At 39.4% G+C, this 115343-nt stretch carries 109 protein-coding genes, 1 tRNA gene and 4 pseudogenes (2 of these 114 cut by a window edge); 85 read left to right on the forward strand and 29 right to left on the reverse strand.

What is annotated here, in order from left to right; genetic code table 11:
- On the forward strand, positions 1-448 hold the final stretch of the coding sequence (locus OSJ91_RS07110; protein WP_485891290.1) for an FAD-dependent monooxygenase. 755 nt of this gene lie to the left of the window's left edge; 448 of the gene's 1203 nt are visible here — the last part of the coding sequence; its start codon lies beyond the left edge, outside the window; it ends in the stop codon at positions 446-448.
- A 347-nt stretch (positions 449-795) separates the two neighbouring features.
- The gene (gene clpB / locus OSJ91_RS07115; RefSeq protein ID WP_485891291.1) at positions 796-3384 is read left to right on the forward strand and encodes an ATP-dependent chaperone ClpB; all 2589 of its coding nucleotides are present in this window, start codon (positions 796-798) and stop codon (positions 3382-3384) included.
- 82 nt (positions 3385-3466) lie between these two features.
- On the opposite strand, the gene OSJ91_RS07120 is transcribed toward clpB, so the two are convergent.
- On the reverse strand, positions 3467-3658 hold the full coding sequence (locus OSJ91_RS07120) for a YjzD family protein (protein ID WP_350301735.1): 192 nt from the start codon (positions 3656-3658) through the stop codon (positions 3467-3469).
- A 295-nt stretch (positions 3659-3953) separates the two neighbouring features.
- On the opposite strand from OSJ91_RS07120, the gene OSJ91_RS07125 reads away from it, so the two are divergent.
- The 3 genes from OSJ91_RS07125 (at position 3954) to OSJ91_RS07135 (ending at position 6013) form a co-directional block, all read left to right on the forward strand.
- Positions 3954-4676, forward strand: a complete 723-nt coding sequence (locus OSJ91_RS07125; RefSeq protein ID WP_350301736.1) for a hydrolase — start codon at positions 3954-3956, stop codon at positions 4674-4676.
- Between the two features lie 102 nt (positions 4677-4778).
- A complete protein-coding gene (locus tag OSJ91_RS07130; RefSeq protein WP_485891292.1) occupies positions 4779-5612 on the forward strand; it encodes a hypothetical protein in 834 nt (277 codons plus the stop codon).
- A gap of 218 nt (positions 5613-5830) precedes the next feature.
- On the forward strand, positions 5831-6013 hold the full coding sequence (locus tag OSJ91_RS07135; protein ID WP_034314525.1) for a ComZ family protein: 183 nt from the start codon (positions 5831-5833) through the stop codon (positions 6011-6013).
- A 42-nt stretch (positions 6014-6055) separates the two neighbouring features.
- Here the strand turns inward: OSJ91_RS07135 and OSJ91_RS07140 are convergent, their stop codons facing one another.
- Positions 6056-6277, reverse strand: a complete 222-nt coding sequence (locus OSJ91_RS07140; RefSeq protein WP_350301738.1) for a hypothetical protein — start codon at positions 6275-6277, stop codon at positions 6056-6058.
- A gap of 203 nt (positions 6278-6480) precedes the next feature.
- Between OSJ91_RS07140 and OSJ91_RS07145 the strand changes: the two genes are divergently transcribed.
- The 4 genes from OSJ91_RS07145 (at position 6481) to OSJ91_RS07160 (ending at position 10477) form a co-directional block, all read left to right on the forward strand.
- Entirely contained in the window at positions 6481-7416 is a 936-nt protein-coding gene (locus OSJ91_RS07145; RefSeq protein WP_350301739.1) for a beta-ketoacyl-ACP synthase III, read from the forward strand.
- A 51-nt stretch (positions 7417-7467) separates the two neighbouring features.
- Positions 7468-8706, forward strand: coding sequence for a beta-ketoacyl-ACP synthase II (gene fabF / locus OSJ91_RS07150; protein ID WP_485891293.1), 1239 nt, complete (start codon positions 7468-7470; stop codon positions 8704-8706).
- 136 nt (positions 8707-8842) lie between these two features.
- Positions 8843-9613, forward strand: coding sequence for a DUF2268 domain-containing putative Zn-dependent protease (locus tag OSJ91_RS07155; RefSeq protein WP_413016261.1), 771 nt, complete (start codon positions 8843-8845; stop codon positions 9611-9613).
- Positions 9614-9721: 108 nt separating this feature from the next.
- Positions 9722-10477, forward strand: coding sequence for a YjbA family protein (locus OSJ91_RS07160; RefSeq protein ID WP_034314514.1), 756 nt, complete (start codon positions 9722-9724; stop codon positions 10475-10477).
- A gap of 33 nt (positions 10478-10510) precedes the next feature.
- Here OSJ91_RS07160 and trpS read toward each other — a convergent pair whose 3' ends face one another.
- Positions 10511-11497 (reverse strand): tryptophan--tRNA ligase, encoded by a 987-nt coding sequence (trpS, locus tag OSJ91_RS07165; protein WP_350301742.1) that lies wholly within the window; start codon positions 11495-11497, stop codon positions 10511-10513.
- Between the two features lie 563 nt (positions 11498-12060).
- Between trpS and OSJ91_RS07170 the strand changes: the two genes are divergently transcribed.
- A complete protein-coding gene (locus tag OSJ91_RS07170; RefSeq protein WP_413020271.1) occupies positions 12061-13206 on the forward strand; it encodes a putative glycoside hydrolase in 1146 nt (381 codons plus the stop codon).
- 51 nt (positions 13207-13257) lie between these two features.
- Here the strand turns inward: OSJ91_RS07170 and OSJ91_RS07175 are convergent, their stop codons facing one another.
- Positions 13258-13446, reverse strand: coding sequence for a hypothetical protein (locus tag OSJ91_RS07175; RefSeq protein WP_485891294.1), 189 nt, complete (start codon positions 13444-13446; stop codon positions 13258-13260).
- A 96-nt stretch (positions 13447-13542) separates the two neighbouring features.
- Here OSJ91_RS07175 and OSJ91_RS07180 point away from each other — a divergent pair, with 96 nt between their 5' ends.
- The 6 genes from OSJ91_RS07180 (at position 13543) to pepF (ending at position 21737) form a co-directional block, all read left to right on the forward strand.
- On the forward strand, positions 13543-14124 hold the full coding sequence (locus OSJ91_RS07180) for a GNAT family N-acetyltransferase (protein ID WP_137017214.1): 582 nt from the start codon (positions 13543-13545) through the stop codon (positions 14122-14124).
- Between the two features lie 1122 nt (positions 14125-15246).
- Positions 15247-15642: a transcriptional regulator SpxA gene (spxA, locus tag OSJ91_RS07185; RefSeq protein ID WP_034314502.1), complete on the forward strand. Its 396-nt coding sequence runs from the start codon at positions 15247-15249 to the stop codon at positions 15640-15642.
- Positions 15643-16136: 494 nt separating this feature from the next.
- A complete protein-coding gene (gene mecA / locus OSJ91_RS07190) occupies positions 16137-16805 on the forward strand; it encodes an adaptor protein MecA (RefSeq protein WP_034314498.1) in 669 nt (222 codons plus the stop codon).
- A gap of 113 nt (positions 16806-16918) precedes the next feature.
- Positions 16919-18427, forward strand: a complete 1509-nt coding sequence (cls, locus tag OSJ91_RS07195) for a cardiolipin synthase (RefSeq protein WP_485891295.1) — start codon at positions 16919-16921, stop codon at positions 18425-18427.
- A gap of 97 nt (positions 18428-18524) precedes the next feature.
- Positions 18525-19733 carry a competence protein CoiA gene (locus OSJ91_RS07200; protein ID WP_485891296.1) on the forward strand — a complete coding sequence of 403 codons (1209 nt, stop codon included), beginning with the start codon at positions 18525-18527 and terminating at the stop codon, positions 19731-19733.
- A gap of 186 nt (positions 19734-19919) precedes the next feature.
- Positions 19920-21737, forward strand: a complete 1818-nt coding sequence (gene pepF, locus OSJ91_RS07205; protein WP_485891297.1) for an oligoendopeptidase F — start codon at positions 19920-19922, stop codon at positions 21735-21737.
- Between the two features lie 924 nt (positions 21738-22661).
- Here pepF and OSJ91_RS07210 read toward each other — a convergent pair.
- The 4 genes from OSJ91_RS07210 to OSJ91_RS07225 form a co-directional block, all read right to left on the reverse strand.
- Complete coding sequence (locus tag OSJ91_RS07210; RefSeq protein ID WP_485891298.1) at positions 22662-23555, reverse strand: ClpXP adapter SpxH family protein; 894 nt, start codon at positions 23553-23555, stop codon at positions 22662-22664.
- On the reverse strand, positions 23552-23956 hold the full coding sequence (locus OSJ91_RS07215; protein WP_350301746.1) for a globin domain-containing protein: 405 nt from the start codon (positions 23954-23956) through the stop codon (positions 23552-23554). Before OSJ91_RS07215 ends, OSJ91_RS07210 begins: the two co-directional genes overlap by 4 nt.
- A gap of 234 nt (positions 23957-24190) precedes the next feature.
- Positions 24191-24856, reverse strand: a complete 666-nt coding sequence (locus OSJ91_RS07220) for a lytic transglycosylase domain-containing protein (protein ID WP_434547767.1) — start codon at positions 24854-24856, stop codon at positions 24191-24193.
- A 20-nt stretch (positions 24857-24876) separates the two neighbouring features.
- Positions 24877-25455 (reverse strand): CYTH domain-containing protein, encoded by a 579-nt coding sequence (locus tag OSJ91_RS07225; RefSeq protein WP_350301748.1) that lies wholly within the window; start codon positions 25453-25455, stop codon positions 24877-24879.
- A 317-nt stretch (positions 25456-25772) separates the two neighbouring features.
- On the opposite strand from OSJ91_RS07225, the gene yjbM reads away from it, so the two are divergent.
- Genes yjbM through OSJ91_RS07240 form a run of 3 tightly spaced genes read left to right on the forward strand, consistent with a single transcriptional unit; the run spans position 25773 to position 28154 of the window.
- A complete protein-coding gene (gene yjbM, locus OSJ91_RS07230) occupies positions 25773-26393 on the forward strand; it encodes a GTP diphosphokinase (protein WP_034314484.1) in 621 nt (206 codons plus the stop codon).
- Between the two features lie 49 nt (positions 26394-26442).
- On the forward strand, positions 26443-27237 hold the full coding sequence (locus tag OSJ91_RS07235; RefSeq protein WP_053534153.1) for an NAD kinase: 795 nt from the start codon (positions 26443-26445) through the stop codon (positions 27235-27237).
- Between the two features lie 17 nt (positions 27238-27254).
- Positions 27255-28154: an RluA family pseudouridine synthase gene (locus OSJ91_RS07240; RefSeq protein ID WP_350301749.1), complete on the forward strand. Its 900-nt coding sequence runs from the start codon at positions 27255-27257 to the stop codon at positions 28152-28154.
- An 87-nt stretch (positions 28155-28241) separates the two neighbouring features.
- Here the strand turns inward: OSJ91_RS07240 and prpE are convergent, their stop codons facing one another.
- Entirely contained in the window at positions 28242-28985 is a 744-nt protein-coding gene (prpE, locus tag OSJ91_RS07245) for a bis(5'-nucleosyl)-tetraphosphatase PrpE (RefSeq protein WP_413016276.1), read from the reverse strand.
- A gap of 122 nt (positions 28986-29107) precedes the next feature.
- Here prpE and mgtE point away from each other — a divergent pair, with 122 nt between their 5' ends.
- From mgtE to spoVIF, 11 genes are all read left to right on the forward strand, one after another.
- Positions 29108-30478: a magnesium transporter gene (gene mgtE / locus OSJ91_RS07250; RefSeq protein ID WP_350302812.1), complete on the forward strand. Its 1371-nt coding sequence runs from the start codon at positions 29108-29110 to the stop codon at positions 30476-30478.
- Positions 30479-30612: 134 nt separating this feature from the next.
- Positions 30613-31386 carry an enoyl-ACP reductase FabI gene (gene fabI, locus OSJ91_RS07255; RefSeq protein ID WP_413016278.1) on the forward strand — a complete coding sequence of 258 codons (774 nt, stop codon included), beginning with the start codon at positions 30613-30615 and terminating at the stop codon, positions 31384-31386.
- 303 nt (positions 31387-31689) lie between these two features.
- Positions 31690-32004, forward strand: coding sequence for a hypothetical protein (locus OSJ91_RS07260; RefSeq protein ID WP_350301752.1), 315 nt, complete (start codon positions 31690-31692; stop codon positions 32002-32004).
- 11 nt (positions 32005-32015) lie between these two features.
- A complete protein-coding gene (locus OSJ91_RS07265; RefSeq protein ID WP_350301753.1) occupies positions 32016-32588 on the forward strand; it encodes a hypothetical protein in 573 nt (190 codons plus the stop codon).
- 14 nt (positions 32589-32602) lie between these two features.
- Positions 32603-32968, forward strand: a complete 366-nt coding sequence (locus tag OSJ91_RS07270; protein WP_133348680.1) for a DUF1360 domain-containing protein — start codon at positions 32603-32605, stop codon at positions 32966-32968.
- Positions 32969-33259: 291 nt separating this feature from the next.
- Entirely contained in the window at positions 33260-33757 is a 498-nt protein-coding gene (locus OSJ91_RS07275; RefSeq protein WP_350301754.1) for a YhcN/YlaJ family sporulation lipoprotein, read from the forward strand.
- 17 nt (positions 33758-33774) lie between these two features.
- A complete protein-coding gene (gene spoVAC / locus OSJ91_RS07280; RefSeq protein WP_034314464.1) occupies positions 33775-34245 on the forward strand; it encodes a stage V sporulation protein AC in 471 nt (156 codons plus the stop codon).
- A 3-nt stretch (positions 34246-34248) separates the two neighbouring features.
- Positions 34249-35274, forward strand: coding sequence for a stage V sporulation protein AD (spoVAD, locus tag OSJ91_RS07285; RefSeq protein ID WP_350301755.1), 1026 nt, complete (start codon positions 34249-34251; stop codon positions 35272-35274).
- A 16-nt stretch (positions 35275-35290) separates the two neighbouring features.
- The gene (gene spoVAE, locus OSJ91_RS07290) at positions 35291-35647 is read left to right on the forward strand and encodes a stage V sporulation protein AE (protein ID WP_350301756.1); all 357 of its coding nucleotides are present in this window, start codon (positions 35291-35293) and stop codon (positions 35645-35647) included.
- A 102-nt stretch (positions 35648-35749) separates the two neighbouring features.
- Positions 35750-35902 carry a YjcZ family sporulation protein gene (locus OSJ91_RS07295; protein WP_072272578.1) on the forward strand — a complete coding sequence of 51 codons (153 nt, stop codon included), beginning with the start codon at positions 35750-35752 and terminating at the stop codon, positions 35900-35902.
- Positions 35903-36014: 112 nt separating this feature from the next.
- The gene (spoVIF, locus tag OSJ91_RS07300) at positions 36015-36269 is read left to right on the forward strand and encodes a sporulation-specific transcription regulator SpoVIF (protein WP_034314458.1); all 255 of its coding nucleotides are present in this window, start codon (positions 36015-36017) and stop codon (positions 36267-36269) included.
- Between the two features lie 194 nt (positions 36270-36463).
- On the opposite strand, the gene OSJ91_RS07305 is transcribed toward spoVIF, so the two are convergent.
- The gene (locus tag OSJ91_RS07305; RefSeq protein ID WP_413016285.1) at positions 36464-38737 is read right to left on the reverse strand and encodes an ATP-dependent helicase; all 2274 of its coding nucleotides are present in this window, start codon (positions 38735-38737) and stop codon (positions 36464-36466) included.
- Positions 38738-38888: 151 nt separating this feature from the next.
- Here OSJ91_RS07305 and OSJ91_RS07310 point away from each other — a divergent pair, with 151 nt between their 5' ends.
- Positions 38889-39185 (forward strand): hypothetical protein, encoded by a 297-nt coding sequence (locus OSJ91_RS07310; protein WP_413016287.1) that lies wholly within the window; start codon positions 38889-38891, stop codon positions 39183-39185.
- A 55-nt stretch (positions 39186-39240) separates the two neighbouring features.
- On the opposite strand, the gene OSJ91_RS07315 is transcribed toward OSJ91_RS07310, so the two are convergent.
- The 5 genes from OSJ91_RS07315 to OSJ91_RS07335 all read right to left on the reverse strand — a co-directional run bounded on the left by OSJ91_RS07315 (position 39241) and on the right by OSJ91_RS07335 (position 42136).
- The gene (locus OSJ91_RS07315; protein WP_350301759.1) at positions 39241-39729 is read right to left on the reverse strand and encodes a spore coat protein; all 489 of its coding nucleotides are present in this window, start codon (positions 39727-39729) and stop codon (positions 39241-39243) included.
- Positions 39730-39962: 233 nt separating this feature from the next.
- Positions 39963-40226, reverse strand: coding sequence for a hypothetical protein (locus tag OSJ91_RS07320; RefSeq protein ID WP_350301760.1), 264 nt, complete (start codon positions 40224-40226; stop codon positions 39963-39965).
- A 159-nt stretch (positions 40227-40385) separates the two neighbouring features.
- Positions 40386-40814: a GNAT family N-acetyltransferase gene (locus tag OSJ91_RS07325; protein ID WP_350301761.1), complete on the reverse strand. Its 429-nt coding sequence runs from the start codon at positions 40812-40814 to the stop codon at positions 40386-40388.
- Between the two features lie 4 nt (positions 40815-40818).
- Positions 40819-41334: a YjcG family protein gene (locus OSJ91_RS07330; protein WP_350301762.1), complete on the reverse strand. Its 516-nt coding sequence runs from the start codon at positions 41332-41334 to the stop codon at positions 40819-40821.
- Positions 41335-41413: 79 nt separating this feature from the next.
- Positions 41414-42136 (reverse strand): alpha/beta hydrolase, encoded by a 723-nt coding sequence (locus tag OSJ91_RS07335; RefSeq protein ID WP_101224090.1) that lies wholly within the window; start codon positions 42134-42136, stop codon positions 41414-41416.
- Between the two features lie 192 nt (positions 42137-42328).
- On the opposite strand from OSJ91_RS07335, the gene OSJ91_RS07340 reads away from it, so the two are divergent.
- Positions 42329-42886 carry a phosphatidylglycerophosphatase A family protein gene (locus OSJ91_RS07340; RefSeq protein ID WP_101224089.1) on the forward strand — a complete coding sequence of 186 codons (558 nt, stop codon included), beginning with the start codon at positions 42329-42331 and terminating at the stop codon, positions 42884-42886.
- A gap of 18 nt (positions 42887-42904) precedes the next feature.
- Here the strand turns inward: OSJ91_RS07340 and OSJ91_RS07345 are convergent, their stop codons facing one another.
- Positions 42905-43126, reverse strand: a complete 222-nt coding sequence (locus tag OSJ91_RS07345) for a hypothetical protein (protein ID WP_101224088.1) — start codon at positions 43124-43126, stop codon at positions 42905-42907.
- Between the two features lie 1401 nt (positions 43127-44527).
- On the opposite strand from OSJ91_RS07345, the gene OSJ91_RS07350 reads away from it, so the two are divergent.
- Positions 44528-44938 carry a hypothetical protein gene (locus tag OSJ91_RS07350; protein WP_485891299.1) on the forward strand — a complete coding sequence of 137 codons (411 nt, stop codon included), beginning with the start codon at positions 44528-44530 and terminating at the stop codon, positions 44936-44938.
- Between the two features lie 586 nt (positions 44939-45524).
- Here the strand turns inward: OSJ91_RS07350 and OSJ91_RS07355 are convergent.
- Genes OSJ91_RS07355 through OSJ91_RS07365 form a run of 3 tightly spaced genes read right to left on the reverse strand, consistent with a single transcriptional unit; the run spans position 45525 to position 48290 of the window.
- Positions 45525-46556, reverse strand: a complete 1032-nt coding sequence (locus tag OSJ91_RS07355) for a glycosyltransferase family 4 protein (protein ID WP_485891300.1) — start codon at positions 46554-46556, stop codon at positions 45525-45527.
- The gene (locus tag OSJ91_RS07360; RefSeq protein WP_485891301.1) at positions 46553-47269 is read right to left on the reverse strand and encodes a glycosyltransferase; all 717 of its coding nucleotides are present in this window, start codon (positions 47267-47269) and stop codon (positions 46553-46555) included. Before OSJ91_RS07360 ends, OSJ91_RS07355 begins: the two co-directional genes overlap by 4 nt.
- A gap of 1 nt (position 47270) precedes the next feature.
- The gene (locus OSJ91_RS07365) at positions 47271-48290 is read right to left on the reverse strand and encodes a glycosyltransferase family 4 protein (protein WP_485891302.1); all 1020 of its coding nucleotides are present in this window, start codon (positions 48288-48290) and stop codon (positions 47271-47273) included.
- 226 nt (positions 48291-48516) lie between these two features.
- Between OSJ91_RS07365 and OSJ91_RS07370 the strand changes: the two genes are divergently transcribed.
- Together OSJ91_RS07370 and OSJ91_RS07375 are read left to right on the forward strand one after the other, a co-directional pair.
- Positions 48517-49299, forward strand: coding sequence for a sulfotransferase domain-containing protein (locus tag OSJ91_RS07370; protein ID WP_485891303.1), 783 nt, complete (start codon positions 48517-48519; stop codon positions 49297-49299).
- Positions 49300-50281: 982 nt separating this feature from the next.
- Positions 50282-50353, forward strand: a tRNA-Val gene (locus tag OSJ91_RS07375).
- 51 nt (positions 50354-50404) lie between these two features.
- Here OSJ91_RS07375 and OSJ91_RS07380 read toward each other — a convergent pair.
- Positions 50405-50617 (reverse strand): annotated as a pseudogene (locus OSJ91_RS07380) (tyrosine-type recombinase/integrase); the annotation flags it as partial.
- Between the two features lie 321 nt (positions 50618-50938).
- On the opposite strand from OSJ91_RS07380, the gene OSJ91_RS07385 reads away from it, so the two are divergent.
- The 9 genes from OSJ91_RS07385 to OSJ91_RS07425 all read left to right on the forward strand — a co-directional run bounded on the left by OSJ91_RS07385 (position 50939) and on the right by OSJ91_RS07425 (position 59647).
- Complete coding sequence (locus OSJ91_RS07385) at positions 50939-51241, forward strand: WXG100 family type VII secretion target (RefSeq protein WP_350301776.1); 303 nt, start codon at positions 50939-50941, stop codon at positions 51239-51241.
- A 35-nt stretch (positions 51242-51276) separates the two neighbouring features.
- The gene (locus OSJ91_RS07390) at positions 51277-51444 is read left to right on the forward strand and encodes a hypothetical protein (RefSeq protein ID WP_157831085.1); all 168 of its coding nucleotides are present in this window, start codon (positions 51277-51279) and stop codon (positions 51442-51444) included.
- A gap of 261 nt (positions 51445-51705) precedes the next feature.
- Positions 51706-52953, forward strand: coding sequence for a glycine zipper domain-containing protein (locus OSJ91_RS07395; RefSeq protein ID WP_485891304.1), 1248 nt, complete (start codon positions 51706-51708; stop codon positions 52951-52953).
- Between the two features lie 9 nt (positions 52954-52962).
- Positions 52963-53757, forward strand: a complete 795-nt coding sequence (locus tag OSJ91_RS07400) for a hypothetical protein (RefSeq protein WP_413016295.1) — start codon at positions 52963-52965, stop codon at positions 53755-53757.
- A gap of 13 nt (positions 53758-53770) precedes the next feature.
- Positions 53771-54328 (forward strand): DUF5381 family protein, encoded by a 558-nt coding sequence (locus OSJ91_RS07405; RefSeq protein WP_413016297.1) that lies wholly within the window; start codon positions 53771-53773, stop codon positions 54326-54328.
- Between the two features lie 585 nt (positions 54329-54913).
- Entirely contained in the window at positions 54914-55330 is a 417-nt protein-coding gene (locus OSJ91_RS07410; protein ID WP_350301780.1) for a hypothetical protein, read from the forward strand.
- A gap of 358 nt (positions 55331-55688) precedes the next feature.
- Positions 55689-57323, forward strand: coding sequence for an ATP-binding protein (locus OSJ91_RS07415; RefSeq protein ID WP_350301781.1), 1635 nt, complete (start codon positions 55689-55691; stop codon positions 57321-57323).
- Positions 57324-57534: 211 nt separating this feature from the next.
- A complete protein-coding gene (locus OSJ91_RS07420; protein ID WP_350301782.1) occupies positions 57535-58407 on the forward strand; it encodes an HNH endonuclease in 873 nt (290 codons plus the stop codon).
- Between the two features lie 412 nt (positions 58408-58819).
- Positions 58820-59647, forward strand: a complete 828-nt coding sequence (locus tag OSJ91_RS07425; protein ID WP_485891305.1) for a hypothetical protein — start codon at positions 58820-58822, stop codon at positions 59645-59647.
- Positions 59648-60154: 507 nt separating this feature from the next.
- Here the strand turns inward: OSJ91_RS07425 and OSJ91_RS07430 are convergent.
- A complete protein-coding gene (locus tag OSJ91_RS07430; RefSeq protein WP_485891306.1) occupies positions 60155-61207 on the reverse strand; it encodes a site-2 protease family protein in 1053 nt (350 codons plus the stop codon).
- 157 nt (positions 61208-61364) lie between these two features.
- Between OSJ91_RS07430 and OSJ91_RS07435 the strand changes: the two are divergent.
- From OSJ91_RS07435 to OSJ91_RS07465, 7 genes and pseudogenes are all read left to right on the forward strand, one after another.
- Positions 61365-61655 (forward strand): annotated as a pseudogene (locus OSJ91_RS07435) (4-hydroxy-3-methylbut-2-en-1-yl diphosphate synthase); the annotation flags it as partial.
- 158 nt (positions 61656-61813) lie between these two features.
- Positions 61814-62419, forward strand: coding sequence for a DUF6434 domain-containing protein (locus OSJ91_RS07440; RefSeq protein ID WP_485891307.1), 606 nt, complete (start codon positions 61814-61816; stop codon positions 62417-62419).
- Between the two features lie 14 nt (positions 62420-62433).
- Positions 62434-63486 (forward strand): DNA polymerase IV, encoded by a 1053-nt coding sequence (gene dinB / locus OSJ91_RS07445; RefSeq protein ID WP_485891308.1) that lies wholly within the window; start codon positions 62434-62436, stop codon positions 63484-63486.
- A gap of 29 nt (positions 63487-63515) precedes the next feature.
- Positions 63516-63707, forward strand: a complete 192-nt coding sequence (locus OSJ91_RS07450) for a thioesterase II family protein (RefSeq protein WP_485891309.1) — start codon at positions 63516-63518, stop codon at positions 63705-63707.
- A gap of 35 nt (positions 63708-63742) precedes the next feature.
- Positions 63743-64223 (forward strand): annotated as a pseudogene (locus tag OSJ91_RS07455) (thioesterase II family protein).
- Between the two features lie 879 nt (positions 64224-65102).
- Entirely contained in the window at positions 65103-65840 is a 738-nt protein-coding gene (gene truA, locus OSJ91_RS07460) for a tRNA pseudouridine(38-40) synthase TruA (protein WP_485891310.1), read from the forward strand.
- Positions 65841-65936: 96 nt separating this feature from the next.
- Complete coding sequence (locus OSJ91_RS07465) at positions 65937-66461, forward strand: type 1 glutamine amidotransferase domain-containing protein (protein ID WP_350301788.1); 525 nt, start codon at positions 65937-65939, stop codon at positions 66459-66461.
- A 118-nt stretch (positions 66462-66579) separates the two neighbouring features.
- Here the strand turns inward: OSJ91_RS07465 and OSJ91_RS07470 are convergent, their stop codons facing one another.
- A complete protein-coding gene (locus OSJ91_RS07470; RefSeq protein WP_485891311.1) occupies positions 66580-67263 on the reverse strand; it encodes a DUF421 domain-containing protein in 684 nt (227 codons plus the stop codon).
- 278 nt (positions 67264-67541) lie between these two features.
- On the opposite strand from OSJ91_RS07470, the gene OSJ91_RS07475 reads away from it, so the two are divergent.
- The 4 genes from OSJ91_RS07475 to OSJ91_RS07490 all read left to right on the forward strand — a co-directional run bounded on the left by OSJ91_RS07475 (position 67542) and on the right by OSJ91_RS07490 (position 72520).
- Entirely contained in the window at positions 67542-69644 is a 2103-nt protein-coding gene (locus OSJ91_RS07475; RefSeq protein WP_485891312.1) for a YhgE/Pip domain-containing protein, read from the forward strand.
- Positions 69645-69934: 290 nt separating this feature from the next.
- Complete coding sequence (locus tag OSJ91_RS07480; RefSeq protein WP_101224077.1) at positions 69935-70777, forward strand: ABC transporter ATP-binding protein; 843 nt, start codon at positions 69935-69937, stop codon at positions 70775-70777.
- Positions 70710-71462, forward strand: a complete 753-nt coding sequence (locus OSJ91_RS07485) for an ABC transporter permease (RefSeq protein WP_101224076.1) — start codon at positions 70710-70712, stop codon at positions 71460-71462. The genes OSJ91_RS07480 and OSJ91_RS07485 overlap by 68 nt, the downstream gene beginning before the upstream one ends.
- Before the next feature lie 41 nt (positions 71463-71503).
- Complete coding sequence (locus OSJ91_RS07490; RefSeq protein WP_485891313.1) at positions 71504-72520, forward strand: aliphatic sulfonate ABC transporter substrate-binding protein; 1017 nt, start codon at positions 71504-71506, stop codon at positions 72518-72520.
- A 286-nt stretch (positions 72521-72806) separates the two neighbouring features.
- Here OSJ91_RS07490 and OSJ91_RS07495 read toward each other — a convergent pair whose 3' ends face one another.
- Positions 72807-73745, reverse strand: coding sequence for a DHH family phosphoesterase (locus tag OSJ91_RS07495; protein ID WP_485891314.1), 939 nt, complete (start codon positions 73743-73745; stop codon positions 72807-72809).
- A 445-nt stretch (positions 73746-74190) separates the two neighbouring features.
- Between OSJ91_RS07495 and OSJ91_RS07500 the strand changes: the two genes are divergently transcribed.
- From OSJ91_RS07500 to OSJ91_RS07515, 4 genes are all read left to right on the forward strand, one after another.
- Complete coding sequence (locus OSJ91_RS07500; protein WP_485891315.1) at positions 74191-75378, forward strand: CaiB/BaiF CoA transferase family protein; 1188 nt, start codon at positions 74191-74193, stop codon at positions 75376-75378.
- 14 nt (positions 75379-75392) lie between these two features.
- The gene (locus tag OSJ91_RS07505) at positions 75393-76598 is read left to right on the forward strand and encodes an acyl-CoA dehydrogenase family protein (RefSeq protein WP_054400504.1); all 1206 of its coding nucleotides are present in this window, start codon (positions 75393-75395) and stop codon (positions 76596-76598) included.
- A gap of 23 nt (positions 76599-76621) precedes the next feature.
- On the forward strand, positions 76622-76933 hold the full coding sequence (locus OSJ91_RS07510; RefSeq protein WP_485891863.1) for a DUF3870 domain-containing protein: 312 nt from the start codon (positions 76622-76624) through the stop codon (positions 76931-76933).
- 431 nt (positions 76934-77364) lie between these two features.
- Positions 77365-77532 (forward strand): hypothetical protein, encoded by a 168-nt coding sequence (locus tag OSJ91_RS07515; protein WP_350301795.1) that lies wholly within the window; start codon positions 77365-77367, stop codon positions 77530-77532.
- A gap of 399 nt (positions 77533-77931) precedes the next feature.
- Here OSJ91_RS07515 and OSJ91_RS07520 read toward each other — a convergent pair whose 3' ends face one another.
- Together OSJ91_RS07520 and OSJ91_RS07525 are read right to left on the reverse strand one after the other, a co-directional pair.
- A complete protein-coding gene (locus OSJ91_RS07520) occupies positions 77932-78246 on the reverse strand; it encodes a hypothetical protein (protein WP_485891953.1) in 315 nt (104 codons plus the stop codon).
- 97 nt (positions 78247-78343) lie between these two features.
- Positions 78344-78421 (reverse strand): annotated as a pseudogene (locus OSJ91_RS07525) (CotG/ExsB N-terminal domain-containing protein); the annotation flags it as partial.
- A 149-nt stretch (positions 78422-78570) separates the two neighbouring features.
- Here OSJ91_RS07525 and OSJ91_RS07530 point away from each other — a divergent pair.
- Entirely contained in the window at positions 78571-79662 is a 1092-nt protein-coding gene (locus tag OSJ91_RS07530) for a CotH kinase family protein (protein WP_485891316.1), read from the forward strand.
- Between the two features lie 164 nt (positions 79663-79826).
- Positions 79827-80780 carry a TRM11 family SAM-dependent methyltransferase gene (locus OSJ91_RS07535; RefSeq protein WP_137020373.1) on the forward strand — a complete coding sequence of 318 codons (954 nt, stop codon included), beginning with the start codon at positions 79827-79829 and terminating at the stop codon, positions 80778-80780.
- 152 nt (positions 80781-80932) lie between these two features.
- Here the strand turns inward: OSJ91_RS07535 and OSJ91_RS07540 are convergent, their stop codons facing one another.
- Positions 80933-82129 (reverse strand): M14 family zinc carboxypeptidase, encoded by a 1197-nt coding sequence (locus tag OSJ91_RS07540; RefSeq protein ID WP_485891317.1) that lies wholly within the window; start codon positions 82127-82129, stop codon positions 80933-80935.
- A 195-nt stretch (positions 82130-82324) separates the two neighbouring features.
- Positions 82325-83290: an MBL fold metallo-hydrolase gene (locus tag OSJ91_RS07545; RefSeq protein ID WP_485891318.1), complete on the reverse strand. Its 966-nt coding sequence runs from the start codon at positions 83288-83290 to the stop codon at positions 82325-82327.
- A gap of 325 nt (positions 83291-83615) precedes the next feature.
- On the opposite strand from OSJ91_RS07545, the gene OSJ91_RS07550 reads away from it, so the two are divergent.
- Both OSJ91_RS07550 and OSJ91_RS07555 read left to right on the forward strand, forming a co-directional pair.
- Complete coding sequence (locus OSJ91_RS07550; RefSeq protein ID WP_485891319.1) at positions 83616-84593, forward strand: 2-hydroxyacid dehydrogenase; 978 nt, start codon at positions 83616-83618, stop codon at positions 84591-84593.
- 650 nt (positions 84594-85243) lie between these two features.
- A complete protein-coding gene (locus OSJ91_RS07555; protein ID WP_485891320.1) occupies positions 85244-86476 on the forward strand; it encodes a multidrug effflux MFS transporter in 1233 nt (410 codons plus the stop codon).
- Between the two features lie 64 nt (positions 86477-86540).
- Here the strand turns inward: OSJ91_RS07555 and OSJ91_RS07560 are convergent, their stop codons facing one another.
- The gene (locus OSJ91_RS07560) at positions 86541-87326 is read right to left on the reverse strand and encodes an SDR family oxidoreductase (protein WP_350301801.1); all 786 of its coding nucleotides are present in this window, start codon (positions 87324-87326) and stop codon (positions 86541-86543) included.
- A gap of 207 nt (positions 87327-87533) precedes the next feature.
- On the opposite strand from OSJ91_RS07560, the gene OSJ91_RS07565 reads away from it, so the two are divergent.
- The 3 genes from OSJ91_RS07565 (at position 87534) to OSJ91_RS07575 (ending at position 90065) form a co-directional block, all read left to right on the forward strand.
- Positions 87534-88532 (forward strand): Gfo/Idh/MocA family protein, encoded by a 999-nt coding sequence (locus OSJ91_RS07565; RefSeq protein ID WP_485891864.1) that lies wholly within the window; start codon positions 87534-87536, stop codon positions 88530-88532.
- Positions 88533-88613: 81 nt separating this feature from the next.
- Positions 88614-88922: an iron-sulfur cluster assembly accessory protein gene (locus OSJ91_RS07570; RefSeq protein ID WP_485891321.1), complete on the forward strand. Its 309-nt coding sequence runs from the start codon at positions 88614-88616 to the stop codon at positions 88920-88922.
- Between the two features lie 21 nt (positions 88923-88943).
- The gene (locus OSJ91_RS07575; protein WP_485891322.1) at positions 88944-90065 is read left to right on the forward strand and encodes an NADH-dependent flavin oxidoreductase; all 1122 of its coding nucleotides are present in this window, start codon (positions 88944-88946) and stop codon (positions 90063-90065) included.
- A gap of 271 nt (positions 90066-90336) precedes the next feature.
- On the opposite strand, the gene OSJ91_RS07580 is transcribed toward OSJ91_RS07575, so the two are convergent.
- On the reverse strand, positions 90337-91347 hold the full coding sequence (locus OSJ91_RS07580; protein ID WP_485891323.1) for a LacI family DNA-binding transcriptional regulator: 1011 nt from the start codon (positions 91345-91347) through the stop codon (positions 90337-90339).
- 396 nt (positions 91348-91743) lie between these two features.
- Here OSJ91_RS07580 and OSJ91_RS07585 point away from each other — a divergent pair, with 396 nt between their 5' ends.
- The 19 genes from OSJ91_RS07585 to OSJ91_RS07675 form a co-directional block, all read left to right on the forward strand.
- Entirely contained in the window at positions 91744-93426 is a 1683-nt protein-coding gene (locus OSJ91_RS07585) for a sugar phosphorylase (protein ID WP_485891324.1), read from the forward strand.
- Between the two features lie 15 nt (positions 93427-93441).
- Positions 93442-94743: an ABC transporter substrate-binding protein gene (locus OSJ91_RS07590; RefSeq protein ID WP_485891325.1), complete on the forward strand. Its 1302-nt coding sequence runs from the start codon at positions 93442-93444 to the stop codon at positions 94741-94743.
- Positions 94744-94876: 133 nt separating this feature from the next.
- Positions 94877-95752, forward strand: coding sequence for a carbohydrate ABC transporter permease (locus OSJ91_RS07595; protein WP_485891326.1), 876 nt, complete (start codon positions 94877-94879; stop codon positions 95750-95752).
- The gene (locus OSJ91_RS07600) at positions 95745-96593 is read left to right on the forward strand and encodes a carbohydrate ABC transporter permease (RefSeq protein ID WP_485891865.1); all 849 of its coding nucleotides are present in this window, start codon (positions 95745-95747) and stop codon (positions 96591-96593) included. The genes OSJ91_RS07595 and OSJ91_RS07600 overlap by 8 nt, the downstream gene beginning before the upstream one ends.
- Before the next feature lie 37 nt (positions 96594-96630).
- Positions 96631-97689 carry a zinc-dependent alcohol dehydrogenase gene (locus tag OSJ91_RS07605; RefSeq protein WP_485891327.1) on the forward strand — a complete coding sequence of 353 codons (1059 nt, stop codon included), beginning with the start codon at positions 96631-96633 and terminating at the stop codon, positions 97687-97689.
- A 106-nt stretch (positions 97690-97795) separates the two neighbouring features.
- Entirely contained in the window at positions 97796-98611 is an 816-nt protein-coding gene (locus tag OSJ91_RS07610; RefSeq protein WP_485891328.1) for a sugar phosphate isomerase/epimerase family protein, read from the forward strand.
- Positions 98608-99642, forward strand: coding sequence for a Gfo/Idh/MocA family protein (locus OSJ91_RS07615; protein ID WP_485891329.1), 1035 nt, complete (start codon positions 98608-98610; stop codon positions 99640-99642). The genes OSJ91_RS07610 and OSJ91_RS07615 overlap by 4 nt, the downstream gene beginning before the upstream one ends.
- The gene (locus OSJ91_RS07620) at positions 99639-101861 is read left to right on the forward strand and encodes a glycoside hydrolase family 65 protein (protein ID WP_485891330.1); all 2223 of its coding nucleotides are present in this window, start codon (positions 99639-99641) and stop codon (positions 101859-101861) included. Before OSJ91_RS07615 ends, OSJ91_RS07620 begins: the two co-directional genes overlap by 4 nt.
- A gap of 122 nt (positions 101862-101983) precedes the next feature.
- A complete protein-coding gene (locus OSJ91_RS07625) occupies positions 101984-103141 on the forward strand; it encodes a glycerate kinase (RefSeq protein ID WP_485891331.1) in 1158 nt (385 codons plus the stop codon).
- Positions 103122-103799, forward strand: coding sequence for a beta-phosphoglucomutase (pgmB, locus tag OSJ91_RS07630; RefSeq protein ID WP_485891332.1), 678 nt, complete (start codon positions 103122-103124; stop codon positions 103797-103799). The genes OSJ91_RS07625 and pgmB overlap by 20 nt, the downstream gene beginning before the upstream one ends.
- A 536-nt stretch (positions 103800-104335) precedes the next feature.
- A complete protein-coding gene (locus OSJ91_RS07635; RefSeq protein WP_485891333.1) occupies positions 104336-105745 on the forward strand; it encodes a GH1 family beta-glucosidase in 1410 nt (469 codons plus the stop codon).
- A 511-nt stretch (positions 105746-106256) separates the two neighbouring features.
- Complete coding sequence (locus OSJ91_RS07640) at positions 106257-107897, forward strand: SulP family inorganic anion transporter (protein WP_485891334.1); 1641 nt, start codon at positions 106257-106259, stop codon at positions 107895-107897.
- 85 nt (positions 107898-107982) lie between these two features.
- Positions 107983-108396 carry a MerR family transcriptional regulator gene (locus OSJ91_RS07645; protein ID WP_241590541.1) on the forward strand — a complete coding sequence of 138 codons (414 nt, stop codon included), beginning with the start codon at positions 107983-107985 and terminating at the stop codon, positions 108394-108396.
- Between the two features lie 224 nt (positions 108397-108620).
- Positions 108621-110135 (forward strand): carboxylesterase/lipase family protein, encoded by a 1515-nt coding sequence (locus OSJ91_RS07650; RefSeq protein WP_485891335.1) that lies wholly within the window; start codon positions 108621-108623, stop codon positions 110133-110135.
- Positions 110136-110167: 32 nt separating this feature from the next.
- Complete coding sequence (kynU, locus tag OSJ91_RS07655; protein ID WP_485891866.1) at positions 110168-111454, forward strand: kynureninase; 1287 nt, start codon at positions 110168-110170, stop codon at positions 111452-111454.
- 14 nt (positions 111455-111468) lie between these two features.
- Positions 111469-112818, forward strand: coding sequence for an amino acid permease (locus tag OSJ91_RS07660; RefSeq protein ID WP_485891336.1), 1350 nt, complete (start codon positions 111469-111471; stop codon positions 112816-112818).
- A 17-nt stretch (positions 112819-112835) separates the two neighbouring features.
- Positions 112836-113681: a tryptophan 2,3-dioxygenase gene (kynA, locus tag OSJ91_RS07665; RefSeq protein ID WP_350301808.1), complete on the forward strand. Its 846-nt coding sequence runs from the start codon at positions 112836-112838 to the stop codon at positions 113679-113681.
- Positions 113682-113978: 297 nt separating this feature from the next.
- Positions 113979-114632: a nicotinate (nicotinamide) nucleotide adenylyltransferase gene (gene nadD, locus OSJ91_RS07670; RefSeq protein WP_350301809.1), complete on the forward strand. Its 654-nt coding sequence runs from the start codon at positions 113979-113981 to the stop codon at positions 114630-114632.
- A gap of 255 nt (positions 114633-114887) precedes the next feature.
- Positions 114888-115343, forward strand: partial view of a sulfate ABC transporter substrate-binding protein gene (locus tag OSJ91_RS07675; protein WP_350301810.1) — the 5' end (the start) only. 576 nt of this gene lie beyond the right edge of the window; 456 of the gene's 1032 nt are visible here — the first part of the coding sequence; the start codon lies at positions 114888-114890; its stop codon lies off the right edge, out of view.

Below are 115343 nucleotides of genomic sequence, written 5' to 3' on the forward strand. Positions count from 1 at the left end.
AATGGACCGTGTGTTTGCCGGAACTTGTGAGCTTGTTCAGAATGCGATTTCATTCATCCAAAGGCAACGCCGCTGGCCAATGTATGACCGACTACCAATCGATAATTGGACAAAAGGAAGAATTACGCTTATGGGAGATGCGGCACATCCGATGCTTCAATACTTGGCACAAGGAGCTTGCCAGGCTTTAGAAGATGCAACTTATTTGTCGGATATGCTTCATAAGCATGGGAATGACATTGAACAGGCATTTTTGGAATATCAAGAGGAACGCATACCGCGCACGGCTAATGTTCAATCGAGCGCAAGAATGTGGGGGGAAATCATCCACAATACGACCGATGCAGGCATTCTGCTACGAGATACGATCCTTGCAGGTCGGACGGATAAGGATTTTCAATTCGTCGATGAATTTCATGGTTATAATAAAACGGCCGTGAAAGCATAATTCGTTTTGTTTCATCTATGCATCTAAAAGTTAAAACAAAGTTGATTGGAGCGGGTGTACGAGACTCCTGCTTAGAAAAGCGAGACCCCGCAGGCGTAAAGACGCCGAGGGCGGACCTCCCGCGGAAAGCGAGTGCCTGGAGAGGAAATCAACCAAATTGTACAAACGGCAAAAGCCTTTCTTCTATATGAAGAAAGGCTTTTGCCGTTTTTCGTCCATACTTCCTGCATTTTATATAACTTTCCTTTACATGGGGAAAATTAGAAGTATAATGAAAATATAAAGGTCAAATTTGGTCAAACCGAGTGGGGATTCGTTCATGATAGAGATGAATGGGAGGTTTTAAGATGGAAATTAATAAAATGACGGAGAGAACCCAACAGGCGTTCATCGGCGGCCAGGAACTAGCCAAAGATAGAGGGAATCCCGAGCTGACGGAGCTTCATTTATTAAAGGCCTTAATGGAACAGGATGAAAGTTTATTAATCAGGATTTTATCTGAATCTGGTAAACCGATGAATCTATTTGATATAGAGCTAAATAAGGAACTGGATCGATTACCGGAAGTGAGCGGGAGTGTTTCCCAGATTTACATGTCATCCTCCCTGCAGCAAATGTTGACGGCTGCCGAAAAGGAAATGCAGATGTGGGAGGATGAATACTTATCTGTCGAACATATACTGCTTGCGTCGCTGCAAGTCAATAAAACGAATGTGAACAGGCTTTTTTCATCATATGGAATTGATTATGATAAAGCAAAACAGGTTATAAACGATATAAGGGGGAATCAGCGAGTGACTAGTCAAAATCCTGAAAGCACTTATGAAGTACTGAAAAAATACGGCAGAGATCTTGTTGCTGACGTTAAATCGGGGAAGGTCGATCCCGTAATCGGCCGTGATACGGAAATCCGTAACGTAATACGGATCCTTTCACGTAAAACGAAAAATAATCCTGTATTGATAGGAGAACCCGGAGTAGGTAAAACAGCCATCGTCGAGGGGCTGGCACAAAGGATCGTCAGGAAGGATGTGCCTGAGGGATTAAAGGACAAGACCGTTTTTTCACTGGATATGAGTGCGCTTGTCGCTGGCGCCAAATTCCGCGGTGAATTTGAGGAACGCCTAAAAGCGGTCTTGAATGAGATCAAGAAGAGTGACGGTAAAATTCTATTATTCATTGATGAATTGCACACAATCGTCGGTGCAGGAAGAACGGATGGCGCACTTGATGCCGGAAATATGTTAAAGCCGATGCTTGCGCGCGGTGAGCTGCATTGTATCGGTGCAACGACCCTTGATGAATATCGGCAATATATTGAAAAGGATCCGGCTCTGGAACGCCGTTTCCAACAGGTTCTGGTTCCCGAACCGGATGTTGAAGATACTATTTCAATTTTGCGGGGATTAAAGGAAAGGTTTGAAATTCACCATGGCGTCAGGATACACGATCGGGCGATCGTTGCGGCCTCTGTCCTTTCGAACCGATATATAACGGAGCGGTTTTTACCGGATAAAGCGATAGATCTTGTGGATGAAGCATGTGCGATGATCCGAATGGAAATCGACTCAATGCCATCCGAGTTGGATGAAATCACGAGAAAAGTCATGCAACTTGAAATTGAAGAGGCGGCCTTGAAGAATGAGGAGGACCCTCAAAGCAGAGCAAGGCTGGAAGTGCTTCAAAAAGAACTATCAGAACTTCAGGATCAAGCTAATAGCATGAAATCGAAGTGGCAAATGGAGAAATCGGCGCTTCAAAAGGTGCAGGATCAACGTGAAGAGCTTGAGAAACTGCGACATGAACTGGAACAGGCAGAGAATGACTATGACCTTAACCGGGCAGCTGAACTTCGGCATGGAAGGATTCCGCAGCTTCAAAAAGAATTGGACGCAATGGAAGACGAATTGGAAAAGGAAAAACAGGAATCGCGATTGCTTCGCCAGGAAGTGACGGAGGAGGAAATTGCCTCGATTGTTGCAAGGTGGACGGGGATTCCGATTAGCAAGCTGGTGGAAAGTGAAAGGGAGAAGCTGCTTCGCCTATCTGATATCCTGCATGAACGCGTAATAGGTCAAGGAGAAGCGGTGGAACTCGTATCCGATGCTGTTTTAAGGGCAAGGGCTGGAATTAAAGATCCAAACAGACCAATCGGTTCATTCATTTTTCTTGGGCCAACGGGTGTAGGTAAAACCGAATTGGTAAAAGCTTTGGCAGAAACGTTATTCGATAGTGAGGAACATATGATTCGAATCGATATGTCGGAATATATGGAGAAACATTCCGTGTCCCGCCTTGTTGGTGCACCTCCTGGATATGTTGGATTTGAGGAAGGCGGCCAACTTACGGAGGCTGTTAGGAGAAACCCATATTCAGTCATATTATTGGATGAAATTGAAAAGGCGCATCCGGAAGTCTTCAATATTTTGCTGCAAATGCTGGATGATGGAAGGATAACAGACTCCCAAGGAAGAACAATCAACTGTAAAAATACGGTGATCATCATGACTTCCAATATCGGATCCCATTTCTTATTGCAGTCCAACCGGGTGGATGGCGGCATTGAAGAAGAAATAAAAGATCAGGTCTTTAAAGAGTTAAGAGGGCATTTCCGTCCGGAATTTTTGAATCGCGTTGATGACATTGTTTTATTCAAACCTCTGACGAAACAAGAAATCGTGGAAATCGTAGATAAAATGGTTCATCAATTACAAGTAAGGTTAACTGAACAAAATATAGTCCTGAATGTTACTGAAGCGGCTAAGGAATTCATTGCGGAACAAGGATATGATCCGGTATATGGGGCAAGACCGCTGAAGCGATTCATCCAAAAGCATCTGGAAACGAAAATCGCCCGTAAAATCATTGCCGGGACTGTTGAGATTAAAGAAGGAATAACGATTGATTATGATCATGATGAATTGGTTCTCATATAAAAACGTTGAAATGTAGTTTACCCGTAAGCAAAGTACGGTATAACAAAAAGGACATCCTATAAAGGATGTCCTCTTTTGCTTCTTAATGTTGATGAGAGTCTTTAGCTGGCCCAGCAGGCAAGATAGCCGGGATGATGCAAATCAGGATAGCAGCAGCTAATCCTAAAATCGTTCCCTGCGCAGCATCGTATGAAACTCCGATCATGGAAGAAACAACATATACAGTCATATGCACTAATAAGAATGTCCAAAAAATTGTCCAAGCATAACGCATCGAATTTCACCTCATTCCACTACATTCATTTTTATCTTACCATAATTAATATACAGTTAAAACGTGTTTTTAATAATAACCTTTAAATAATTCAATACATTAAATCATAAGAGAACTTTTTCAGGCAGACTTGTTGGTTTCAAACTTCAAAAGGGAAATCATACGGAAAAAATAAAAGCAAAAACTCCGTGCTTGGTTAATTTAAGATAAGAAGTTAGGCGTTTCCACTGACCCTTTCTATTTTTCGTCATAAATTAATATAGTAGTAGTAATATTCCTTAAAGGAGTTTGAACGATGGAACAACGAACTTTTCAAATTGATGACCAATGGAATATCATCTATTATCCAGAGCGGCCCAGTGGTTTTTCCGTAATGGTAATTGGAGACCGTAGTCATTTTGTCGAAAAAGAAAGCAGCTTTTGGCTGCAGCATCCTGGCAGGCTGCAGATATTGGAATATTTAAAGGAATACGGATACACCCTATTTTCTTCCAATTTTTTTGGAGCCAACTGGGGCAGTCCTAAAGCACTCGAGCTTTCCCTTAACCTATATATTCTGTTCATGAAAAAAGAAATAGTCAATCAAAGGGTTCATATATTGGCAGAGGGGACAGGCGCACTCCTTGCCTTAAAGTTAATGAATGAACTTGGTAATAAAATACGGTCCGTCGTGTTGATAGATCCGGTTTTTTCCTTGAAAGCACAACTGGAGAAAGAAAAGGAAAATAAGTTCTTCTATAAAAAGTGGCTGTCCGAGGTCGCTGCTGCATATGAGCTCGATCCGGCAGAATGTGAACAGCATATACTGGACACTGAAGATTCAATGATCGCAGAGAATATCCCCATGAAAGTGATTCAGGTTTTTGGAAGCTTACGGAAAGAGCAAGCCTCCCTTTATCGGCAAATCCAGCTGGCTAGAAAAGCAGACTTGCAGCTGACGTATATATTGCCCGAAAAACGTTATAAAATCCCCTATCAAATACAGAAGTTTTTCAATGAGAATGAAGAGACTTTATGAGAAGAGATATATTTTTACAATAGTTTGCATACGATACAGCATCTAAAAAAACTAGACGTGCCGGGTGAAGTGGGCTTGATGGCATACGAGGAGGCTGTATTTATGCAAACAAACATTGTCATTGGCACTTATCGATTCGTGGGATTCTATGTGACTCAATTCTTTTTGAACCAAGGTGAAGAAGTAATCGGAATCGATTGGGATGATTCCGAAGCAAGTCAATATATTAAGGAAGAAAAGGAACTTGAAATAGGCAGGAATTCAAATTATATATATTTTCCGATAAATAAACTTAAATTATTGGATATTTCACAGCAGGACACGGTGTTCATATCTTGTTACGATATTCAAAGCGGAAAAATGGACAAAATCGATTTTGTAATAGGAGAAATCGTTTCCTTCATCGAGAAATGCAAAAAAAATGGCAAGAATGAAACGCCAAATTTCGTACTTTTCATGCCCATTGAAAAAGATGTCAGTACATTTCAGTCGATATTAAGCTCGATTCGTGGAATGGATTCTGCAAAAATCATATTTTTACCGACGATTTATGGACCTTGGCAATTGGAAGGCATGAGCTTTGAAGCTGGAATCAATCAGCTTGGACAGTCTGATATCAAAGCGGCAATTGCAGCCGAATATAACGGAGATGCTCTCTACATCACTGATTTTGTAAATGCTTTGGAAGCGGTGCTTACCACAAGTTCCGATAGGGACATCCAATTGTGCAGCAGTATTGATAATCATTGGGATAAATGTGCCAAGTTAATATTTGGTGAAAGTATGGATTCATTCACTTCCCAATCAACACCTAAAATCAATAAAGGAACAATATTTGAAGTGCAATGCAAAATGGAACCGGAAGAAGGCATTGCATTACAGAGAAAACATAATAAACGATTAAACTTACTTAAAAAGTGGAGAAAGCGTGATTAACATTTTCGTTATTTGGGAAGGACAAAACGGTATATTTGCCTCTAATCTATATGTCTTGTACTATAATGTTCAAGGATAGGAATTAACATCAAAAGATATTCATGATTTTATATGTACGCCCTTTACGAAAGGGTTCAGTGGAATTATGATAATATTGAGCTTATTTTGGCATCAAAATGATCAATTGATGAATATTCAAAAGATAGGGGGAAATGCGGATGAGTTCAGATAAAACTCTTGAATTTATGGGAATCGCCATGAAATACTTCCCAGAGGCTAAAGCGAAGCTTGAAGCAAGCGGGATTCCATTCTCGATGGAGATGGCAGAGCCATTCATGGAGCTCTTTAAAAGCGTTATGCAAGAAGCTTATGAGCTTGGTAAACAAGATGCTCAGCGTTAATTAAAGGCAGGCTGTCCGGTAAAAGGGCAGCCTTAAATTTTTTTATTCTTTTTTCAAGAACTTGGCGATCAATGGGCTCAGATTGATTTTATCAATGGTCGGTTTGTATTGACTGTATAAGCCCATCAATGTTTCAACGCTCGCCATCAATTGCATGTAATCAACCTGCGCTTCCTCTTGCTCCGGTTCATTTTTCCTGCCAAACATCAAATTCGAAAAATGATCATCCGGGTTTCTCTCCCTGTTGCGATTGAAGATGTCCAAAATGAGTTCCTCCTATTCTCCTTTTATTTATAATGTATGTCCTTAAATTTCCCTTGGCATAGGCGCTTGTCCGACTTCCGAAAGAGATTTCTTTAGCTTTTCAAACTGTTAACTCTTGCAAGGAAGTCTTTTTTTATATAAAATTAGTACCAGGTAATAATAGATGATTATAATAACTCATTAAAATATAAGGGGATGGCAAGATGAATGCTGGAATACTAGGGCTTGGCCGCTACTTACCCGACAAAATCGTTACAAATGCGGATTTAGAAAAAATTATGGACACTTCCGATGAGTGGATCCGGACTAGGACGGGTATTGAGGAAAGAAGAATTGCAAATGATGATATTGATACATCAGATATGGCTTATGAAGCCGCAAAAGCTGCATTGAAAAATGCGAAAATTTCGGCTGAAGAGATAGATTTAATTCTTGTAGCCACTGTTACACCTGATCAGTCGTTTCCTTCTGTCGCTTGCATGATTCAAGAGAAATTGGGGGCGATGAAGGCAGCTGCAATGGATGTAAGTGCTGCATGTGCCGGATTTATGTATGCAATGATTACGGCACAGCAATTTATTCAGTCAGGTGCATATAAGCATGTGCTGATTGTCGGTGTTGAAAAACTTTCGAAAGTAACCAATTGGGAAGACCGCAATACTGCTGTCCTTTTTGGTGACGGAGCGGGTGCAGCTGTACTTGGACCTGTATCTGAAGGCAAAGGAGTCCTTTCCTTTGAATTAGGCGCAGATGGAACTGGCGGGAAGCACTTACTACAGGAAGGAGATTTCATTCATATGAATGGACGTGAAGTATTTAAATTTGCTGTCCGTCAGATGGGGGAATCCAGCCTGGGTGTATTGGACAAAGCTGGTTTGACAAAGGAAGATGTAGATCTGCTTGTTCCGCATCAAGCAAACATTCGCATTATGGAAGCCTCAAGGGAACGCTTGGGTCTCCCGCTTGAAAAAATGACAAAAACGGTTCATAAATATGGAAATACTTCATCAGCGTCCATTCCAATGGCCCTTGTGGAAGAAATGGAAGCAGGAAGAATCAAGGACAATGACTTAATCGTCATGGTCGGTTTTGGTGGTGGCCTTACTTGGGGAGCGATCGCTCTTAGGTGGGGTAAATAAAAGAAGAAGCAAAACGTAAGAGCTTTAAAAATAGGAAGGAGCCATTTTTAAATGACTAATCGCCGTGTAGTTGTAACAGGTATTGGAGCAATCTCTCCAGTTGGTAATGATGCAGAAACTGGATGGAAAAATATAATCGAGGGGAAATCGGGGATAGGACCTTTAACTCGTTTGAATGCTGAAGAATTTCCGGTTAAAGTGGCTGCTGAAATCAAGGATTTTGATATAGAAACATATATAAATCGTAAAGAAGCACGGAAAATGGACCGTTTTACCCATTATGCAATTGCAGCTTCCGTTATGGCATATAATGATAGCAAGCTGAAAATAACCGATGAAAATGCTGCACGTGTAGGGGTTTGGATCGGTTCGGGTATCGGCGGGCTAGAGACACTTGAGACACAGCATGAAAACTTTTTAAACAGAGGATATAAACGTGTAAGCCCATTTTTCGTACCAATGATGATTCCGGACATGGCAGCTGGCCAGGTTTCTATCTTACTTGGTGCAAAAGGAATCAATTCATGTACGGTAACAGCCTGTGCAACAGGAACTAATTCAATTGGTGATGCGTTTAAAGCCATTCAACGGGGCGATGCCGATGTGATGATTACAGGCGGGGCCGAAGCGCCAATCACAAAAATGTCGGTTGCAGGCTTCTGTGCAAATACGGCTTTATCGACAAACCCTGATCCCCAAACGGCTAGCCGTCCTTTTGATCTTAACCGTGATGGTTTCGTAATAGGGGAAGGAGCTGGAATCATCGTTCTGGAAGATCTTGAACATGCATTGAATAGAGGAGCCAAGATTTATGCTGAAATAGCCGGTTATGGCTCAACTGGAGATGCCTTCCATATCACCGCTCCTGCACCTGGTGGAGAAGGCGGGGCAAGAGCGATGAAAATTGCAATCGAGGATGCAGGTTTGAATCCGGAAGACATCCAATATGTGAATGCCCACGGAACGAGTACGCCTTACAATGACAAATACGAAACGATGGCAGTCAAAGAAGTCTTTGGCGACCATGCTAATAAACTTGCAATAAGTTCCACTAAATCGATGACAGGCCATATGTTAGGGGCAGCAGGCGGTGTGGAAGCGATTTTCACGATTCAGGCAATCAGGGACAGCATTTTGCCTCCAACCATCAATATTGAAACACCAGACCCTGAGTGTGATTTGGACTATGTCCCGAATCAAGCAAGGAAGGGCGAAATCAATGCAGCCATCAGCAATTCACTTGGATTCGGTGGACATAACGCAACTATTCTTTTCAAAAAATATCAATAAGTTTGAAGGAAGAGCAGATCTTAGGGATCTGCTCTTTTTATGTTGAAGGGAAAATTGCAAATACAAGGGATTTAAAATGTGTCAACCGCCTTCTTTAAATCATACGATAGTCAATAGAAGCGGAGGTGTATGGGAAATGGGAGTCATTTCAACCAATGAATGGATGAAGAAGGATTTCAACCGCCCGGTCCAGATGATGGAAAGACTTAAAAGCACTTTCAACGATACCCTTGATGCGGACATGATTTATCGTCATTTATTGAAGCATGGCATGTATTCGCCGAATCAAAAAACAAAACAAACATGGGAAGACTTAAACGAAAATAATGTCTGGGAAAAAACACAAAACTTGTTTACAGCTTATAAGAAGTTATGGGGTGGGCCTGATGTTCCCATATATATTTTTCCGCTCATGTCTTCAGGGATATGGAATAAAAAAGTTGAAACGAAGTCAGGGTTGGCATTTAAAGATAAACTATTCCTTTTTTACGGAAAGGGGATAGCCGAAAAGGAAATGGAGGCGCTGTTGATTCATGAATATCATCATGTTTGCCGTCTGCATCATTTGAAAAAGGACCAAAAAGAATTCACACTCCTGGATACTATGATCATGGAAGGACTGGCTGAAAGAACGGTGGAGAAATATTTAGGAACAAGATTTTTAGCTAAATGGACTAAGTTATATCAGGAAGATAAACTAAGAGAATTTTGGAGTAAGCATTTAGAGGAAAAGCACACGATAAAACGTACAGATCCTCTTCATGATGCACTTCTGCTCGGGACGAAAGGATATCCATATATGCTTGGATACTGTAGTGGCTATTACCTGGTGAAAAATTCTGAGAAACTCTCCGTGAAAAAATCGTTCATTATACAATCTGAAGAATTCCTATCTAAAAAGCGTTAATATATACGTTCTTTTTTTCTTAATCTGTTTTCTAGAATAGGAATAAATTGTATGGTTCCTGCCTATACTGATTGACAAACAGAAATTTGTTTAAGTGAGGGATGAATGATGCTATATCTTCATGATGTATGGGTTAACTGGTTTGAAGGAGAAGAAAACGGCTATAATATTTGTCATTTTCATGAATGGAGGAAGGATGACGGGATCGAACTACTAGATCAAGTTCCTTTGTTGAAAGTGTCATCAACATTGTTCCACTACATAGAAAACGACTTGTCAGAATTACCTAAGCCACTGCTTAATGATGTATATCAAAAAGCATATGCAAGGAAAAATCATGAACGAATTCAGCTCGACTATTGTTTTATCGTGACTGACGGAAATGGAATCTTAGCTGTTGATACGATAGGGTATCATATTCCGATTAGGAAAAGCAGAATAATTCCCCGGCAGGAACAAATTGTTTATGACATGATAGAAAACCATGATGAGATGGATTACACCTTTACTGAAAAACCTACATCTGAGAAAGAATATCATATTTTGTCGCCGTCTCCCTTATTCATGAACGGTTTGACAAGAAAAGAAAGACAGCTTAAGCAATTGCTATTCATGGCCATGGACCAATTATTCACGGCGAAAAACACTGCTGAAATCCGCTATTGGTATACAGAATGGGCTCCTGAGAAATATGAAAGCATTCAAGAAATGGATTTTCAGATAGCTTGGCTTGAATTATATGAAGAAATGAAGGAAGGCTGGTCAGAGAAGCACCTTCAGCTTTGTGAAAACCTTGTGAAGGGGCAGCCTTTTTTTGAAAAGCTGTGGCAAGTTGAGGCAGGCGATAGCCCATCGATATTATGAAAAAAAAGACGATCCGTTGAGGATCGTCTTTTTTTATCTCTTTCTGCCAAGTCCCATGCCATTATACATTTTTCTGATCATTTTATTGGCTTCAATGTTCGCCTTTTCTGCACCGCGGTCCAGAATTTCATCCAATTCAGGCGAATCGATCAATTCATTATAGCGTTCCTGAATTGGCAGGATTTCTCCAAGAACCACCTCAGCCAAATCACTTTTAAAGTCACCATAACCTTTGCCCTCATACATCTCTTCAATTTCTGTATAAGTTTTTCCACTGAAGATGGAGTATATGGACATAAGGTTGGAAACTCCCGCTTTGTTTTCCTTATCGTAACGGACAATGCCTTCCGAATCGGTAACTGCGCTCTTGATGTTCTTTTCGATTTGCTTCGGATCATCCAATAAGGCAATCGTTGCCTTTTTATTAGGATCGGATTTGCTCATTTTCTTGGTTGGTTCCTGAAGGGACATGATACGGGCCCCTTCTGTAGGGAGGCTGATTTCCGGGATTTTAAATATATCATTATGCTTTTTATTGAACCGTTCAGCCAAATCGCGTGTCAATTCAAGATGCTGTCTTTGATCTTCCCCGACAGGAACCACATCTGTACTATAAAGGAGAATATCAGCAGCCATCAACGGCGGGTAAGTAAGCAGTGATGCGGATACCCCTTCTTTGCCAGCGGATTTGTCTTTAAATTGCGTCATTCTCTCAAGTTCCCCAATATAGGATATACTCTGTAAAATCCAGCCTGCCTGGGCATGTGCTGGTACTTCTGATTGAATGAAGATGGTATTCTTTTCAGGATCCAGGCCAATGGCCAAATATAAAGCGGCCAATGTTTTAATGTTTTTCCTTAACTTAATGCGATCCTGTGGAACTGTAATTGCATGCTGGTCAACAATACAAAAGAAACATTCATATTCCTTTTGTAAGTTAACGAATTGTTTCATTGCTCCGATGTAATTTCCTAAAGTAACGGAACCGGATGGCTGAATGCCGGAGAAAATCCTTTTCAACTGCTAGTCACTCCTCTAAATGCGTTTATTGATAAATGGATATTCGCTCTTCATTATTGTAAGGATAAATAGAAAATGAATCCACTTTCTTTGAAAGAAATGTGCATATTCCTGTGATTGGGAAATGCTCATTTAAATCTTGTGGAGGGCCGTTTTGTCCTGTATCGATGCCATTTTGAGAATACGAAATGTCCACTATACTGTATTTTAGCATTTATTCATATTAAATGTATAATCGAAACGGCAAACAAGCCAATAGAACGGATTTTCCGCTTCTTTTTTTTGAATATGGAAGAAATGAAGGGTTCAAGGAAAATCAATCCGTTTAACATATTTCACAATGAGCGGACCATTTTAGGGAAGGATACTCACAAGGGAATACAGGGTTGTTGAACGTATTCTCATTTTGTAAGTCAGTTTTTTTTATTATTTATAATATATAGGAGTAAAGTTAATTGTTTGTGGTATTAAAGAAAGGGGTTTATTATATTTGTTGAATATTGATGACTGATGGCGAATGAGGTGGAGAAATGAAACCAATGTGTAAATGGTTGATGACAGGAATGTGCATATTCCTGATTCAACAGCCAGTTCATGCACAAGGCATGAACGAAACCAGGCAGGTGGCATTAGAAAATAAAGAATTGCCTGCGAGCGTACCGCGTTTTGTTTTTGATTCGGGGTTGAAATTCGACTATCCGGATGCTGTGCGCGGAATATATGTGACAGGGCCTGCAGCGGGCGGCAGTAAATTGAACGAACTTATTAAATATGTAGATGAAACCGACTTGAATGCGATGGTCATTGACATTAAGGATGACAAGGGGAACGTAACGTTTAAAACGGAAGATCCAGATTCTCCATATGCTGGGATTGGTAAAGACTACATAAAAAATCCAGGGGCAATGCTGAAAAAATTGGAGGATAAACAGATTTATCCGATTGCAAGGGTAGTCGTCTTTAAAGACTCACTTTTGGCCAAAGAGAAGCCTGAATTATCTTTTGTAGATGGCGAAAAGGTATGGAAGAATGGTCGAGGGGAAGCCTTCGTTAACCCATTCTTAAAAGAGGTGTGGGATTATAATGTCGGTATCGCCATTGAAGCGGCAAAGATGGGTTTTAAAGAAATTCAATTTGACTATGTCCGTTTTCCCGAAGGATTCGAAAATAAAGAAGATGATTTGAAATATGATGTCGGTGAATATGATGAAGCGAAAGTGAGTCATACAGCCAAAAGGGTTCAGGCGGTGACAGATTTCGTAAGTTATGCGAGGAAACAGCTGGAGCCATATGATGTGGAAGTATCAGTGGATATTTTTGGTTATGCAGCTACATTGCCTGAAGCTCCCGGAATAGGGCAAAACTTCACAAAAATCTCTGAGAATGTCGATGTAATTTCTTCGATGATCTATCCGAGTCACTGGACATCTTATTTTGGTATCGATAAGCCTGATTTGGAGCCTTATAATCTCGTTAAGGAATATGCGAAATTGGAGAACGGGAAGCTGAAGGAATTAAAAACTCCACCTACTTCAAGACCTTGGCTACAAGATTTTACTGCCTCATATTTAGGTGAAGGGAATTACCAAAGGTATGGAAAGGAAGAAGTGGAAGCCCAAATAAAAGCGTTAAATGATAATGGTATTGATGAATACTTATTATGGAATGCAGCAAATCGATATACAAAGGGAGTAGACTATACCCCATGAAAAAAAGGATGACCTTGGAAGATTCTTCCGGTCATCCAATTTCTCTCTGAATTACCGCTTTTTATTCCCGCCAACTTTACTCCACCCTGACTGAATTCGTTTCGATTGATCGAAAATATGAGAGTGACGTTTCCCGCCAAACCATTTTTCGCCGATGCCATTCGTCACAATGCCATTCACAGCTGTAATGCCAATAACGCAAGCAGCGACTAAAAAAAAGTCCAAAAAGTAACTGATCATCAAAACCCTCCTAATATTTTCAAGCTATTCAAGTTCCATTGTAGTGGATAAGAAAAAATCTGGAAAGTATAATCTAGCAAATGAGGAGATTAAATTATGAATTGGTATGATAAGCTGAACCAGTATTTCCCTATTGAAGAAATGAAGTCCAAAGAACATATTGAAGTTCTTTTAGAAGATAAGCAGGAAATATATAAAAAGGATGAAGGTCCCGACCATGTTTTATTGTATGTGGAAGGAGAAGAGTTTATATTCGTTGATTACCTTTTTGTATCAAAGAATTCAAGGGGGCAGGGATTAGGAAGGAAATTAATTCAAAAATTGCAAAAAAAGCAGAAAACGATCTTGCTGGAAGTAGAACCAGTACAAGAAAATGATGACGATACATTGAAAAGGCTGAAATTTTATAAAAGGGAAGGATTCCAGCATGCCTCTTCAATTTCCTACAGCAGAAAATCCCTTGCCACCAAGGAGAATACGCCTATGGAAATCCTATATTGGCCAGCAAATCCATCAGTTGATGAAGAAGACGTATTTGATTTCATGAAAGAGATTTATTCTGAAATCCATACTTACAAAGATGATGACCTATATGGGAAATCTTATCAAGATGTTGAGGATGTACTAAGCTTGAATGCAAGTCAGGAAACGGATATTTTTAAAGAGATGGAAATTTAAGAAAAAAGGGGCCGGGCGTTTCACCGGCCCTTTTTAGTTTGTCGGAAAAAGTACGGTGGACAGGTCGAATAAATTCGTGAACGGTCGAGTAAAGTACGGTGTATGTCGGTCGAATAAAGTACGGTGCAGGTCGAAAAAATACGTGAACGGTCGAATAAAGTACGGTGCGGGTCGAATAAATTCCGTGAATGGTCGAAAAAACTGCGTGAACGGCTGAAAAAACAGCTCAGTACGTCGAAAAAGTACAGTAAGGGCCGAAAAAAGTGTTCCAAAAGAAAACAACTGGAACGTTTTTTAAAGAAAATGGCGAAAAACTGTCCTTTCTTAAAATTTGTGCATAAAGGAGGTTCGGAATGGTCTCACCCAAACCACGATTTTAAAATAAGACTTGTTTATCGTTTATGGCTTTTTACTGTGCTATGAAAACCCTCAATGGATTGAAGAAAATTGCGACACTCCTGCCGAAAAACTGGCTAGCGAAGACCCTGGAGGCACGTGCTTTGATGCGGATTGGCAGGCAGTCGGCGGAAAGGGAACGGATTTCTGAAAACAACTGTAATGTTTTTTTCGACTGCAGGCAAACTGTCTTTTCTTTTTGTGCATTTTTTGCGGGCAAATGAATATCTATAACTTCTTGAATGGTAGATTACTCACTTATCGCTGATTTTTTCGAATTACTTTTCTGCTTTTGGAAATATATGTGCTAAAAGAATGGTTTTTCTTGTAAAAGGAGGAATTTGCTTTTTATTAAAGAAAATATATTAACATGTTCTTGTTTATTGACAAAGATAGGGGGTAAATAAAAGTAACGAGTTAATAAAAAAATCATGAGGGCCGAATTGAGAGTTAACTGAGAATGGTAGGTAGGTATTTTCAATTAGAAAAAGCGGTTTTAATGTATTACATAAAAAACAGAAAAAGCTATAGTACAGGCTAAACTAGAAGTTTAAAAGGATTTTTCCAAATATCAAAAAGGGTATTCATTTTAAAAAATTTAGTGTATAATAAAGAAAATGAAATACTTATTTAAAATTATTTCAAATTAGAGTGGTACTTATGAATACTAATAGTAGATTTCCCCTCATAGATCACCGATTCTATATTTAGGGAGTGTGAGTAAACATGGTAACATTATATACATCACCTAGTTGTACTTCATGCAGGAAAGCAAAAGCATGGTTAGAGGAACATGAGATTGGATATAAAGAAAGAAACATTTTTTCAGAACCGTTAACGATTGATGAGATTAAAGAAATTCTTCGAATGACTGAAGATGGAACCGATGAAATCATTTCAACACGGTCAAAAACTTTCCAAAAGTTAAACGTAAATTTAGAGAGCCTGCCTCTTCAAGAATTATATAAATTGATCAAAGAAAATCCAGGTCTGTTGAGACGTCCGATTATCCTTGACGAGAAACGGCTTCAAGTTGGTTATAACGAAGATGAGATAAGACGCTTTTTACCGCGTAAAGTTCGTACCTTCCAGTTACGGGAAGCACAACGCATGGTCAACTAATAAGGTCTTTCAAGCTCTGCCAGGAAATGTGCAGGGCTTTTTCTTTATACATAACCGATTTTCCGTTGATTTTTTTTACTTAATGACGGGTAACATAACAGGATTCAAAGGCGACAGCAGACGTTTTGGATTTGCAGCAGGTTTCTTGAACCGGTCATCATTTAAAGAAAAAATAAGAATGCACCTCATCATGCCGTGTATATAATAAGGCATTAATGGCAGTAAGTTTAAAATTGAAGAAAGCATTATGATAGTTGCATGCGGATGAATTTTTTTATAGAATGAATGGAATATTAGGCAAACAATTGTTTTTTAGATATGTAATGTTTTTTATTTCCCTTCTTCAAGGTTTTGTCATAAAATGATGTAAAATAGTCTGTTTTAATGACTATCATGATTTACAGTATTCACTTACGGGTAAAGAGCTTTTAAGAGCAATTTTCGCTTGGGGGTTATTATCCCTTCAAAATGAGAAAGGAAGGGAGAGGGGAATCATGGAAATCGAACGCATTAATGACGATACAGTTAAATTTTATATTTCCTATATAGATATTGAGGAAAGAGGCTTTGATCGTGAAGAAATTTGGTACAGCCGCGAGCGAAGTGAGGAACTTTTTTGGGAAATGATGGATGAAGTGCATCAAGAAGAAGAATTCATGATTGAAGGACCTTTATGGATTCAAGTTCAAGCCCTTGAAAAAGGCTTGGAAGTTTTGGTCACAAAAGCCCAGCTTGCCAAAGATGGTCAGAAACTCGAGCTGCCTCTTTCAGATGATAAGTTAAGGGATTTGAATGTATCAGACAAGATGGATACGCTTCTTGATCAACATTTTCATGGGAAAGATGAAGAAAGCGGTATGACATTCGAAGATGGTATGATTGAATTCATCACGACTTTCGAGGATTTTGAAGATGTCATTTCATTAAGCAAGCGTCATGGCTTGGATGACTGGACGACAAAACTTTATGTTTATCAGAATAAATATTATCTTTATATCGAATTTTCCGAGGCTGAGATTGATGAGGAAGAAATCGATAATGTTCTAAGTCTTTTATTGGAATATAGTCAGGAGTCACCTATAACGGTGCACATGCTTGAAGAGTACGGGAAGATAGTTATCGAAAATGATGTATTCACAACGGTCGATAAATATTTCGCATAGACTGTTGAGGCCGATTTCAGTAGAAATCGGCCTTTTCGTCCAAAAATGAATGTTTTACCTTAGCAGGGAGGTTTTCATCATATGCCTGCGTTTGTTAATTGGAGGTAGTCTAGGTGAAGAATATAGTTGGCATCGGTCTGCTTATTCTCTTGTTGGTCGGCTCTTGGTATTTTCTAATAAATGGCGTCGATGGCAGGGTGATTTTTTATTCCAGCCTTATATTGACCCTTTTCTTGGTGATAATTGGATTCAACATTTTCCTGGAAAACAGAGATCCCATCGAGACCATAACGTGGCTGGTTATTTTTGGCGCTTTCCCATTCGTCGGTTTCATCTTTTACTTTTTGTTTGGCCGTAACTTTCGGAAAGAAAGGATATTTCGCAAGAAGTACTTTTTGGATAAACAGAGTTTCGTGAAAATAAGCGGCGAGGCGGAGTATAATGACCGAATTAAGGAAATGGGCGAGAACCCTCAGCAGTTAATCACTCTTGCAAATAGGCTGGGGAATAGCCCTATTTCATTTACGACGGAAACCCGGGTGTTAAGGAATGGTGATGAGACATTTTCCAATATCATCGAAGAATTAAAAAAAGCCACACATCATATTCATTTAGAATATTATATTGTTAGGGATGACCGCATTGGCGGTCTGCTAAAGGACATCTTGATACAAAAAGTAAAAGAAGGGGTAGAGGTCCGATTTCTCTATGATGCGGTTGGTTCCTGGAAGTTAGCTCGTTCATATATCGATGAACTGAGGAGTGCGGGAGCTGAAATGGTTGCTTTTGGTCCGTTGCATCTCCCTTTATTAAATAATACATTCAACTTTCGCAACCATCGTAAAATAATTGTGATAGATGGCTCTGTCGGTTTCATCGGCGGTCTCAATATTGGGGATGAATATTTGGGACAAGATCAGAAATTCGGTTCTTGGCGGGATACGCATCTTATCATAAAGGGGGAAGCGGTCAGGACTTTACAACTCATATTTCTGCAGGATTGGTATTATAGCACCAATAATAGTTTTTTAAGTGATGAATATCTCATGGCTGGCCTGCCGAACCACCATGGACATGGCGGAGTTCAATTGATTGGCGGCGGGCCGGATAGTGAGTGGACGATCATTAAAAGCATTTTTTTTAAAATGATCGCTTCGGCAGAAAAGTCCGTCTGGATTGCCTCTCCGTATTTCGTTCCTGATGACGATATCTTTCAAGCATTGAAGGTAGCTGCCTTAAGTGGTTTGGATGTCAGGCTGCTCGTACCGAAGAACCCCGATAAACGTATCGTATTTCATGCTTCGAGAACTTATTTTCCCGAATTGCTCGCTTCCGGAGTTCGTATATTCCAATATAATGAAGGCTTCATGCATAGTAAAATCATCATCGTTGATGACCAACTGGCGTCAATTGGGACAACCAATATGGATATGAGAAGCTTTCACCTGAATTTCGAAGTCAATGCTTTTCTCTACCGGACTGAAAGTACTCGGCAGCTGGTGAATGATTTTTTGGAAGATATAAAAGTATCCCAGGAAGTGGAGATTGATGCGTTTTCCAAACGGAATTTCGGTTTGAAAGTATTGGAGTCCACATGCCGATTGCTTTCACCCCTTCTTTAGATAGTAACTTTCCTTTATGCCGATCAGGCATTTTTTTTTGCGGATTAAAAGGAATCCTAAGCGAAGCAGGCGAATGTAGTGGATGAGGAGGAGATGTATGCTAACTGCGATAAAGAAAGATGGAACTTGGATTACCCTCCCTGAAAAGATACCGGCAAACGAGATTGATGAATGGAGAAAGTCAGCAGATTATTACTGTCCATGCTGCAAGATGGAAATGACCATCAAAGCGGGAAACGTGAGGATCCCTCATTTCGCTCATAAAATTCGTTCTTCATGCCGTGCTTCTTCAGAACCGGAATCCGCCTATCATTTAATGGGAAAAAGAAAATTGTTTCAGTGGTTATTATCACATGGTTACCAAGTGGATCTAGAAGCCTACCTTCCTGAAATTAAGAAAAGGGCTGATATTTTAGCTGTGATAGGAGGCAATCGCTATGCAATAGAATTTCAATGCTCAGTTATCCCCGAGGTGGAATTCATGGAAAGGACAAGAGCCTACCAAAGCATAGGCATCAAGCCAATCTGGATCCTCGCTGCAAAACGCTTAAAAAGGAAAAGGTTGTATGAATTCAGTATAACCCGCTTCCAATGGCTCTTCGTCACCGGGAGCTTCCATCATCCGTTTCTGTGGATGTATTGCCCGGAAACTGATCATTTATCAGTATTGAAGAACCTCACTCCGTTTACCCCTAGAACCGTCTTTGCCGAATTGACAACAGCTTCTTTAAAGCTCCTTCCCCCTAGTCGTGCATTGCCCCAAAATTGCTTTGGTTTCCCTTTTCTGCCTGCGTGGAGATATAAACGAAATGGCTGGTCCCTGCATCGAGTGAAAACAGCACGCCGATGCGATCCTTTTTTCGAAGAGCTTTATTCACACCATATTACACCTGCGACACTTCCCATTGAAGTGGGTGTTCCCGTCAGGGGGATGCTGTTGATCGAAACTGCCTCGATCGAATGGCAGGCATGGTTATACATGGATGTGTTTCAAGAGAAAAGAACAGGGGAAAAGATTTCTATGGCTGATATTATCTGCATTTTTAGAAGGCGCTCAAAAAAAGGGGAAATAAAGTTCAGACCGTTGCCATTACTTCATGAAAAACCAATCGAATATCCTGTAGGTCAATATATCATGCTTTTGGAGCAATTGGGTTATCTATCAAAGCTGGAAGAAGGGGTTTTTAAGGTTGAAAGGGAATTTACCCTTGCCTTCACCAGTGATCAAGCTCAAATTTTGGAAAAAAATTTCTATGATAAGCATAAATTGATGATGGAAAAGGGGAATATCCAGTATAATCAGTGATAACATCTCTATTTATCCTGAATTCAGATGAAATGGCAGGATTATTTTTGTTAATGGAGAAATAGTAATAAGAACTGAGATTTAAAAGCTATAAAAAGAATGAACGCCGAGTGAACCATTGCGGCGTCTATCCGGTTTACGAGTTAGCCCAATGGCAAGTTTCTATAGAATGAGGAGGAATTTTTTATGGCACAGGAAACAAAAACGAATACATTACCTTCAAGAAGTGAAATAGCTCCTGAAGATACTTGGAGACTGGAAGATATCTTCGCAACCGAGGAAGATTGGGAAGCTGCCTTCAAAGCGGTAAAGGAAGACCTCAAGAAAGCGGAGGCACATAAAGGCACGTTGGGTGAAAGCGCAGAAAAATTATTCGCGGCGCTTCAACTCCAAGATGAAGTATTCGAGAAGCTAGGGAAAGTTTATTCTTATTCACATATGCGCAATGATCAAGATACAACCAATCCTTTTTATCAAGGGATGGAGGATCGGGCAAAAGCTTTATATGCCCAGGCAGCGGCTGCGTTTTCATATATGGTTCCTGAACTATTGAGTATTAACGAAAGCAAAGTGGAAGGGTTCTTGGAAGAAAAAGAAGAATTGAAATTATACAAGCATTCTTTAGAGGAAATCAATCTTCAGAGACCACATATCTTATCTGCAGAGCAGGAAGAATTATTGGCGCAGGCATCAGAAGTACTCGATGCATCGGGCAATACTTTCGGTATGCTTAATAATGCCGATTTGAAATTCCCGACCATCAAGGATGAAGAGGGAAATGAAGTGGAAATAACTCACGGAAGGTATATCAGTTTCCTTGAGAGTGAAGATCGCCGTGTACGTGAGGAGGCATTTAAAGGGGTATACAGCAAGTATGGGGAGTTCCGCAATACATTTGCTTCAACCCTGTCAGGTGAGGTGAAAAACCATAACTTCAATGCCACGGTTCGAAAATATGATTCAGCACGCCAAGCGGCGTTAAGTAATAACAACATTCCGGAGACTGTATACGATAATCTCGTTAAAACGGTCAATGACAACTTGCCATTACTTCACCGTTATCTTGATTTACGTAAAAAAGTACTGCAATTAGATGAACTTCATATGTATGATCTATTCACTCCACTTGTTAAAGAAGTGAAGATGGAAGTGACATATGACGAGGCCAAGGATTATGTCCTTAAAGGACTTGCTCCGCTTGGGGAGGATTATTTGAACGTTTTGAAAGAGGGATTTGAAAACCGGTGGGTCGATGTGCATGAAAACAAAGGGAAACGAAGCGGGGCCTATTCTTCTGGTACATACGGGACAAATCCTTATATTTTAATGAACTGGCAAAATAACGTCAATAACTTATTCACGCTCGTTCATGAGTTTGGACATTCGGTCCATAGCTACTATACACGTAAATATCAGCCATATCCATACGGGAATTATTCAATATTTGTAGCGGAAGTTGCATCGACTTGTAATGAAAATCTGTTGAATGATTATTTATTGAATTCAATTGAAGATGAAAAGAAACGCATTTATTTATTGAATCATTACCTGGAAGGTTTCCGCGGCACATTGTTCCGGCAAACGATGTTTGCAGAGTTTGAACATACCATACATTTAAAGGCTCAAAATGGGGAAGCGTTGACAGCGGATATGCTTACTAAGGAATATTATGAGCTGAACAAGAAATACTTTGGCGAGAACGTGACCATTGATGAAGAAATCGGTTTGGAATGGGCGCGTATTCCACACTTCTACTATAATTACTATGTTTATCAATATGCGACTGGAATCAGTGCAGCAACAGCATTGAGCAAGCAAATCCTTGAAGAAGGAGAGCCTGCTGTCAAAAGGTATCTGGAGTTCTTGAAGTCAGGAAGTTCCGATTATCCGATTGAAGTACTCAAAAAGGCTGGTGTCGATATGACAAAAGCCGAGCCTGTACAAGAAGCCATGAATGTATTCGAGGAAAAATTAAATGAGTTGGAAGAGCTTTTGAATAAATAGGTTGTGAAAAGGACCCAAGCACTGCCGGGTCCTTTTCATCATATATGGATGTCCGTCATAATCCTTTAAAACGATTTCTCTGATTTAAGCTATGAAGAATTATAAAGAAAACAAAAAATAAAATAGGGGAGGTAAAATACAGAGGAATGAGGTTCATGATACCGAGTAGCTGGACAAATAGCGACCCTATCAAGAGTATGAGTAGAATAAAGACTTTCAATTTGGTCACCTCCAACCTGGCAGCAGAAAAAGCTCATCTGCTCTTTATTAGATATTATGTTTTAGAATAAGCAGTATTCTAAGAATATGACAATAATGTGAAGTTGCGCACAAAGTTCTTGCAATTAAGGTGTGTAATCTGCTATAGTACAGATATAGAAGTTATCACATCCCAAACATATACCCCTTTGTTTGTTCGTCGTGAAATTTCTCCCATCCCCTTATTCGTATAAATAGATGAAAACCCCAGCAAATTTAGCGGTTTGCCGGGGTTTTTCATTTGCATGAAAAGTAAAATGAATTAAATGCGGCATTAACAGAAGTTAAAAAAGGCCTAGGCATTAAAAATGATAATGTGATATATTTCACAAATAGATGTATTCCCAATCTAGATCAGATATTAAGCGGATATCAAAAACACTTATAGCTTTAAATAAAAAGGGCTCGTATTTAGCTACATATCGGAAGGGATAATAAAAAAATGAAAAATATATATTGTGAACAATTTGTGAAAAGTTACACATATAGTTGAAACACAAATAGGTTATCTGTTATATTATTTATTGTGAAGTGAATCACAAACAAACTTATACCCCTTTGTTTGATCGTGAAAAATTTCTCCCATCCCCTTATTTTCTTATAAAAAGCCATGCAATCTTTTGATTGCATGGCTTTTCCTTTAATAATACAAAGAAGCAGTCAAATTCATGACTGCTTCTTTGTATATCTCCAAAACGTTCCGTATTTAGCAGGAATTTTCTCTGCCAACTGTTTTAAAACAAGCTTTTTCATTTCCAACTCGACGTTATTCTTATTCATATTATAAACGGTTTCAATTTCCTTCGTGGCCACTAGCTTGAAACAGCTTAAAAACTCTTCGAGAGAGGGGGGTTTTGCAGGGGCTGGAAGACCATTCAGCATATCTTCTAAAATTTGAACATATACCTCGTAAGAATAGACACCTGAAACTTTTATTCCCTCTTCTTCAATATTTTGATTGAAAAAGACAAGGGAGGGTATTTCAGTCACTTCCATTTCGCTCGTGATCTTCATGTCACATTGAAAGCCTTTGGCTGCACTGGAAGAATTGATATCATAAAGGAATTCTTCCACATCCAATCCAACTATCTTGGCACATTCGGTCAAGACTTCGATATTGGATATATCCTTTTTTCCTATGAATACATATTCTTGAAGCTGCCTTAAAAAGCGAATGGCCAATTTACGGCCCTGCAATTCCGCTGCTTTTATTGCGATGGAAGCTGTATATGGAGAAGAGATTGGGTTTTCAGACCAAAGGCTTCCGTCGCAGGACATTCCCGAGCGGCTGGCAGTCTTTTCCCAAACTTGAGCAATGTTTTCATAATTTTTATTTTTCCCCATATTAAGAGAATCGATTTTACCGCTTAAAACATGGCGTAAACTGAACAATTGGCCATATTCTATCTGTAATTTCCTAATAATTGGTTCTAAGCCCCAGCATTCGGGACAAAGCGGATCAACAAAAACATAAATTTCAATTGGCTTTTTTCCTATATCATAGCAATGCTGCGTCTTGATCCAATCGGAAATATTGAAAACTGGTTTTTGTGCGCTCAACTGCCTTCTCCTTTCCCGTCAGTTCCGGATGTATTGATCATATGCTGTGCCGTCAAATAGAGACGGTGATAGAAAAACTCCCTAATCTCACCGTCAAGGCCAACTTCGTCCATAGCTTGATACATGCATGAGAGCCATGCTTTCGCACGTTCTGGTGTAATTTCAAAAGGTATATGTCGAGCCCGCAACATAGGATGGCCATGCTCTTCTGTATATAAAGAGGGACCGCCTAAATATTGAGTCATAAATTGTTTTTGTTTACGGACCGTTTCTGTTAAATCGTCAGGGAATATTGGCTGCAGATCCGGGTGTTGACTAACGTTGGAGTAAAACACATCAATTAACTTGTGTAATTGCCCTTCTCCAATTAATTCATATGGTGTAGGGTTCCCTTGCATCATGTTGATTACTCCTTTTAAAGAAAGATGGTTGATATTTATTCATATTTTATCAATGACGTCCTGATATAACAAATATATAGCTTAAAGAAAATTTTACATCTGTAGTATGACACAGGGGAATGATCCGGAAATGACAGGTTTTGGGGTGCTTTACGATTTGTTAACAATTCGTGGAAAAAGAATATATAGACATGAAAAAACTGACCCTTCACAAATAAACAGGGTCAGCTTGCTTTAGCTTGAAAATGTCCCATAAACTTTCTGAACATAGTTCTGAGTTTCTTTAAAGGGGGGGATGCCGTTATATTTATCTACGTTTCCAGGCCCTGCATTATAAGCAGCAAGGGCAATCTGGATGTCCCCGTCATAACGTGCCATCATTTGACTTAAATATTTACTCCCGCCCATGATGTTTTGTTCCGGATCGGTTGCATCATCCACCCCAAGGCTTTTTGCAGTTGCTGGCATTAACTGCATAAGGCCAGTTGCACCCGCATAACTGGTGGCTTCAGGGTTAAAGTTCGATTCTTGTTTAATGACGGACTTAATCAGTTTTTCCGGGAGATTATATAAGCTGGCCGCCTGGCTGATGATATGATCATAATTTGTTGCGGTTTCACTGCTCTCATTGTCAGCAGGGGCAGTGGATACCGGGTTGATGTTCATGGATGTCAGGCCGCCGGGTTGAAGGAAGGACTTCGTTTCCGCTTCCACGCGTGATAAAAGGGAACCCAATGTCTGCGAAGCGCCTTCAAGAGCATCACCCGAAACCAGTTCCGAGAGCATGTCCTGGAAAATGGATCGAGATGAATTTGCATTTGTGTTGTTGCCATTTGTGAATTGCTGGATTGCCTGCAATTCCATGAACGTTTTGAAATCTTGGATTTTCAAACTCTCCACCTCCGAATGGGTTCAAACAGTTATTTTTGGAATTTGGCTCGATAAAACCTCTTTACTTTATTTTCGGTTTCCCTTACCGGAATTTGAAGGGTTTCAAGGAGGGTCAGGAAATTTTTTTTCCCGGCGTTTGCATCCGTCACTTCATATTCAAGCTCAAAGTCTTCCTGATTCAAATAAGAACTATGATCTAAAACAAGTAAACCCTCTTTGTAAGGAAATTCAAAACGGTCCGTCTTTAATGTCCCAAAGCAGGTAAAGTCTTTTGGATCAATTCCGCATTCGAGGATAAGAAGTTGGATCTGGCCATCAGGGAATGTGTTATGATTCAGAAACGCATTAGCGGTTTCTTCAGAGATATCTTGATTCGTTTCCAATAATCCTTCTGTAGCGGGCTGTTTTAATGTCAGCTCGTAACGCCCGTTTTTCTCGCGGATCCTAAGGGCAGAGTCTTGATTTTTCAAAGTGAATCCGAGTGTATCGAAGTAATGATTTTTCTGTGTTTTAAAGTTCGATGCCCCGACATGAAAGTATTCGATCAGTTGCTGAAATTCTTTTTCGCTTAAGAGGTTTTTAAATTCAATTTCAATATGCTGGTTCATGTGTTCCATCCTTTCTGGTTGATTCTTAGGTTAATCATATAAGAACCATTCCAGCTGTCAAATTGGATTCAATAATTTTTTGCTATTGTACTTGAATATTTAGGAATCAATTGCAGGATATGATAAAATATAAACGTTGAGCATGAGAAATGGTATATCGTATATATAGAAATTTAATACATACTTTTTGCTAGAAAGATTTAATTGGATCCAGTGGTGAATTGGCATAAAGTCATGTGACTCCTGGATTTAGGAGAGCGTTCTGCCCATACCAGAGTTGAACAGGCGCTTTTTAGATAGATATAGGTGGTGTGGCAATGGAGAGTTGGGACGATTTCTTGGCGCCTTATACTCAGGCTGTCGAAGAATTAAAGGTTAAGCTAAAAGGATTAAGGAAACAGTTTGAGAGAGAGAATATTCACTCACCGATCGAATTTGTAACAGGCAGGGTAAAGCCGATTGTCAGCATTTTGGATAAGGCGAGCCTGAAGGATATTCCCATTGATAAATTGGGAACGGAAATACAGGATATTGCAGGGCTTCGGATGATGTGCCAGTTCGTGGATGATATCGAACAGGTAGTTGAACTATTACGAGGTCGCAATGACTTCGAGATAGTTGAGGAGAGAAATTATATTTCGCATAAAAAAGCAAGCGGCTACCGTTCTTATCATGTTGTAATCCGCTATCCGGTCCAGACGATCCATGGCGAAAAAAATATCCTTGCCGAAATTCAAATCAGGACCCTTGCGATGAATTTTTGGGCGACGATCGAACATTCTTTAAATTATAAATATAAAGGCATTTTCCCGGAAGATATTCAACTGCGACTCAAACGTGCAGCTGAAGCTGCCTTCCTGCTTGATGCAGAGATGTCGCAAATCCGTACGGAAATCCAGGAAGCACAGCGTCTTTTTTCCAGGAAGAAAGATTCTTGAACGCATAAATGGGTAAACGAGAAGAAATCTAAATTGAAGGTGGGATTACATGAAATTTGCGATTACGTCAAAAGGAGATGCGAAATCGAATACTTTAATGCAAAGGATGCGAACGTATCTTCAGGACTTTCATTTGGAATATGACGAAGATCAGCCGGATATTGTCATATCTGTCGGTGGTGATGGCACTTTATTATATGCTTTTCACCGTTATAAGAATCGATTGGATAAAACCGCCTTTGTTGGTGTACATACAGGACATCTTGGTTTTTATGCAGATTGGACCCCTGATGAAATCGAAAAATTGGTGATTGCTTTAGCAAAAACACCATTTCAAATAGTGGAATATCCACTCCTCGAAACGATTGTCCGTTATCAGCATGGTGGACGGGAAGCCAGATTTTTGGCTTTGAATGAATCGACAGTCAAAAGTGTTGAAGGGACGCTCGTCATGGACGTTGAAATTCGCGGCCAGCATTTCGAGACATTCCGTGGAGATGGTTTATGCATTGCAACGCCATCTGGAAGCACGGCGTATAATAAGGCGCTTGGCGGGGCCATCGTCCATCCATCAATCGATGCCATCCAGATTACCGAATTGGCATCCATTAATAACCGGGTGTTTAGGACGGTAGGATCGCCACTTCTGCTGCCGGCACATCATACTTGTATGTTCAGGCCGGTCAATGCGGTCAATTTTCAAATTACCGTCGACCATTTGTCCTTGCTTCAGGAAAATGTAAAGTCGATACAGTGCCGAGTGGCAGATGAGAAGATCCGATTCGCCAGATTCCGCCCTTTTCCTTTCTGGAAAAGAGTGCATGATTCATTTATTGCTAATTAAGGAGATAGACTCACCTCATGTCAAATCAAAACTTTTCTTTGACCTGGTCGGTTTTTGAAGAGGATTCTGGCTCTTTATTGCGAGAGTTTCTCAACAAATGCGATATTTCAAAACGAGCATTAACGGATATTAAGTTTAAAGGTGGATATATCCAGTTGAACGGCGAAGAAGTAACCGTAAGGGAACGGATAGAAACAGGCGACATCGTCACCGTCATATTTCCGCCGGAGCAGGCAAGCGAAGGCCTTTTGCCGGAACCCATCCCCCTGAATATCAGGTATGAAGATGAGTTTGTATTGGTGGTGGCCAAGCCCCCTTCCATGAATACCATTCCTTCACGCGAGCATCCCAACGGCAGTCTGGCGAATGGCTTGGCGGGTTATTATAGGAAGACGGGAATACAGGCAACGATCCATATAGTTACACGTCTTGATCGGGACACATCAGGTCTGGTTTTAATTGCCAAGCACCGGCATATCCATCACCTTTTAAGTGAACAGCAAAAATCAGGACAGGTTAAACGGAGATACCAAGCCATAGCTGAAGGAATCGTTGAAGGTCCTGTAGGAGAGATAGTGGCGCCAATCGGAAGAAAATCGACCAGCATCATTGAACGGGAAGTCAGGGAGGATGGCCGGTATGCCTGTACCCTATTTAAGGTATTGGCCCACACAGAGTCCCATACATTCCTTAATTTAGAACTCCAAACAGGGCGTACACATCAAATCAGGGTCCATATGGCGCATATTGGACACCCGCTGGCTGGTGATGATTTATATGGAGGGAACAGGAAAGGTATCCCTCGCCAAGCCCTTCATTGTTTTGAATTGAAATTTTTACATCCTTTCACCAAGAAGATGATGTTGTTTCAAGAAGAGTTACCAGAAGATATGACCCGTTTGCTCGAGGGAAGTTGACTTTATAACCGGTGCATTAAAACGATTCAAGCTTATGAAAAAATCCATAGACGCAAAAAAACTCACCAAGATGGCGAGTTTTTTTGGTTAATCAAAAGATGTCCTGAATTTTTCCGCAATATATGGCATGGTTGAAGGCACCTCTTGAAGCTCCATTTCGGGATAACGGACAGCGGTCAGTTTTCCACCAAAGACGCAGCCAGTATCAATATTGTATGTATGATTGACTCGTCTAGCTTCAGGAACTGGTGTATGTCCATATACGATCCATGTTTCCCCTTTGTATGTTTGGGCCCAGTCCTTCCTGACCGGTGACCCATCGGGATGTTTGGAGCCATTGATATCACCATAGAGGACAAAGGTTTTTACTTTACTGCTATATTGACCAATATAGTCACTGCGAATTCCTGCATGGGCAATGATCAATCTCCCTTCATCAATCAGTTGATAAAGTGGGGAACGTTCATACAGATCCATGAATTTTTTACGGATCTTCTTCTGCTCCCGGATGTTCAGTGATTCATATTCAGCTACAGTAGTCTCTAAACCGTGCGATATTTGAACTTTATTGCCTGAAAAATAACGATATAATTTATTGCAGTGGTTACCTGGAGCATACCTTGCTATATTTTGGTTAATGACTAATTCATGGACAATCTCGATTACTTGAAGGGAATTTGGACCGCGATCGGTTAAATCCCCTACAAAGCCGAGTATCCTTCCAGAGGGATGTACAGGAAACCCAGTCTCCCATGTATAGCCCATTTTTTCGGTCAGCTGCCTGAATTCAGCGAAACATCCATGAATGTCCCCTATGATATCGATGTTCATTTGACACATCCTTTGTTTGTTTTGTCTATGTTTATGGTATTAGTATAGTATTATTTAAAAAAATAAAATATAAACGAGGAAATGAAAAAATATGTTTTAGGAGGTGTAGAGTTATGGAGGAGATGAAGGACCGGGAGCGGGAGAGCAGTCAAATGAATAACGAGCTTTTGCTTGAAGCACTTAAAACGGAAAATCTGGATCAGTTTCGTACGGAGTTCCTTGAAATGCATCCATATGATCAGGCTCAATTTTATACAAGCTTGTCAGATGAATTCAGATCCGTCGTTTACACATATTTGTCACCGGAAGAAATGGCGGACCTTTTTGAAAATATAGAAATAGATGAAGAGGATTACGAAAGCCTGCTGGCTGAAATGACTCCTTCTTATGCAGCCGATATGCTTTCCAATATGTATGCGGATGATGCGGCTGACGTCCTGAATGAAATCAATGATGAGCAGGCCGTCAGCTATTTGACCATCATGGATGATGAAGCGGCAAGTGAAATCCAGGAGCTTCTGAACTATGAGGAATCTACGGCAGGAAGCATCATGACGACAGAGTTCATTGCCATTGAAGCAAACGAAACGGCTCGATCAGCCATGCAGATCTTAAAAAGGGAAGCTCCGGAAGCGGAAACGATATATTATGTGTTCGTTACCGATCAGGATAAGAAGCTGCTTGGTGTTTTATCGCTCAGGACATTGATCATAGCTGATGAAGATGCTTTAATCGGTGATTTAATGGATGACAGGGTAGTTTCCGTACCTGTATCCGAAGACCAGGAAGAGGTGGCACGAAAAATAAGGGACTATAACTTCCTTGCCGTGCCTGTCGTCGATTTCCAAAACCATTTGTTAGGGATCATTACGGTTGATGATATCATTGATGTCATGGATGAAGAGGCATCTGATGATTATTCCAAATTGGCGGGTGTATCAAATTTGGACAATGTTGATAAGAGTCCCTTTTCTGCTGCTAAGAAACGGCTGCCATGGTTGATCATCCTTTTGTTTTTAGGTTTATTGACCGCCAGCCTGATTGGCCGTTTTGAGGAGACACTTAGCCAAAAAGCGATTCTTGCTGTATTTATTCCATTGATAGGCGGAATGGCTGGCAACACAGGAACTCAAGCATTGGCTGTTGCAGTACGGGGAATTGCAACAGGGGACTTGGAGCAGGATAGCAAGTGGAAGCTAGTTTTGCGGGAGGCTGGGACAGGCCTCATCACCGGCCTGACATGTGGAATAGCCATCATTTTAATCGTATATATTTGGCAAGGGGATTTAATGCTCGGTTTATTGGTCGGCATATCTATTTTCATTACATTGATAGTCGCCACACTCGCGGGATCGCTTGTACCGCTCCTCATGCATAAAATGAAGATCGACCCGGCGGTAGCTTCCGGACCATTCATCACAACCATCAATGACATTATCAGTATCCTGATTTACTTCGGATTAGCTACATTATTCATGGGTTATTTACTATAAGCTAAAGAAGGCCCTCTTGGAGGGGGATTCCCAGAGGACTTTAGAAAACGGTGTTTTTATCAAAGGAAATTTGATATACTGTCATTAGTAGCAGGTACTAATAACTTGTATTAAAAAATAGGAGGTCACATACGATGACTTTTTCATTAAAAGGAAAAACATTTGTCTTAATGGGTGTTGCGAATAAAAGAAGTATTGCATGGGGAGTTGCCCGTTCCTTACATAAAGCAGGCGCAAAGCTGATCTTCACTTACGGAAAAGACCGTACGGAGAAAAGCGTTAGGGAACTATCTTCTACATTGGAAGGGGAGCCCTCCATCATTTTACAATGTGATGTAACGAAGGATGAAAGCATTGATAAATGTTTTGCGGCGATTAAGGAAGAAGCAGGTATCATTCATGGCGTGGTACACAGTGTAGCATTCGCTAACAAGGAAGAGCTGGACGGTGAGTTCGTTAACACGAGCCGTGAAGGGTTTTTGCTTGCCCATAATATCAGTTCATTTTCTTTAACGGCTGTAGCTAAAGCGGCGAAGGAAATCATGCCGGAAGGTGGTAGCATTGTCACAATGACGTATCTTGGCGGTGAACGGGTCATGCCTAATTATAATGTAATGGGAGTGGCCAAGGCCTCACTTGAAGCCAATGTCCGTTACCTGTCAAGTGATCTTGGCAAAGATAACATTCGAGTGAATGCAATTTCAGCCGGACCTATCCGTACCTTATCCGCTAAAGGTGTTCGTGACTTCAATACAATTTTAAAGAAGATTGAGGAAGAAGCACCGCTTCGTCGTACAACGACTCCTGAAGAAGTAGGGGATACGGCAGTATTTTTATTAAGTGACATGTCCCGCGGGATTACCGGGGAAAATATCCATGTGGATTCTGGTTATCATATAATCGGATAACAGTAAAGGAGGGGGCCGATATCGGTCCCTTTTTTGTTGATTTTCCATTCTGAAAGGTATCTTTAGTTGCTCATCCTCAATTGAAATCTTTCCGATTTTTTCATCTTCGAATGTTTTAGTTTTCTCCGCTAATCCCCAACACCCTTAAGCTTGGTTAGTGTCCTTTTTTTGGGGAGTGGCACATCTCCAGCATAAAGAAGGGTGAATTTCATATAAATGATACATAGAGTGGATATTCATTGTTTGTGAGAATCGGCATAAACCTGCTTTCGACCCTATTCGTGAAAAAGAAGGAGGGGCATCATGGACGTGAAGAAAGTTGGTCTGCCTTGTGCTGATGGAAAACAAACCATACAAAATACGCTGAAGAGACATATCAATTTGCATGAAAAAAATATCAGCACTTCATATACCGCCGAGGAATTGGTGGAGCTATTGTCCCGACTTCCAGCCTTTGCACCTAAGCCTGTTTGTAAGTTCATCATCAATGACCGTACACTATTCGGAAAATTGGAACAAAAAAAAGAATCCAGTTTGTTCATAAGGCATAAATTCGGGAAAAAAGTTGTCCAATACCAAATGGAACAGCTGCAGTCCGTGGATATTCTGAAATATTAAGGAGGGTTTTCATGTCAGAGAAAAATGGCGATAAGGAATCCAAACCACTTATATATGTCGATCAAGCAAAAATATCAGATCTGCGTGGAAATATGCAAAGTGATTTTCGGACGAAAAAGGCTAAACCTCAAGACAGCGTTGAGCCGGAACTTCAGGAAGAAGCCGAGAATAAAGAAGAAAAAATCGAACAAGTCAAACGCGAATTTGGTGTTTATGATGCCATGAAGGAAATTGAAAAGGAGATTACGGGATTAAGGAAAATCACCGAACAATATGTCCCTGAGCAAACTCCCGTTGAAGAAATGGAACATCCTGAACCAATAGAACAGGAAAACGAAAAGCCAGTTAAGAGAAAAAGGAAAAAGGTTGAGAAGAAAGATTCTTCCCGGGACATCATTTCCCGCTTATCCAATCATCAAGGTTTTCCAAAGCCACTATGTGAGGCTGTTATTAACGGGGAAACGCTTCAGTTTCATGTGTTGGGAATGAAGGGGGAATCAGTGAAGATTAAAAGAGGGAACCATATCCGTTTCGTGGGTCTGCCGGATATTATCGATGCCAAAATAATTGAAGAATCCAAGTGAAGGAGCAATATTAAATGTTTCCCCCACAAAATGAATTTACTTTATTTATCATATTAGGCTTGGCTTCCTTCAGGCTGACACGCTTGATCGTTTTCGATAAAATCATGGAGCCGCTACGCAGCCCATTTTTTAAAGAGATAGAGGAAAAAAATGAAGAAGGAATTGTGGAAATATTTTTAATGCCCAAGGAAAAGGGCCTGCTTGGCTGGATTGGTCAATTGCTAAGCTGTTTTTGGTGCGTGGGTGTCTGGGTCAGCCTTTTTCTGGTTTTCCTTTATATTCAACATTGGTTTATAGGCGACGTACTGATATTAATCCTTGCCGTCGCAGCAGTAGGAGCGATAATTGAGGTCATAATCAGCAAAATTATGGACATTTGATTGGAAACAACTTGTCTCTTCGTTCATATAGTATGGTATAGATGTTAAAGGAGGAGTCATAAATTGAATCAGAAACAGAATCCATGGGCTTATGCCAAACCGATGAAAAAAGATCAACCGGTCAAAATCAAGAAAGACTGTGGCTGTAATAATAACAATAAAAATAAAGGCTATTGAGTAAAAAAAACCTTTCCATTTCGGAAAGGTTTTTTTATTTCCTAATCCTACCATTCATAAAAAAACAGTTAAACAAGAAAATAACAATAGAACGATAAATTAGGATGTGATTCTATGTTCAGACAAGGAAGGTATTTTAAGGTCAGCTTTCTGGTTTTTATAGTTGTTTTGTGTGTGCTTACTGCATGCAGCAATAAGAATGATGGAAAAACGGAGAATTTAGCAATGATTAAACGAACGAATCCTGAACCGATGGATATCATTAATGGGATGGATGAGAAGGATGAAAAGGGACTGATCTCAAAGGTCAAGGAAACAGTTGCTAATGAAGACACGATCTATGACGTGATCGTCGTGAAAAACGACAAAAAGATTATCGTCGCTTATAAAGTTAAGCACTTACAACGTTTTCATATGAAGAAAATTGAAAAGACTGTGACTGAAAATCTGGAAGAGAAGTTTCCCAAAAATGATTTTATCGTATCTAGCGATTATAAAATCTTTTTGGAATCGGTAAGATTGAACGAGTTACTTAAGGAAAAAGATGTACCCGAGAAAAAGGCTAGGAAGAAGTTCAAGGAAATTGAGGAACTTCAAAAAGAATTAATTTAGAAGAGAGGTTCAGCAATATGAGCGGCAAGGATAAAACGACCCCAATACAGGATGCGTATCAAGAGCTTCAAGGGAAGCATGAAATTAAAAGACCAATAGTGAAGAATTGTTTGAAGGCCTTTTTAGTAGGTGGCATTTTCTGCATAGTGGGACAAGCCATTTCCTACTTCTATATTTATTTTTTCAACTTTACGGAGCAGACAGCAGGAGGTCCGACAACAGCTACCATGGTGTTTCTGGCCCTTTTGATGACCGGTTTCGGGTTTTACGACCGCATTGGCCAGTTTGGGGGGGCAGGGAGTGCCGTCCCTGTCACGGGATTCGGTAACGCAGTCATTTCTGCAGCAATCGAACATCGGACGGAAGGTTTTGTACTTGGAGTTGGATCCAATATGTTTAAATTGGCCGGATCGGTTATTTTATTTGGAGTATTTTCAGCCTTTGTCGTGGCGTTGATAAAAACGATTTACCTAATGATTGGGGGCTAAGCAGTGTTAAAGGGAAAACAAACATGGATGTTCACCAATAAACCGGTCATCTTGGAAACTGGGGTAACAGGCGGGCCATTTGAAGCTAATGGAGAAATCGCGGGTGATTTCGATATTTTATACGACGATTTGTGGATGGAGCAGGATTCATATGAGAAGGCTCATCGGCATTTGATGGAGAAAGCGGTAGAGCTTGCATTGGAGAAAGGTAAGATTAGCAAGGAGCAGGTGCAATTTTTCTTGGCGGGTGATTTAATCAATCAGGTTACACCGACAAGCTTTGCAGCCAGAACCAATGGAATTCCATATTTCGGCTTGTTTGGAGCCTGTTCCACATCGATGGAAGGGCTTGCTCTAGCTGCCTTCATCACTAATTATGGGGGGGCTAACTATGTGTTGACAGGTGCATCGAGCCACAATGCAGCTGTTGAAAAACAATTTCGCTATCCAACTGAATATGGCGGGCAAAAACCACCTACAGCTCAATGGACGATAACAGGAGCGGGTGTTGCGCTGGTTGCTCCTGATGGAAGCATGCAAGGGGAATTTCCCCATATTGTCTCGGCCACTATTGGAAAGGTCATTGACATGGGATTGAAAGATCCTTTCAATATGGGGGGAGCGATGGCCCCGGCGGCCGCCGATACGATTCTTTCCCATTTTAAAGATACTGGTTTGACCCCGGATGATTACGATTTCATCATTACCGGTGATTTAGGTCAAATAGGGAGGGAGACAGCTCTTGACTTATTAAAGCAAAAGGGCTGTGATATCAATCAGGAAAAATTCAAGGATTGCGGATTGATGATTTTTAAAAAGGACCAGCCTGTTTTGGCTGGCGGGAGCGGTGCGGGATGTTCGGCAGTCGTTTTATACGGTCATATATTAAATGAAATGATTTCCGGTAAATATAAAAAAATCCTGCTTGTCGCAACAGGTGCATTATTGTCGCCACTTTCCGTTCAGCAAAAAGATACGATTCCGTGCATTGCCCATGCGGTGGCCATTGAGTATGGGATGAATTCATGAAAAAGGAGAGATTTCGATGTTAGCAATGTTTTTTTGGGCCTTTGTCATCGGTGGCTTGATTTGTGTTGTCGGCCAGCTTCTTTTCGATGTTGCTAAGCTGACACCAGCACATACGTTAAGCTTGTTCGTTGTAATAGGAGCTGTTCTTGCCGGATTTGATTTATATGAGCCGCTAGTTGACTTTGCCGGTGCTGGAGCAACCATTCCAATCGTTTCGTTTGGGAACTCGCTGGTGAACGGGGCGATGATGGAATCGGAAAAACATGGTCTCGTCGGCGTACTGACAGGCATGTTTGAAATTACGAGTTCCGGTATCTCTGCAGCAATCATCTTTGGATTCATCGGAGCTTTGGTTTTCAGACCAAAAGGATGAAACAAGCGGAAATAGGCAGCCTGGACTAGGACATGGCCTATACATATTTGTCCAGACCTACATATGTTATCAGTAAGCTTTAGCGAGAGCGAGGTGATATGTATGTTTGGTTTTGGTGGCTACGGTTGTTGTGGCGGCAGCGGTTATGGATACGGCGGTGGTTATGGCGGAGGATACGGTGGCGGCGGTTCCACTTTCGCGATAATCGTTGTATTGTTTATCCTATTGATCATTGTAGGGGCTTCTTTCTGCTAAGGAAAATGGAATAGGCAGAAGAAGCCTATTCCATTTTTTTTATTTGCATGGGCCTAGCACCATTTTTCTGATAATGCCATAGGATAGGTACAGAAAAGGGAGGGGCTTAGGTATGGATAATAACTTTTTTAAAAACATAGAAGGTAAAACCGGCGTAAATATGAAAGATGTATTAGAATTGGCAAACTCGCTCCAAGGAGCCAATTTCAAAGATGAAACGACTGTTAGAAATGTCATTAAGCGCGTTTCAAAAATCGCAAATAAACCGGTCAATAAAGAAACGGAAGATAAAATCGTTCATTCCATCGTAGCTGAAGGGAATAAACTCGATTTCGGGACGATATCCAATATGATAAATAAAAAGTGAAAAAAGGCCTGCTATATGCAGGCCTTCAGACTGCAGACAAACTCGAAGGAAGCGGGTTTGCCTGCAGTTTTTTTATTAAAAAAAGTTGGAGCTTCAGTTCATTCCATAAAATTGTAAGTAATTCGGGATGAGACCATTCCGAACACTATTTTGTTTTATTCATATTTCCATAAATGGTTAGCATCAGCTTTTGGTCAAAGCTTCAAGAAACGTGATGGATGGGCGGTCCGTCCGCGTCTAGTTTGCAGGATGGAAAGGTAAAGATCCTTTTTGGCCCTGGTTGCCGCTACATAGAGCAATCGTCTTTCCTCTTCAAGAGGGGATAGTTCCCCTTTTCGGTAAGATTCAAGTGCGAAATCATGAGGGATGCTGCCATCGACAGCAGCAAGGACATAAACGGTTTTGTATTCAAGCCCTTTGGAACGGTGTATCGTGGTAAGCTGTATGGCATCCTTAAAATGTTTCGATAGCTGTTTAATCTCTTGGACCATTGCAGTCATATGATCGACATGTTCAAGGAAAGCGGCGACCGTGGGAAAACGATTTGCCGCCACCTTTAAGTCACGGATGTCATCGGACCCTTTTTCCTGGTTCGCATCATTGCCGCGTTTTTTTACATATTCCTGGTATCCTAAATCTTTTTCGATGATTTCTAAAGCTACGAGTGGCGACATAATTTTTAAAGAGCGGATCTGTCCTGGAATCGTTTTTAATTTTCGTTCCTGAAAAGCATGTCCTGTCTTAATAAAAGCAAATGCATCGATAAAATCACAATCCTGCAATATTGTCATTGCTTTTAATTCCTGTAAAATACTTTGCTTTAAGAATAAGGAGGAAAGGACATCAGCTGCTGCCTTGCTGTCATGCGGGAACAAACTCAAACGCATAAAGGCAAGCATGCCGCGAATGACCTTGCGCTGATAAAACGAATCCGCATCCTTTTCAATGACGAATGGCAGGTTGGAAGAGGCCAGCCGTTCAAAAATGGCCCTGGACATCGTGTGTGTCCTGTACAATATCGCAAAATCCCCAGGATTTGCTCCCTTGGATATTTTCTCTTGGATATCAGATACGATCATCGTTGCTTCCAATTCCTCATCATAAGGATAAAATAAAACAGGGGGATTTCCTGAATCATGCTGTGCGCTCATCTTTTTCTCCATCCGGTTCTGGTTGCGCTTGATCAATCGGTTCGCTGTAGCGACAATTTCATGGGAAGAGCGGTAGTTCTCCGTCAGCTTCACAACTTGGGAACGAGGGAAATCATGATTGAAATTCAAAATATACTTCGGATCGCTTCCCCGGAATGAATAGATCGATTGATCATCATCTCCAACTGCACATACATTTTTTGATTCAGCAGAGAGGAGTTTTATCAATTCATATTGAACTTTATTGATATCCTGAAACTCATCTACCAAAAAATAATTAAACCTTTGCTGATATTTCTTTAAAAAATCCGGGTTGTTTTTTAAAAATACATAACAGCCTACAAGCATATCATCAAAATCATACTTCCCTGTTTGCTGTTTATATTCTTCATATTTCTTATATAAAAATAAACACGATTTCTCCCAATCGTCCTTAGGTTGGATATCTTCTGGAAAAGCCAATGAGTTTTTCCAAAGCCCGATTTGTTGAAGGGCTTGATCATATGCAAACTCCTTATCATCAAGTTCCAATTCCCTGCCAGCCTGTTTCAATACCTTTTCTTTTTCCCACTCCCACTTCAATAGGAAATCACGCTGCCATTTGGCTGGTTCATGGAAAATCAGGATTTTGTAAAAGATGCTATGAAAGGTCCCGCTAACGATTTGAGAAACAAGGGAAGGAGTCATATAGGGATAACCGAGCAGACGCTGCTGCATTTCCTTAGCGGATTTCGCCGTAAATGTTACAAGCATGATACTTTTAGGATCAATCTTTTTCACTGTAAGCATGTAGGCTGTGCGTACCGTCAACACGCGGGTTTTCCCGCTGCCTGCTCCTGAAAGTACGAGAATTGGTCCATCGATCGTCGTTACCGCCTTTAGTTGCTCTGCATCGAGAACAACCCCTGATGAGGATAATTCTTGAAAGTATGGTTCCTCTGATTGTGCCAGGCAGGATGGTTTATCTGAATATTTCGGATTGCCGGTTATGGGCCGGCTTTTAAGGAAAGGTTCTGTAATGGTTTTCGTTTCCGTAATGGTCCGTGATGTAGGAATCCTAAATCCATTCTGTTCCATATATTCTAATGGCTTTTCCTCATTTATTGGTTTTGAAATTGGCATGTCACAGGGTAACTGCGATGGATCACTATGATAAAAATAAGGCGTTTCATGGATTCCAATAAATAATTTCACTGGTTTATGACAAATGATACAAGAAAGCTGATCACGTTTTCCTTTTTCAAAAAGTGTCTGCAGCTCACCAGCTGAAACGGTATGTAAATGTACGATTTCATTGCCAGATTTTGCTTGATTCATATAAATGGATACCTCTAATCTATTAAAAATATCGGCAATACTCATCATACCAGAAGATTAGGAAAAAAGAATGCGGAAATCGTGTTTATATATTGTTTCGGACGGGTAATTAAATGACAACACAACTATGTAAATATAAGGAGGGAAAACTATGGGGTACATAGCACCTGTCACACAATTTGATTATATTCAATATGCCAACCGGACGGTCGAAGCTGCAGAGAAAGTAAGAATTGTTAAAGGGACGACACCCATTCAACCTATCCGTTTTGATCAGGTGCTGGAAAGGGAAAGGGGAAGCTTTGAAGGATTACATCAAATGAAAGATAATAATCGGGAAAGTACATATGGGGCAGGCACATATAAATATCAAATGGGCATGAGGGTCAGTGAAGATTTAACGGCTGAAATGACTGGAAAAGGCAGGTTTTTCAACGAAGTTGTCTAGTTCTGCCATCAAAAACAAAAGAGGACACGCGAAGTGTCCTTTTTGTGTTGATTCCTTAGAGAATGTCAATTTCTACGATTAGAGCTAACAATAGTTGAAGTAATAATTGGATGTTTAGAGCGATTTGAGCATCCGTTGTTGTAATTTCGATATCACGGCTGTTTTCAACAATTGTTTTTTGGCGCGTGATTTGTTTAACATTAGAAGATTGGATTAATTCTTGAGTGATCTTCTCAGCATTATCAGAATCTGCGATGGAAATGCTTACGATGACCGCAATTGCAGCTTGTAGAGCAGCTTGAAGAGAAAGGGCCGCTTTAACATCCGTTGAAGTGATATTTACATTACAAGAATCTTTAATGTAAATAAGTTCTTCAGAAAGCTGAAGTTGATTATTATCCTGTATTGCCTCTTGGTTAATGCGTGTGTCATCGTCGTTACAGAATCCTGACAGGGGATGTCTGGAAGCGGAATCTAGAGCCGACCATGATCTTTCAGAGTCTTCATGTGTGTTACAGTTGCTACGATATACATTTTGGTTCATGTTGTTTTTTCCTCCTTAGGTTTTATTCCCTATTAAAATATGCTTTGATGGGTAATCGGGTTGGACGAATAAATCAGTTAATTCGTCTATTTTTTAATACTTAGAGAAAGTATTGGTGTGTGGGGATGAATAATAAAGAAGCTGGAGCTTTAGGAATGAAATGTAAGTGCTGCTATGTCTCGGTTTACTTATTTCTCGCCAGCAAGTAAGGTTTGATTAGGTGATATGGTGTGTCATTTATTTTTGGAATCCGTGAATTTGTTGTGAATGGAATTTGTAACTGGATTAACATCATGTTCAGTGATGTTCTTTTCTTGGTTTATGATTTTTAGTGATTGCTCTTGTAAATGGCGAATGGTTTCTTTAAGGTTGTTTTTCTCTCTTTCAGTCAGATCGACTTTTTCCTTTTTGAAACCATGTTTTCTCATAGTCCTCGAAACCAGCAGTTCCATCAGTCTTTTTTGAGACTCCTCCAGGTTAAAATCATTGTTACCCATAAAATTTTCCCTCCTTCTTGCTTTCTATATATAGACTATGTATTTTTGCGGAGATTGCCATTGAACGGAAATGGTTTTTTTTATAAAACGATAATTTAAGTTCATGAACGAACAAAAAAAGCTGTCCAATCAGAGAACTGAAAGGACAGCTTTTTTATATTATAAAATGGTTTTCTTCATTGTTTTATGAGGAATGCCGGCATCCATGAATTCGTCGGAAACGATCTCATACCCTAATTTCGAATAAAAAGGGATGGCATGGACCTGGGAATCAAGCTTCAATTGAGGTACTTCCTGCTGGATGGCGTATTCCTCAATAGCATTCATGATCATGGCACCGGCACCATTCTTACGGCCCGATGATAGTACACAAATGCGCTGGACTTTACCAATGTTGTCGATGACCCTGAAACGGCCGGCACCGATTGGCTGATGCTGATCATCATATAAAACGAAATGTGTAGACTCTTGTTCATATTCATCGATCTCTTCTTCAAGAGGGACGTTTTGTTCTTGGACGAACACTTTTTTTCTGATCATATAAGCATTTTCAAGCTCTTGGCTGTTCTCTGCGATTTTTACAAACACGAAATCATTCAGCTCCTAATCTAAATGTTTCATAAACGGTCCATGCCCCATCTTCAAGTTGATACAGCAAGTGAACTCGTTTCACCTCTTCTTCATGGCTGATGTCAAGCATGCTTAATTGGCCTAAAACATCAGAATGCTCATTATCGGATAAATCTTGAGCGATGGTAATATGCGGGACAAATGCATGTTCACTTTCACTTTTTATGAAATCCTCATTGTTAAGTGCATCATGCAGTTCTTGAAGCCCTTCGGATAATTCCACTTTGAAATAAATAGTATTGCTTACAGGTTGGAAAGACTTCGTTTTCGTAACGCTAATCGTAAAAGGCCTGCACTTACGAGCAATGTCTTTTAATTGATCCGCGATTGTTGAAATTTCCATATCCGTCGCTTCGAACGTTGGTTTAAGCGTCAGATGCGGTGGAATGAAAGCATATTTCGTATCATACCGTTTGCGATAGGAGTTAGCTAAATCTTGAAGTTTTTTTGAAGGGAAAATTGCAACACCATATTTCATAAATAAAACCTCCTGATATTTTTTTAGTTGTATTATAGTTGGCCATGCTTTTTCTTGAAACCATCTCAAAAAGAGAGGATTAGAACATTTCCAATAGTGCTCGTTTTAAATCTGCCTGCCAGTATTTCCAGGTATGATTACCTTCAAATTCTTCATAGAAGTAAGGAAATCCTTTTTGATTTATTAATTTATGCAATTCCCTGTTGGGCTCTATGAAGTTTGCCTTCTTGCCATCCGTCGTTGGAACATCTGTTTCCCCAGTCCCGATCACATGGTAAAGTTCGAGGAGATGCGGATCCTCAAAATTACGTACAGCATCCATTACTGCTTCATTGGCAAGTGGCGACTGCATGATGCATTTCCCGAATGTATGCGGATACTTTAGGGCGGCCAATAAAGAAACTGTACCGCCAAGAGAGTCACCGATCAAAGTTCGACCATGTCCCATTTGATAGGTTGGGAATTCATCATCTAAAAACGGGACAAGTTCATGGGCAAGAAAACGTATGTATGCAATGTGCTGTTCCCCGTCCGGATGATATTTGCGCCTACGGTCAAAGCGGTCTTTATAGGGAATGCCGACAATGATGATATTCTCAATCTCATCGTTCCCTAACAGTTCATCTGCTACCCGACCAATTCGACCCATTTGAAAATAATCACGGCCATCCTGAGCAATCACAAGCGAATATTTATACAGTGGCGAAAAATTAGCAGGCAAGTAAACAAGCAGTTCCAATTCTTCTGCTAAAGCTTCGCTTTTAAACATGTACTCTTTAATTGTGCCTTTGCGTAAACTCATTCTCCCGCACCTCAATGATAATTAATAATTAAAAACAACTTACTTGATTATTTTAGCATAGCCTTGCGACTTTTTCCCGTGACAAGATTTTAGAATAGAAAATTTTCATTGTATTTTCTAAAAATTTGAATAATAAGGTGCTATAATAAAAGGATATAGAAAAATAATACAATAAAAAAGGTGGCGAATAAAATGGCAGATGTACAGGTACACAGCAGGGAAGTAACGAAGGCGGCTAAACGAACATTATTAGAGCGTGGTGTCAGTGTGGAGGCAATTGCAAAAATCGTTTATGAATTGCAGTTCCCGTACAAAGCTGATCTTAAGCTGGAGGAATGCATCCACAGCGTTGAGCGTGTCCTGTTGAAAAGGGAAATTCAACATGCCATTTTAGTCGGTGTGGAGCTGGATAAACTGGCCGAGCAAAAAAAGCTATCAGAACCCCTGCAATCTATTGTTGAGTCTGATGAAGGGCTATTCGGAGTGGATGAAACGATTGCCTTTGGTGCAGTACTCGGTTACGGAAGCATTGCTGTAACGACCTTTGGCCATTTGGATAAAAATAAAATAGGCGTCATACACGAACTTGATAAGAAGCAAGAAGGAATCGTGCATACCTTCCTGGATGATATCGTTGCAAGCATTGCCGCGAGTGCCGCCTCAAGGTTAGCTCACCGTCTGAGAGATGAAGAAGAATCGTTAACCGAACAGGAAAAGGACATCCAGGAAGAAGAAGAGTTAATCGGTTGAACCTTGATTAACTCTTCTTCAGCCAGACCTATCAAACCTGGCCTTAATGAGGCGGGCAGAAAGGATATTGGCCACTTTAAATGTCCGTTTTGTCTGCCTTAGGAAACAGAATGCGTGAATATGTCCTGGATAAATTTCAAGCACCTGAATTTTCCGCTGCGTGATCTTACCTTGTTCGGAGAGATAAATTATCTCCAATGGAGCATTTCCTTCCATATGTTTACGAAGTATATATTTCATTCCCTGTCACTCCTTTGCTGACTTGCTTGCTATCATTATATGCGAACGTACGTTTTATATGCAAGTGAAAAGGGAATGTTCGTTCGTGTTTTGCGGAGCGGGGAAATAAAATAAGAAAAAATTAAAACTTTTTTAATATAATGCGTTGACTTTTTAACAAAAAATATAATTGATTTGGGAAAGCTGGTTGAGTTTAACTCCAATTTATGCTCTAGTCTTTAACACCAATAATCAAGCTATGAGTAAGAGTTTAGAAGTAGTCAAATACTAACACTTTAGGTAAGTTTATCGACTTTACATATAATATACTTACTAAACATTTCTCTCTTTTGATTTCAAAAAGAGTAAGGTGATTTTTGTGTTAATCCTATTCTTTTTTCAATGAAATTATCTTGAAGGATGGAAAGGATAACTATTGGTGGTTACTTTTTAAATGCCTCTTGAGCTGATAGGGAAAATACGACAAAGAAAACTTTTGAGTTATTTATCCCATTGTAATAACGACAGGGAAACAATCCAAGCTATTTAATTAAAAGAAGATATCCGGATTAAGAATTCTACTAACTAGCAAATATCCTAACAATAGTTACATTATTTTCCTTGTTGCTAACTTAAGAAGGTTAGGTTTTCTATGTTAAACTATTAAAAGTTTGTGATTAAATATAATTGCTTGACAAAGTTCAAACGGATTTCCACAAAGTTTTTTATTTGGTAGCTTACATATAGCTAAATAACACTTTTTTCTTACATCGGATAAGTCTTCTTAGTTTTTTAACCAATTCTATTAACAATATTAATCAACTAAAATATATATTGAACAAGAGTTTTCCATAGTTAAGCATGATATTAATGCGAACATAGAGAAAACTTTAAGTGGAGCCCAATTCATTAATAGTATGAGTTGATGATATAGGTGTAAATCTTGGTATAACCTAAATACAGCTCACTTGAAATGCTTGATTCACGTATGATTCTTAAAAGTGATCTTCAATTGTAATTGCTAAATTAACTGAGTATGTGAGATTCCAGACCATTTGAAAAAACTTTGAGAGGGGGCAATGTCTGTCAAAAAGGGGATGATTGTAAGCCAGTAAAAAAAATTAACACTTAGAATAAATGATCTATAAAAGTCAACTACACTAATAGCCTGTGATAATACCGAATTTTAGTTTCAATATATCAATAAAAGAAAACAAAGCTTATGATATTGCTTAGTCGGATTCTAGCTTTCTCTTAAATCAAGTCATTAGTCCTTCAGGCTGTCGGAAAACTCCCGACAGCCTACTTTGTTGTTTTATTACATTAAACCTATTTATTAATAAATAGGAGATTACACAATCAAAAAAAAAAAAAAATCATATACTTTAAGGTAACAAATTCTAAATAATGGTGGTGTATTTTTTGGTTAAACAAATTGTTGATTTTAACGCAAGTGTGCCTAGTAATTTTAGTAGTAGTTTAAACCGACCAGTTCCAGCGGCACCCTCTAATATTACGCTTGCTGCATTTGGTCTTGCGGTGCTTGACCCAGATACGGATGTCTTATTAATTGGAACAGTAGAGTTTACTTCACTTTTGGGTTTTCCGCAAATCGTAATCCGAGTTTTCAGAGACACAGGAGTAATCGGTACTGTAATGATTGAAACTCTAGCACTAAATGAAGTAAGAAATACAACATTCCAAATCGTAGATCAAAATGCCCCTGTGGGGTATCACAGCTATAGAATCACGGCAGAGGTAACAAACTCCTTGATTACAAATCAGGCTAGCGCTACTGGTCCCATCACATTTTCAGGAACATCGATTTTATAAAGGTGGGGAATCTCTCAAGTTTTTTTCTGGAGATTTTTATACGCAGGAATAATGATTGGGGTACAATAGTATTAGAAGTTTTAGAAAAAAATAAATCAAAATTCTCTTCACTAGAATAATCAAATGATTCAGATAATTACACGAGGGAATGGCTGACCACATAAAGTAAACAGTAAAACAAAATAAAGTAACCCTGAGTTTAAAATTCAAATCAGGGTTATTTTTTGTTTCTTATAGAACGATTGTAATTATACATTCGAAAGGATTGAGTAAAGTGAATTAAACCCTACTTAAAATGGATAAAACATTCTCCGTACAAGTACTATCCTAGCTGATTACTTTTTTACATACCTGTTTTCTTATTAAACTTTAAATGTTAGCTGTGTTTTTCTCCATAAAAAATTAAATAGGTAATGTCTATTTCCTAATTTGATTGGTTTCTAGCTTGGAAATGCCTTAGAGGGCCATTATTTTAAAAAATCTAGTCTTTCATCTTTCCATTTCGTATTACTATAATGGGGGCATAACCCCAGTTAAAGGGAATTTTTAAACCGGTAATGGTTGGGTTTATTAATTTAAATAGTACCTACGTTTTTTGTAGGATTTGTGTGACGGCATGTTCAAAAGCGGATACACTTTTTTTCCATGTCCACTTAGCTGATTCATTCTGGCCTTCCAAGGCTAATTTACTCCTCAAATCTGGGTCATCGATAAGGCGAGTGATATCCTGAAAAAGACGGTTTTCATAACGATAAGAAAGCAGACAATTTTCTTCATGACGACAATAATCTTGGTTCCCTCCTGCATAGGTGGTCACCAACGCTGCACCACACCTCATTGCTTCAAGACCAGGTAAACAGGCCGTATCATAGGTTGATGAATTAACAAAAATATCTGTATGGTTATAGTGATAGCATAATTCGGTGTCATTTCCCGGAGTGAAGAAACGGTATTTCTTATTGTTTTTAAGTTTCTGCAAACTAGGAGAATTGGCTAGCTCTTTTGGGGGGCAAAATAGATTGATAATAACATGAGGATGATGTTGTGTAACTAATTCCAATTGTTCTATAAGATAATCTTGTTCACGATGCCAGGAGTATCCCCCTTCTGGAATCCTTACAATTGCTGATATTTGTAGAGGACTATTAGGTTTACGTATATTAAGATTTTTAAAGGTGGAACTTACTCCAACTGGTACGATATGCCCTTTTACTCCGTGATTTAAAAAAATGATTTGCTGTTGCCACTTGGACAAAACTAATAGATTAGGCATATGATACGTCTTGAAAGTAACATTATTTTCTGGTAAAAAGGTGGGTTCATAGCATAAGCTTAGTCGTATGTGTGTTCCCTTTCCGTTTTCACTTGCTGCTTGGGCCGAAGGAAAGATGGAATAAAAGTTAGATACGATGATATCACTTTTTGGATAGTCCTTTTCTAATATTTGGTGAGATGACGTCCGTATAATTTTCCCATGAATGTCATATTCAAGGTCTCCTTGGCGTGGCATTAGAATGATAACATCATGTCCTTTATAAACTAGACCGTTTACTAATTCGGCAAGCATTCGCTGAGCACCACCTTTGCAGAGGGTCAAAATGGGGAATGTAATTTTCATTTTCTTAACTCCCTCTGTATCATTTGTTTCAATTCTGCTTGCCGCTTTTGTTGGACGTAGTTAATCTCCCTGAGGATTTCTTTTTCATGTTTCTTTGTTCCCATCTCGTCATGTACACGATACAAGACAAGCGGTTCATCTAAATAATAAAAATTATAATATTTCAACACACGTATCCATAAATCGTAATCATGCGTGAAGGGTAGGGATTCATCAAATAAGCCAACCTTTGAGAAGATATTCATATTCATCATAACTGTACATCCATTGATGAAACAGCCTTTTCTCATTTGTTCTAGGAACTGTAGCCGGTTTGGGAAATTAATACCGATGGATCCACTTAAAGTCAAGTTATGTGAATCAATATATAAATAAGATGAATAACTTGCCTCTGCATTCCGTTCTTTCATAAATTTAAGTTGTTTTTGGATTTTTTCTGGTTCGTATCGGTCATCGGAGCTTAGCCAGGAGAAATAATCACCTGTTGCATTCTGAATACCGATATTCAATGCACTGGCTGTACCTCCATTTGATTTTTCAATATAACGATGAACCTTATTTAGATAGGGTCTAATTTTCTCCATATGCTCAGTTGAACCGTCGTTAACAACGATAATTTCTATGTTTGAATAGCTTTGGTTTAAAGCACTTTCAATAGCTTGATCAACATAAGGACAATTATAAACCGGAATAATTATAGACACTTTTTCCATTTTACCTTCTCATCCTTTCTTCATGTATGGATTCCAATGCATCTATCATTGACTTTAAATATCCGGCTTTTGTGAACTTTTGTGAGGTTTCAAAACCACCTGATATTAGTTTTTTTGCTAACAGTTCGTTCGATATAATTGAAAGAATACCGGATGCGAGTGATTGGGGATTTTTAGGCAAAGTAAGGAAGGCGCTCTCTAAATCTTTGCAGAAGTCTAACACACCACCCGAATTTGTCGTCACTACTGGTGTACCGCATGCCATGGCTTCGAGTGGAGGCAAGGAAAAGGCTTCAAACCATGAAGAAGAGACAAATAGATCTGATGACCGGTACAATTCGGCCATACCTTGTTCATCTTGAGCTGGAAAAATTTTATAGGGAATTCCCTCCTCGAGATAAAGAACGCCATCCGGACTAATTATATGAACAATAAATGGTTCGGAATATTCTTTCTTTACGATTTTTATTGCTTCAGCAAAATCATTAAATCCTTTCAATTCATAATTTACCGCATCTCGTCCAATGTAAAGAATCACTTTAGGTTTATTTGCTTCAAACACCTTAGGCTGAGGTCCGGGATGAAAAACATTATGATCAATACCTAGATTGATAACTTGGCTCCTTTTGTTGACATGGTTAAAAATCTGATCATCTAACCATTTGGAAATGCTGATAATTGGTACATCCTGTTGATATGAGTGGAGGGCCTCATTTTTGTCAGGTACCCAATAGGGTTCGAATCCAAGGCTTAATCGAACAGTTTGTTTTGGCCACGCTTCGACCGAAGGACGTACAGTTGTATAAAAATTAGGAAGAATAATATCCCCATAAGGAATATATTCTTTTGATAATTCTGGGACTATTGTTAATTTACAACGCACATTGTATTTCACCGTACCGGTTTGAGGCATCACTATTTCTGTATCGTGCCCACGATCCTTTAAAGCGTTAGCTATCTCGACAAGTACATTGCATCCACCTCCGATATGCAAATCTCCTACGGGAATTACGACTTTCATTTTTTTGCCCCCAATTCAAATGTTTTATCTATTATATGGAAGTCCTCTTCGCATTGACATACCTTCTTCCACTAATTGTTTTTTTTTGTGCTTTAACCCATATTTTTTAAAAAACTAACATTATTAACCATTTTATCTCGTATGCTATCGTAAAGCTTAGTTAGATTGATGAATTAGTCTCTAACCTATGAAATAGAACTAAGTAAAATATTAAGGAGGTTTATACATGAATCACGGTATTGGTTTATTGCCACCCTTTATTATGTCTTCAGTACCTAAAAGCGGAACACATTTGATGCATCAAATACTAAATGGATTATCAAATGTAACAAATGACATAGGGAATGCAGAAAAGAAATTTTTTATTGATCATCATGTACAGGATATTACTATTTATAAAGATCATTTTTATCGATTGGCTTACTTACAGCCAAATGAGTTTGGATTAGGTCATTTATTTTACTCAGAACAATATGCTTATATGTTAGAACGGTTAAAACTAAAACATATTTTTATTTACCGTGATCCGCGTGATGTTTTAATATCTTTGGCATACTTCGTTCCGTCAAAATGGCCGGAACACCCCCTATACAATGATTTCAATAATAATAGAATAAATCATAAAGATCGAATTTTGGCATTGTTAAAGGGAGTGGATGGAAAATGGCCTGATTTTGATGCATGGAATCGGCCATTTTATCAATGGATAAAGGTACCAAATACTTTGACTATTTCGTTTGAAGAACTGATGTCTTCAAGAGAATCCAGACAAGCTGCCTTATCAAAAATCGTGTATTATCTGTGGGACCGGCAGCAATTGCCGGAATCTTTGGAGAGTATGCTTGTGAAAATGGAGGGAAATATAGCCCCTAGTAGATCCAATACTTTTAGAAAAGGTGAGATTGGTTCATGGCGAGAGGAGTTTGATGCTGAAGTTAAGCAGACATTTAAAGCAGTTGCGGGAAGATTACTAATCGATTTTGGTTATGAAAAAGATCAAAATTGGTAGAAATAAACTTAAAAAAGGATTGTTCCAAATAACTATTTTATAGTTATCGATTTCTTACTGTGGATTGAACATTATTAGACTTTAGACATTTTAATTAAGTAGTATGAGAGATGATTTTATGTATTATCATCTCTTTTTTTAGTTCTTTTGAACTTTTTTATATAAGACATTAGTTGTTTTTAATAAATCATTACTTTCCAATGGAAGTATAACTGTTTCGTGGCAAGGAGTATTGTTCACCCATTGTAATGAGTAAAATCGCCATTCCGTCGGATGCTGAAATAGTATTGCCTGATTTTCACATTTGCTGAAACCGCAGAGTTCATGACCGGTGAATATTTATGAAATCCCAACGGAGACATCTTCAAAATAAATGGCTGTATTCACGGCTTCAACCAAGGCGCCGCCATTGATTTTGTACTAAATAGGAGGAATTAATGTTAAGAGGTTCAAATTGGGGCAGGTTGATCAGGGTATAACCAAAATGGACTGTATATAGTTAACTTTAATTGCAGATTTACGTGAATATAGTGATCTTCGAAAACTCCAGATCATCTAGAAAAACATTTGAGAGGAAGCAGTTGGTAAACTGGCTTCTTCTTCCATTTACTATTTACAACACAAAGGGATATTTTCTAGATAACAATTCACGGATTTATAAATTAGGGAGTGAACTTAATCGTGAGAATCATATCTCTTGGAGTCCAACAGAATTTAAAAAGCTTCATAGCTTGAAAATGAGGATATAGAATTTAATCCATTAGTTTTTTCATGAATGGTGAGGATCAAAAAATTGCGACAATAAGACCTTATTTAATTAATATTTAAATGATTTATATGGATGGGTCTAATAAAAATAAAATTTTTACTAAATGCAAAAAAAAATTTAATAAAACTACTTGTTTTTTTGAAAATACCACTATATAATAAGTCATGTTCACAAAAGTAATCAGTAACTAAGACTAAAGATTGATTTACATACGACTTGTTAGCTCAGTGGGAGAGCACTTCCTTGACAGGGAAGGGGTCGTGGGTTCGAATCCCTCACAGGTCATCAACTAACAAAGGCTCAAATCCTTGATATAACAAGGATTTGGGTCTTTTTTTATTTTGTCTTACTGGACTTCTGAAGGGCGTTGTGTAAAATATCAGCCACTTCATCATCTTGGTTGGGCATCATATGGGCGTAATGCTCTAACGTGATGCTAAGTTTCGAATGTCCTAAACGAGCCGCTACTTTGACGATAACTACCCCTTCAGAGATCAAGATGGAGGCGTGGGTGTGCCGGATATCGTGAAACCGAATGGATGTCACGTTAGCATCCTCAACCGAATACTTCTATAGCTTTCCAACGACCTCCATTTTTAACGGCAGAAATGGATAAACCTTCTTTCTCTGCATGAGGAAAATTCCAGTTTCCCTCGTTATATCATGGCATATTTGCCAACTACACTCGTTATGTTAATAAAATAAAACATTCTTCCTATATCTATTTCTTATTTCAATACTGGGGGCCTATGGAAGTGACTTAGTAATTATAGTAACATTTACTTATCTAAAATAGGGAATTGTTGTATTAAAATGGTATTTGAGAATAAATAGAGAAAAAGTACGTTGACTCAATAATGAGGTGAAAAGATGAATTCGGATAAAGTCAGAGCGTTAACAAAAGTGTTTCAGGAATCTTCTGAGGAGTTAAAATTAGATGAATCAAAATTAATGCAGAGTATACATACGAATACGGAGACATGGGCTGGCGAAGCCCGGAAAAAATTTGATTCAATACTAGATGAAGCAGCTGTCCTATTTCAAAGACATTCAGACAATCTTTATCAAATAAGTAGAGAATTAGAAAGCGCAGCAAATGATGTTGACAGAGTGAGAGAAGAGATTGAAAGACAAAAAGAATTAGAGCGGCTTGCTTGTATGAAGGATGAGTAGAAACAAAATGAATGAAGGATATAAAGAGGTGTCATATGAAACCGAAGAATAGGGATCGTAAAAGTTTGGAAGAGGAAGGCTGGATCCTCCCGGATAAGAATAAGCAAAATAAAGATGGTAGTTTACTCCCCGGCTGCGGTGGTTTTTTTATTTTGTTCATTCAATTTGGTGTTTTGGCACATCAAATAATCACTCTTTTTTAACTCTACCTTATGTCCGCTAAAGTTTTACAACTGTACTTGCCAATAATGATAATTGTTTTGAGAGGTTTAAAATGGCTTGTAATAAGTAGAGACAGGGAAAGAAAAAAGAAGATGACGGTAAGCAAGGAATGGATGAAAATTGGGTACCGGGTTGTGTCGACCTATTTATCCTGCCTTTATAGATTATTCTATTAGGACATCACTTTTTTCATAGTATATAGATGAAATAGTTCATAAAGGAAAAGAAAAGAGGATGATACAGTGGGGAATAAAATTTCAGTAGACCCAGATCGTTTAGAAGATTTAGCAAATGAGTTTGTCTCGCACTTGTCAAAAATTGAAGAAGAATACAAGAGTCTTCATTTGGAACTAGTGAACCTAATTAGCAGTGCTCCAGCAGAGTATAGTCATTGTTTTTATCAAGTAGGAGATCCGTGGGGAACAGGAAATCAATTAGTTGACCTTCTGAGTGAAATGGAGATCGACCTTCGAATGACAGCCAATAAATTTTCCGATGCTGATAACTTAGTCGGTCAACTTTATAAACTGCATGAGAAATATGGAGCGCTCACTACGATGGGTGCATTAGTATCAAAACAGCTGGCATTTTATGGGCTAGGTTTTACGCAATTTATCAAAAATAGTGATGATGTCTATATGTATAAACATATGAATGCCCTAAATAAACTAACAGATGTAGTCGATAATTCCAAATTTCGTAATGTAGCAAGAGCCTATTTAAATCCAACCTTTTTATTGAAAAAATATAGAGATGTTCCATTTGCTGATTTAGTTCACAAAAAGGTTGCTAAATATCTTCCTGGTGATGTTGTTAAGTATACAGATAGTTCAAAGGCATTATTTGAAGGGATTAATCATCGAGCATTGGACTCTACAACGTTTAAATCATTTCTACAGACGGGAGCGAAATTTGCCAAAACCAACGCTGTTAGTGCAGTACTAGTAACAGGAGTAATGGAAGCAGGCGGAATGGGACTGAAAATTTCCGAAAACTATGCGAAATATGGAAATAATCCAGAGGTCTTAAAGCGAGAAAATGCAAAAGCGGTAGGAAATGCAGTGAATAATACCGTAGCGATTTCTGGAGGTTCCATTGCGGGAGCATTCGTAGGAGGTGCTCTAGGAAGTTTAGTAGGCCCAGTCGGTACAGTTGTAGGAGCCGCTGCAGGTTCATTTGTAGGAGGACTTGTTGGAGAGCAAGCGGCTAAACTTACGGCAGGTATAGCAGAGAAAGCAGCGATTGTCATTAAAGAACCTATACATGATGGGCTTGAACTGATTAAAGGTGGTTTGGAGAAAGCTGGGAAAGTTGTTGAAGGTGTTAATAAAGGTGCTGATTTCGTAAATGATCAAATTAAGGATACTATTGCTGACCCAATAGGGAAGGTGGGGGAAATCGGTAAGGGATTATCGAAAGCGAAAGAAACAGCGAGTTCCCTTGCCGATGGAGCAAAAGATTTTTTTGAGGATAAATTTTCATTTTTTTAAGGAGGATATATGAATACCATTCAATTAAGTATTGAAGAGTTACTTTTTTCATTTTATAGTGAAGGTTTATTTGAACAAGGAATGTCGATTAAGGGAGCCTATTTTCAAACGCTTCAAGATGCCGAGTTGAAATTAATGCTAGAAATTGCCTCTCGCTCTTTGTTAGCAAAAGATATGTTAAAGGAAGTAAATAATCAATATAAGTTAAAAGATGAATTTGCTGCCTATATTCATACATTGAATAATGCAGAAAGTACCGTAAAAGCTTCTAAACATCAGCCAGACTTAAATGGAGAAGATAGTATTGCCTTTCATTTTAAAAATGGAGAGGTTTATTTACATAAAGTATTGTACGATCATCAAGTTCACTCTATTTCTAAGCTGCCGAAAGAAGAAATCCTTTCAGTTATAAGCGGTTTTTTCCACTTCCATACGTTAGAAAAGCAAGGTGAAGTTATTCTTCAGTTAAAAAGTGAAGAATTTGAAGAACTTTTAGAAGATGTAAGTCAATCTCATTCTTTACCGGAGTCAATTGTTCAGAAATGGGTAAGTAAAAAGGGAGAGTCTACTAGTATCTTAGAGTTTTTAAATGATATTTCGAATAGAAACGGTAAAATGGATAGTTTAGTAAGCTTAACGTATGACTCAGAGAATAACCCTGACCTAAAAGATCTTTATTTTGTGATTCCAGGAAAGAATGAATGTTGGCTAGCTACAAGGGACAACCTTGACCTGAGTATTCAGAGAGCGAATGAGGAATCTATTAATCAACTATTATTAACCAACAAGATTCTTCCAGCTTAAGGAGGTGCATTATTTGGTAAACGTTAAGAAAGAAAATGACGCCATTCAGATAAAAGGGTCAAAGTTCATGTACGGGTGGATGTTTCTTGCGACTGTAGGTTTTTTAATTGCTTGTTTTTTCTTAATCATACACGGTTTGAAATTTGAGTCCAAGTATTCTTTATTTTACCTTGGCGGTGGTCTCATCTTTACTCCTTTTTACCTTTACCTAACGCTTTGGTCACTTCCAGGTTTTATTCCAGGAAAGGTCCTGTTAACGATTGTCCAAGGTGAAAATGGTACGATTAAGTCGAAGAAAGGTACAGTTTATATTAAGAATATCCGGAATATTGATTTAGTAAGAAATCCACTGAATTTAATCAATGATATAGTCATTGACACCCTTGATAACAAAACCATAAAAATTCGTACGTATAATTTACTTGATGACCTGGATTATCAGGTGGTCGTTGATCAATATCTTTATCCCTATATTACAGAAAATGCAAAAAAAGTATGGGATCGTAAGGTGGATTTAGATAAATTGCAAAGAGTAGCCAAATACGAGCGGCAAGAGCAGAAAATTGATTAACGATCATTCAAATTAAAAGATCTCAGTCCAAAGCTGGTGATTCGCGTCCAATTCTCTTTTTCATTATAAATCTGTTATAATCCCATTACTTTCACTTCCTTGACAGGGAAGGGGGCGTGGGTTCGAATCCTTCACAGGTCATCAACTGCCAAAGGCTCAAATCCTTGATATCACAAGGGCTTGGGTCTTTTTATGTTAATAAAGATAATTTACTCAATTGGTGAATGTAGCACTTCATTACGTTTCTTGGCTTGAAAAGTATTATACAATGCCTTCACTTGAAATGATGGTAGAACAATATCAAGAAGAGTTACAACCAATGATAGAAAGTTTTAAAGTGAAATAAATAGAAGGAGGAAAGTATGGAAGAGTAATTAAAAGTAAAATTCCTTTCCAATTAGGGGTTCTATTAGGGGATTAATCACACTTCTCGTATGACTTACCCTCCACTTCAGTATTATATAGTAAATATTACCTTAATTTTAACTGTGTGATTTTAATATCTCAACAGTTTATCATATAGGAAGAATAACTTAAATCTACTACTATAATGAAGTAAGTCTTTAAAAGGGAAGTGATAGTTAAATGATTTATATAAGCGATATCGAAAAGATAATTAATAACACATTAAATGAGCACAATTTGGATATTACTTATGAATTTGACAATAATTTAAGTGCACCTATGAGTTATAACGTATCGACCAATACTATAAAATTCAATTACCTTCAAGTTAACGGTTATAAAGGGAAAATTAGAATTAAAGAGACAGACGAAGACTTTGTTAAAATTATTCTTTATCGTATGATTGGTTATTATTTAGATTTTAAGAAAAACAAACATGATTTAAGGATTTTAATGTATGGTCACGAAGAAGAAAAAGAAAAGCTAAAATCCGAAATAGAAACTAATGCTTGGGATTATGGGAAAACATTAATACCTGAACAACTATTGGAGTCATATGTTAAAGTTCGTGAATTAGATAAAATGCTAATAAATTAATGTACTCTAAGAAAATGGTGACCTGACTTTAAACTAAAACAAGAAAAGATAAAGAAGCCACCTTGGAGAATCTCTCTGGAGCTGAATTTTGAGTGAGAAATTAAACTGATATCCAATAAGACAAGACCCAGAGAAAGAGAAGTTGTCTTAGAAAGCTTAGGTTTAAACTTGATTTCTAACTTTAATCACGCACCTTCTTTAGAGTAATAGTATCGCCATGTCCAAAACTTGGAAATTAATTGCAAGTCTCTAGAAATTTCTGCAACAGAACCAATTCATTTTATATCTTTATTTATATTTGCCAGCTAAAATTTAGTAAACTAATATATAAAGAGGAGAACTATAGGAGGATTTACTAATGAGCACTCATGAATTTGAAATGAACATAGATGGAGAAATAATCAGATGGGCAGAAAAATCACACGCACAAATCTTCCGCAACTTCTGGCAGTTCTTCATGGAAAAAGATTTACAAAAAACAATTGAAACAATAGAGTTCACAGGAATCCGCACTTACGATTCAGAATACTTCGTAGCCAAAAATGGAAGTAAAAAGAAAAATATCTTTGTAAAAGACAATTACTACGTTTACACCCATTTAACACCATCCGCAATGCAAAAAGCATATGAGAAATTCAAAAAAGGCTGGGAGGATATATATAAACATCCGAAGGGCGAAATGCTTAACATGGAACAGGAGGAAATGCCTGAGGAACTGCAAACAGAAGAAAAGCCAAATTTGAAAAATATTTATGAAAAAAGCCATGCAATTGCTTCGGTTACGGCGTATCATGACTCACATAATAGTTCTCTAGTTATAGAACCTTCCGTTACAAAATTGCCTGACGAAACAGAACCATTAAGAATTCTTTTTGGTCATTCACCCAACAGCAATGAACCATTGTATTGGTATCCAACTACGACTAGTAAAATCATGCATACGAATACAGGTATTATTGGTACGATGGGGACGGGTAAAACTCAGTTTACTAAATCGTTCATTAAACAGATACATGATGGTTCTCTATCTAATGTAAATGGAACACCTATTGATGTTCTCATCTTTGACTATAAAGGTGACTATATCAAAGATGACTTTATAGAGGCGACAAACGCTACAGTGTATCATCCATATCACCTTCCGTATAATCCGTTATCTTTATATAGGGGAAAACAACTAAAGCCGTTATTGCCTTTGCATACAGCTAGTACCATTAAAGAAACAATTGCCAATGCTTTTAATTTAGGTATAAAGCAACAGCAGTTATTGAATGATTTAATCATTGAAGCTTATTCACAAGCTGGTATTTATAAGGCTGATATGGCTACATGGGGTCTGGTACCACCTACATTAAATAATGTATTTGAACGATTAATGGATAGGGAGGATGTAAAAGAAGATAGTCTTTATGCAGCACTAAAACAAATTTATGATTTTGAGATCTTTTCTCCAAATAGTGAGAATACAAAGTCCTTATATGACATGATACAAGGCGTAACGGTTGTAAATCTGGCTGGTTATGATCCAAGTGTTCAGAACTTGATAGTAGGAATCACTTTGGACACCTTCTATTCCCAGATGTCTACAAAAGGGCACAGTACAATTCAAGGAGATTATCGTGAATTAACGAAAATGATACTTGTTGATGAGGCAGATAATTTCTTGAGTCAAGACTTCTCTTCTTTAAAGAAAATTATGAAAGAAGGAAGAGAATATGGCGTTGGTGTAATCCTATCAACCCAATTTTTAGACCACTTTGCAACTACAAATAATGACTATGCTCAGTATATATTGACTTGGATTATACATAGAGTACCTACCATTAAAAAGAAGGAAGTACAAGCTATCTTCAGTCCAGAAAATCAGGCTGAGGGTGAGCAGATAGTTAAAAAGATAGCACAACTTCAAAAACACAAAAGCTTAGTCACGTCTGTTACCAATAATAGATACGAAATTATGGAGGATATGGCGTTCTGGAAGCTTCTAAATTAAACATGGATTTCTGATAAAAAACCCTTTGAATTTAATCATTATTAAATTCAAAGGGTTTCTCAAGTCATCTAAAATTATTGCATCAGAACAACGTAGTGGGTTGCATAACCGAGATTAAATTCTGCAAAACTAAAAATCTACCCAATAATAACGTTAATAGAATGATACAATATTTTACAGGCATTATTAGTTAGTTGCAGGAGGTTTAAACATGAATGGTTATATTGGCATTACTTCTAGGGAATGGTTTACGAATTTATCTTCGCATAATGAAGCAGATGAATTTAACTTTTGGCGTAAGGACACTAAAAACTTTAAATCGATAACCATGGGGGAACCGTTCTTTTTTCTTGTTAAAAATGATAAGAGAGTTAAAGGAGAAAGAGCGGTATTGGGTATGGCTACGTACATACGTTTCGAAGTATTAACGGCAGGTGAAGCATGGGACAGATACCGTAATGCTAACGGTGATGAAGATAAGGAAAGTTTTATAGGTAGAATGAAAACCATGTTTGGAACTGATGCATATACGGGTCAAATAGGATGTATAATTCTTACCGACTTCAAAGTGTTTGATAACCCCGTATATCTAAGCAATATTAATATTAAATTTGCAAAAACCACTATGTCTGGACAGGGTATTACTGATACAGAAAGAAACGCAATTTTAGAGTACGGTTTTAGTTCCGTAGGTAATGTACTACGTAAACTTAACGAAATTGATCGTATAGGGTTTACGGAAGATGACGAAGGTTTTCCAGAAGGAAAGGTTAAATTAAAACAGCATCTAGTACGTGAAAGAAACCCCCTTGTTATTAAACTTGCAAAGGAACGATTCTTACAACAGCACGGTAAGTTATTTTGCGAAGTATGCGAGTTTGATTTCCAACAATATTACGGTGAACTAGGACATGGTTATATAGAAGGTCATCATACGAAACCTGTATCGGAAATGGACGATAACCAAGAAACAAAGGTAGAGGATATCGCCCTGGTATGCGCTAACTGCCACCGTATGCTACACCGTAAACGACCGTGTTTATCAAAAAGTGAACTAAAGCAACTACTACATATGCAACGGTAAACAAAAGTCCATGGATTTCATAGGGTCCATGGCCCTTTAAACACTTTAAAATCAAGGGTTTGATAAATATAATAATGGTGGCAGCCTGGTGGCAAAACCAACATGCCACCAATTACATTTGATTAAATCCTACATAGAAAAAATATTAGCCTATTAAATCAACGTTTTCCAACTAAATCTGTTATAATTCGATTCACTCTTCTTCCTTGACAGGGAAGGGATCGTGGGTTCGAATCCCTCACAGGTCATCAACTGCCAAAGGCTCAAATCCTTGATATCACAAGGATTTGGGTCTTTTTTTGTTTAGCCGAATTGGGGTCGACAATACTTACGATGGTTTAATATTGTAATAATTTAACACACAAGTTATTCTTAAATCACCTAATAAGGCACAATATTAAAGGAGAAAATAGTGAGTTATCTCGGAAAGTATTTGAAAATGCCACCAACAATTGAAAAGCTCCATAAAATAGAGAAGGAAATTGAAAAAGAAGGCTACTCCTTAAGTGAATTATCCCTTTATTTAGAATTTGACTTCTCCCCTTATGAAAATACTCCCTATGATGTCATTACATTTGCTAGTACAGGCGTTGACGGCATACATTTCGGATTTCTAACTGACTTCGGAACAGTATCTGATTTAGAGAATGCTTTTGTTGTATGTATTAGTCCAATGGATTTTGATTCACATATAATGATTGTAGCAAGGAATATAAGGGAGTTTCTTAACTTGGTTTGTACGATGAAAGATGCCTTAACTATTTCTAACTTTAATATCCTGGAAGATGAGGGACAGTATATTCGTTTGCTCAAAGAACTAAAACAAGTAGAACCTGAAGATGAGGAATTTGAAGAGAACGCAAACTATGTAGTGGAAAAGATAATAGCTACATTCGATAGCGAACGAATAGAAGATGTCTATCATTATGTGGAAAGAAAAGTAAGGACAGAAAGAGAGCAACAAACTATTTTATCAACTCTTGATGGGTTAGGCATAATACCTGTAGAGAACATTACAAGCAATTTTCTCCCATACAAACTTGAAAAAGATATGACGATTGACTTGGAAGAAGTGAAGGCCTTTTTTAATTCTGCAACAACAGAAAGTAAAATGGCTTTCTTCAGAGATGTCCAATTTACTTACTTAATTGCAAATGAGATAGCGTTAAAAGAATTGGTCATACATGAAATGATAAAATTAGGTTTACAGGATGAAGTCGGTAGATTATACGTGTTTTAGGTCCTTTTTTTGCCTAATTAACACCATTAACCTTAACAGAACCAAAAATTATTAAAAGGTTACTTGTAGGGGTATTTACTTAATTAGAAATGATCCAAACGAGGTTTTTTTGGAACAATAATTAAGGAGGCTTTCACCAATCACCTCAAGTTTTAATAGATCTATTTTAAAACAAAAAAGACTGTAGGCAAAAGGAGTTCTATCTAAATTTTAAAACATAGTTGATTGGAGCGGGCAAGGGAGACCCCACAGGCGCAGGTGCGCCGAGGAGGCTCCCGGACCGCCCGCGGAAAGCGAGTGCCCTACGTTCCAATCAACGTCCAAATTTGTACAAGCAAAAAAACTTTAGACAAACTCGATGAAAATCGAGTTTGTCTAAAGTCTGAGGGGACACTCATAAATGAGGTCCCCTTTCATAATATATTACGGTAATAAAGTTTTATATTGTTCCATTAAATCACCTGCATATAAGCTTGTTATCATTAAGAAAATGGCAAGCCCAATGTATTATGAGAACCAGATGACTTTTGTTTTGAGACTCGATGAGTAATAGGATTTCTCTTTATCCCTAATTTCAGTTTGTTCTTGCACTTCTTTAAAGAACGTTGCAACTATTCGTTCATAGGTGCCTATATTTTCAAAATCGGTCGGTCCGTTCTGGTATTCATTCGAATTAGCAGCATCCATTAAGGATCTATAAATATTTAATTTTACCTCGGTCAGCTGTTTTTCTTTTAGCTTATTATCATCAAATAGCGGGATATGCCAACTCTTCATGTTGGTAAACTTTTCATGTAGTTGGCTGAATTCCATATTCCAAATATTAACCAGGCGAATTTTTTCTTCATCTGTTGCACTTGCATATTGTTCTAGTTGCCTTAATCCAAATTGATTCAATTCAATGATGATGTCTCTTTGATTTCTGGATGTCTCACTACGGAATTCTTTCCACCACTTAGAAATACCCAATAATAAGAAAAGAATTAAAAATGGATTTGGATGGAGAAACAAATATACAACCATTCCGATAATCCCTAATACCCAAAGCTTTGTGGAGATGACTCCCACTATACGTCCTCCATCAAGTGGATGCACAGGCATTAGATTAAATAGATTAATCATGGCTCCAAGTGTAATAACTAAAAGCCAAAATGGATTTTCTGTCATCATAAATAGGGGGATGGCTGGTAGAAATGCTAATGTACCTAATAAAGGACCTCCGAAGGCAAGATAAGCTTCTTGGTTAGCATTCTTGGGTTCTTCTTTAAGGGCAATTAACGCTCCGACAAAAGGTATGAAAATGGCATTTGATGTTTTGATGCCTTTTCTCTTAGCAGCAAGTAAATGCCCCATTTCATGGATGTAAATTAGATAGACTAGGGCTACGGCAAATTTCCAACCGTAAACCAAGGCATACGCTCCTAATGAAACGAAAATAGAAATCAGGGAACCTACTTTTGCTATTTTCAATAGCGCAAACAACCATTTCATTTTTCCTAGAAAAAATAACCCGATTGCCGCCAAACTTAACCATCCTTTATTCGATTTAGATTCTTTCAAAATGTACCTCCTAGAGTAAATGGGAAAACAGATGACCCCAGTGACACTATGTCTATCTGAGCTCCTTCTTGATTTATCAACTTGCTAATATCCTTATTATATCGTATTCGCATAATCCTTTTCTTTTCCTTTAAGGGGAATTTTTCTAGAATATTAACTTCGCATTTCTTTAAGTGCTGACCCAGTAGAAGAAGTGAAGGTAGCAAGAGAATTATTGAAGTCGTTTGGATTATCATCGAATGTGACTACGCTGATTTCGTGTCCAACGTGTGGGCGCATAGAAATTGACCTCATTAGTATTGCGAATGAAATAGAAGAGTATATCCAAACGATTAAAGTTCCGATAAAAGTAGCTGTGCTAGGATGCGTGGTTAACGGTCCAGTAGAATCCAGAGAAGCAGACATTGGAATAGCGGGCGCAAGAGGCAAAGGACCATTTATTGAAAAACAAGAGAATATTGTTTTAGTATAACTATTTACCCAACCTATTTTAGTGAAATAGGTTGGATTGCTTATTAAATCAACTACCAAGCGTTGCATGATATGATAAATTATAGGAGAATGTTGATTGTAAATTAAATTTTCAGGGAGGAAGAATAGTAGAAAATGAGTAAGAAAAAACAAGATGAACGTCCAAATCTAGATAAAAATATCTCAGTAGAGGATTTCCTGGAATTTTATTGGTTAAAGGAAGAATTACAAAACTTCTGTAGAGAAGAAGCAATGAGTGCTTCTGGTTCAAAAATAGAGATTACAGAACGGATTGCATATTATCTAAAAACGGGTCATCGTTTAAGGGTTAGCAGACCATCATCCACTTCTAAAAAATCATCCTATCATCCAACTAAAAGTGCCGGTACTATGTCTTTAAATACCGTTATTGAACCAGGGTTTAAGTGTACTCAGGAACATAGGGAATTCTTTAAAAGTGTAATTGGCACTAAATTTCACTTCTCAGTTGAATTACAAAACTTTATTAAAGCAAACCCAGGTAAAACATACAAAGATGTAGTGGACCATTATTATAAAATACAAGAAGATAAGAAGAATGGAAGACGTACTACTATTTCAAGACAGTTTGAATACAACACATTTATTCGTGACTATTATGATGATCCAGCTAATAAAGGTAAATCACTTAAAGAGGCTATAAGCGCTTGGAAAGAAGTGCGCAGTCAACGTGGGGATAATGTATATAGACCCAAAAAATAGAGTGGGTGAAAGTAATGAGCACTCGTAAAATCATACATATAGATATGGATGCATTTTATTCGTCAATAGAACAACGGGATAATCCCATTTTAAAAGGAAAACCGGTAGTAATTGCGCGTGATGCAAAGGAAAGAGGAGTAGTTACTACATGTTCATATGAAGCAAGAAAATATGGTGTTTATTCATCCATGCCATCTTACATGGCTCGTAAGCTTTGTCCTCACGCTATTTTTATTCCACCAAGGCTTGATTATTATAAAAAAGTTTCTCAAGAAATTATGGGAATCTTTAGACGTTATACAGATGTAATAGAACCTATAGCATTTGATGAAGCCTTTCTAGATGTCACAACAAACTATTTTGGTACCCCTTCCGCTACGATTATTGCTAAAGATATAATGCGAACTATCTACCAAGAGTTAGGATTAACGTCATCTGCAGGAGTTTCCTACAATAAGTTCTTATCTAAGATTGCGTCAGATATTCAAAAGCCTTGTGGTCTTACAGTGGTGCCACCAGATAAGGCAGCAGAATTTATAAAGGGTTTACCTATCTCTAAGTTTTTTGGGGTAGGAAAAGTAACCGAAAAAAAGATGAATGAATTAGGCATTGATACAGAGGAGGATCTCCTTAAACGGAGTGAAACAGATTTAATCAGACATTTTAATAAGCGTGGCTACTTGTTATATCGAAATGTCAGAGGTGAAGATGATACACCAGTGGTAAGTGAAAGGAAAAGGAAATCACTAGGAAAAGAGTTTACGTTTCATGAAGATGTTCATGATGAAGAAGTCATTTTTTATAAGATAAGGGAGCTAGCAAATATAATATCAGGCAATCTATACAAATTACACTTAAAAGGAAGTGTAATTAAGTTAAAAGTTCGGTATGGAGATTTTTCTTCTGTAACCAAGCAAAAATCTAAAGTTGTAAGAGAGCCACTAGAAATTTATAACACAGCTGTAGAATTATGGGGGAGTCTTGAAGGTAGGGGTCCTATACGTAATATAGGTATTTATGCTTCTAGTCTACATGAGGTACATGTAGAAGAGGAAGGATTATTATAAGGAATCCTTTAGAGAAGTGGGACTGTGTAATGAAATTAATCTGTTTACCGTTTGCGGGAGGTTCATCCGTGGTCTTTAGTAAATGGCCGAAGCTAGTTTCCGCGAATATTGAAATCTTAAATATTGAATTGGCAGGTAGAGGAAGAAGATTTCAAGAAAAGTGTTATGAAAATGTAAAAGAAGCAGTCGAAGATATCTATCAAATAGTAAAACCTGTCTGACAGGGGATGAACCTTACTCTATTTTTGGTCACAGTATGGGAAGCCTGCTAGCATTCGAACTCTGCCACAAAATTCAAGAGGCAAACCATAGGTTACCTAAAGCTGTCTTTTGCCAAATCAGCACCACACCTTTCTCCAAAAGAAAAAGTCCATTTATTTGAAAAAGAACGTTTTATTGAGAGGGTTTTTAGCTTAGGAGGCACACCTGAGCAGTTGATTAATAATAAAGAACTTCTGGATTTGTATCTCCCTTCTATCCGAGCGGATTATAAGCTGGTTGAAACATATAAATTTCAGGAGAGACTGTACTTGCTGAATATTCCCTTCTATGTTTTTTACGGGGATAAGGATGATATCAAGATGGATGAACTGCAAGAGTGGAAAATACATACTAGCCAAACATGTAGGTGGTATGAATTTATAGGGGGACATTTCTTCATTTACTCACAAGAGAATCGTGTTGTTACTTTAATAGATGACATACTGAGTAATCATCAGTTAGCGCTTAAGAGTTAAATGAATATATATGCTATTGAGATACCTAAAAGTTTAACCGGACACCAAATGGAGAAGTATTTGTCTCAAATTCCTATAGAAAGGCAAGAAAAAGTTAGACGATATGTAAGAGAGTCGGAAATTAGAATTCAATATGTCAATATGAATGATTTTGATAAAAAGTGTCAAACTTAAGGTTATGAAACTAGTTTTTACATAGATATATTAAAGGTTTTTAGGTAAGTTCAAAATCAACTGAGTTAAATGAAATTAACTCAAAAAAATAATTATGTGAGCATTTTAGTTAGCGATTGGTCTGTATATCCAATTCTAGTTATTGATATCATAACTAATTTTTTTTATAAAATGTATTATCACACGTGTGAACTAGCCTGATTTTGTCTAATGAGATTGCAAGAGGTGGGTTCGAATCCCTCACAGGTCATCAACTGCCAAAGGCTCGAATCCTTGATATTACAGGGATTTGGGCCTTTTTTTATCATTTCCATTTATTATTCCTGTGTGATTCTGCATTGCACGGAAACTGGATATGTGACGCCGGCTCGTTCGTTGCATGACGTTAGCCACTTTGGTACACTATGCAGAAGTGCTTTTTTAGTTCTGATTGCTAGAATTCACTATGGAATCGAATGGATGAGCTGCAGGATTTTTACATAAATCATGGTCCATGAGGCTGTGGGGGTATCCTAAACGAACCCTTAAAATGGAACTCCTTTTACTGTAGACTTGTGGAGCAGCTACAAAAACCATTAAAATTTAAATGTTTTTCTAAGAAAGGACCATCTGTTCCCTCATACAGCAGGAGTTGTATGGGGGCTTGTATTTTATTAAGGATTTTCTGTTTAGATGACTTTACAGGAATAAAATAAGGAGGACGCAATGAACAATTATAAATTGACCATTCAATATGATGGCGGGCGCTATAAAGGCTGGCAGCGACTAGGTAATAGTGATGATACGATTCAAGGTAAAATAGAAAATGTATTAACGGAAATGGCAGGGGAAAAAATTGAAATCATCGGTTGCAGCAGAACGGATGCCGGTGTACATGCCCTTGCTCAAATCGCCAATTTTAAGCTCGGTGAAAATCTGACTGAAGCTGAAATCATGAATTATTTGAATAGATATTTGCCCCGAGATATCAGCGTTGTCGAGGTTAGGCTAGTTCCTGATCGTTTTCATGCCCGTTATAATGCTAAGGATAAAACCTATTTGTATAAGATCTGGAACGAGCAATATACAAATCCTTTCATGCGAAAGTACAGTATGCATGTAGAGAAAAAGCTGGATATCACAAGAATGAAAAAAGCATGTCAATTTTTTATAGGTGAACATGATTTCACTGCTTTTTCAAATGCAAAGTCCAAGAAAAAATCCATGGTGCGTGAGGTATATTCCATTGATATAGAAGAAAATGCCGGCTTCATCCAAATTACGGTGCGAGGCGATGGATTTCTTTATAATATGGTTAGGAAGATTGTCGGGACGTTGATAGAAGTAGGGTTAAATGAAATAGATGCTGAAAATATACCAAGTATTTTAGAGTCAAAAGAAAGAATCCAAACGGGCCGAATGGCGGAGGCAGCTGGGTTGTACTTGGTAAAGGTTGATTTTTAGACCGGATATGGATTCATCGGTTATAGTATGTAAAGTGTACAGTCAGTAGAAAAAGGGAAGTAATAGAAAAAAGAACGAAAGAAGGAGAGGTTTTTCATGAGATTAACAGGAAAGAAAATAATCAGTCTTGTGCACCATGATTTTGAAGATTTAGAGCTCTGGTATCCGATTTTACGTTTAAAAGAAGAAGGGGCGATTGTTCACCTTGCTGGAGAAAAGGCGAATGAAACATACATTGGAAAATATGGTGTACCAGCCATTTCCGATTATGAGTATGGCAGTATTAAAGCTGAAGAATATGATGCCATTCTTGTACCGGGCGGTTGGGCACCTGACAAAATTCGCCGGTTTCCTGAAGTGATATCACTCCTCCAAAACATGGAAGAAAGTAAAAAACCGATCGGGCAAATTTGTCACGCTGGTTGGGTGTTGATATCCGCGAAAATTTTACAGGGAAAGAATGTAACGAGTACACCGGGCATTAAAGATGATATGGAAAACGCGGGGGCAACTTGGATAGACAAGCCCGTCGTCGTAGATGGAAACCTTGTATCAAGCAGACGTCCGCCTGATCTACCGGATTATTTAAGGGAATTGATAAACGTGATTGAAAAGGGTTAAATCCATAGTACGGTGAAAAAGTGGTTTTTCCTTATGGAAAAACCACTTTTTCTATCCATACCTGAATTTATTTTTATACTGATTATGATACATACTGAAATACGAAAGATTATTCCCTTCATTGATCCTTAATCAAATCAATATACAAATTTCCTTTTGTTCCTACGACAGCATACGAGATATCAAAAACAGCAAGGTTTCTTTTTTTGAGTTCAGCCATTAACGATTCGTAATCGTAGGTGTGTTTGGATAAGTTTTCATATAAGATCTTTCCGTCATAGACCAGTTCAAGCGGTACAGATCCTGCTGAGGAGAGTAAAGGTAAATCCTGCTTGGTGGCATTTTGGTATTGTTCTTTTTTTAATACAGAGAGGGAGCCATTTGTCTCTAAAATGGCATATTCCACTTCTTCAATGTTGAAGATATCTTTTCCTCGCAAAGCCTGTTTAAGAGAATCCAGTGAATACCCCATCCGTTCCATTGACTCTTCGAGAATTTGTCCTTTTTGAATTAAGGTAGCAGGTTCTCCAGCGATCCATTTCCCGAAGCGCGGATTTCTAATCGTTAGACGATTCAGCATATATACGATGGTACCCATAATAATAATTGCAATGATAAAATACAGGAATTTAATTTTTATATTGAATGCTAGATTCCCTGCAATTGTCCCCATCGTAATTGAAGCGATATAAAGGTGATAGGTCCTCTGGGCAATCGTCTGTTTACCGAGGAGATGGACAAATACCCATAATAAAATAAAAGAGGTCAAGGTTCGAAAGATGATTTCAACAGATTCTGACATGACTATTTCTCCCTTGCAAAACTCCCGACAGTTCGTTTGTGATAGTTTGTTCTTACATCTTGCCGTTTATTCTGTAACTTAAAAAGGAAAAAGACATAAATTGATAGCCTTATTTTTAAACCAGGCATTCAAGATAAGTGAAATCTCAGGAAGCAAGCAGTTCGTTACTTGCTTCTTTTTTTATTTTGTCTAAAAAAATCGATGGATATGTTTACTTGTATCGTTAAAGAAATTTCTTCGAATAATAGTATCAAAATACTTTTGCACGGGGGTATGTTTTGAGAAATATTCAGGAAATTTTCATTGACGATTTAAAAAGCATTTATAAAAATTTCTTTGTTTGTATTGTAGTTGTTTTTCTCATGTTCATCCCTTCCATTTATGCGTGGTTTAATATTGTCGCATCTTGGGACCCGTATGCAAATACGGAAGGAATCCTTGTCGGTGTTGCCAATAATGATAAAGGTGCGGAGTTAAATGGCGAAGCCGTGAACATAGGCAAGGAAGTAATGGAAGGGTTAAAGGAGAATAAGGATCTGGGCTGGAGATTCACATCCGAAAAAGAGGCGATAAAAAAGGTGGAAAAGGGTGATTATTATGCATCCATCATCATTCCGGAGAACTTTTCCGAACATATTGCGACGATCATGACCGATGACCCTAAGAAGGCGGAAATTGATTACTATGTTAATGAAAAGATCAATTCCATTGCTCCTAAAATAACGGTAGCGGGTGCCAACAGCATTGTGGACAATGTGAGCAAAACCTTTATCAAATCAGCCAGTAGTAGTATCCTTGCAATCTTTAATGAACTCGGAATCACCTTGCAAAACGAGTTGCCGACGATTCAAAAAATGAAGAATATGGTGTATTTATTAGAGGGTGAACTGCCTGAGCTTGAGCAAAATATCAAAACCGTTCAAACACATGTCAAAAAGGCTGAAGATATCATTAAGAAGGTTAATGATGGCCTGGATTCAATAGAAGGAATAACATCGCAGAAGGACAAATTGGTATCGGACGTTTCTAGTTATGTAGATTCAACAAAGCAGGCATTCTCAGAAATCAATCCCCTTTTGAGAAATGATATTGCGAACATCAGGAGCGATAATGAATCCGTTATAGTACTGGCGAACCGGTTAACGGGTCAGGGTTTGCCTGGCAATGAGAATGATCAGCTAGTAGAACAAGGGATAACGAGGATAAATAAAGAGCTGTACCTTTTGGACAGTATGTATAATTTATTGGTGAGGGTCAATCAATTTAATGAGAAAAACTTGCTTCAGCCAGAAATACAGCTGGTTGATGAACTAAGGGTTAATGCTTCGAACCAACTTCAAGCGTTTAATAACCGAGCCTTCGGCAATCTTATCGAACTTGCTGGGAACAATGATCAAGTCTTGGCAAGATTCCAGGAGAGCTATTCAAAGGAAACGGGGCCAAAATTCAATGAAATCTGGAATGAAACGGAATCAATATTGAATAATGTCCAGCTTACGATGGAGGAGGGCACCAAGGTTCTTCCTGAGGTGAGAACGCTGTTGAATGAGACCAACCGAACATTGGAAACACGTACAGGGGATATCGATAAGTTACAGAATAAGTTTCCGGAAATCAAAACGAAAATAAAGGCTCTAGCTTCTAAAATGAGGGAATTCGATAAGTCTTATAATATGGAAGAAGTGATCGATTTCCTAAGGAATGATATTGAACAAGAAAGTGAATTTTTTTCAGAACCAGTGCTGCTCAATAAGCACAGTCTCTTTCCGATTCCGAACTATGGATCCGCCATGTCTCCTTTCTTTACGGCACTATCCCTTTGGGTCGGCGGCACAATATTGATTTCCATGCTTAGCGTGGGTGTTTCTCAAAAAGTCTACAGCCCGTATCAAATTTATATCGGGCGGTATCTTATATTTTTCATCATTGGGGTAATGCAGGCTCTTAGTGTTTCCATTGGGAATATCGTCCTTATCGGTGTTTATGTAGCGGATAAATTTGAGTACATCCTATTTTCCGTTCTGATAAGTACGGTATTTACACTCATTGTCTATACCTTCGTTTCAGTTCTTGGAAATGTTGGAAAAGGGATAAGCGTCGTCTTGATGGTCCTTCAAATATCAAGTTCAGGAGGCACCTTCCCGATTCAGGTCACACCGCCCTTTTTTCAGCATATTAACCCGTTCTTGCCGTTCACCTATGCTGTGGGTTTACTTCGTGAATCTGTTGGGGGAATAACTTGGAGCGTAGCTGGCAAGGACATTTTTATCTTGATTCTCTTTTTAATATTCACACTCATCTTAGGTATCATTTTGAAAAAGCCTCTGCATGCAAGGACACAAAAGATGAAGGATAAATTGTATGGAAGCAGGATTTTTTAAGGTCATCGAAAGAGTCCAGGTGACTTAGGTTAACTAAACTTTAAAAGATGGATAATAAAATTAGCCTGAACCCTTACAAAGGGCACAGGTTTTTTTATTTGCTGATTGGGATTTGTTCATATGTATTTTTGTGTAAGTCTGGAATATTTATCAATACATTGACAGTTGAGTAGAAAGATACCGATAAATTAGAATTTTTGCATTTTTATAGTTGACAAAAACCATTGGATTAATCATTATTAAGAAATAATGTTTAGTAAATCGATGCGATATAAAAGTGGGGTGACTTTATGTATTTAACAATAGATGGAATTGAAAAAAGTTTTAAGAATGAAAAGAAAGAAAGCATAAAGGTGCTCGATAAGATAAACATAGAGGTCGAGAAAGGAAGCTTCGTTTCGATCGTCGGTCCTTCAGGATGTGGTAAATCCACGCTCCTTTATCTGATTGCCGGCCTTGATAAGGCAGATACAGGTGAAATACGTGTAGCTGGGAAAAAAGTGGTGAAGCCAGGTCCGGAACGGGTTGTAGTGTTTCAAGAGGCGGGATTATTCCCTTGGCTGACGGTACTTGAAAATGTTACATACGGATTGAAGTTAAAGAAAATTCCCAATGAAGAGGCTAAAGCCAAGGCATTGGACATTTTAAAGATGGTTCATCTCAGCCGATATGTTGACTCCTATCCACATCAACTCTCAGGGGGCATGAAACAGAGGGTAGCCATCGCAAGAGCGTTGGTGATGGAACCGGATATCCTGTTGATGGATGAGCCATTCTCCGCGCTTGATGAGCAAACGAGGATGGTCTTGCATAAAGAGCTGCTCGAAATCTGGAGAAAAACTAAAGTGACGATCTTTTTCGTTACCCATAATATTCGTGAGGCTGTTCAGCTTTCCGAAAAAATTATCGTCTTTGCTACCCGTCCCGGGAAAATCAAAGAGACGATTTCCGTCCCTTCCATGAAAGATGGAGTTATGCCGGATAGTGTAACTTTGCATACAGAACAAAGGGTTCTATCGATTTTGCAGGAGGAAATTGAAAAAGTGCTGAAGGAGGAAATGGGGAATGATTACAGCTTTAAGACGAATCATATTCATCGCGATGATAGCGGGGATATGGGAAGTCACATCTAGACTTTCCAGTCTTCCGGATTTCATGTTCCCAAGCCTGACTCAGGTTTTGGAAACTCTGTTTAATGGACTGATGAGCGGACAAATAACCGAAGCCATCGGAAAAAGCCTTGGCCGTATCCTGATTGGCTTTATGATTGCCATTATAGTAGGTCTGATATTGGGATATTTCATTTGGCGCTTTAAATTGGTCGAAGACACTTTAGGATTCGTCGTGACGGCATTACAGTCTATCCCGAGTATCGTGTGGTTCCCTTTAGCGATCATTTGGTTTGGATTGAATGATTTTTCGATCCTCTTCATCGTCACCATCGGCGCAACTTGGACGATGACGGTTAATGCAACGAGTGGCTTCCGGAATGTACCACAGTTGTATCAGCGGGTTGCAAAAACATATGGATCGACCGGGTTTCATTTTCTTCGCACCGTGATTTTACCAGCATCCGTCCCGCAAATAATATCCGGTCTCCGAATCGCATGGGCCTTTTCCTGGCGTGCATTGATGGCCGGTGAATTACTTGGCGGGGGAGGCGGTCTTGGACAATTGCTGGAAATGGGCAGATCACTGGGACAAATGGATTTGGTCATCTCCGTAATGATCATCATCGCTATCATCGGAACAATCGTGGATAATGTCGTCTTCTCCCGTCTTGAACGTAATGTTCAACTGAAATGGGGAGTAAAGTAACGGTAGTTTAATAAAATAATAGTTAAAAAGGAGAGAAAGATATGCTGAAAAAATCATTTTTTGCCCTTATACTGTCTGTATTGTTAACCGGAATAGTAAGCGGATGCACTCAATCCAGCAGTAATGATGAAGAAGGAGAAGGGTCCGGGGGGAAATCCGTGAAAATTGGGTATTTTCCTAACTTAACCCACAGTGCAACGATCATTGCGCTTGAAAAAGGCTTTTTCGAAGAAGAGTTCGGTAAAGATGTTAAGATCGAAACCAAAACAGTAGCCAATGGCGGATTATTCATGGAAGCAATGGCTACAAACGCCATTGATGTCGGAACGGTCGGTCCTGGTCCATTGCTTAACTTTTACGTAAAAAACCCAGAATACCATTTGATCTCCGGGGCTGTTAATGGAGGTGCCGTACTTGTTGCTAGCGAGGGCAGCAAGGTTACGGATTTAAAAGATTTGGGCGGTAAAAAGGTAGCGATTCCCGTCATTGGAAGCACACAGGATGTCATGCTTAGGAAGGCCCTTCAAGATGTTGACTTAAAACCGACTACAAATGGGGGCACAGTTGAGCTGTATGCGGCAGCACCTGCAGACACAACCGCCCTTTTTGTCCAAAAATCAGTCGATGCAGCAGCAACCCAGGAACCATGGGGTTATGTATTGGAAAACCAGGCAAAAGGAAAGTTACTGCTTGACTGGGATCAATTTGCATGGGGGAAAGATTCACCTAATACGGTAGTGGCTGCAAGCCAGAAGTTCTTGGATAGAAAGGGGCTCGCTGCTTCCTATTTGAAAGCTCATGAAAAAGCGGTGAAGTTTATACAAGACAACCCTGAAGAAAGCCAAGAACTGGTTATTAAGCATTTGAAGGAACTGACTGGAAAAGAATTAAGTAAAGAAGAAGTGGCTTCAGCATTTTCACGCCTTGAAGTGACAACCGAAGTTAATGAGCAAGTCATTCAGGAAATGGCCGACATAAGCAAAGAAGCTGGTTATATCCCTAGCAATGATATAAAAGGCATGATCGATTTATCAATTCTTCAAGAAGTGTCCAAATAACTTGAAACAAGCAAGCGCCTCAGCCATCCTGGCTTTGGCGCTTTTTTTGTAATCAGGTGAAGGTTGGATTTAATCCAGTAATGGTCGAATAAATCCTGTATAGGACGAATTAATTCCAGTACAGGTTGAATTAATCGAAATTAGGTCGGAATATTACGTTGTAGGTCGAATTAATTCCAGTACAGGTCGAATAAATCAAAATTAGATCAAATTATTACGTTGTGGGTTAAATTATTTTCCGGTGAAGGACGAATTCATATAAACACCGCAGGTCATGAACTCCCTGTTATGGACAGACTTGATCCAATGCTTGGATAACATGATCAACCTCTTCCCAGGAATGGATGGTAGCGCCTGAAGCCAGTGAATGTCCTCCTCCATTGAATTGACGTGCGACTGAAGCGATGGGAATATTCCGTGAACGTATCCTGACACGGATTTCAGAAGGATATTCGATGAAGAAAGCCCAGATTTTATTGCCCCTGACACTTGATAGCGTATTGACTAAATTCGAAGCTTCGAGTCGATCCACACCATACATATTTAAAAGTTCCTCCGTAATAATGAAGTAAGCTACACCTTTATCAGTTACCTTGAAGCTCATGAGAATGTCTTTTTGAAGTCTCGAAGCGTTTTTTTCCTTTACATTAAGACTGTTATGGATTCTTTCTGGCTGAATATTATAAGTTCTTAAGTGCGAAACCATCTTTAATGTCCTCGGAGTGGTATTTCCATTCATGAAATTCCCTGTATCACTAAGTATTCCTGCATAAAGTGATTTAGCCGCTTCTTTATTCATGATAAAGCCCTCTGGAAATTCCAAGAATAAATCAACTAGCATTTCACTTGCAGAGCTATAGGAAGGGTCGACCCAAGAAAGATCACCGAATTGTTCATATTCAGGGTGGTGGTCAATTTTGATCAACATGTCCCCTTGATCATAGCGGGAATCACTGATCCGTGAAATGTTGGCCGTATCACAAACAATCACTAAGGCACCTTTGTATTTGTTATCGGAAATGACATCCATATCACCAATGAATAGAAGCTTATCCACTTCTTCGCCTACCGCAAAGACTTCTTTAGAAGGGTAGGAATGCTTCAATAGCTTTTTTAAACCGATTTGTGATCCCAATGCATCCGGATCCGGATTAACATGGCGATGAATGATGATTGTGTGGTATTTCCTGATCGCTTCGATTATTTCCGTTTTTTTATTGTCCATATCGCCATCTCCCTTTTAAGTTTTCCTTGTCTAGCGAGCGATAATTGATATTATGTATAATTCATATATTGACAGTTATGCATATTCAATCATCACATAGCTCACGAATAAAGGCAATTCCGATTTACTGGAAGTATTTTTATATTAACGGGAGGTATGCTTCAGAGTATTTCAGAGGAAGTAATAAAAACACCCAAACAAAATTATTGCAAAATTCAAAAAATGAAACTATACTTAATTTACCAAACCGATGACAACAAGTTACCTTGTTGCATGGCCGGCTTGTCATAAAACTGGAATCCATAAAAATTGACTTGGTTCACTTGATCTTCCTTTGCAGGAAGACAGTTCGTGGATAAGGGTCAGTGAAACATTCAATGTAATGACATTGTTGGTTTTACTGGCTCTTTTTTGTGTATCCCGACAGTTTGAAAGGGGTGATGATATGAATGGAGCTTTGGAAGGAGTCAGGATTATCGATGTATCCCGTGTTTTGGCGGGGCCGTTTTGTTCAATGATTCTCGGTGATTTGGGTGCCGATGTTATTAAAATTGAGCATCATGAATCAGGTGATGAAACGAGAGGGTGGGGTCCGCCATTCGCCCAAGGAGAAAGCGCTTACTATTTATGTGCCAATCGAAATAAGCAAAGCATGACCTTGAATTTAAAATCCGAGGAAGGAAAAGAGATTTTCCGGAAGTTGGTGGATTCAGGGGATATAGTGATTCAAAATTTCAAGACGGGCACATTGGAAAAACTGGGGTTGGGTTATGAGGATTTAAAGGAAACCAACCCCAAACTGATCATGGCCTCGATTACAGGATTTGGTTTAACCGGTCCTTATAAAGATTTGCCAGGCTATGATTATATCATTCAAGCGATGAGTGGTTTGATGAGCATCACCGGAGAGAAAGATGGGAGTCCCGTGAAGGTCGGAGTGGCCATAGCTGACATATTGACTGGCTTGTATACATGCATTGGCATTTTATCCGCTTTACATCATAGGGATAAATTGGGGGAAGGACAGGAAATTGATATTTCGTTAATGGATTGTCAGGTTTCTTCATTGGTGAATGTCGCCAGCAACTATTTATTCAGTGGCTTGACCCCTGAAAGAATGGGAAACCAGCATCCCAATATCGTTCCATACCAGACATTCCGGACAAGCGATGGAGAGCTTGTCGTGGCAGTAGGAAATGATGATCAGTTCAGGAGATTTTCAACCGTTATAGGCAGACCTGATTTAGCCCAGCAGGAACAGTTTAAGCATAATGAAAAACGTTTGCAAAACAAGGAAGTATTAATACCGATAATAGAGGATTTGTTGAAAGGAAAGACAAAGAAGGAATGGAAAGGGCTGTTTGATGATGCAGGGATACCCAATGGTCCGATCAATGATATAGCAGAGATGTTCGAGGATCCGCAAATCATCGCAAGAGGCATGTTGGTGAGCATGGAGCATCCCACAATCGAAGGTCTTAGAGTGACGGGATCGCCCCTGAACCTTTCAAAAACTCCGGTTACGATGAGAAAGCATCCGCCGCTCTATGGTGAGCACACCGATTCCATTTTGGCTGATATTGGATATAGTCCAGACCAAATAAGCAAATTCAAGGAAAATAAAATTATTTAGGAGGAATTTTAATGATGAATTTCGAATTAACAGAAGAGCAGCAAAGCGTGAAGAAAGTGGTAAGGAAATTTGTCGATAAGGAAATTATCCCTTACATTCAAGAGTGGGATAGGCAAGGTCAATTCCAGCCACATATTTTAAAAAGGTTAGCGGAATTACAGCTGATGGGCGTTTGTATACCAGAAGAGTATGGCGGAGTCGGTATGGATTATAATACCCTGGCCATCGTTTGTGAAGAGCTGGAGCGAGGCGATACGGCTTACCGTACTGCAGTTTCGGTACATACAGGGTTGAATAGCATGACCCTGCTGCAATGGGGGACGGAAGAACAAAAACAGAAATATTTAGTACCGCAGGCAAAAGGGATCAAGATAGGTGCTTTTGGTCTGACTGAACCGAATGCAGGGTCTGATGTTGCTGCAATGAAGTCAACGGCAAAACGTGTTGGGGACCATTATATCTTGAACGGGTCTAAAACATGGATTTCGCTCTGTGATTATGCAGATCATTTCCTTATCTTCGCCAAGACGGATCATGATGCCGGTTCAAGGGGTATCACTGCTTTTATTGTGGAACGGACTTTCGAGGGAGTGGAGTCGAAAGCCATTAAAGGGAAATTGGGAATTCGTGCCGGGAATACAGGCGAAATCTTTTTAACGGATGTAAAAGTTCCAGTGGAGAATAGGCTTGGTGAAGAAGGTGAGGGCTTTAAAATTTCCATGTCGGCATTGGACAGCGGCCGGTTTACAGTGGCCGCAGGTGCTGTAGGGTTAATAGAAGCAAGCCTGGAAGCAAGCTTGAAGTATTGCCATGAAAGAAGCACATTCGGAAAAGAGATTGGCAGGCATCAGCTCGTTCAACAGATGATTGCCAAGATGACCGCAAATTTAGAGATTTCCAGATTGCTCGTCTTTAAAGCGGGTACCTTAAAAAATCAAGGAAAAAGGAATACGAAGGAAACATCGCTTGCCAAGTGGATATCATGTAATGCTGCAAACGAAGCTGCCAATGATGCTGTTCAAATTCATGGTGCCTACGGCTACTCGGATGAATATCCAGTGGAACGTTTTCTGCGGAATTCAAAAGCTCCGGTCATTTACGAAGGAACCCGTGAGATTCATACTGTAATGCAGGGTGAATACGCACTTGGCTACAGACAAGATAAAGAGCTTCGTAAGCAATTGCCTGCATGGCCCTTCGAGCAGGTTTCCGTACATTAACTATAGATAGAGGAGATCAGATGATGAACACATACTTTATTGCAGGGCATGCAAAGCTTCCACAAGGGATGGCAGCGAGAAATATATATGATTCTATCACCATCACGGTGGAGCTTGACTTTAAATATGGAGTAATAGTCGAGGCGTCCTGTACACTTGCTACAGAACATGGAAGGGAATTCATTCGTCAGCTGCTGCGCGGTTATTGCCTGAATGATGGAATCGAAGAATTGATTGACCGGGTGCAAATGCATTATCGTGGGAAGGCTGGTCAAGCCATTCAAGCAGGGCTGAAGGATGTGTATGCACAGTTCGAATTGGTCTCCGTTAAATAAGCGAAACTGGGAGGATCCTACCGTATGTATGAGGGTAGGATCCTTTTTAATATGTTCAGGCAGATGATGGAGCTGTTTTTATGAAAATAATAGTGCTGCCGGTATGGCGAACGAAGTAGAAATTTAATAACTTCTCAAGAAGAACGTGTTAAAGAAGTAACTTTTCTCAGGAACTAATTGATACAATAGATCAGTATATTGTATGGGGTGAATCTGGGATTTTTTTCATGGACCCATCAGGAGATTTATCAACAAACTTAAGTGAAGAATGAAGAAGAAGGCATTGCTATAGCAGTCGGTCTTGGTGCCGCTGGTTATTAGGGACAAATATTTGTTATGGTGTTGAGCAAGAATCTATAAAAATTTCGTATCATCAAAGATTAGATAACTTCCGACAGGAGTAAAATATCATTCTAAGTAAGGATGGTTTCATGAAGCGTATTGATGTTGTTTTGCTATTTATGGTTGTATTTATCTCGGTATTACTGTTTATTCTTCTTCAGGGGAAGTTATCCAACAACTATATAGTTTTAATGATTTTTGGGTTTGGCTTAGTTGTTGGATTGGTTAGGCTTTCCCTGCTAAAAAAATACGCCTAGCCTAAGAGAAGAAGTCTTGCATAATTAGATTAACCAAGCTATTAACCAAAGTACCTGGGGACTTTTTAAATTACAAAGGAGAGATTTCATAAAAACACTGGGGATTTGCCTAGTATTTAAAAACCAAAAAATATAATTTCTCCTTATGCTCTTAATCAACTTCATTGCCTTTTTATCAAGAACGGTGAGATATTTTTGTTATGCTAAATGTTTATTTGACGTTCTCATTCTTTATTTACGTTACGAAGCTCTTCATGCTGTTTTTCAACCCGATATAACAGCATATCAACTGTTGGATGGATATAACCGATAAAAACACAAAAACTCGTCAAATAGTGGCGAGTTTTGTGTTTTTATATAGGGATTGGCTTTACATTAAAGCTTAATAAACAGTAAAAATTAAAACGTAACCCTGAAATTAGAAGCAGCATTTCCGTTTATTGCAAAAGTTATTGCTGCAAAGCCACCTGCAGCGGTTGGAGGAACAACGGTTTCTGCTGGCGCGCCTTTGTCTGCTGCATATAGAACAACGGTTTCGGCTGGTGTGCCTTTGTGTGCTGCATGTCGATATCCATTTCCAGCAGGAACCCCTTTGAGTGCCGGAAGTGGATCGTTTCCAGCAAGAGGCCCTTTGAGTGCCGCAGGTGGATCGTTTCCTGCTCGTGCGCCTTTGCGTGCTGCAAGTTGACCTGCTCGTGCCCCTTTGAGTACCACAAGTGGACCGGTTCCTATTCCTGCTCGTGCAACGCTTAGTGCTGCAAGCGGAGCATTTGTTGCTTGTACGTGAAGATCGGCCTTTTGAATGTGGGTCCTTAAACATGAAATCGCTTAATCCCAAGGAATTGGCTCTATCCACCGCATTCTGTATGTCACGAATGATGTCTGACATATATAATCCCCCTTTCTATACATTAAACTATGTTGCTTGTACGTGATGTGCTAAAGAAAACCCCCATCTTTTTAAAAATAGTGTTTTTTTTTTGGTGACATCCTTCGCTTTTTTCCATAATTTAATAGGAAAGTGAAGGGAAGGGTTATATGGATTCTGACAAGAAGCTGCCTGTGTACCAGCTTTTTATTTCACCAGTTAATTTAATGGAACTTCGGAGAGATATATGGTGCAATGATCCTTTACCGGCAAAGTTAACACTTAACAGAAAAAAACTTGATATTGATATTGTTTACCGTGGCTCACATATCCGCGGTTTTCGCAAAAAATCCTATAATGTAGTCTTTTATAAACCTAATACTTTTAAGAATGCCAAGGAAGTTCATTTAAATGCCGAATATAAAGATAAATCTTTACTAAGAAATAAATTATCTTTAGACTTTTTTTCGGATATAGGCACCTTATCACCGAACTCCCAGTTCGTTTTCCTGAATCTGAACGGAAAGGACGAAGGGATATACCTGGAATTGGAATCGGTGGATGAATATTATTTGAAGAAAAGGGGGCTGCCAAAGGGGGCCATTTTCTATGCAGTGGATGGTGATGCCAATTTCTCATTGATGAGCGATTTGGATAAAGGAATCAAAAAATCATTGGAGATGGGCTATCAAAAAAAATGCGGGACAGCAAAGGATGAATTATATTTACAAGAGCTGATTCTTCAAATCAATACAATTTCAAGAGTGGATTTTGAAAAGGAAATCGTAAAATATCTCGATGTCGATAAATACCTGCGCTGGCTGGCCGGTGTCATATTCACACAAAACTATGATGGGTTCGTTCATAACTATGCCTTGTATCGAAATGGAGAAACTGGACTCTTTGAAATGATTCCATGGGATTATGATGCGACATGGGGCAGGGATGTTAACGGGAAAGTGATGGAAGAGGATTATGTGGGGATCGAGGGGTTCAATACATTGACTGCCAGAATCCTTGATGTAAGGGGATTTCGTGTCCGATACCAAGAACTTCTTAAGGAGATTTTGAACAATCATTTTAACGTGGGCTATATGAAACCTATCATTCAGGAAATGCATGATCAAATAAGACCTTATGTTTCAAAAGATCCATATATCAAGGGGAATATTGTGAAATTTGATACTGAGCCCGAATTCATCCTGAAATTCATTGAGGCCCGTGGAAAGTATATAATTAGCCGGCTGCATAAATTGGATTAATAATTCCTATCCGTTAGTGATGGAACAATGAAAAATATAACAGCAGGAGTGTTGAAAGAAAAGCATTCCTGCTTTTTTCTGCACGATTCCATTTGCTTTTCTCTACTATTACAGCTATGTTTGATAGAAAGATATAATTTAAAGTAATGAAGGATGGGAATGGATTGACTAATCATAGCCGCAAACCGGCATATATATATACGTTTACATGCACCCCTGACGAACGCTCTTTATCTAAAATGGAGATGCGTTCGTTCTTTGGCTTTGAGACTTCAGGGGATATTTTAAAAAGTGATATAGCAATTGAACCGAGCAGGAGCCCTTTCATAAAAGGGCGGGTCGACGTCATGTTTGAAGGGGAAAGCATATCCGAAATCGTTGAGCAAGTGAAGGGTATTCATTTGCCTGATTCGACGTTCAAAGTATTATTCGTGAAAATTAACGATTTGAATAAGGAAGCAAAAATAGATTATGATGGACAGCGTGAAATTGAACGGGAGATTGGCTGGCACATTCAGGGAAATGCCGATGTACGTAATCCTGATCAGGTCTTTGGAATCGTGACCCTTGGCGGACGTTGGTATTTTGGGAAGTATGTCAAACCTGAAGCGGTTTGGTTAAAACATATGAAAAAGCCCCGTGAATATTCAACAGCGCTTAGCACAAGAGTGGCGAGGGCCATTGCCAACATAGCCGTTCCGCATCCGGATGGCGTGAAAGCAATTGATCCATGCTGCGGAATTGGAACGGTATTGGTAGAAGCATTGTCGATGGGAATCAATATTGTCGGCCGGGATATCAATCCGCTTGTTACCGACGGTTCCAGGGAGAACATTGCCTATTTCGGACTCGAAGGTGATGTAACTACAGGTCCGATTTCGGAGGTCACCAGTAAATATGATGTAGCGATTATCGATATGCCCTACAATTTATATACACATGCGACGCCGGAAGATCAACTATCGATCCTTAAACATGCCAGGGGCTTTGCTGACAAGGTCGTCGTCGTAACGATCGACACGATGGATCATATGATTGAAGAAGCAGGATTTGAGATCGCCGATCGCTGTGTAGCCAGGAAAGGCATTTTCTCCAGAGAGATTGTAGTGTGTGTGTGAGTTTCTTCAGCATGAAAAGGCTGAAATCTTTAATTGGATATGGACTTACCCCTGTCAAATAGACAAATAAAAAAGGCTGTGCTGCCATCTGGCTTCGATATTCGGTGCCAGATGGCGGAAAAGCCCCCTTTACAATTAAGTTTCAATATTGACTAGATTCCGGGTGTAGATGAACTTTCAGGAATTTTTTCATAGTCTGATGGATTAAGATTATGAACCGATCCATCTGTTACACCATTGATAATACCCATTAGCCCCGTTTCAACCGTTTTTACGAGCTGGCCATTCTCTTTTTGCCCAAAGTTTTGTGTTTGACCACTAACTTCAAATAGAACCGTCCCACTTCCGTTTAAAGCAAACGTCCCTAAAGCAGTTCCTGGCAGATCAATAGATTGATCGTATAATGAAATATTTGTAAAAACTGAATTTCCTTTTGCTTGCAGTGCATTATACGCAGTAAGTGTCAACTGACGGGAGAAATCATATTTAAAATTATCTGCATACTCTGCATATTTAGCACCTTCTGGAGTACTTGGGTTAGGAACGAATTTTCCTGATATTGACATAGTTGCACGCTCATCAGTTCCTTCGATATATGGGAACCCCTGGTGATGAAGATCGATAAAAACATCCACTTTCCCGAATTTCGATTTTAAGCCTTTATATGTGTCGCGTACCGTTTGCGCTTCGGGGGTAATAAACCAGCCCGGCTTTTCAGATGCCCCCGGGAAGTCTTGAGGCTTTGGTACATAATTTAGGTCAGGATTGAAGTCACGGTTAACATCAAATCCCGGTTTGCTAGCATAGTCGTCTCCTGATCTGGGAGTAGTGTAATAGTTCCAAGTAGGTTTCACATTAGAAAGTTGGGGGAATTCACCTACAACTTCAGACCATGTCATTTCATTTCCACGACGATCAAGCTCTGAGCCGTCTACGTTCATCATTGGAATAGCAACAATTGTTAGTTCATCAAGCACATTCTTTACCTCAGGTGAGTTACTTTGACCAAGGTTTTTAAGAATGTTCAATAACGCGACAGTTCCTGTTTTTTCATTTCCATGAATTTCACTTTGAATAAGAACGACTTTGTCACCATGACCGACAGTCACTTTTTGAATGGAACGACCCTGATTCGTTTTTCCGGCCACTTCTACATTGACTTTCCCTGAACTCGTTTGCTCAAGTTGATTTAATTCTTTTACAAGTTCGTCATAATTAAGGAATGCTTCGGTAGAAAGATTCGTTCCGCCTGTCGTATTTGGTCCTCTTTCAGCTAAGCTGACATTTGGGCCAAGTAATGCTGCGGCTACTACTGTTGAACTTAAAACCTTTAAAAATTTTCTTTTCACATTCAATCCCCTATTCTGAAAATATTTAATATTCAGATAATGGATTCTTCACTTTCTAATCATTTTCCTGTTAGATTAATTAAAACACCCAAAAAGGCCTATGTATTTCAGATTCAAGTATTTTGTATATTTTTCCACAAAAAAAGTAAAATCCCCACTAAGTGGGGACGGTTTCAATTTCAGCATTTTTTAATGTCATTTAGCTTGATAATGAACTACATTTTCAACGAGTTGTTTCGTGACTTTTCCCTGATATTCTAAATAATCCAAATGGCCGATGATTTCTGACATGACGAGCGGGAATTCAGATATATACTTTTGTTTGTAAAACTCCTTTGCCAGCTTATTGCCGGTAGCAATTCCGGATTCTATCAAGGCAAGGATCTTTTGTGATTTTCTTTCTATGCTGTTGAGTCTTTTTTCAATCGTATGACCGGGTTGTTCAATGATGTTACCATGACCAGGAAATAGGAGATTCACCTGTAATGCTAAACATCGTTTTAATGAATCGATATGATCTACGAGAGTCAGCATTCTATTACCGTTTTCATCAGGTTCGATCAAGGCATTGCTTGATATATGTTCAATCAATAAATCACCGGCAAGAAGCCGTTTTCCTTCTTGGTCAAGGAATGCAATTTGATCTGGGGCATGCCCTGGAAATTCGATCACTTCAAAATTCAGCCATTGTTTTTCCGTGATGGCGATGATGTCACCATTCAGTTTTTGATCTTTATTATTATCGACCGCGTTGAATAGGTATGCCACTTGTTTATCTCCAAGTTCACCACAGCCCATCTCATGGTAAAGCTGTTTATAAAATTCAATTCTCATACTTAAGAAGTCAGGGTCCCTTTTTAAACGGGGAAGGGATTTAGAATGGGCATAAACGGGAATCGGATGGAGTTCGGTAATCCGGTTGACCAAACCAACATGGTCTCCATGGTGATGGGTTAATAAAATTTCCGTTATATCTCCAACGGTAAATCCATTTTCGTTTAATGTTTGCTGCAGTGCATTCCAGCAGACGTCATCATTCATACCTGCATCGACTAATGTTAAAGATTCATCCTGTTTAACTAAGTAAAAGTTTATACTTTTTAAAGATAAAGCGCTTGGGGCTATAATTGGATAAATTTTAAATGTTGTATTCGTTTTCATGAACGTCCCATATCCTCCTAAATCGAGATAAACTACATCTGGAAAAATTGCGAAACTAATGACCGAATAGATTTAAAGGGTTATTATTCTATGATTAGTTGAATGAACTGAAACTGTCAAGCGGAAGTTTCCAGGCAATCGAGAAATTTAATAGTAAGATTGATTGGAAATGAATGGTCTATTTATCTAGTTTATTTTAAAATTGAATAAACAAGCCAGTAATTTAGCCAATATTCTTTTAATTTTTTTTGTAATGAAAAACTGAAGTCGACAAAAGGTGAAAAAATGCGTTTCATGGAATGAAACGGTATAGGAGGTTTATGGTTTGAAGCAAAAAATTTATATTACAAGGAAATTGCCAGAACAAATCATCGAAGGTCTTAGTCAAAATTATGATGTCAGGATGTGGGATCAAGAGGATATACCGGTCCCTAGAGAAGTCCTTGAAGAAGAAATGAAAGAAGTCGAGGGGCTGCTTTGCTTATTGACGGAACAAATCGATGAGTCACTGATTGAACAGGCACCTAATCTGAAAATCATCGCGAATATGGCAGTGGGCCATAATAATATTGATGTTCAAAGTGCAGCAAAACGGGGCATCATGGTAACGAACACACCAGGGGTTTTAACGGAAACGACAGCTGATTTAACCTTCGGCTTGCTGCTTGCAACGGCGAGAAGGATGATGGAGGCTGAAGATTATTTAAGGAGTGGAAAGTGGGAAACCTGGTCGCCGATGCAGCTGACAGGACAAGATGTACACGGTGCAACGCTGGGTATCATCGGGTTAGGCAGGATTGGGGAAGCCCTTGCCAAAAGAGCTAAGGGATTCGACATGAACATAGTTTATTTTAATCGAAGCCGTAAATATGGACAGGAAAAAGAATTAGGAATCGAATATCAGCCTCTTGAAAAATTGCTCCAAATCTCGGATTTCGTTTGTGTCATGCTGCCGCTCACACCGGAAACCACTTATATGATTGGCAAGGAGCAGCTTGAATTAATGAAAGGAACGGCTGTGCTCATAAATACCGCAAGAGGCGGGATTATCGATGAAAAAGCGTTGTACCAGGCGCTAAAAAGTCGAGGAATTTGGGCGGCTGGATTGGATGTATTCGAAGAAGAGCCCGTCCCTGTGGACCACCCGCTGCTAACATTGCCCAATGTGGTTACATTGCCGCATATCGGGAGTGCCAGCATTGCCACAAGATTGAAAATGGCAGCTCTTGCTGTACAAAACTTGATGGAGGGGTTATCTGGTGATACTCCCCGTAATTTAGTATTGTTAAATAAATCAAAATGACCCTAAAATGGGTTTGGAATGGTCATATCCCGAATCCCTTTCACGATTTTAAAAACAAGACTTGGTTATACTCCATGAGTTTTTACTGTTTTATATAGGTTAAAACATCACTAGTTTGAAGAACTTGGCCGCGGTCGGCGGAAAGGGAGCGGATTTAATCCGTGGATCTTAAAATAAATGCTTCGGAGTGAGGTAAAGGTCGAAAAAAATCGTGAATGGCCGAAAAGTGCGGTGTAGGTCGGATAAAATACGAGAACGGCCGAGGAAAAGCTTTGGATAACAAAAAACGTCCGGTATAGGTGGTAAAAAGTGTTCCGGCTGAAATCAACTGCAACGTTTTTCAAATAAAATACGGCAGGGAAACTGACTTTACTTCGAGTTTGTCTACAGTATATAGTGACTCCAAAATGGGGTCATTTTTTATTGAATTTTTTTAGCCGAAGCTGAAAATAATGCTCAAATGGAGATGCATACGAAGGTTGAAATCGAAGTTTTCCTTTATCCTCACATTAATGCTTAATTGAGTGCTGAATGGAAGAAACGAATTCAAGTGAAGCATACTTATCGTAAAATGTGTCGATCTTTTGTAAAATAAAGAAAGTCGAGTTTTATTTAGGAAGAACAATTAGTTGAAAGGGATAGGGGTAATAATGATTGAAATGAAGGAAACGATATCATCAGGCAACGAAATGACTAAATCCAAAAGGCTGTTGTTGGCTCTTATGCTGGGATCTTTTGCAGCGATTGGACCACTGTCACTTGATATGTATTTACCGGGTCTCCCTACACTGGCAGAGGATCTGAATAGCAGTACGTCTTTAGCGCAGCTTAGCTTGACGGCCTGCTTATTAGGATTGGCTTTGGGCCAAATTTATTTAGGGCCTCTAAGTGATGCAAAAGGAAGGCGGACACCGTTAATCATATCTTTATCCATTTATTGCATTTCATCTCTGTTATGCGCTTTTGCTCCAACCATTGAATTGCTTTTATTATTACGTTTTATCCAAGGTATTGCGGGAGCGGGAGGCATTGTCATTTCAAGGGCCATAGTTCGTGACCTTTTTTCAGGAACGGATTTGACCAAGTTCTTCTCCATGTTAATGCTGGTGAATGGGGCGGCTCCGATATTGGCACCGGTTTTTGGCGGTCAACTTTTACAGTTCACTTCTTGGCGGGGAGTTTTCATTGTCATTTCAGTATTAGGTATCATTATGGTTGCGGCTGCATTTTTTGGGATAAAGGAAACTTTATCGTCTAATCTCAGGAGTGCCGGTGGGGTAAATGATACAATCAGGACATTTGGAAACTTATTGAAGGATCGTGTGTTTATGGGCTATGCTTTTTCACAAGGATTCATAAGTGCCGCTATGTTCGCTTATATTTCCGGATCGCCATTTGTTCTCCAGAACATTTATGGGGTTTCCCCACAGACCTTTAGCCTGATTTTTGCAATAAACGGAATTGGGATCATCATCGCTTCACAAGTTGCCGGGAAGCTGGCAGGGAAGGTTAAAGAAGAAAAACTGCTTCAAATGGGATTATGTCTAGCTTTGTTTGGGGGAATATTACTTCTTGCCTCAGTCCTTCTTGAAATGGGGTTGGCAGGAATTTTGGTCGCTTTATTCCTCTCCGTCTCAAGCGTAGGTATTGTCGGAACAACAAGTTTTTCTTTAGCGATGCAAAATCAGAAAAAAACTGCAGGCAGTGCTTCGGCTTTAATTGGCCTGCTTCCCTTCATTTTAGGATCACTAATGGCTCCCCTGGTGGGATTAGGTTCAGGTGAGTCACCCTTGCCGATGGGAATTGTGATGGTAAGCTGTCATGTCATCGCCATGTTCACTTATTTACTCCTTGCCCGTCGCGGATTAAGGCGAGTTGCTTAAAAAGGAAAAAAGCTGAAATCCTGATGTGGATTTCAGCTTTTTCTTTTAAGGGGTTAAGTATGAATCATAATAGTGATTCTGCTCCATCGATATAAACTTCCGTGCCCGTAACATGGGAAGACATATCTGATGCTAGAAACAATACGAGATCACCAGCTTGTTCGGTAGTCCCTGCTTTCCTCGCAAGGGGCTGGGAGCCTTGCGGATATTCAATGGGAATCGTGATTTTTTTTAAGTTTTCATCTTCCGGGAATGTGTTATCGTGAATGTTCGTATCAATCGAGCCGGGACAAATGGTATTTACCCTGATTTTATATCTTGCCAATTCGAGTGCAGCCATTTTACCGAAAGCGACTTGACCTGCCTTGGATGAACTATAAGCGGAAAAACCAAAATTCTTGAAATATCGGTTTCCATTGATGGAGCTGTTGATTACGATGCTGCCACCCGTTTCCTTCATATAGGGAATGGCGTATTTGATGGTGAGAAAGGTGCCTTTGAGGTTAATTGTATGTGTCTGATCCCAATCTTCTGGCTTTATGTCTTCTATAGGGGCAATCACTCCGTTGATGCCTGCGTTTGCAAATACAAAATCAATTTTCCCAAAATGTTCATAGGCGGTCTTGTAGGCATGTTCAACTTGCTCGGCCTTGGATACATCCGTTTTAATGATTAAAGCCTCTCGACCAAGGTTCTCCACTTCTTCCTTCACCTTTTCGGCATTTTCGACTGTACGGTCAAAAAAGATGATGTTCGCGCCGTTTTCAGCTAGTTTCAGTGCAGCGCCCCGGCCAATTCCCGATCCTCCACCGGTAATGATGGCAACTTTGTTTTTCATTAATTCTGTCATAAACTTCACACTCTCCTTTTAAGTCTTCTATTCCCAATTTGGGAGTATGTAGAAACATCATGGCAGTGGTAATATAGAAAAATTATAAACGAATATTACCTAAAAAATCCAATTTAAACAATTGCGAGTGTTCATTATACTTTGTTTTTCAGTAAAATGTCTGTATATTGAGGACATAATTAAGTTAGCTTGAAAGGGGATAGGATGTTGATAAGATTAGGGGTAATAGGTACAAACTGGATCACGGAACGATTTTTGGAGGCTGCGAAGCATGTAGAGGATTTATCTTTAACCGCCGTGTATTCACGTACAGAAGAGAAAGCAAAGGAATTTGCCAATAAATACGAAGTACATACGACTTTTACGAATTTAGAAGAAATGGCTGCCAGCGATGAAATCGACGCTGTATATATAGCAAGCCCTAACTCTCATCATTGCAGGCAAGCCGTGTTGTTTTTACAAAATAAAAAACATGTATTATGTGAAAAACCAATGGCCTCGAATGCGGCAGAAGTAAGGGAAATGATTGAGGCAGCAAAACAAAATGATGTGCTATTGATGGAAGCGATGAAATCGACCATCATGCCGAATTTTGAAAGTATAAAAGGGAATCTGGATAAAATCGGGAAGATTAGGCGTTTTTCGGGAAGCTTTTGCCAATATTCATCACGCTATGATTCATATAAACAAGGAACTGTGCTGAATGCATTCAATCCGGAATTCTCCAGTGGCTCTTTAATGGATTTAGGCATTTACGTCCTCTATCCACTTGCTGTACTGTTCGGTAAACCGAATAAGGTGCAGGCATCAGGAACGATGCTTGAATCAGGAGTTGATGGGCAGGGGACGATTCTGCTTTCTTATGATGAAATGGAGGCAGTCGTCATGTTTTCCAAGATTACTGAATCCAATTTGCCATCGGAAATTCAAGGTGAACTTGGGAGCATCATCATTCAGAAAATTTCAGGACCGCAAGCGGTGGATATTCAGTATCGGGATGGAACCACTGAAAATATTTCGGTTAAACAGGATATGCCTTCCATGTATTATGAAGCGAAAGAATTTGTTGATTTGATACAGCAGGGGAAAATGGAATCCGATATAAATTCATATTCGAATTCACTGTTGACCATGGAAATCATGGATGAAGCAAGAAAGCAAATCGGCATCGCCTTTCCTTCAGACCGAGGACATGGTCAATCATGAAGGGGGAAAATGGATGTTACTGATAACCCTTAATTGGGTAGAATTCAGTACAGGGATAATTTTATTGTTGGGGGTATGGACATGAATTGCAAAATAAATCGCAATGCAGCAAAAATCTTACAAAAAATGCTGAGCACTGAAGAAGCCGAAGGGAAAATGATTCGTGTATATATCACCCATATGCATGGCGATCATGCCCATTATGACATGAAGCTGGATACACCGGCAGAGCATGATGAAATCGTCAAAACAGATAAAGAAATCGATATTTTGCTTGATTCACGTGAAGAATTTCTTGATGGTGTCTGGATTAAATATTTTTATGTACCTGAAGAAGGCTTTGAAATCACTAATCCTTCTAAAGAACCGCACGGACATCATCACCACTAAGAGTAAAGGGGGAGGATTGGCATGAATCAAAAATACGAAAAGATTTTTCAACCATATATATTTCCATCAGGGGTAGAAGTGAAAAATCGTATCATGATGGCTCCTATGACCACTTATTCTTCGGATGATAAAGGCGTTGTAACCGATGACGAACTGTCCTATTACGCTGAACGATCGGCTGGTGTAGGTGCGGTGGTCACGGCATGTGCCTATGTATCTGCTGGAGGCAAGGGATTCCCAGGCCAACTTAGTGCAGATGACGATTTCTTTATCCCATCCTTGAGAAAACTAGCCGAAACGATTCAGTCCAACGGCTCAAAAGCGATCCTGCAAATATATCACGGAGGCCGGCAAAGTCCGCCGGAATTATTGCCTGATAACCAACCTGTTTCTGCAAGTGCCATTGCTTCCAGCGAGGAAGCACCTGTACCGCGGGAAATGAGTGAAGATGAAATACAAGACATTATTAATGCATTTGGAGAAGCAACAAGAAGGGCAATCGAAGCAGGATTCGATGGTGTGGAAATCCATGGTGCCAATACGTACTTGCTGCAGCAATTCTTCTCGCCACACTCGAACCGTCGTACGGATAACTGGGGTGGAACACTGGGAAAACGATTGATTTTCCCGCTTACCATTGTGAATGAGGTCGAGAAAACGGTTGCTGAGCATGCGAAAAAGCCGTTTATCATCGGCTACCGCCTTTCTCCTGAAGAAGGCAGCAATCCTGGAATCACCTTAGATGATACAATTCAATTCGTTGATAGATTAGCGAATCAAAACCTGGATTATCTACATATATCGGTAGGCCATTTCTGGAATGGCTCATTCCGCGAGAGTGATAGGACAAAGTCGCGCATCGTTAAAATTTACGATAAAGTAGGTAATCGTATCCCTGTTGTCGGTGTAGGCTCACTGCATACACCCGATGAAGTTGCAGAAGCTATGGAAACGGGTGTCCCTTTTATCGCCCTTGGCCGCGAACTTCTTATGGAACCGCATTGGATTGAAAAAATCAGGTCTGGAAAAGAAGCGGAAATACGGACCACCCTTTCAAAAAAAGATCAGGATGAATTGGTCATTCCAGATCCGCTTTGGGAAAAGTTGATTGGGATAAAAGGTTGGCTCCCGGTTGTGGAGTGATTACAACATCTTGAATATGTGTAACCCGTCCTCCTTAGGTGGACGGGTTTTTGTTTTTATTCCAAAAAGGCTCGATGAGTTCCATAACTAAAAGAAGTCTGCATTTGTTATTTAACAATAATAAATGCAGGCTTCTTTTATTAATATATCTTAGGGCTTCTCGTCCATGATCCGTATTTTTAAGACAAACAAGCAGAATTGTGAACCTTTCCCTTTTAAAATGTTTCCAAACCCTTTATGGGAAGACACTTTGGATAATTATTTTAAAAAATCAAATTTCAGCTACGGAATTTTGGATAATGTTTTCAGTTGGAATGATGGTATGTGGTATCTGATCTTGATTACCTTTTATCTTTGTAAAGAGAACCTGTACAGCAATATCTCCTAATTTTTTTACAGGGATTTCCTTGCAAGTCAAAGAGGGAGAGAGAAATGGGTGTAAATTTGAATTACTGTAACCTACGATGGATAGGTCTTTCGGTATGGAAATTCCATTTTCCGCTGCCATCTTATAGATACTCATCACCTTAAGATCATCAGTTGCAAAAACGGCTGTCGGCCGGTTATTTCCCAATAGTTGTTTTGTTGCTTGATGTGCGGCATCGATCGTATACCCACTGTTGATAATCCATTCATTCTTTAGTGGGAGCCCGTTATTCTTAATGCATGATTTATATCCTTCCAAGCGATCGATGGAAACATGATAATCGAGTGGAGAATGTAAGCAGGCAATATCACGGTGTCCCTTATCGATCAAATATTGCGTCAAATCATAACTGTCCTTGTAGTTATTCGTGTCTACGGAAAAAACGTTTTTGTAATGACCTTCTACCTTTCCAATGACTACTATAGGGATATTAAATGGATCTATTTGTTGAAAGAAGTTTTCATTTGCAGGGGAACTTAGCATAATGATCCCTTTTATTAATTTATCCTTTATTTTCCTGATGCACTTTTGAAGTTCATCCTGACTGTTTTTCGCAGTCTGTAAAATCACATCGAAGTTTTCGTCTTCAGCATTGGTTGATATTGTATGAATGATCTCTGAGAAAAATGGGTTATTCTCGGTAGTTTTGGCTGAACGCGATAGTACCATGATCGCGTCAAATCCGGAAGATAGGGCCCGGGCTAATTTACTAGGTTGATAATTTAATTGTTCAATTGCTTTTAACACGCGCTCCCGCGATTCAACAGAGATGTTGCTTTGATTGTTTAGCACACGTGATACGGTGGATTTTGAAACCTCTGCAACACGGGCAATATCGTAGATAGTGTGTCCCAATCAAGTTCTCCCCCTCCTAGTAGATTATCTGTATATTCCTGAATTTTTATTGGTGTTTATGTACCACTGGGAAAATGGATTAATTTTTTATTTATTTTTATAGATTGATCTTCAATTTAATAATAATAGAGAGCGGTTTCATAGGGTAAATTATATTGATGAATCAGGATAGTGGCAATAGAAATTTTAAAAGTAGGAGGCAATCTTGCAATGAAAAGTAGTTTCTGGACTTCATGCAAAATTAGGTGAACCCTCTAAAATAAAAGCGTGGTTCCCGATTTGGGTTCTTGTTGACAGAGAACGCTTACTGTATTATATTTTGTTTGTGGGAGCGGTTCCACAAGAAAATATTTAACTATTAATTTATATGGAAACGGTTCCAAGAAGGGGGCGTATATGGAATATATTAAACAGAGATTATCTGCAATTTATGGAGAATCTGATGCACAAAAGGTTTGGGCTGACTTAAAAGGTAAACTGGTACAAGCAAAAGAAACACCTTATAAAGAAAGAAAACAAAGATGGGATGAGAAAGATATCGTCTTGATTACATATTCGGATCAATTTCAGGAGGAAGGCCAGCCTACACTGGCGACCTTTGAGAAGGTATTTGATCGTTACTTGGCAGACAAATTTGAAATTGTCCATCTGCTGCCTTTTTATCCGTATTCGTCGGATGATGGTTTTTCGGTAGTCGATTATAAGAAGGTCAATCCAATTGCGGGAGATTGGGAGGATGTTGAAAAACTATCGAAAAAAACGAGAATCATGTTTGATTATGTGTGCAATCATATTTCAGCAAAGAGTGATTGGTTTAAAGAGTACATAAAAGGAAACCCGGAATATTCCAACTTTTTTACAGAGATGGACCCAAATGTAGATCTGAGTTCAGTAACAAGACCAAGATCCACACCCGTCCTCACCAGGTTTCAAATGGAGGATGGATCAGAAAAGCATATTTGGACGACGTTTAGTGAAGATCAAATTGATTTGAATTTCAAAAACCCAAAAGTTTTATTGAGAATGATTGATATTCTATTATTCTATATGGAGCAAGGTGCGGAATATATCAGGCTAGATGCGGTAGGGTTCATGTGGAAAGAAGTCGGAGGGACTTGTATCCATCTTGAAAAAACGCACCAAATCATAAAATTGTTCCGTGATATTGTTGAGGAAGTTGCTAAAGGAACTGTCCTCATCACTGAAACGAATGTACCTCATAAGGATAATATTTCATATTTCGGCAATGGTAGCGATGAAGCACATATGGTTTATCAATTCCCTTTACCGCCGCTCGTGCTCTACTCGTTTAATCGCGGAAATGGGAGCGCTCTCACAGAGTGGGCACGAAATCTACAGCCGGCAGGGGAGAATACAACATTCTTTAATTTCCTTGCTTCACACGACGGTATTGGATTGAATCCTATTCGCGGCATTATCCCAGAAGATGAGATTCTCAATCTGGTAGCAGACTTGAAAAGGGAAGGCGCAAAAGTTAACTACAAAAAAAATCCTGATGGAACGGAAAGTCCATATGAAATCAATGTGACATACTTGGACGCTTTGAATAAACTGTCGGATGATGATGAATTAAGGGTGAAACGCTTTTTGGCCGCACATTCTATTTTATTATCCCTTCAGGGAGTGCCGGCGGTTTATATCCAGAGTATATTAGGATCTAGAAATGATTATGAAGGTGCGGCCAAAACAGGAATGAACCGTTCAATTAACCGCCAAAAGTATAGATTGGATAAAATTGAAACGGAACTGGAGAAAGCAGGTTCTTTGCGAAGCAGGATATATAGAGAGTTAACGAACCTTATCCAAATTAGGAAAGCAGAAGCATTATTTCATCCAGATGTGCCGATGGAAATTTTGGATAAAGGTGAAAAAGTATTTGCACTTAAAAGAGGCGATGATTCCCAAAAAAGTCTGATCATTATTCACAATATTGCGAATGAATCTGTGGATTGCCAGGTTTCAGGAAATTTTATAAATGTAATGACTGGGGAAGAAATGGCTTTCGACGGTACTATTACACTAAATCCCTATCAATTCCTGTGGTTGAAAGCGATTTAACTAGGAGGCAAAAAGATGAAAATCAAAATCCCAAGTTTGGTAGTTATCTTAGTTTTAAGCATTACTTTATCAGCATGCGGTTGGAACGAAAAGACAGGAGAAAATGCAAAAACAACGATTGAGTTCATGCATTCCTCTGTAGAGCAAGAGCGTCTAGCTGTCATCAACAAGCTGGTAAAAAGGTTTGAGAAGGAAAATCCCACTATTAAAATCAAGCAAATTCCGGTTCAAGAAGGTTCATATAATACAAAAATCATCACTTTAGCAAGTGCCGGAAAACTTCCTGCGGTCCTTGAAGTCGGACAGGATTATGCCAAAGTCATGGATAAAGAACAACTTATCGACAAAGAGGCAGTTAGTAATACGCTCGATAAAGCTGGTAAGGAAGACTTTTATGATGGTGCCTTAAAACTAGTAACACCAGAAGATGGGAAAGGACACACGGGTGTCCCTATCAGTGGCTGGGTTCAAGGCATTTGGTTTAATAAAGAAATGCTGGCATCTAAAGGATTTGAAGAGCCGAAAACGTGGGAAGATGTAATGTCGATCGCAAAGGCATTTACTGACAGCAGCAATAAAAAGTATGGTATTGGTTTGCCGACTGTTGAAGGGGGATTTTCAGAGCAGGCATTCTCACAATTTGCTCTTTCAAACAATGCGAATGTACTTGATGGCAAAGGGCAGTTGGATTTTAATAAAAAGGCGATGAAAGAAGCGCTGACTTATTATAAAGAATTGGCCCAATACACTATGCCCGGTTCAAATGATACCACTGAAGTGAAAGATGCTTTCATGAATGGCACAACACCAATGGCGGTATATTCAACTTATATCCTGCCTTCTGTATACGAAGAAGGCGATGCAGGAAATATTGGGTTTGCAATTCCAGAGAAAAAAACAAAAGCGGTGTTTGGAACAGTTTCTGCAATCACGATCTCTTCTGGATTGGATGATACTCAAAAAGAAGCAGCACAGAAATTCACAACGTTTTTGTCCAAACCGGAAAATATGACCGAGTGGGTTTTAATGTCGCCAGGCGGTGCACAACCAGTTAGTAAAGCGGTTACAGAAAATGCTGCATATACGGCAAATGAAGTTGTAAAAGCCTTCGGAGACTTATCAACCGAAATCGCAGCATCATTTAATGATATCCAAGTGTTTGGTTTGGTTGGTGAAAAAAACTACTTGAAAATGGGAGATATATCGAGTTCAGGCACTATTCCCAAATTAGTGAATGATATAACAGTCGGTGAAAAAAGCGTTGATATGGAACTTAAAAGCGCTGAACAGAAAATGAAAGAAGTCTTAAAAAAATAAGGCATTAGAGAAGGTGTTTAAGGCCCTCTATTTTTAGAAATATGTCCAAGGTCTACGCCTAACGATAAAGGTAGAAAATCCCTTATTGGTTTGAACAATTTAAAAAATGTGATTATTTAGGGGGACCGTGAAAATGAAAAAAAGAGGGAAATCAGATTTGAAATTGGCAGTGGTGCTACTTTTCCCAAGTGTCTTTTTAGTGCTTTTGCTGGTTGCATACCCAATGATATCTAACATAAAGATCAGCTTTTTTGATCTTCCAATTAACCCAAGGCTAAGTGCAACTTTTGTCGGGTTAAATAACTATACAGATATACTGACGGATATCGAATTTTTAAAATCATTGGGAATTACACTTTTATACATGATTTTAGCGGTGGCAGGGAGTACAGCCTTGGGATTGGTTGTGGCAATCTTTTTTAACCGTCCATTCAAATTCCGTAAGGCTGCCCGTTCAATGATTATTCTGTCTTATGTTACGCCTTCAATTTCTTTGGTATTTGCTTGGAAATACATGTTCAATAATGGCTATGGTGTCGTAAACCATTTAGGGGTTGACGTGTTTCATTTATTTGAAAAGGCACCACTCTGGTTTGACAATCCTGTTAGCAGCTTCATTCTAGTCGTTCTTTTTGCAATATGGAGATACTTTCCTTATGCGTTCATCTCATTCCTGGCGATATTGCAGACGGTGGATAAAAGTTTATATGAGGCGGCAGAAATTGATGGGGCTTCCACATGGGAAAAGTTCAAAAACGTTACCATTCCGGCAATTATGCCTGTGCTGATAACCATTATAACTCTACGTTCCATCTGGTTGTTCTATATGTTCACAGATGTATATCTGTTAACAAACAAAGTGAATATTATTGGAATTTACCTATATGAAACGGCATTTGCTTTTAATGATCTCGGCAAAGCCGCATCCATCTCTGTAATTCTTTTTATCATTCTTTCTATCGTTATAATAGCATCAAGAAAGCGGGTGAAATTAAATGGCAATGGCTAGCAGTAAAAAGAATAAAGCAGCAAGAAAGATCGGGTTTTATCTTGGGCTGATCACCCTGTTGACTATTTCCCTATTCCCTTTCTTCATCATGTTGATGACTTCCTTTAAAAGTTCTAAGGAAGCGGTTGCCACTAACCCATCCTTTTTTCCGGAAGATTGGACATTCCAGCATTATGTCGATATCTTTAATCCCGATATCTTCCCCTATTTAGCTTATTTTAAAAATAGTTTAATAGTGGCCCTTACTGCAGCATTGCTGTCCGTTGCAATAGGCATTTTCGGGGCTTACGCCCTTTCGAAGTTGAAATTTATCGGTAAAACCACCATTAATGCTAGTTTTTATACGGTGTATATGTTGTCTGGGATTTTGCTTGTCGTTCCTTTATTTAAAATCATCTCCGGACTTGGGTTATATGATACGAAAACAGCACTGATTATCACGATGATTGTTCAAACGCTTCCAACCTCGATATTCATGTTAAAAAGTTATTTTGACACTATCCCAGAGGATCTGGAGGAAGCGGCGATGATTGACGGGTTGAACCGTGTGCAGATCATTTTCTATATTATCATTCCACTAGCCTTATCAGGTATCATATCCGTTTTTGTATATTCCTTTATGGTCGCTTGGAATGATTACCTATTTGCATCCATTTTCTTATCGGATTCCGCAAACTTCACACTTCCAATCGGCTTAAATGCTTTGTTCAGTACACCTGACTATATATGGGGCAGAATGATGGCTGCTTCGCTTATAACGGCGCTGCCTGTTGTAGGGATGTACGCAATCTCAGAGCACTTCATAAAAGGAAACGTAACTGAAGGTGGAGTGAAAGGGTAAACGGAAAATTCAAATAATTGAGAGAAGGTAATTTATTTTGAAAAAACTAGTTGCAGTAAAACCAAGAGTAGCGGAATTGCTGGAATATGAAGACAGTTCCATAAAGTCAAATGAAGTGAAAATAGAAGTGCAGTTTGCCTCTCCTAAACATGGCACGGAAGTTATAGATTTTCGCGGGATGACTCCTTTTATGGATGAGAACTTTTCTGAAGAATGGCGGATGTTTATGCCCCGGGAAGAAGGTACAACTAAAGGGATCGTATTTGGTGAATTCCAGCTTGGAAATATGGTTGTTGGTCAAATAATCGAAGTAGGGTCCGAAGTAACGGGATACCAGGTGGGGGAGACGGTTTGTACATATGGACCAATCAGGGAGACTGTTATTGTAAATGCGGTTGATAACCACCGTTTACGTAAAATGCCAGAAGGTTCTAAATGGCAAAATGCAGTATGTTATGATCCTGCACAATTTGCAATGAGCGGTGTACGCGATGCTAATGTTCGCGCAGGTGATTACGTAGTTGTGGTTGGGCTGGGTGCAATTGGTCAACTGGCAATCCAGTTGGCTAAAAAAGCAGGTGCGAGTATTGTTGTCGGAATTGACCCTCTGAACCAGCGCCGGGATATTGCACTTCGTAACGGGGCGGATATTTGTTTAGATCCAACTGCTTGCGATGTAGGATTTGAAGTGAAAAAGCTGACAAATAAAATAGGGGCTGATTCAATCATTGAAACAAGCGGCAATGCTGCAGCTCTTCAGGCGGCACTAAAGGGTATTGCATATGGCGGGACCATCTCATATGTAGCCTTTGGGAAAGCTTTCCCTGAAGGGTTGAATTTTGGGCGTGAAGCTCATTTCAATAATGCTAAGATTGTATTCTCCCGCGCTGCCAGCGAACCTAATCCAGATTATCCACGATGGAATAGAAAGCGGATAGAGGAGACCTGCTGGGAGTTGCTGATGAACGGGTATCTGAATTGTGAAGACATCATCGAACCAATCGTACCATTTGAAAAGTGTGCAGAAGCGTACATGGAATATGTAGATCAGCATCCTGAACTAAGTATTAAAATGGGTATCGAGTATAAAAAATAAAAATGAGTTAGACCAGCTGTAGCGGTTTCCTTACGATTTGAAAAAATGCAAACCGCTTATATTGGTGAATTTTTCATTTTAATACATGTGTTTGGGGGAGTTTTTAATGAAAATTGGTACACAGGACCAGGAGTTTTTCCCTAGGAATATCAAAGAAAAATTTCATTTTTTAAAAGAGGCTGGCTTCGAAGGATTTGAAATTGATGGCAGACTTTTAGTTGACAATCTAGACGAAATAAAAGATGCCATAGCGGAAACAGGAATTCCGGTAACGACTGCCTGCGGAGGCTATACAGGCTGGATTGGTGACTTTATCGAAGAACGCAGACTAAATGGTTTAGGTGAAATCAAAAAAATCCTGGAAGCGTTACAAGAAGTAGGTGGGAAGGGGATTGTGGTTCCAGCTGCATGGGGCATGTTCACTTACCGTCTGCCCCCAATGGTTTCTCCCAGAAGCCGGGAGGGTGATAAACAGTCCATAAGCAATTCCCTTCTATACTTGGACACAATCGCAAAAGAGACAGAGACGACTATTTTCCTGGAACCATTGAATCGCTATCAGGATCATATGATCAACACATTAGCCGACGCAAGAAGTTATATAGAAGAAAATAATTTAAACAATGTAAAAATCATTGCGGACTTCTATCATATGAATATTGAAGAAGATGATATTTCAGAGGCATTACACACAAATCGGGACTTGATTGGGCACATTCACTTGGCGGATAATCATCGTTTTCAGCCGGGGAGCGGCTCACTGGATTTCAAGACACCATTCAATCAACTAAAAGAAGATGGATATGATGGCTTTTTAACACTTGAATGCCGTGTAAGGGGAAATGATCCAAAAGAAGAATATTTAAAAGCATTGCGTCACCTCCACCAATCATTAGGCTTTAGAGGGGCTGAACAAGGATGAAGAAGAAAGTTGCGATAATTGGTGGAGGACAAACGGCAGAAAAAGTGCATGTTCCCTACTATCTTACACGTGAAGAAGTAGAAATTGTTGCAGTCGTTGGTCGAAATATTGAGCGGACAAAAAACTTTGCGGAACGGAACGGAATAGCACGTTCCTATACAGATGCAGATGAGATGTTTCAGGCAGAACAGCCTGACATCGTCAGTGTCTGCACGCCGAATCGATATCATTATGAAAATGTGATAAAGGCATTGGAATACGGCTGTCATGTAATGTGTGAGAAACCGCCGGCTATATCCGCTATAGAAGCAAAGCATATGCAAGAAGTTGCTAAAGAAAACAATCTTATTCTTGCATATAATTTTCATCACCGTTTTGCTGATGATGTTAAAATTTTGCGAAAAAAAGTGACAGAAGGTGTGTTGGGGGATATTTATGTCGTAAAAGCAAAAGCCCTGCGCCGAAGCGGTGTACCAGGGTGGGGGAATTTCATAAATAAAGAAGCTCAAGGAGGGGGGCCGCTAATAGATTTGGGTGTCCACATGCTTGATGCCGCCCTCTATGTGTTGGGTTATCCAAAAGTGGAGAAGGTAACGGCCAAGATGTTTCAAAAAATTGGCTCAAAAAAATCACATGGATCTTTTGGGGAATGGGATCCAAAAAAGTTTGAAGTGGAAGATTCCCTTTTTGGATTCATTGAGCTTGAAGGCGGTTGCTTGCTGCAACTCGAGACTTCATTCGCTTTAAATATTAAAGAAACATCAATCATGAATGTGGAATTCTGTGGAGATGAGGCGGGAGCAACACTTTTTCCTGCCAGTATTTATACTGATCAAAAAGGTGAATTAGTGACGATTTTGGACAGAAAGACAGCTGATCCAGACAGGCTTCAGAAAGGATTGGCTGCTTTTGTTGATAAATGTTTGGGCAAGGAAGTCATGGTGGCTAATGGAAGAGAAGGTTACTTGATCTTGCAACTTATCGAAGCTCTCTATCAATCTGCTGAAAAAGGTGAAAGTGTAACCATATGAAAAAATTAGAGGAAAAGGAATTTGACCTGCGTTGTATAAATAAATTTGCTAGTTTAATGACAATAGGCAATGGATACTGTGGTCTGCGTGCCACTCATGAAGAAAACTATGCAAATCAAACACGAGGTATGTATGTAGCCGGTATTTATAATAGAGCAACGGCTAATGAACCGTCCGAATTAGTCAATTTGCCAGATATGATAGGAATGAATATTGAGGTTGATGGAGAAACTTTTTCCCTGCTAACGGGGGAAGTCCTTTCATATAAACGCCAGCTAAACTTTGAGACCGGGGAATTAAACCGTGAAATATTATGGAAAAGCAAATCAGGTGCACGATACCGTTTTACTTTTCAACGTTTTGCAGCAAAAAATGACCTTCATGTCCTAGGTACTAAATTAACGGTCATTTCTTTAGACAAAACCACTCAAATAAAAATAGTTACTGGAATCAATGCGCAGCAAACTAACTTTGGAAGACAGCATCTTATTGAAGAAAAGGTTCGTGTAATTGAGGGGGACTTAATACAGGGTATCTATAAAACTACTGAATCAGGGCATACGATTGCACTTGCAGCGTGTTTTACGTGTTCAGGCGAAAGTGATATATCTTATTCGGCAAAAAATAGGCAGCTGCTATCCACGATCAAGCAGGACCTTCTGCCTGATACCCCTTTTACTCTAGAGAAAATCGGTGCCGTTTATACGTCCCTGGATGCAGATATTATGGGGAAAAGCCCTGAAGTGGCCAGTGTTGTGGCCATAAGAAAATACTCTTCATATGGATATGACGCTTTACTTGAAAAGTCAGCAGGGAGGTGGGCGCAATTTTGGAAGCAAAATCGCATCGAAATTACGTCAACTAGGGATTTTGATCAGCTTGCTGTTGATTTTTCTTTATATCAAATAGAAGTCATGACACCTGCACATGATGAACGCTTCAGTGTCGGTGCGAAGGGTTTGACGGGAGAAGGATACAAAGGTCATGTTTTTTGGGATACTGAAATGTTCATTTTACCATTCCATCTGTTTACAGATCCGGAAAAAGCGAGAAAACTATTGCGTTACCGTTATTTAAAACTGGAACATGCAAAAGCAAAAGCTGCGGCCAATGGATTCGAAGGTGCTTTATTCCCTTGGGAAAGTGCTTTAACCGGAGAAGAGGAAACACCTGAATTTGCGGCCATTAATATTAAAACTGGAAAGCGGCAGAAGGTGGCATCCGCCATAGCTGAACATCATATTGTGGCTGACATTGCTTATACAGTCGTGGAGTATTACCAAAATACATTAGATGATGCTTTTATGAGAAAAGAAGGGCTTGAACTGCTTAAAGAAACGAGCCGGTTTTGGATCAGCAGGGCTGTAGAAGAAAATGGGCAGTTGGTTATCAAAGATGTCATCGGGCCGGATGAATACACAGAACACGTTGATAATAATGCATTTACAAACTATATGGCTTGGAACAATGTTGAGCAGGCACTATTTTTTATGGATAAGTATGGGGATTCAGATGGTTTGTTAATGGAACGAGGACAGGAATTTCTAAAGCGTTTATATTTACCTAAGGCTAATGATCATAAAATCATTCCCCAGGATGATACATTCCTCAGCAAGCCTGAAATCGACCTTTCCCGCTATAAAGAATCTCAGGGCAGTCAAGGGATTCTTATGGATTATTCACGTCAAGAAGTAAATGAAATGCAAATTTTAAAACAAGCGGATGTCGTTATGCTGCTTTATTTATTTCCGGAGCTATTTCCAAGTGATATAATCTCTGAAAATTTGCATTATTACGAGGAGCACACCATACACGATTCTTCACTGAGCAAAGCGATTCATGCCATAGTTGCAGCAAGAGCGGGTGAACTAGAAAAGTCATATGAATTTTTCCATGAAGCATCTTTAATCGACTTGGGCCCGAACCCACTATCTTCAGATGAAGGGCTTCATGCTGCATCCCTTGGTGCCATCTGGATGGCAACCATGTTCGGTTTTGCGAATATCTCGATTAAGGATCATCGCTTAAGTTTAAAACCTAACTTGCCATCTGACTGGTCGGAACTTGCCTTTCCATTAATTTTCCGAGGGTCGCGCCTACATATCAACCTTACACATGATCAAGCCGTAATAACGAAAGTTTCGGGTGATGATGTACTAATAGAACTAAACGGTGCTGAATATTCGCTATCGAGCAAAATTGAAGTAAGTTTCCAATAAGAAGAAGTACTGCCGCTCTTAAAAGCATCGTACTTGCAAGGAAATCATCTGAAATGGGATATTACTCGCTTGCTTTCACGATTATTCATAAGAACTAGTTAGGTATCATTCAGGAGGCAAACATGAAAATTGTAATTGCACCAGATTCATTTAAAGAGAGTTTACCATCCGACCAGGTCGCAAGAGCCATACAATCCGGATTCATGTCCATTTTTCCGAAAGCGGAGTATCATTTGCTTCCAATTGCAGACGGCGGTGAAGGTACTGTTCAAGCTTTGGTTTCCGCTCACAGGGGAAGAGTAGAGAGCATTTCTGTTACCGGTCCACTAGGACTGCCGGTTGAAGCGGATATAGCTTTCTCGAAAGATGGTGAGACAGCATTTATCGAAATGGCGGAAGCATGCGGATTACATCTTGTACCTATAGATCAACGAAATCCCTTACTAACTACATCTTTTGGTGTGGGAGAACTTATTCTTCACGCTGTTAACCAAGGTGCCTCGGAACTGATCATCGGAGTTGGCGGGAGTTCAACCAATGATGGGGGAGTAGGCATGGCTTCCGCTCTTGGTTATGAATTTTTTGATGGTGAAAGAAAAGCAGTAAAGGGTGCCGGCAGGGATCTTTTTAATATTGTGTCTTTGTCTGAAAGTAACCGTGACAGGCGATTAGAATCTGTAAATATTACGATTGCAGCAGATGTGGACAATCCCTTAACGGGCAATAACGGTGCAACCTATATTTACGGTCCACAAAAAGGGCTTCCTGAAGAGTTGCTGGATGAAATGGATCATGCCATGGGCAGGTTTTATCAAATGGCAGGCAACTACTTAGGAATGGATGTCTCCTCCTTACCAGGGAGTGGTGCAGGTGGAGGGATGGGCGCCGGACTGGTGTTATTTACAGGAGCTAAACTAAAAAAGGGCATTGAACTTATGATGGAGCATCTAAAGGTGAAAGAAATTTGCCAGGATGCAGATATAGTGATTGTGGGGGAAGGGAAAATAGACGGCCAAACAATATATGGAAAAGCACCCTCAGGTGTAGCCAAATGCGCACCACCAAAAGCAAAAGTAATAGCGATTTGCGGAAGTGTGGGTGAGGGATCTGATGTTCTTTACAATCATGGATTCGATGCCATATTCCCTACCATTCCTGCAATGCTGCCGATTGAAGACATCCTTGGCGGTGCATTTAAAAATATAGAGAGAACATCTCGGAATGTTGCAGCACTTCTTCGAAAAGAGAGGGACGGTTATTATGGAAGAAAAATTTATTGATGCAGTAGTATTTGATCTTGATGGAGTCATTACTGATTCAGCGCATTATCATTTCCTGGCTTGGCGAGAACTGGCTCATGAACTAGGTATTAGTATTAACGAGGTCTTTAACGAGAGGCTTAAGGGGGTAAGCCGAATGGATTCCCTTGAGCTGATTTTACAAGAGGGAAATCAGCAAAATGACTTTACTTTAAGCGAAAAAGAAACAATGGCTGAAAAAAAGAACCTTCACTACTGCGAATTTCTGAAGAAATTGACACCTCAAGATATAATGCCAGGGATTTTGGAGCTCATTACCAATATTAAATTCGAAGGAATTTCCATTGGTCTTGCTTCTGTTTCCAGAAATGCAAGCACCGTATTAAAGGCACTCCAGTTAGAGGATACTTTTGATTACGTTGTAGATGCTGCAAAAGTGAAAAAATCGAAACCTGATCCGGAAATTTTCTTGACGGCATGTAAACAACTGGATGCGAACCCAAATCGATCAATCGGAATTGAAGATGCTTCTGCAGGGATTGACTCCATCAAGGCAAGCGGAATGTTCGCTGTAGGTGTGGGAAATACCCTTAATAAAGCCGATTATAAGGTACATGCAACGAAAGAACTTCATTGGGAAATGATAAAGGCTGAATATAAAACATGGATAGAAAGATGATTCTCCAAGATACTGCCTAATTACAGTGGGCAGTAATAATCCAGGCAGTGCACTGTCAGTGCATACGATGGTAACAGAAAAGGCTGAAGTGAATCAGTAAAAACTTTGATGCCCAATCGGCTTGAATTTTTCATTTCAAAGTTGCAACGGTCGTTCTTTTTTATAACGGGTTCAAACCTGGAACAAAAAACAATGCTTTCGTTTTGTGTCCCGCACTATCATTGACTGTTTTCTTCCAAAATGACTTACCGACACATGCTCCCGGTTGTGGAGTGATTACAACATCTTGAATATGTGTAACCCGTCCTCCTTAGGTGGACGGGTTTTTGCATGTGTTCATATGAAACTATAAATCAATCATCTTCAGCTAGAAAAAGAGAGGTTGATTCAGCAGAATTCTGGATTTAATCATACCCTGATAGTAAATACTATCTTTAAGGCTTATGTTTTACGTGAATTAAAAATTAATATTTGTGCCAATGAATAAAATATATTATTATAAATTTAATAAGAGGGTATGAAATGGAGGGTTATAATTGAAGTTTCCACACGATTTTTTATTCGGAGCAGCTTCCGCTTCTTTTCAAATAGAAGGAGCATGGGATGAAGATGGTAAAGGTATAACGAATTGGGATGTCTTCTCGAAGATACCGGGGAAAACATATGAAGGTACAAACGGGGATGTAGCGATAGACCATTATCATCGTTATAAAGAAGATATTAAATTAATGGCAGAGATGGGACTTGAATCATATCGGTTTTCCATTTCATGGGCACGTATTTTGCCAACCGGTGACGGGGAAATCAATGAAAAAGGTTTGGAATTTTATAATAATGTTATTAATGAATGCTTAAAATATGGGATTGTTCCATTTGTTACGCTGTATCATTGGGATTTGCCTTTGACGCTTGAACAAGATGGGGGATGGACGAATAAGCGAACAGCTGAAGCATTCGTCAAGTATGCGGAGATTTGTTTTCTCGCATTCGGAGACCGCGTCAAACATTGGATCACGTTTAATGAAACGGTTATGTTTTGCGGTTTGGGGTATTTAAAAGGAGCGCACCCGCCTGGAATCCAAAACGATGAAAATAAATACTTTCAAGCGACACATTACGTTTTTTATGCACATGCCAAAGCGGTAGAGGTATATAAGGCACTGAATCATTACGGTGAAATTGGGATTACCCATGTCTTCCTGCCAGCTTATAGTATTGATGACAAACATGAGAATGTATTAGCTGCTAAGCATGCCAATGAATATGAAACTTTTTGGTATTATGACCCAATTTTAAAAGGTGAATATCCAGCTTATGTGGTTGAGCAATTAAAGGAGAAAGGCTGGACACCAAGTTGGACCGAAGAAGAACTGGATACGCTAAAAAGAAATGCGGGGAAAAATGATTTTATTGGACTCAATTATTACCAGCCCATTCGTGTGGAAAAAAATCGGGAAGCCACCTCAAACATGGAGCATTCAAGAGAAACATCTACTCTAGCTCCAGGAAACCCGTCTTTTGATGGCTTTTATCGGACCGTAAAAATGGAAGATAAAACATATACTAAATGGGGCTGGGAAATCTCACCTCAAGGATTCTTAGATGGGCTGCATATGTTAAAAGAGCGTTATGGTGATATTAAAATGTATGTTACAGAAAACGGACTTGGTGATGAGGATCCGATAATCGATGGTGAAATAGTGGATGTTCCCCGTATTAAATATATTGAGGAACACTTAAAAGTGATTAAGCGGGCAATCAAAGAAGGCATCCATTTAAAAGGATATTACGCATGGTCTGTCATTGATCTATTAAGTTGGTTAAACGGGTATAAGAAGCAATACGGATTTATTTACGTGGATCATCATGATCAGTTAAACCGGAAAAAGAAGCTGTCGTTTCATTGGTATAAGCATATTATCGAGACGAGAGGAGAAGAGCTGTAAACTGAAAGAAAACGTATATAGAGCCTTGAGTTTTTATAGAGCATGTATTGAGCAATCTTTCTCAAAACATGCTTTTTTCTATTGGTCATTAATCAAGTTTTCTGATATGGGGAATTAGTCCAAAGTTCAAACCTCCTGATTCGTAGTCTGAATCTCCGGCTTCAAATTAACTAGACTGGAAATATGGTCCCGGATTGTAATGTAAATGTAAAAATATGCAAGAAGTTGTAAACAAATGTTAACGTTACTAACAATGTACAGTATTACGTTTTACTGTATAATGTTGAAGCGTGGTCGAGACCATGTCAAATAACTTAACATAAGGAGATTACATATGACGATTATTTCTTAGCTTTGAAAAGTCCCCCCGCATGGTTTGTCCCGTTGAAAAAACCTACAATAGTTAGATTAATTTCGATCAAGCACTCCCTCTAAAATGAAAGAATGTCATTTTTCCTGATGAAGGTAGATTCCAACTAAAAAAACGACTAAGGATGTGAGTTTTAAAAAGATGATAAAAGATTCTAGATTTCAAGGATATAATATGAAGGGTTTTCAAAAGGATGTAACGGCAGGATTGGTCGTAGGTGTTGTAGCCATCCCTTTAGGATTGGCTTTTGCAATTGCTTCAGGCGTCGAACCGATATACGGGTTATATACGACCATCATCGCTGGAATCCTCATATCGATTTTGGGTGGCTCCAAGTATCAAATTGGAGGGCCAACCGGGGCGTTTGTTCCTTTATTATTTGGAATCGTTATGCAATATGGGTATGAAAGCCTGCTTATTGCCGGGTTTTTAGCCGGAATAATGTTAGTCCTGATGGGTCTGCTTAAGGTAGGCAATTTGATGAAGTTCATTCCCCGTCCCGTCATCATTGGATTTACAACAGGAATTGCGATAATAATCTTTTCAGGCCAAATTGCCAACTTCTTTGGTATGAAAGTGGAAAAACATGAAGCGTTCATGGATAACATGAAGGAACTGGTGATTAAAGCAGGCACGATCAATCTATATAGTGTGATTGTTGCGATTATATGTTTTGTCGTCATACTGCTCGCACCTAGACTTTTGCCACGAGTGCCAGGACCGCTTCTGGGTTTGCTGATTTCCACAATTGCAGCTTACTTTTTATTTCCCGATAAGGTGGCTACGATTGGTTCCACGTATGGAGCGATTCCGAAAGGTTTTCCGGAATTCCAAGTGCCGGAGCTATCAGTGGAAGTCATTATCACACTCCTTCCCGTTGCTTTTACGATTGCCTTGTTAGGCGGTGTCGAGTCATTGTTATCCGCTACCGTGGCCGATAACATGGGGGGAACCAAGCATGATAGTAATAAGGAATTGGTTGGGCAAGGAATCGCGAACATCGCGACCCCGTTCTTCGGCGGGATACCTGCAACAGGTGCCATTGCCAGGACAGCTACCAATATAAAAAGCGGGGCAGCCTCCCCGATGTCCGGAGTCATTCACGGAATTGTCGTTTTACTGGTTTTGCTGGTACTTTCTCCATATGCAGCGCATATACCTTTGGCAAGCATGGCGCCCATATTGATGTTTGTTGCCTGGAATATGAGTGAAAGAAAGGAATTCGCTCATGTATTGAAAACGAAGACGGCGGATTCTGCGGTTTTGCTAGTCACCTTCCTCGTCACAGTCTTCACTGATTTAATCATGGGAGTGGGAATCGGCTTATTGATTGCATTCATCACCTTCATTGCAAAAATGAGCCACACGTTAAAAGTCAGGGAAAGAAGTCATGAGATTACCGAGATTATTCCAATTGATAATTCGGATTCAAAGATCAATGTGTATAACTTGGAAGGTCCCCTCTTCTTTGGTTCGATAGACGTCCTGGAGTCATCGATATTGGAGAACTTGGATAATAAGACGAAAGTGTTGGTATTAAGCATGCGCCGGGTAACATATATGGACACTTCAGCAGAGGCTGCACTATTGGCGATTGTTAATCGCATCGGAAAATATAAGGGGAAATTAATCATTTCAGGAATCCAGCAGCAACCCAAGGAATTGTTACTCAGCACTGGGTTGTATCATAAAATAGATAAACAGCACTTTTTTAAATCGAAGGAAGATGCCCTGTATTTTGCCAAGAATCAGTTGAAGGGCAATTCGGATAAAGTAGTCTAATAGTTTCATCCTTGAAGTCACCTTTTTGGATAGTTATGTTATAGTATCGTTAACAGTAGATTTTTAAAAGAAGGTGACTATCTGGGTGAATGTATATCGGATTGGCCAGCTTGCTGAACTAGCGAATGTTTCGAGAAGAACCATTGACTATTACACACAATTAGGAATGCTGAACTATGAAAAAACTGGGTCAAGATATCGGTATTACACAGAAGATGCTTTAAATCGTCTTCAAATGATTAATCGGTATAAAGAACAGAATATGCCTTTGACCGAAATCAAGGAACGGTTACAAGTCTGGTCGGAAACCACTGTTGATTCCGAGCAAGTGCTCTTGATGGTGGACAAGCTATCTACAGACCTTAAAGGACTTGAGAATGAATTGCTGGAATTAAAGCCTTTATTGGAACAGCTCGATGAACAGCAATTAACATATGCTGCACAACAGCTTTCCGTTCGGGGCAGCTCTTTATTGAGTATCCTTGCCATGCTCGCCTAAGCTTTTTGCCAAGTTCAACAAAAAAAGACCTGATTGGGTCTTTTTTTGTTAACTGGACATTTAATGAAAACTACAAACTCAAAAGGATAACCTGACTTTATATACGATAGCGGTACTTTATTTTAACGGAGTCTATAGATCTTTTTTCAATGAAGATGAAGGATATAAGGGATTGGAAAAAGAAGAACTTAAGTATCTACTACTATATGAAGAGGTGAAAGGGAATGATTGGATCGATAGTTACGACGGTAAAAGGACATCTTCAAGGTACTATAGAAAACGATATATGCGTTTGGCGTGGAGTCAGGTATGCGAAAGCGCCGATTGAGGGCCTTCGTTTCCTCTCGCCGGAGCCAGTTGATAAGTGGAGCGGTGTCCTGGATGCAGTGGATTTTGGTCCGATTCCCCCGCAGCCGATGGATCGGGCGGTAAGGACGGGAATGACCGGAAATGAAAAAATGGATGAGGATTGCTTGTTCCTGAATATTTGGTCGCCTAGGGCTGATGATAAAAAACGCCCGGTCATGGTGTGGATTCCTGGAGGAGCATACATAACGGGAGCTGGATCCCTTGATATGTACAATGGACATTTACTGGCTAAGAATGGGGATGTAGTCGTAGTAAGCATCAACTATAGGCTGGGGGCACTGGGATATCTGGATTTTTCCGAGTTGGCAGGTGATGGGGAAATATTTGAAACCAATTTAGGTTTACGTGATCAAGTTGCGTCTCTGAAATGGGTTAAAGAAAATATAGAAGCGTTTGGCGGCGACCCTGATAATGTTACGATATTTGGTGAATCAGCTGGTGGCAATGCGGTGACGACTTTACTTACTGTTCCTTCAGCGAGAGGACTTTTTAAACAGGCCATTGCGGAAAGTCCCGCTCCGACATCTGTTTACGGAAAAGGATTTGCGCGCCAATTCAGTGAAAGGTTCCTTGAAATATTGGGAATTGGAAAGGATGAAATCCACCGCTTAAAGACGCTTCCAGTTCAAGAGATTGTCGGGGCCTCCTACCAACTCTTGCAGGAAAATTCACAGGCCATGCCGGGCTCACTATCATTTGGACCTGTTGTAGATGGTGACTTCCTGCCCGATTATCCACTAGATTCGATTCGATCCGGAAAAGCAAAGGGAATACCCTTGCTTATAGGAACAAATAGGGACGAAGCAACATTATTCGACCAGATGGATTCCCCGTTAATCCCAACTAATGCGGCGATGATTCAGAAAATGTTCGATAACACTGATCCAGAGGCGAAAGAGCGAATTACGAATGCTTATATAAACTACCCAGAAAAGGAAGCTGCACTTGGCATTGGCCGTGATGCGACTTTCCATATTCCCTCGGTTTGGTATGCGGAGGCATACAGCCGCTTTGAAAAAACATGGATGTACCGTTTTGATTATAAAACGGCCGCAATGCGCATAAGTAAATTAGGGGCGACACATGGTATGGAAATTCCTTTTGTCTTCCAGACTTTCGACTCGGCATTTGGGAAACGGATTACTTCATATGGTTCAAGGTCAGCTGCCCTAAAGGTTTCCCATAGAATGCAGGGCCATTGGATCAACTTTGCGAAACATGGAAACCCCAATCCCCCGGAAGGCGAAATCTGGCCGAAATATGATGAAAGAAATCACTACACAATGATTTTTGATAAAAAGGATTATATTGAAAAAGATCCTGACAGAATGATAAGGTTGGCATGGGAAGGGGTAGGGATTTACAAGTGAAAAATAGTGGCTTGGAAGAAAGCGGGGAGAACATGGATATCAATAATTTCATGTCAACGAAAGAGTATGCGAAAACTTTGGATCAGGAAGATCCATTAGTTTCTTACAAAGAGGAGTTCTACTTGAACCCCGGAATGATTTATATGGATGGCAACTCATTGGGACTTTTATCAAAGCGGGCTGAGAAAAGTTTAATGAAGTCATTGGAAGATTGGAAAAGGTTTGGAATCGATGGGTGGACGGAAGGCACCGAGCCCTGGTTTTACTTTTCTGAGAGATTGGGTGAATTGAGTGCCCCGTTGGTAGGTGCTTTAGAGGATGAAGTGATAATGGGAGGGTCGACTACAGCTAATCTGCATCAGCTTGCGGCCACTTTTTTTGAACCGAGAGCTGGCAGGAATAAGATTTTGGCGGATGAACTAACCTTCCCGAGTGATATCTATGCACTTCAAAGCCAGCTCCGATTGCATGGGCTTGATCCTTCGGCACACTTGGTTCAGGTGAAAAGCCGAGATGGTAAATTCCTTGAAGAAGAAGACATCATTGCAGAAATGAACGAGGAAATAGCATTGATTGTACTTCCGACGGTTTTATATCGAAGCGGTCAGGTCCTTGATATGGAGAGGTTAACAAAGGAAGCGCATGCGCGTGGAATCATGATAGGATTCGATGCCTGTCATTCCGTGGGAGCCATCCCGCATTTGTTTGACAACTGGGAAGTGGATTTCGCGTTTTGGTGTAATTATAAGCATTTGAATGGCGGACCAGGATGTGTAGCGGGGTTATATGTGAACCGTAAGCATTTTGCAAGGCTGCCCGGGTTGGCTGGATGGTTTGGCTCGCGGAAAGATAAGCAGTTCGATATGGAACATACCTTTACCCAGGCAAATTCGGCAGGTGCCTTTCAAATTGGAACTCCCCATATATTAAGCATGGCTCCCCTTTTAGGCTCGCTTGAAATATTTGCGGAAGCGGGGATAGAGCAAGTCCGGAAGAAATCCTTGAAGCTGACTCAATATCTTATGGATTTAATACAATCGGAATTGACGGGATATGGATTTGAGATTGGGAGCCCAAGGCATGAAGCAAAAAGGGGCGGTCATATCATCCTTGAACATCCAGAAGCTGCAAGAATATGTAAAGCATTGAAACAAGAGGCCATCATACCCGATTATCGTGAACCGAATATGATTCGTTTAGCACCTGTTGCTCTTTATACCTCTTTTCAGGAAGTCTATGAAACTGTACAGGTGCTTAAGAAGATCATGGACGGCAGATTATATGAAAACTATGAAAATAAAAGGGGAATCATTGCCTAGAATGGGAGCAACATATGGAGAAAAATAAACTGCATCGTGAATTAACATCGAATCAAATCACCATGATAGCCATGGGATGTGCAATTGGCACCGGGTTATTTTTGGGAAGCGGCCTTGCGATTTCAACGGCAGGTCCAAGTGTACTTATCAGCTATGCAATAGGTGCATTCATTGTCCTTCTGCTGATGGGCTGTTTGGCGGAAATGACTGTAGCCTATCCAACATCGGGATCCTTTGGAACCATTGCTGAAAAATATATAAGTCCATTTGCGGGTTTTGTTGTGAGGTATTCCTATTGGATAGCGAATGTTCTTGCCATTGGTGTCGAAGTGAGTGCCATCGCTGTTTATATGAAATATTGGTTCCCTGCTGTACCTGGAAGTGTTTGGATTTTCCTTTTTGCTGCACTGTTAATCTATGTAAATGCGACGAGTGTCAATACATTCGGGAATTTTGAGTATGTATTTTCAATGATCAAGATAAGCGCCATTGTCATATTCATTCTACTGGGCGCCTATGTGGTGATTGGCGCTGGACCTTCAAGCGGGATCGGTGTAGAGAACTATGCCAATGATGGAGGTTTTATGCCTTTCGGATTTTGGGGGCTTTGGGTCGCCATATTCATTTCGCTCTTCAGCTTTTTAGGAACTGAGTTGATTGCGGTGACGGCGGGCGAAGCAAAGGACCCGGATATAGCCGTCCCTAAAGCTTTGAAGGCAACTGTCTTCAGGCTTGCCACTTTTTATGTACTGACTATCGGCATCATGTTAATGATTGTTCCCTGGCAATCTGCCGGTATTGATAAAAGCCCATTCGTTAAGGTAATGGAAATCCTGAATGTTCCCGGGGCATCGGGGATAATGAATTTCATTATTTTAACTGCTGCTTTATCTGCAATGAATAGTCAATTATATGCCTCCACCAGAATGATATTTTCGTTATCCGAGCAAAAGCAGGCTCCAGCCCTATTTCAAAAAGTGAGCAGGAAAGGTGTCCCGGTAAGGGCACTTCTCATATCCACTTTAGGAATATTTCTTGCTGCAGGAGTAAAGGTTCTGCTTCCGGATACTTCATATGCATTCATGATGGGGATATCGATGTTCGGGGCCATTTTAACCTGGTTCATGGTTTTCATTTCCCATTTATATTTCAGGAAGAGGTGGGAGAAATCAGGGGGCCGCAAATTACCGGTTAAAATGTATGGATTTCCATATCTAACGATTCTTGGTGCATTTCTTTTGTTTGCTTTGACGGTATCTACCTGGTTCACTGGCCCATTTAAAATCGTGCTCCAGTTCGGGGTTCCTTGGCTGATCTTTCTTTGCATCGTTTATTTATTGATGACGAAATTCAAAAGAAAGTAAAGGGAAAGAGGGATAGTATGGATAAGGGTCCAAGAGATGAACATCGTTTGGAAGAAAGTATGGTAACTGATTTTGATAAAGATATGTCCTATGGGGACTATCTGCATTTAAATCAAATTTTATCAAGTCAGCATCGACTTTCTGGCCATCACGATGAAATGCTGTTCATCATCATTCACCAAACAAGTGAATTGTGGATGAAATTGATCATCCATGAATTGACTGCGGCAACTGATCATATTGAGGCAGGACATTTGGAGCCTTCCTTTAAGATGCTATCCAGGGTGGCCAGGATCCAACAGCAACTAGTTCAATCTTGGAATGTGCTTTCGACCTTAACGCCATCCGATTATATGGAATTCCGGGAGAAACTAGGAAACTCTTCAGGGTTTCAATCATTTCAGAACAGGTTGATAGAATTTGCGATGGGGCAAAAGAATTCGCAAATATTGGCCGTTTTCCGTCATCAGCCCGAGCTTTATGAGTCGATGATGGCAGCCTTGAATAAACCAAGTATTTATGATGCGGCTATAGGGGCTTTGGCTGCAAGAGGGCTTCCCATTGATCAATCGGTCCTGAAGAGGGATTGGTCTTTAATTTATCAGGAAAATGCAAGTGTTGAAAAAGCATGGCTGACCGTTTACCGTGATGTGCATAACTACTGGGATTTGTATGAGCTGGCCGAAAAACTCGTTGATATTGGAAGTCAACAACAATTCTGGAGATTCAATCATATGAGCACCGTAGAACGGATCATCGGTAATAAAAAGGGAACTGGCGGATCGTCCGGTGTAAGTTATCTGAAAAAAGTGGTCGAACAGCCATTTTTTCCTGAGCTTTGGACATTAAGGACCAAACTGTAAGCTTTGACTGGGGGGGATTTCATGAATCAATGGTTAGATATCCCAGCGCCTTAATGAAAATACGCCATATTGGCTAGGAGATAGCAATATTCATATATGCTGAATTCACAATGGCTGAAGGGTCATCTGTCAATGTAGCGGAAATCAGACTGACTCTTTAAGAATTCAATTGATTCTCCCTATCATTTTGATGGAAATGGAAAAAATCATCGAACATGATCTCGATTTATGAAACCGGGCACGGGAGCCCGGTCAGGGCCGTGGTGAAAAAGGAAGACTGGTGAGGGGGATATAAGGATGGGCAAAATTGGAGTTTATGGATCTTCCTTCGATCCGGTCACGAATGTGCATTTATGGACAGCATCCACCATTGCGCATCGTGCTAAGCTTGACAAGGTGATTTTTTTACCTTGCTCAAATGGCCGGATCGATAAACAGATGAAAACGAGCAATGAACACCGTTGGGAAATGCTCAAGCTGGCAATAGGGGGCAACCCGTTATTTGAAGTCAGTGATTATGAAATTAATGAACGTGCCGGAACGAGTAAACAATATACTTGGTATACGATGGAATATTTTAAATCACGATTTCCAAAGGACGAAGTTTACTTCATAATGGGTGCAGATTTACTTGAAGATATTGATAATCAGGAGTTGCCGGTACACTTACGATGGAAATTCAGGGAAAAACTGATTGCAAATCATAAATTCATCGTCATGGCACGGGATGGGATCGATATGCTGAAAATCATATCCAAAAGTCCATTGCTAAGGAATTATGATGATGGCAATACATTTCACCTTATTGATAAAGGCCTTTCCATGGAAATCAGTTCTACATATATAAGGGATGAATTCGCGATGGGCGGGGAACCAAGATATTTACTGCCTGATCAGTGTTATCAGTATATCTTGGACAATAAGCTATATCAAAAAGCATCAAATTCATAATAGGTATTAAAAAAAGGGCTCGATCTCCCCGTTGGATCGAGCCCTTTCGTTTGGTGGAATTCTTAAACTTTCAAAACGTGAATGAATTTAAATAAAAGGACATGCAATACCTAGTTGACAACTGGGTTAACTTTGCTTTATGGTAATGATATACAAAAAAATACTTGCTGATCAGAGAACTGAAGGCATACTATCTCCTGAATGATTGAAAGGGAAATAGCATGCCTTTTTTGTTGTAAAAAAAGGGGGAAGCTCATGAAAAAGGTAATGTTATTGATAAGTTTGATTTTAGCATTCGGTGTACTTGCGGGATGCAACTCGGAAAAAACGGAAGGCGACGGGACATCAAAGTCAGTCGAGCTTTTGAATGTGTCATATGATCCGACAAGGGAATTGTACCAGGAATTCAATGAAGCGTTCGTGAAGCACTGGAAAGAAGAATCCGGTCAGGATGTAACGATTCAGCAATCACATGGCGGATCTGGTAAACAGGGCAGGGCAGTCATTGATGGATTGGAGGCGGATGTCGTTACATTGGCATTGGCTTATGATATTGATGCCATTTATGAAGCTAGTAATTTGTTAGCGAAGGATTGGCAAAAACGTTTACCGGAGAACTCGACACCATACACATCAACCATTGTGTTTTTGGTGAAAAAAGATAACCCTAAAGGCATTAAAGATTGGGATGATCTGATTAAAAAGGATGTA

The sequence above is a fragment of the Bacillus sp. T-10(2022) genome (assembly GCF_056502895.1).

What these genes read in the sequence shown, in the direction of transcription:
- clpB (WP_485891291.1), top strand. Translation starts at nt 796, where the DNA reads ATGGAAATTAATAAAATGACGGAGAGAACCCAACAGGCGTTCATCGGC.
- OSJ91_RS07120 (WP_350301735.1), bottom strand. Translation starts at nt 3,658, where the DNA reads ATGCGTTATGCTTGGACAATTTTTTGGACATTCTTATTAGTGCATATG.
- OSJ91_RS07125 (WP_350301736.1), top strand. Translation starts at nt 3,954, where the DNA reads ATGGAACAACGAACTTTTCAAATTGATGACCAATGGAATATCATCTAT.
- OSJ91_RS07130 (WP_485891292.1), top strand. Translation starts at nt 4,779, where the DNA reads ATGCAAACAAACATTGTCATTGGCACTTATCGATTCGTGGGATTCTAT.
- OSJ91_RS07135 (WP_034314525.1), top strand. Translation starts at nt 5,831, where the DNA reads ATGAGTTCAGATAAAACTCTTGAATTTATGGGAATCGCCATGAAATAC.
- OSJ91_RS07145 (WP_350301739.1), top strand. Translation starts at nt 6,481, where the DNA reads ATGAATGCTGGAATACTAGGGCTTGGCCGCTACTTACCCGACAAAATC.
- fabF (WP_485891293.1), top strand. Translation starts at nt 7,468, where the DNA reads ATGACTAATCGCCGTGTAGTTGTAACAGGTATTGGAGCAATCTCTCCA.
- OSJ91_RS07155 (WP_413016261.1), top strand. Translation starts at nt 8,843, where the DNA reads ATGGGAGTCATTTCAACCAATGAATGGATGAAGAAGGATTTCAACCGC.
- OSJ91_RS07160 (WP_034314514.1), top strand. Translation starts at nt 9,722, where the DNA reads ATGCTATATCTTCATGATGTATGGGTTAACTGGTTTGAAGGAGAAGAA.
- OSJ91_RS07170 (WP_413020271.1), top strand. Translation starts at nt 12,061, where the DNA reads ATGTGCATATTCCTGATTCAACAGCCAGTTCATGCACAAGGCATGAAC.
- OSJ91_RS07175 (WP_485891294.1), bottom strand. Translation starts at nt 13,446, where the DNA reads ATGATCAGTTACTTTTTGGACTTTTTTTTAGTCGCTGCTTGCGTTATT.
- OSJ91_RS07180 (WP_137017214.1), top strand. Translation starts at nt 13,543, where the DNA reads ATGAATTGGTATGATAAGCTGAACCAGTATTTCCCTATTGAAGAAATG.
- spxA (WP_034314502.1), top strand. Translation starts at nt 15,247, where the DNA reads ATGGTAACATTATATACATCACCTAGTTGTACTTCATGCAGGAAAGCA.
- mecA (WP_034314498.1), top strand. Translation starts at nt 16,137, where the DNA reads ATGGAAATCGAACGCATTAATGACGATACAGTTAAATTTTATATTTCC.
- OSJ91_RS07200 (WP_485891296.1), top strand. Translation starts at nt 18,525, where the DNA reads ATGCTAACTGCGATAAAGAAAGATGGAACTTGGATTACCCTCCCTGAA.
- pepF (WP_485891297.1), top strand. Translation starts at nt 19,920, where the DNA reads ATGGCACAGGAAACAAAAACGAATACATTACCTTCAAGAAGTGAAATA.
- OSJ91_RS07215 (WP_350301746.1), bottom strand. Translation starts at nt 23,956, where the DNA reads ATGATGCAAGGGAACCCTACACCATATGAATTAATTGGAGAAGGGCAA.
- OSJ91_RS07225 (WP_350301748.1), bottom strand. Translation starts at nt 25,455, where the DNA reads ATGAACCAGCATATTGAAATTGAATTTAAAAACCTCTTAAGCGAAAAA.
- yjbM (WP_034314484.1), top strand. Translation starts at nt 25,773, where the DNA reads ATGGAGAGTTGGGACGATTTCTTGGCGCCTTATACTCAGGCTGTCGAA.
- OSJ91_RS07235 (WP_053534153.1), top strand. Translation starts at nt 26,443, where the DNA reads ATGAAATTTGCGATTACGTCAAAAGGAGATGCGAAATCGAATACTTTA.
- OSJ91_RS07240 (WP_350301749.1), top strand. Translation starts at nt 27,255, where the DNA reads ATGTCAAATCAAAACTTTTCTTTGACCTGGTCGGTTTTTGAAGAGGAT.
- prpE (WP_413016276.1), bottom strand. Translation starts at nt 28,985, where the DNA reads ATGAACATCGATATCATAGGGGACATTCATGGATGTTTCGCTGAATTC.
- mgtE (WP_350302812.1), top strand. Translation starts at nt 29,108, where the DNA reads ATGAAGGACCGGGAGCGGGAGAGCAGTCAAATGAATAACGAGCTTTTG.
- fabI (WP_413016278.1), top strand. Translation starts at nt 30,613, where the DNA reads ATGACTTTTTCATTAAAAGGAAAAACATTTGTCTTAATGGGTGTTGCG.
- OSJ91_RS07260 (WP_350301752.1), top strand. Translation starts at nt 31,690, where the DNA reads ATGGACGTGAAGAAAGTTGGTCTGCCTTGTGCTGATGGAAAACAAACC.
- OSJ91_RS07265 (WP_350301753.1), top strand. Translation starts at nt 32,016, where the DNA reads ATGTCAGAGAAAAATGGCGATAAGGAATCCAAACCACTTATATATGTC.
- OSJ91_RS07270 (WP_133348680.1), top strand. Translation starts at nt 32,603, where the DNA reads ATGTTTCCCCCACAAAATGAATTTACTTTATTTATCATATTAGGCTTG.
- OSJ91_RS07275 (WP_350301754.1), top strand. Translation starts at nt 33,260, where the DNA reads ATGTTCAGACAAGGAAGGTATTTTAAGGTCAGCTTTCTGGTTTTTATA.
- spoVAC (WP_034314464.1), top strand. Translation starts at nt 33,775, where the DNA reads ATGAGCGGCAAGGATAAAACGACCCCAATACAGGATGCGTATCAAGAG.
- spoVAE (WP_350301756.1), top strand. Translation starts at nt 35,291, where the DNA reads ATGTTAGCAATGTTTTTTTGGGCCTTTGTCATCGGTGGCTTGATTTGT.
- OSJ91_RS07295 (WP_072272578.1), top strand. Translation starts at nt 35,750, where the DNA reads ATGTTTGGTTTTGGTGGCTACGGTTGTTGTGGCGGCAGCGGTTATGGA.
- spoVIF (WP_034314458.1), top strand. Translation starts at nt 36,015, where the DNA reads ATGGATAATAACTTTTTTAAAAACATAGAAGGTAAAACCGGCGTAAAT.
- OSJ91_RS07305 (WP_413016285.1), bottom strand. Translation starts at nt 38,737, where the DNA reads ATGAATCAAGCAAAATCTGGCAATGAAATCGTACATTTACATACCGTT.
- OSJ91_RS07310 (WP_413016287.1), top strand. Translation starts at nt 38,889, where the DNA reads ATGGGGTACATAGCACCTGTCACACAATTTGATTATATTCAATATGCC.
- OSJ91_RS07315 (WP_350301759.1), bottom strand. Translation starts at nt 39,729, where the DNA reads ATGAACCAAAATGTATATCGTAGCAACTGTAACACACATGAAGACTCT.
- OSJ91_RS07320 (WP_350301760.1), bottom strand. Translation starts at nt 40,226, where the DNA reads ATGGGTAACAATGATTTTAACCTGGAGGAGTCTCAAAAAAGACTGATG.
- OSJ91_RS07330 (WP_350301762.1), bottom strand. Translation starts at nt 41,334, where the DNA reads ATGAAATATGGTGTTGCAATTTTCCCTTCAAAAAAACTTCAAGATTTA.
- OSJ91_RS07335 (WP_101224090.1), bottom strand. Translation starts at nt 42,136, where the DNA reads ATGAGTTTACGCAAAGGCACAATTAAAGAGTACATGTTTAAAAGCGAA.
- OSJ91_RS07340 (WP_101224089.1), top strand. Translation starts at nt 42,329, where the DNA reads ATGGCAGATGTACAGGTACACAGCAGGGAAGTAACGAAGGCGGCTAAA.
- OSJ91_RS07345 (WP_101224088.1), bottom strand. Translation starts at nt 43,126, where the DNA reads ATGAAATATATACTTCGTAAACATATGGAAGGAAATGCTCCATTGGAG.
- OSJ91_RS07355 (WP_485891300.1), bottom strand. Translation starts at nt 46,556, where the DNA reads ATGAAAATTACATTCCCCATTTTGACCCTCTGCAAAGGTGGTGCTCAG.
- OSJ91_RS07360 (WP_485891301.1), bottom strand. Translation starts at nt 47,269, where the DNA reads ATGGAAAAAGTGTCTATAATTATTCCGGTTTATAATTGTCCTTATGTT.
- OSJ91_RS07365 (WP_485891302.1), bottom strand. Translation starts at nt 48,290, where the DNA reads ATGAAAGTCGTAATTCCCGTAGGAGATTTGCATATCGGAGGTGGATGC.
- OSJ91_RS07370 (WP_485891303.1), top strand. Translation starts at nt 48,517, where the DNA reads ATGAATCACGGTATTGGTTTATTGCCACCCTTTATTATGTCTTCAGTA.
- OSJ91_RS07385 (WP_350301776.1), top strand. Translation starts at nt 50,939, where the DNA reads ATGAATTCGGATAAAGTCAGAGCGTTAACAAAAGTGTTTCAGGAATCT.
- OSJ91_RS07390 (WP_157831085.1), top strand. Translation starts at nt 51,277, where the DNA reads ATGAAACCGAAGAATAGGGATCGTAAAAGTTTGGAAGAGGAAGGCTGG.
- OSJ91_RS07400 (WP_413016295.1), top strand. Translation starts at nt 52,963, where the DNA reads ATGAATACCATTCAATTAAGTATTGAAGAGTTACTTTTTTCATTTTAT.
- OSJ91_RS07410 (WP_350301780.1), top strand. Translation starts at nt 54,914, where the DNA reads ATGATTTATATAAGCGATATCGAAAAGATAATTAATAACACATTAAAT.
- OSJ91_RS07415 (WP_350301781.1), top strand. Translation starts at nt 55,689, where the DNA reads ATGAGCACTCATGAATTTGAAATGAACATAGATGGAGAAATAATCAGA.
- OSJ91_RS07420 (WP_350301782.1), top strand. Translation starts at nt 57,535, where the DNA reads ATGAATGGTTATATTGGCATTACTTCTAGGGAATGGTTTACGAATTTA.
- OSJ91_RS07440 (WP_485891307.1), top strand. Translation starts at nt 61,814, where the DNA reads ATGAGTAAGAAAAAACAAGATGAACGTCCAAATCTAGATAAAAATATC.
- dinB (WP_485891308.1), top strand. Translation starts at nt 62,434, where the DNA reads ATGAGCACTCGTAAAATCATACATATAGATATGGATGCATTTTATTCG.
- OSJ91_RS07450 (WP_485891309.1), top strand. Translation starts at nt 63,516, where the DNA reads ATGAAATTAATCTGTTTACCGTTTGCGGGAGGTTCATCCGTGGTCTTT.
- truA (WP_485891310.1), top strand. Translation starts at nt 65,103, where the DNA reads ATGAACAATTATAAATTGACCATTCAATATGATGGCGGGCGCTATAAA.
- OSJ91_RS07465 (WP_350301788.1), top strand. Translation starts at nt 65,937, where the DNA reads ATGAGATTAACAGGAAAGAAAATAATCAGTCTTGTGCACCATGATTTT.
- OSJ91_RS07470 (WP_485891311.1), bottom strand. Translation starts at nt 67,263, where the DNA reads ATGTCAGAATCTGTTGAAATCATCTTTCGAACCTTGACCTCTTTTATT.
- OSJ91_RS07480 (WP_101224077.1), top strand. Translation starts at nt 69,935, where the DNA reads ATGTATTTAACAATAGATGGAATTGAAAAAAGTTTTAAGAATGAAAAG.
- OSJ91_RS07485 (WP_101224076.1), top strand. Translation starts at nt 70,710, where the DNA reads ATGATTACAGCTTTAAGACGAATCATATTCATCGCGATGATAGCGGGG.
- OSJ91_RS07490 (WP_485891313.1), top strand. Translation starts at nt 71,504, where the DNA reads ATGCTGAAAAAATCATTTTTTGCCCTTATACTGTCTGTATTGTTAACC.
- OSJ91_RS07495 (WP_485891314.1), bottom strand. Translation starts at nt 73,745, where the DNA reads ATGGACAATAAAAAAACGGAAATAATCGAAGCGATCAGGAAATACCAC.
- OSJ91_RS07500 (WP_485891315.1), top strand. Translation starts at nt 74,191, where the DNA reads ATGAATGGAGCTTTGGAAGGAGTCAGGATTATCGATGTATCCCGTGTT.
- OSJ91_RS07505 (WP_054400504.1), top strand. Translation starts at nt 75,393, where the DNA reads ATGAATTTCGAATTAACAGAAGAGCAGCAAAGCGTGAAGAAAGTGGTA.
- OSJ91_RS07510 (WP_485891863.1), top strand. Translation starts at nt 76,622, where the DNA reads ATGAACACATACTTTATTGCAGGGCATGCAAAGCTTCCACAAGGGATG.
- OSJ91_RS07515 (WP_350301795.1), top strand. Translation starts at nt 77,365, where the DNA reads ATGAAGCGTATTGATGTTGTTTTGCTATTTATGGTTGTATTTATCTCG.
- OSJ91_RS07530 (WP_485891316.1), top strand. Translation starts at nt 78,571, where the DNA reads ATGGATTCTGACAAGAAGCTGCCTGTGTACCAGCTTTTTATTTCACCA.
- OSJ91_RS07545 (WP_485891318.1), bottom strand. Translation starts at nt 83,290, where the DNA reads ATGAAAACGAATACAACATTTAAAATTTATCCAATTATAGCCCCAAGC.
- OSJ91_RS07555 (WP_485891320.1), top strand. Translation starts at nt 85,244, where the DNA reads ATGATTGAAATGAAGGAAACGATATCATCAGGCAACGAAATGACTAAA.
- OSJ91_RS07560 (WP_350301801.1), bottom strand. Translation starts at nt 87,326, where the DNA reads ATGACAGAATTAATGAAAAACAAAGTTGCCATCATTACCGGTGGAGGA.
- OSJ91_RS07570 (WP_485891321.1), top strand. Translation starts at nt 88,614, where the DNA reads ATGAATTGCAAAATAAATCGCAATGCAGCAAAAATCTTACAAAAAATG.
- OSJ91_RS07575 (WP_485891322.1), top strand. Translation starts at nt 88,944, where the DNA reads ATGAATCAAAAATACGAAAAGATTTTTCAACCATATATATTTCCATCA.
- OSJ91_RS07585 (WP_485891324.1), top strand. Translation starts at nt 91,744, where the DNA reads ATGGAATATATTAAACAGAGATTATCTGCAATTTATGGAGAATCTGAT.
- OSJ91_RS07590 (WP_485891325.1), top strand. Translation starts at nt 93,442, where the DNA reads ATGAAAATCAAAATCCCAAGTTTGGTAGTTATCTTAGTTTTAAGCATT.
- OSJ91_RS07595 (WP_485891326.1), top strand. Translation starts at nt 94,877, where the DNA reads ATGAAAAAAAGAGGGAAATCAGATTTGAAATTGGCAGTGGTGCTACTT.
- OSJ91_RS07600 (WP_485891865.1), top strand. Translation starts at nt 95,745, where the DNA reads ATGGCTAGCAGTAAAAAGAATAAAGCAGCAAGAAAGATCGGGTTTTAT.
- OSJ91_RS07610 (WP_485891328.1), top strand. Translation starts at nt 97,796, where the DNA reads ATGAAAATTGGTACACAGGACCAGGAGTTTTTCCCTAGGAATATCAAA.
- OSJ91_RS07615 (WP_485891329.1), top strand. Translation starts at nt 98,608, where the DNA reads ATGAAGAAGAAAGTTGCGATAATTGGTGGAGGACAAACGGCAGAAAAA.
- OSJ91_RS07620 (WP_485891330.1), top strand. Translation starts at nt 99,639, where the DNA reads ATGAAAAAATTAGAGGAAAAGGAATTTGACCTGCGTTGTATAAATAAA.
- OSJ91_RS07625 (WP_485891331.1), top strand. Translation starts at nt 101,984, where the DNA reads ATGAAAATTGTAATTGCACCAGATTCATTTAAAGAGAGTTTACCATCC.
- pgmB (WP_485891332.1), top strand. Translation starts at nt 103,122, where the DNA reads ATGGAAGAAAAATTTATTGATGCAGTAGTATTTGATCTTGATGGAGTC.
- OSJ91_RS07640 (WP_485891334.1), top strand. Translation starts at nt 106,257, where the DNA reads ATGATAAAAGATTCTAGATTTCAAGGATATAATATGAAGGGTTTTCAA.
- OSJ91_RS07650 (WP_485891335.1), top strand. Translation starts at nt 108,621, where the DNA reads ATGATTGGATCGATAGTTACGACGGTAAAAGGACATCTTCAAGGTACT.
- kynU (WP_485891866.1), top strand. Translation starts at nt 110,168, where the DNA reads ATGGATATCAATAATTTCATGTCAACGAAAGAGTATGCGAAAACTTTG.
- OSJ91_RS07660 (WP_485891336.1), top strand. Translation starts at nt 111,469, where the DNA reads ATGGAGAAAAATAAACTGCATCGTGAATTAACATCGAATCAAATCACC.
- kynA (WP_350301808.1), top strand. Translation starts at nt 112,836, where the DNA reads ATGGATAAGGGTCCAAGAGATGAACATCGTTTGGAAGAAAGTATGGTA.
- nadD (WP_350301809.1), top strand. Translation starts at nt 113,979, where the DNA reads ATGGGCAAAATTGGAGTTTATGGATCTTCCTTCGATCCGGTCACGAAT.